This is a genomic window from Streptomyces monticola, from assembly GCF_042665355.1.
Taxonomy (GTDB): Bacteria; Actinomycetota; Actinomycetes; order Streptomycetales; family Streptomycetaceae; genus Streptomyces; species Streptomyces monticola.
The window spans coordinates 114547-229889 of sequence record NZ_JBHTCF010000001.1; the positions used below are offsets into that span (position 1 = coordinate 114547).

Sequence of the window (115343 nt, forward strand, 5' to 3'; positions counted from 1 at the left end):
TGTGTGCGCTGGCGGTTCGGCGTGGTGAGCCACCGTTCCAGGGGCGTTGGGCGCTCCCCGGCGGCTTTGTGCGGGAGGACGAGGATCTGGCGGCGGCAGCAGCGCGTGAACTGCTCGAGGAGACCGGGCTGTGTGTGCACGATCCGGCCGCCGCGGCGTTCGCTTCGGAGAACGGCGCACATATCGAGCAGCTCGCGAGTTATGGCGACCCCAAGCGTGATCCCCGGATGAGGGTGGTCAGCGTCGCCCATCTCGCGCTGGCACCCGATCTGCCCGCGCCGCGAGCGGGCGGGGACGCGAACAGCGCGCGGTGGGCGCCGGTCGAGACCTTCCTCGAGCAGGGCGCCGAGCAGACGGGCCCGCTCGCCTTCGATCACGCGCAGATCCTCGCGGACGGTGTGGAGCGGGCCCGGTCGAAGATCGAGTACTCCTCCCTGGCCACGGCGTTCTGTCCGCCGGAATTCACGGTGGGGGAGCTTCGCCGGGTGTACGAGGCCGTGTGGGGCGTCGCCCTCGACCCGCGCAACTTCCACCGCAAGGTGACCGGTACGCCGGGCTTCCTCGTGCCCACCGGTGGGACCACCACCCGGCAGGGTGGGCGCCCCGCACAACTGTTCCGGGCCGGTGGGGCGACGCTGCTCAACCCGCCGATGCTGCGCCCGGAAGTCTGACCCGGCGCTCCAAGCGGACCACACACGGGCGCCGAGGTGGGGGTGGCGGCCACACCCGAGCCCTGCATCATGCCCGAAAAGCCGGAAATAGCGCGTTATCTTGCTGCAGTACCCACGGGGTCCGTCCGTCCCCGACCCGGCGGACTGCCCCCGGCCGCCGAGCGGTCGCCACTTTCCGCGAGAGAAGCGATGATCCAGGCAACCGGACTGACCAGCAACGCCCGCAAGGACCAGCCGCCCGCCGTCGATGACGTGTCCTTCGAGGCGCGGGCCGGCCGCGTCACGACGCTGCTCGGAGCCGCCGATTCCGGTACCTCCGTAGTGCTGAGACTGATGTTGGAGCTGCAACCAGGCCGTGGCATCACGTACTTCAGGGGCCGCCCGCTGCGCCGTATCGCGCACCCGTCCCGTGAGGTCGGGGTGCTCCTGGGGGAGGTGCCGGGGCACCCGGCGCGCACCGTGCGGGGCCAGCTGCGCATGCTGTGCGCGGCCACCGCCGTGCCTGTCTCGAGGGCCGATGAAGTACTGGAGGTCGTCGGCCTCGTCAGCCTTCGCGATCAGCGCCTCGGCACCCTGTCGCGGGGCATGGACCGCCGCCTGGGGCTCGCCTGCGCTCTGCTCGCCGACCCGCACACCCTCGTCCTCGACTCGCCCGCCGACGGACTCTCCACCCGCGAGAGCGCCTGGCTGCACGGCATGCTGCGCGCCCACGCCGACCAGGGCGGCACCGTCCTGTTCACCACGGGCGACCCCAAGGAGGCGGCGCGCGCCGCCGATCGTGTCATCACCATCGAGCAGGGCAGAGTCGTCGCCGATCAGGACGCCGAGGTCTTTGCCCGCACCCGGCTCCGCCCCCGGGTGGCCGTCCGGTCCCCGCACGCGGCTCGTCTGGGAGCGCTGCTCACCAAGGAGGCGCGGGCCAGCAGGCGTTCGCTGGAGGTCGTACGCGAGGACGGCAACAGACTGTCGGTGTACGGCGGCAACTGTGCCGACGTAGGAGAGACGGCGTTCAAGCACGGTGTCCTGATCCATCAACTCGCCGATGAAGTCGGTGATTCGGGCCCTCCTGCGGCTCCCGAGCAGGGTGGCTCCCACTCGGAGGTCGAAGCCCGGTCCGACCGCGCAGCCCCCGACGACACCGTCAGCGCCACAAGAGTCACAAGCGCCATGAGCACCACGAGAACCACAAGCAATGCAGGCAACACCAGTAACGCCAGCACCGCCGCTCCCGCCGCCGACGGCCCCAGGGCCGGCGCCGGCGCCGGTACCAACACCAGCACCAGCACCGGCACCGGCGTCCAACTCCCCCCGCTCCCGCCCCCGATCACCGTTCGTCCCGCGCGAAGCCCGCTGCGGCCTCTGCGGTACGAAGTGCGGCGGGCGACCGGTATCGCCACCGGCTATCTCACGGCTCTGTTCGTCCTTGCCGTGTCCGTCGTCATCGCCGTGCTCGTCGCGAGGACCGGGCACACCCCGCTGCCGCGGCTGCTCGCCGCATGGCCGTACGAACTCCCGCTGGCCCCGGCCGCCATGGGTGCGGGGCTGCTCGGCGCTCTCTCTTTCGGCGATGAGTTCCGGCACCCGGCGCTGGCCGCCGACCGCGGCACCGTGCCTCGCAGGCTGGGCCTGCTCGGGGCGAAGCTCGTCGTCTGCGCCGTCACGGCGCTGCTGCTCGCCCTCGCCACCGTGTTCTGCGACGGCGCCGTTCTGCATGTCGTGTACGGGGAGGAAGTGACACGGCTTCCGTCCGACTGGCTTGGTCTGCTGGCCGGTTGGCTCGCGCTCGTCGTCGGCTGCTCCTGGGCCGGGCTGCTGGCCGCCGGCGTCTTCCGTTCCACCACAGCAGGGTTGGCCGCGCTGGTCGCCGTGCCGGTCGTCGTCGTACCCGTCGTGCAGAAGCTGCTTGAAGGGCCTTCGGTGCGGTCCGCGGCCGGTCTGCCCGGACGGTTGCGGGATCTCGCGCTCGTGCAGTGGCCCATCGGCGGCGACCGTTACATCGCCGGCGCCGTCCGCATGATCGCCCAACCCGTCGGCAGCGCCCTGCTGTTGAGCCTGGCTGCGCTGCTCTGCGCCTACCTGCTCACATCACTGCGTGGCAGGGCGCGATAGTGCCGCATGCGGGGGCCCTGCACATCGCACTGTGCACAACTGCCCGAGGGCTTCTGGGAGAACGCCCGTTTCTGTCGGATAAGGCGTCAATTGCGGCGGGGTGAGCGATCACCCTTTCGTGTGCTTTTCACCAAAGACCTCAAGGGGCTTGAGCGCTGAGCCGACAAAGGATCCGTGAGTACCCTTGCGCACACCATGATGACCACCGCCCGCTCCGCCGACTCCGGCCTCGCAGGACCGGGCGAACTCGACCGCTATTCCTACGCAGAGACCCCGCCCGCGGGCCGCGTCGGCGCACCCGCCTGGGAAGGATCGGAGCACGATCTGGGCCGCGCGCCGCGGCGGGCGGCCGGCAGCCGCGGCCGTGGGCTGCACGGCCAACTCGTCCAGCAGCTCGGCCAGATGATTGTCTCCGGCGACCTGGGCGCCGACCGTCCGCTGGTCCCCGAGGAGATCGGCCAGCGATTCGAGGTCTCCCGCACCGTCGTCCGCGAGTCGCTGCGCGTCCTCGAGGCGAAGGGCCTGGTCAGCGCCCGCCCCAATGTCGGTACGCGGGTACGTCCGGTCAGCGACTGGAATCTGCTCGACCCGGACATCATCGAGTGGCGGGCGTTCGGGCCGCAGCGAGATGACCAGCGCCGTGAACTGAGCGAACTGCGCTGGACGATCGAGCCGCTCGCGGCCCGCCTCGCCGCCGGACACGGCCGCGAGGACGTGCAACAGCGTCTTGCCGACATGGTCGAGATCATGGGCCACGCCCTCAATCAGGGCGACTCGATCACCTTCTCGCGGGCGGACGCGGAGTTCCACTCGCTGCTCATCCAGGTCGCGGGCAACCGCATGCTCGAGCATCTCTCCGGCATCGTCTCGGCCGCCCTCCAGGTCTCCGGCGGCCCGGTCACCGGCTGCGACCGCCCCAACGAGTCGTCGCTCGCCCATCACTCGCGCATCGTCGACGCCCTCGCCGCGGCCGACGGCGCCGGTGCGGAGGCGGCCATGCGTCAACTGCTCACCGTCCACCCGGACGTGGAGCGCGTGGTTCCGGCACCGCGCGAGCACTGAAGGACCGCAGAGAAGCCGCCAGGCCGCCAGACCGAGAGGTACGCAGAGCGGTCCGTACGCCCTCTGCGTACCGACGTATCGAAGACGTACCGACGTATCGAATCGTCGGTTCGGGGCGCAATGGAGTCGCCGGGACCCGCGCCGGGCCCGGCGACTCGCGTTTTGGGGCGTGCCGTGCCTCGCATTGGGCACACGTATCTGAGGGCCTATGTCCCTTAGAAGCTGTTATCGATGGTTACGGGGTGTGACTCGGGCCACGCAGATTGGGCGTAACGCTCGTCGGGGCAGCGCGATGACCTAAGAGGTGACAGCCGAAGAGGGAATACAGCCGCCGTTCGCGGCGCTGTGTCAGCTCCGACGCACCGCCCGTGCCGTCGGCCAAATCCCCAGCCGTCGGTAGTCGGCTCCGGTTCCACAGTGGACGGGGCCGGAAGCCGTTTCCATCGTTCCGAGAGGTTGTTCGTGTCGGCCAGCACATCCCGTACGCTCCCGCCGGAGATCGCCGAGTCCGAGTCTGTGATGGCGCTCATCGAGCGGGGAAAGGCTGAGGGGCAGATCGCCGGCGATGACGTGCGTCGGGCCTTCGAAGCTGACCAGATTCCGGCCACTCAGTGGAAGAACGTTCTGCGCAGCCTCAACCAGATCCTCGAGGAAGAGGGTGTGACGCTGATGGTCAGTGCCGCGGAGTCGCCGAAGCGCCCCCGCAAGAGCGTCGCAGCGAAGAGTCCGGCCAAGCGCACCGCTACCAAGACCGTGGCGGCCAAGACCGCGACGGCGAAGAAGGCCACGGCCACCGCCGCCCCTGAGTCGGTCACCGCCGAGGCTCCCGCCGAGGACGCCATGGCCGCCCCCGCGAAGAAGGCCGCCGCCAAGAAGACGGTGGCGAAGAAGGCTGCCGCCAAGAAGACGGTGGCGAAGAAGACCGCGGCCAAGAAGACCGCGGCCAAGAAGGACGAGGAGCTGCTCGACGGCGACGAGCCGATCGAGGAGACCCCCGCCGCCGCCAAGCCCGGCGAGGAGGAGGAAGAGACCGGAGGCGAGGCCAAGGGCTTCGTCCTGTCCGACGATGACGAGGACGACGCACCTGCCCAGCAGGTCGCCGTCGCCGGCGCCACCGCCGACCCGGTCAAGGACTACCTCAAGCAGATCGGCAAGGTCCCGCTGCTCAACGCCGAGCAGGAGGTCGAGCTCGCCAAGCGCATCGAGGCCGGTCTGTTCGCCGAGGACAAGCTGGCCAACGCCGACAAGCTCGCTCCCAAGCTCAAGCGCGAGCTGGAGATCATCGCCGAGGACGGCCGCCGCGCCAAGAACCACCTCCTGGAGGCCAACCTCCGTCTGGTGGTCTCCCTGGCCAAGCGTTACACCGGCCGCGGCATGCTCTTCCTGGACCTGATCCAGGAGGGCAACCTCGGTCTGATCCGCGCGGTCGAGAAGTTCGACTACACCAAGGGCTACAAGTTCTCGACGTATGCCACCTGGTGGATCCGTCAGGCGATCACCCGCGCCATGGCCGACCAGGCCCGCACCATCCGTATCCCGGTGCACATGGTCGAGGTCATCAACAAGCTCGCGCGCGTGCAGCGCCAGATGCTCCAGGACCTGGGCCGCGAGCCCACCCCGGAGGAGCTGGCCAAGGAACTCGACATGACCCCCGAGAAGGTCATCGAGGTCCAGAAGTACGGCCGCGAGCCCATCTCGCTGCACACCCCGCTCGGCGAGGACGGCGACAGCGAGTTCGGTGACCTCATCGAGGACTCCGAGGCGGTCGTCCCGGCCGACGCGGTCTCCTTCACGCTCCTCCAGGAGCAGCTGCACTCGGTCCTGGACACGCTCTCCGAGCGTGAGGCGGGCGTCGTCTCCATGCGGTTCGGTCTCACCGACGGTCAGCCGAAGACCCTCGACGAGATCGGCAAGGTCTACGGCGTGACGCGTGAGCGCATCCGCCAGATCGAGTCCAAGACCATGTCGAAGCTGCGCCACCCGTCGCGTTCGCAGGTGCTGCGCGACTACCTCGACTAGGTCGTACCAGCAGTCGTACGCGGCAAGGGCCCGGGTCTCCGAGAGGAGGAGCCCGGGTCCTTCTGCGTGCGGGTGAGGGGCTCCGTACGCGCGGGTGCGGGGCACGCGCGCGTGGCTGACGCTGAGTGTGTCATTGCAACTCAGCGTGAGGAGAGCGCATGCGTCGTCGTCCCTTCGCCAGAACACTGTCGGCAGCGCTCGCCCTACTGGCGGCCGGGGTGGTGGCGCCTCTGGCCGCACCCGTGCCCGCGGCCGCGGACGGTGTGGTCATCGGCGGCCGGCCCGTGCAGGCCTCCGAGCACCCCTGGGTGGTGGCGCTCGCGAGCCGTGACCGGTTCGGAGGTACGCGGGCGGGACAGTTCTGCGGCGGGGCCGTGGTCGGGACGCGGACGGTGCTCACGGCGGCCCACTGCCTGAGCAGAGAAGTGCTCGGGGTTCCCCTGAACGAGGTGAGCGATCTGCGGATCATCGCGGGGCGCGGTGATCTGCGGGCGGCGGGAGGGCGTGAGGTGGCCGTCCAGGGGGTGTGGACCAACGCGGAGTACGACAGCTTCACCAACGCCGGTGACGTGGCCGTCCTGACCCTGGCGAGGCCGCTGCCCGCCTCAGCGGTGATCCCCATGGCGGGGCCCGACGACGCCGCGTACGAGCCCGGGATGACGGCTTCCGTCTTCGGCTGGGGCGACACCACGGGCGCCGGGAACTATGCGCGCACACTGCGGGCGGCCCGGGTGAAGGTGCTGCCCGACGGGATCTGCGAGGAGGCCTATCCGGGCAGCGCGGACGGGACGTACCTGGCGGGGCCCATGCTGTGCGCGGGCGAGCTGAGCGGCGGCCGGGACGCCTGCCAGGGCGACAGCGGCGGGCCGCTGGTCGCACGCGGGCGGCTGATCGGGCTCGTGTCGTGGGGGAGCGGCTGCGGCGAGGCAGGCAGCCCGGGGGTCTACACGCGGATCTCGGACGTCGTGCCGAGGGTCGCGGACCTCATGCGCGTTGCAGGCGCGACCGCGCGGGAGTGACCGGGGAGAGGGGTTTTCGCGTACGAGACGGGCGGCCGTCCCTGTGGTGCAGGGGCGGCCGCCCGGATGACCGGCCCTAGGCCGGCGCTGGCTCGTCGGATGCGAAGTGTCAGCGTTCCTCGTCGTTTGCCGGGACGGCGGTCAGCCGCTCCGTCTCGTCCTGTATTTCAGCGGCGATCTTCTTGAGTTCCGGCTCGAACTTGCGGCCGTGGTGGGCGCAGAAGAGCAGTTCACCGCCGCTCATCAGGACGACGCGCAGGTATGCCTGGGCGCCGCAGCGGTCGCAGCGATCAGCGGCCGTCAGGGGGCTCGCGGGGGTCAGAACAGTAGTCACGTCGCCTCTTCTCTAGCTCGACGAGCTGTCGTACCAGGGTCAACATCCAACCAGGCCGAAAACGTTCCCGCTCGTGGCTTCTCCTCGAAATTTTCTTTCGAGGCGGCTGTCTGCTGCCGGTTGGCGGCGAATGTGCCGTATACGTCTTCTACGGTTTTCGCGTGGTTTGCAGCGTTGCTTGGTTTGCTTGCCGTATCCAGTTGTCGGTCATGCTTGGCCCTCGCCAGCCTGGCGGCTGGTTGTTCATGAGGACGTGCCCGGAGCCTAAATGGTTCATGCCTGGTTGGGAACGTGATATGCGCATCACCCCATCGAGGGATCGAACACCCATGCGACTCTGCACTACTCTGAAGCCAGACGAGGGTGGCGTTACATCGGCTCTACCAGGCCTCGGTACCCTCTGACCGGCGACCGATGCCGACTACCTCTCCATGGGGTCTCAATTGAAATTCAGCGAGGAGCGAAACGCGTGACCGCCGAGACGTCCGTGTCGTCCACAGAGCTGCTTTCCGGGGCAGATCGGGACGGTTCCAACTACACCGCGCGGCACCTGCTCGTCCTCGAGGGGCTCGAAGCGGTCCGCAAGCGCCCGGGCATGTACATCGGCTCGACCGACAGCCGCGGCCTGCTGCACTGCCTCTGGGAGATCATCGACAACTCCGTCGACGAGGCCCTCGGCGGGTACTGCGACCACATCGATGTGATCCTCCACGAGGACGGCTCAGTAGAGGTGCGGGACAACGGCCGCGGCATCCCCGTGGACGTGGAGCCCAAGACCGGCCTGTCCGGTGTCGAGGTCGTCATGACCAAGCTGCACGCGGGCGGCAAGTTCGGCGGCGGCTCGTACGCCGCCTCCGGCGGTCTGCACGGCGTGGGCGCCTCGGTGGTGAACGCGCTCTCGGCCCGCCTTGATGTCGAGGTCGACCGCAACAGCAAGACCCACTCCATCAGCTTCCGCCGCGGCGTCCCCGGCATCTTCACCGAGGACGGCCCGGACTCCCCCTTCGACCCGGGCAACGGCCTGGTGAAGGGCAAGCGGATCCCCAAGACCCGCACCGGCACGCGCGTGCGCTACTGGGCGGACCGGCAGATCTTCCTCAAGGACGCCAAGCTCTCCCTGGACACGCTGCACCAGCGCGCGCGCCAGACGGCCTTCCTGGTGCCGGGCCTGACCATCGTCGTCCGGGACGAGCGGGACCTCGACGGGGTCGGCAAGAGCGAGGAGACCTTCCGCTTCGACGGCGGCATCAGCGAGTTCTGCGAGTTCCTCGCCCAGGACAAGCCGATCTGCGACGTGGTCCGGCTGACCGGCCAGGGCTCCTTCAAGGAGACCGTCCCCGTCCTCGACGACCGGGGGCACATGACGCCCACCGAGGTCACGCGCGAGCTCGGCGTCGACATCGCCCTGCGCTGGGGCACCGGGTACGACACCACGCTCAAGTCCTTCGTGAACATCATCGCCACCCCCAAGGGCGGCACCCACGTCACCGGCTTCGAGCGCTCGGTGACCAAGACGGTCAACGAAGTCCTTCGCACCCAGAAGCTGCTGCGCGTCGCCGAGGACGACATCGTCAAGGACGACGCCCTGGAGGGCCTCACCGCGGTCGTCACCGTGCGCCTGGCCGAGCCGCAGTTCGAAGGCCAGACCAAGGAGGTGCTCGGCACCTCGGCGGCCAACCGGATCGTGGCCAATGTGGTCGCCAAGGAGCTCAAGACCTTCCTGACCTCCACCAAGCGGGACGCCAAGGCGCAGGCCCGCGCGGTGCTCGAGAAGACGGTCGCCGCGGCCCGCACCCGGATCGCGGCCCGTCAGCACAAGGAGGCGCAGCGCCGGAAGACGGCGCTCGAGTCCTCCTCGCTGCCCGCGAAGCTGGCCGACTGCCGCAGTGACGACGTGGACCGCAGCGAGCTGTTCATCGTCGAGGGAGACTCCGCCCTCGGTACGGCCAAGCTCGCGCGGAACTCCGAGTTCCAGGCGCTCCTGCCGATCCGCGGCAAGATTCTCAACGTTCAGAAGGCGTCCGTCTCGGACATGCTGAAGAACGTCGAGTGCGGCGCCATCATCCAGGTCATAGGAGCCGGGTCCGGACGGACCTTCGACATCGACACCGCGCGCTACGGCAAGATCATTCTTCTGGTCGACGCCGATGTGGACGGCGCGCACATCCGCATCCTGCTGCTGACGCTGTTCCAGCGCTATATGCGGCCCATGGTGGAAGCGGGACGCGTCTTCGCGGCCGTGCCGCCGCTGCACCGGATCGAGCTCGTCCAGCCCAAGAAGGGCCAGGACAAGTACATCTACACGTACTCGGACAACGAACTGCGCAGCACGCTCCTGGAGCTCCAGCGCAAGGGCGTCCGCTACAAGGACTCGATCCAGCGCTACAAGGGCCTCGGTGAGATGGACGCCGACCAGCTCGCGGAGACCACGATGGACCCGCGGCACCGGACGCTGCGGCGGATCAACATCAGCGACCTGGAGGCCTCGGAGCGGATCTTCGACCTCCTGATGGGCAATGAGGTCGCGCCCCGTAAGGAGTTCATCACGAGCTCGGCGGCGACCCTTGACCGGTCGCGGATCGACGCTTGATGCCTGGCCGGTCGCGGACCGACATCTGAGCCTGCGCCGGCTGCGGATCGGTTCGTGAGGCCTGGCCCGGTCGTGGGGCGACGCCTGATGCCTGGCCCGGTCGTGGGCCGGCGCATGAGGGGTGTGTATCGGCGCCTGAGGCGGGGGTGGGGGGACCGTCGCGCCTGACCGGCCGCATCGACGGGTGACCGAGGGCAGCCGCTGCCCCGGGCCGAGAGCCGGAGCGCAGGCCGGTGCTCCACTCGTGGGTGGAGCGGTGGCTCCACCCACGGCCCACCCCGGCTCCGATCCGCGGGGCGCGGTGTCTCCGTAGCGTCGAAGAAGTTGCCCTTTCCGCTTCCGGAGGTGTCCGATGCAGGAATTCCTGATCCTCGCCGCGGTGCTGGCCGTCGTGCTGGTGCAGCAGTTCAGGCCGCAGAAGGTGGCCACGGACCGCAGGCACGGCTGGCTGCTGCCCGCCGCCCTTGTGCTCGTCTCGCTGCGTGGTCCGGGTCTTGTCGACGGCGAGCAGGCGGCGCTGTCCGCGGTGCTTCTGGCGGCGGTGCTGGCGGCCGGAATCGGCACGGGAGTGCTGTGGGCGTGGACCAGCCGCACATGGACCGATTCCGAGGGCGTCATACGAGTCCAGGGCGGCGTACGGTCGGCGGTGGTCTGGGCCGGGGGCCTGGCGGCCCAGCTCGCGCTGTACGGCGTGGCCTTGCCGACGGGTGTGCAGCAGAGCGGCGCGGCGGCCGTACCGGCGCTCGCGGCGGTACTCCTCGCGCGCACCGCCGTACTCACGTGGCGCACTCAGGGCACGGTCAGCGTGAAAGGCGCAGTGGGCGAACTCCTCAAGGCCCACGGCGTCCGGCACGGCGTGTCCGCGAAGTGACGGGCGCCGGGGAGGCGGAGGGAGCACCGGTGGCCATCGGCAGGTGGGGGGAGTGGCCCTCCAAAGAGGCGCTCTCGCGGGTCGGGGTGCCCAGGGGCCGCATCGTCATGGACCTGGTTCTGCTCGCCGTCCTGGCTAGCTGGGTGACCTGGAGCGCGTACGACGCCGGGGTCTTCCGGGGTGCGGCGCTCGCCGTGCCGGTCCTCGGCCTCGCCTGCTGTGTGTGGGCCCTCGTGGCCTTCCACCGGGTGACGCTGCAGCACCGGCTGCTGCCCGCCCTCCTGCTGCTCGCCGCGACCGCCGCGGTCGGAGTGGTCCCCTACGCGATGGGTGTCCAGGAACCGGCGTACGTACTGGGCATCATCTGCGCCCTGCGGGGGATGGAGCGGTTGCCGCTCATCGTCGCGGTGCCGCTCGCCGTAGCCATGATCGGCTGGTTCCGGTACCTGGACGAGACCGTGCTCGGGGCGCTGGGCAGCGCGCTCGCCGTACTGCTCGGCGGCTATGCGCTGCGGCTCGACGCCCACGCGCGCGGCACCGGGTTCCGGCTGCTCGCCCAGGAGCGGGCGGCGCGCGCCGCCGAGGCGGAATCCGCCGCCCTGACCGAACGGGCCCGGATCGCGCGGGAGATCCATGACGTCCTGGCGCACAGCCTCTCCGCGCAGCTCGTGCACCTGGAGGCGGCCCGGTTGCTCATCGAACGGGACGGGGAGCGCGGGCAGGTGCTCGAACGGGTCGTCGCCGCCCGTTCCATGGCCCGTGAGGGGCTGGCCGAGACCCGGCAGGCGCTGTCCGCCCTGCGCGGCGAGATGGTGCCCGTGGAGGACTTCCTGCGGGAGCTCACCGGCACCCACGAAGGGGCCGCGCTTGAGGTCGTGGGGGAGCGGCGCGCCCTGTCCGCCGACGCTTCGCAGACGGTGCGCCGGGTCGCGCAGGAGGCCCTCACCAACGTACGAAAACACGCACCAGGAGCGCGGGTTCGGCTACGACTCAAGTATGAGCAAGGCGAAGTCGCCCTCGAAGTGCGGGACTTCGGCGGGAAGCCGGGCGGCGTATCCGACGTCGTCTCCGGCCTCGCGGGGTCCGGGTCCGGTTACGGTCTGCTCGGGATGCGCGAGCGGGCCGAACTGCTCGGCGGCGCCCTGGAAGCGGGACCGGACGAGGAGGGCTTCGTGGTGCGGTTGCGGGTGCCGGCATGAGCGAGGAGAGGGGCGCGGCGCGGGTGGTGGTCGCCGACGACCAGACCGTGGTGCGCGAGGGCATCGTCATGCTGCTCGGGCTGCTGCCCGGCATCGAGGTCGTCGGATCCGCGGGCGACGGCGAGCAGGCGGTGCGCCTCGTCGCCGAACTCGCCCCCGATGTCGTCCTGATGGACCTCCGGATGCCCCGCTGCGACGGCGTCGAGGCCACCCGCAGGATCCGCGCCGCGCACCCCGGCACACAGGTCGTGGTCCTCACCACGTACGCGGACGACGACTCGCTCTTCCCGGCGCTGCAGGCCGGGGCCAGGGGCTATCTCACCAAGGACGCCGGCGGTGAGGAGATCCTGCGCGCCGTCGAGGCGGTCATGACCGGGGACGCCGGGCTCGCCCCGCAGGTCCAGCGGCGGCTCCTGGACCGGCTCGCGCAGCCCGTGCGGGCGCCCTCGTACCCGGACCCGCGGGCCGAGCCGCCGGACGGGCTCACCGCGCGCGAGGCGGAGGTTCTCACGCATATCGCGGACGGCCTGACCAACACCGAGATCGCCCGTGCCCTGCATGTCTCCACCGCCACCGTGAAGACCCACATCAACAACCTCTTCGCGAAGGCGGGCCTGCGGGACCGCGCCCAGGCGGTGCGGTACGCCTACCGGCACGGTCTGGGACGGCCGCCGGGGGAGTGAGCCGGGGCGGGCTCGGAGGGGAGTGGGCCCGGTGGAGTCGAGCCGGGGCGGGCGTGTGGGAGCGAGCCGGGGCGGGCGCGCGGGAGTTGAGCCGGGACGGGCCCGGAGGGAGTGGCCTGTGGCGTCTCGCGAGGCTGTTCTCGCGCTACGTCACCTGATGGGGTGAAGCGAATGGATTGAAGAGTCCGGGATCTTCCCGTTCTGCCCATCCTTGGGCACGCGGCTGAACCAGGCCGCGGACGAGGAGAGTTCGGTGGGTTCGGTGGAGAAGCACGAAGATCGCGACGTCGGGGCGGCCGGGCCCGGCGATCCCGGTGAGCTGTGCGACCCCTGGTACGACGCCCTGGCCTCGGGCTGGGGCGAGCTGGACGGCACCGGCGCACCCGCGCCCGTCGTGCCGCACGCACGCGTGGCGGCGCAGAAGCCCGCACCCAGCACGGCCGACGTCTACCTGGAGGTGCAGAGCAGCGCGGCCTTCCAGGAGGTGCGCAGCCGCTACCGCCGGTTCGTCGTGCCCGCGTGCGTGGTCTTCTTCACCTGGTACGTCGCCTACGTCGTGGCCGCGACCACCGCCCCCGGACTGATGGCACGGCCGGTCGCCGGTGCGGTGAACGTCGCGATGCTCGCGGGCCTCGGCCAGTTCCTCACGACCTTCATGCTGACCTGGGCGTACGCCCGGCACGCGCGTCTGCGCCGGGACCGTGCCGCGCTCGAACTGCGCTGGGACACACAGGAGCTGACCCGGGGGATCGAGCGTTGACCGGCGACCACCAGACCCTGGCCCTCGTCCTGTTCAGCGTGTTCGTCGCCGTCACGCTGGTGATCACCACATGGGCCGGCCGCAACCGGCACGGCTCCGCCGAGGAGTTCTACGCGGGCGGACGCCTCTTCTCGCCCATGGAGAACGGTTTCGCCATCGCGGGTGACTACATGTCCGCGGCCTCCTTCCTCGGCATCGCGGGCCTCATCGCGCTCTACGGCTACGACGGCCTGCTCTACTCCGTGGGGTTCCTGGTCGCCTGGCTCGTGGTGCTGTTCCTCGTGGCCGAACTCGTGCGCAACTGCGGCCGGTTCACCCTCGCCGACGTCGTCGCGGCCCGGATGAGGGAGCGGCCGGTCCGGATCGCGGCGGGAACTTCCTCGGTGACCGTGTCCGTTCTGTATCTGGTGGCGCAGATGGTGGGGGCGGGCAGCCTGGTCGCGCTGCTGCTCGGCGGGACGAGCGGGGCGGCGCAGTCCTGGACGGTCGTCGGCGTCGGCGCGCTCATGGTCATCTATGTGTCGTTGGGAGGGATGCGGGCCACCACGTGGATCCAGATCGTCAAGGCAGTGCTGCTGATGGGCGGCGCGATCACCCTGACCGTGCTCGTCCTGGTGCGCTTCCACGGCGACTTCAACCAGCTGCTCAGTACCGCGGCCGACCGCAGCGGCCACGGCGACAAGTTCCTCGCCCCGGGCCTGAAGTACGGCGGGAGCTGGACGGCGCGCCTCGACTTCATCAGCCTCGGCCTTGCCCTGGTGCTCGGCACGGCAGGGCTGCCGCACATCCTGTCGCGCTTCTACACCGTGCCCACGGCCCGCGCCGCGCGGCGCTCGGTGGTGTGGTCGATCGGGCTCATCGGCAGCTTCTATCTGATGACCATCGTGCTCGGCTTCGGGGCCGCCGCGATCGTCGGCTCGGCCGAGGTGCGCACCTCCAACCCGGCCGGGAACACCGCGATTTCACTGCTCTCGCTCAATCTGGGCGGCGGTCAGGATTCCACCGGCGGAACGGTTCTCTTCGCCATCGTCGCCGCCATCGCCTTCGCCACGATCCTGGCCGTGGTCGCCGGTATCACGCTCGCTTCGTCGGCGTCCGTCGCACACGATCTGTACGCTTCCCTGCGCCGCCGCAAGAAGGCCGACGCTGGCGCCGCACCGCGCAGCGAGGTCGCCGTCGCCCGGATCGCCGCCGTCGGCATCGGCATCGCCGCCATCGCGCTCGGGCTGCTCGCCCGTGACCTGAACGTGGCGTTCCTGGTGGGTCTCGCCTTCGCCGTCGCCGCATCGGCCAATCTGCCGGTCCTGCTCTACTCGCTGTTCTGGCGCGGCTTCACCACCAGAGGAGCGGTCTGGTCGGTGTACGGCGGCCTGGTGCCCGCGCTCGTCCTCGTCCTGCTCTCGCCCGTGGTCTCCGGCAGCCCGGAATCGATCTTCCCGGGTGTGGACTTCCAGTACTTCCCGCTGCAGAACCCCGGCCTTGTGTCCATCCCGCTCGGCTTCGTGGCGGGCTGGCTCGGCACGGTGACCTCGACGGAGCCGCCGGACGCCGCGAAGCACGCGGAGACCGAGGTGCGGGCTCTGACGGGGGCGGGGGCGGTGTAGGGAGCCGTCGCTGGTGACACCGCACCGGAGCCGTCACCGGTGACCGCACCGAAGCCGTCACCGGTGACCGGCACCGTCGACTCGGCCGCCGTCACATCGCCCTGCGGGCTCGTCCTCAATCTCTCCCAGCTACCGCTGGGAGGTGCCCCCAGACAGGCTCAATCGCCGGACAGGCTCGATCGCGCCCACTCGTATCGATGCTCAGGGCGGCCCGTGTCCCCGTACTTCAAGGTGAGCCGCACCCGGCCCGCGCGTTCCAGGAGCTTGAGATAGCGCTGGGCGGTCTGGCGGCTGAGCCCCGTACGGTCGGCGAGTTCCTGTGCGGACAGCGGCCCGTCGGCGGTCATCATGGCGCGGCGCACCAGATCGGCGGTGCCGGCGGAGTGGCCCTTGGGCAGCTCGGGTTCCGGTGTCGCCGAGAGGGCGCCGAAGATCCGGTCCACCTCCGCCTGTTCGGCCTCACCGCCGCCGTCCAGCGTGCGGCGGAGCCCCGCGTACGCCTCCAGCTTGGCGCGCAGGCCTGTGAAGGTGAACGGCTTGACCAGGTACTGGAGCGCGCCGTGCCGCATGGCCGCCTGCACGGTGGCGACATCACGCGCCGCCGTCACCATGATCACGTCGGTCTGGTGGCCGCCCTCGCGCAAGGCGCGGACGACATCGAGGCCCGTGTGGTCCGGCAGATAGTGGTCGAGCAGCACCAGGTCGACCGCCAACTCCTCGGCCATGCGCAGTGCTTCGGCGCCGCTGTGGGCCTGTCCCGCGACGCGGAAGCCCGCGACCTTGGCGACATAGGCGGCGTTCACCCCGGCGACGCGTACGTCGTCGTCCACGACCAGGACATCGATCATCGGGGTTCCTCCACGTCGACGAGCTGGGGTTCGGTCAGGGCCTCGGGCAGGACGACGGTGAACTCGGCTCCGCCGCCCGGCGCCCCGGAGGCCAGGGCGCTGCCGCCCTGCCGTTCGGCGAGGCGGCGCACGAGGGCGAGTCCGAGGCCGCGCTTGCCGTGGGCCGGCGGCTCCTTGGTCGACCAGCCCTCGGTGAAGATCAACTCCCGCTGCTCCGGGGCGATTCCGGAGCCCGAGTCCCGTACGCGCAAGGTGACGCCGCGCCCTTCCGCGCGCAAAGCCACCTCTACGCGCGCGTGGCTGCTGCCCACGGCGGCGTCCAGGGCGTTGTCCACGAGGTTGCCGACGATCGTCACCAGGCCCTGCGGGTCGATCAGACGGTCGGGCAGCAGGGTGTCGTCGGAGACGCGCAGCGAGACTCCGCGCTCCGCCGCGACCGCGACCTTGCCGACCAGGAGCGCCGCGAGCAGCGGATCGTGGAGCTTCTCGGTGAGCTGTTCGGCGGTGGCCCGGTGGGCGCCCACGGTCTCACCGACGAAGTCCACGGCGTCGTCGTACATCTCCAGTTCGAGCAGGCCGAGCAGGGTGTGCAGATGGTTGGCGTGCTCGTGGTCCTTGGCGCGCAGCGCGTCGATCAGGCCCCGGGTGGAGTCGAGTTCACGGCCCAGGCGCTCCAGCTCGGTGCGGTCGCGCAGGGTGGCGACGGCGCCGCCGTCGTCGGTGGGCATACGGTTGGCGACCAGGACGCGCTGGCCGCGCACCGTCAGCAGATCGGTGCCGGTGACCCGGCCGGCCAGGACATCGGTGGTGCGGCCCGCGCCGAGCGCCTCGTCGAGCGGCTTTCCGATGACCTCGGGGCCGAGGGTGAGCAGACGTTGCGCCTCGTCGTTGAGTAGCCGGATCCGGCCACCGCGGTCCAGGGCGACGACGCCCTCACGGATACCGTGCAGCATCGCCTCACGCTCCGCGAGCAGCGCGGAGATATCGGAGAAGGCCAGATCACGGGTCTGCCGCTGCACCCTGCGGGAGATCAGATAGGCGGCGAGCGCTCCGACGGCCAGCGCTCCGCCCGCGTACGCGAACAGGCCGGGGATGGCGTGGATCAGCCGGTCGCGGACGCTGTCGTACTCGATGCCGACCGATACGGCGCCGACGATCTCGCCGTCCGCGCCGCGCAGCGGGACCTTGCCGCGGGCCGAGCGGCCGAGGGTGCCGTTGTCGATCTCCATGACGTCCTGTCCGGCCAGGGCGTCGCTGGGGTCGGTGGAGACGACCTGGCCGATCTCGGCCGGGTTGGTGTGCGACCAGCGCACCCCGCGCTTGTCCATGATCACGACATATTCGGCGCCGGTGGCCCGCTTGATCTTCTCGGCCTCGGTCTGGACGGGCCCGTCCGCCGCCGGCCGGGTGCTGCGCAGATCCTCGGCGACCTGCGGCTGCGCCGCCGTGGTCTGCGCGATGGCCAGGGCGCGGCGCATCGCCTGGTCGTCGAGCTGGTCGCTGAGCGGGGCGAGGAAGAGACCGGTGGCGAGCACGGCGACACCGGCGGCGATCGCCAGCTGCATCAGCAGGACCTGCGAGAACACCCGCCGGGGCAGCCCTATCCGCACCCTGCGCCCGGGGCTCATGGCGACGGCGCCTTACGACCTGCGCACAGACCTGCGTACATGAAAAGGAACGGTACGGCGCCGCGCCGCTCAGCCGTTAATAACGTTGTCGACGTCACGCAGCCCGGGTGCCTCGGCCCGCACGGCCACCACATCCATGCGCGCCGGGGTGCCGAGCGCGGCCCCACAGCTCTCCGGGCGCGGCGGCTGCGCGGCGCCCCGAGCGACGGTGACCCGCCAATGGCGCCCGTCGGTGTGCGCGACGGTGACCTCCCAGCCGTCGGGGTCCGCGCCGGATCCGGTCTGTCCGCGAGGTTCGGCGCGTGCGGGGGGTTCAGTGCGTACGCGGGGTTCGGCGTCTACGCGGGGTTCGGCGTCTACGCGGGGTTCGATGCGTACGACCGAGAGGGCGCCCGCCCGGTCCTCGCCCGCCGCCGCGCGCACCGCGAGCTCCGCCGCCTGGCCGGGGCGCTCCCAGGCCGAACCGCCCCGGCAGCCCTCGGTGACGATCCGTCCCGCGCTCGCCGCGGCCAGGACCCCGCGGACCTCTTCGGCGCCGATGCGGCCGTACGCGTATCCGTACGGCAGCACGAGCAGCGTGGGCGAGAAGCGGTGGCCGCCGAGGTGGGTGATCTCCCAGGTGCCCGCCTTGCCAGCCTCGCTCGCCTCGGCCAGTTCCGCGGCGAGCGGGCGGCCGAGCAGGGCGCAGCAGCGGTCGCGTTTGCCGTTGGTGCAGACGAGAGCGAGGGGGCCGCCCTCGTGCGGCACCGCCCCGAGTGCGGTGTCGAAGCTGTGCGGGTCACCCTTGCCGAGCGCCGCGAAGTCCAGGCGAAGGAGCCGGGCGGGGTCGTCGGTGACGGCGCTGTGCAGCCACAGGTCGCGCGAGCGCGGGTCGACGTGCGCGGCGAAGACGCGGCGCCGCGCGGCGGCGTGGCAGTCGGCGTGCCGGCCGGGGCGGCGGATCAGGGCGACGCGGACGCCGGTGCCGTCGGCCGCGGATTCCAGGGCACGGCCGAGCTCCGGGTCGAGATGACTGGAGGTGAGGGCCTTGGCGCCCCAGGGGCCCGACTGCTCCACCAGCAGCCAGGTCCTCGCTGTGGCGGCGGTGCCCGCGAGCGGCTCGTCGAGGTCCCGCGAAGCGGTGGCACACGTACTCACATAGGTGAGCCTAGCCTGAACGGGGTTGGGCGGTGCGGTGGTTGTTCCCGGGCACCGGCCCGTACGCTTCCCGGACACCGGCCCGCACCCTTCGTGGGCACCGGCACCCCGGCACCCCGGCACCCGGCACCCCGGCACCGGCGCCCCGTGTCTCAGGGCCCCAGCCTCCCGCCCGCCGATTTCGCAGACCCCGCAAAAGCAGTGCAACGCTTGCACTAATCTTGCGGACATGACGCGACGACTTGCTCAAGTGGCCAAGAAGGTCGGGGTCAGCGAGGCCACGGTCAGCCGGGTGCTCAACAACAAGCCCGGGGTCTCCGAGGCCACCCGGCAGTCCGTGCTCTCGGCGCTCGACGTGCTCGGCTACGAGCGCCCGACCCAACTGCGCGGCGAGCGGGCCCGGCTCGTCGGCCTGGTCCTGCCGGAGCTGCAGAACCCGATCTTCCCCGCCTTCGCCGAGGTGATCGGCGGGGCGCTCGCCCAGCAGGGCCTGACCCCGGTCCTGTGCACCCAGACCAAGGGCGGTGTGTCCGAGGCGGATTACGTGGAACTGCTGCTCCAGCAGCAGGTCTCCGGGGTGGTGTTCGCGGGCGGCCTGTACGCGCAGGCGGACGCCCCGCACGATCACTACCGGCAGCTGGCCGACCGCAAGATCCCGGTGGTTCTGGTGAACGCGGCCATCGAGCACCTCGGTTTCCCCGCCGTCTCCTGTGACGACTCGGTCGCCGTGGAGCAGGCCTGGCGCCATCTCGCCTCGCTCGGCCACGAGCGCATCGGTGTCGTCCTCGGCCCCGCCGACCACCAGCCGTCCCTGCGCAAGCTCACCGCCGCGCGGGCCGCGGCGAAGGCGGGTGGCGGTGAACTGCCGGACGAGCACGTGGCGCGCGCGATGTTCTCCCTGGAGGGCGGGCAGGCGGCCGCCACCCGGCTCCTGGAGCGCGGGGTCACCGGGATCATCTGTGCCAGCGACCCGATCGCGCTCGGCGCGGTGCGGGCCGCCCGCCGCCGTGGTCTCGAGGTGCCGGGCGAGGTGTCGGTGGTCGGCTTCGACGACTCGGCGTTCATGAACTGCACCGAGCCGCCGCTGACCACGGTGCGCCAGCCCATCGAGGCCATGGGCCGGGCGGCCGTCGAGCTGCTCGCCCTGCAGATCGGCGGCAGCTCGGCGCCGACCGAGGAGCTGCTTTTCGAGCCGGAGCTGGTGGTGCGAGGCTCCACGGGGCAGGCGCCGCGGGCTTAGCGGTACGACGGCACTGGGCGCGTGCGCGGGTTTAGCGGTACGACGGCACCGGGTGCGGCCGCGGGCGCGAGGCGGCCGGTGGAGTCGGCGGCTCGTCGGCCCTGAATGGCCCACTGTCAATTAATTGCGGGATTCACGCGACATATTGGACTCCGGCGCCCTTCACGGAACCGGCCTCGGCGGACGGGGCCCCGTATAGCGCCCGCTCGGCCGCATCCGCAGCGGCCGTTCCTCGTACTCCTCGATGGCGTGCGCGATCCAGCCCGCCGTACGCGCCACCGCGAAGATCGTCTCGCCGGCCTCCGCGGGCATCCGCGCCGCCACCGACAGCGCGGCGAGCGCGAGGTCGACATTGGCGTGCAGGTCCGCGTGGCGGGCGGTGGTGGCCGCCACCTCGCGGGCCGCGTTCACCGCGTCGTGCGCGGCCGGCAGCTCCTCCAGGACCTCGAACAGAGCCTCCGCGCGCGGGTCCTGACCGGGGTACAAGCGGTGGCCGAGGCCCGGGATCCGGCGTCCGGCGCGCAGATGGTCGGCGACCACCGGGGCCGCGCTGCCGCGCTCCATGACCTCCGTCAGCATCCGGTGCGCCAGGCCGCTGGCCGCCCCGTGCAGCGGTCCCTCCAGGGCGCCGAGCCCGGCCGAGACCACGGCGTACGGGTGGGAGTGCGCGGACGCCGCGACCCGCACGGCGAGCGTGGACGCCGCCAGATCGTGGTCGATGAGCAGCGCAAGTGCCGTGTCCAGAGCGCGGATCGAGGTCGCGTCGGCACGCCGTTCGGTGAGCCGTGACCACAGGCGCGGCGCGAGCCTGCGCTCATCCGCGCGGCAGCGGCCCACCGTGGGCAGGGCGTCGACCAGGGTCGGGATCAGACCACGCGCCGTGCCGAGCACGGTGTCGGGGGACAGGTCGAAGCGCAGCGGATCGCAGGTGGCGGCGGCGACGGCGGCGACCCGAAGGCGGTCGGTCGGGCCCGCGGTCCCGGGCAGGGACGCCACCGCGCGGCGGGCGACGGCGAGGGTCTCCTCGGGGGCGGTGAACCGGATGCCGGGCTGCAGGACGCCGGTCCAGAGCCAGTCGGCGATCTCCTCATAGCCGTGCCGGCGGGCGAGTTGGACCGCGTCGACGCCGCGGAAGTAGTAGCGGTCCTTCTCGATCAGGGTGATGCCGGTGTCGATCTGCTGGGTCACGTCGCCGCCGCGGGCGGGCTCGCGGCGGCCCTTGCGTACGAGTGCGTCGACCTCTTCGGGGTCGAAGGTGCTGCCCTTGGAGCCGGCCCCGCGCCGGCTGGAGAGCTGGCCCCGGCTGACGTACGCGTAGACCGTCTCCGGCTTCACACCCAGGCGCTCGGCCACTTCTCTGGTCGTGAGCCGGCGGCCTTCCGCCCGCTGATCGTTCATGGGCCTCACCGTATCCGTCCGGATGCAGGGGACTTGGCCGTAGGGGACGGCTCGGGTTCTCCGTATGGCTCGTAGGCACGGGTATGTATCGGCATATTGATTCAATCAATATTGACACTGATTGAGTCAATCATAGACATTCAAATCAACCTCAGGGAGGACCATCATGTCGATGAACGGGACCACCGCTCCTGTCGCCCCCGTGCCGCGCGGTCTCGCCGGCGTAGTCGTCACCGACACCGCGCTCGGTGACGTACGAGGGCGCGAAGGCTTCTACCACTACCGCCAGTACTCGGCCGTCGAGCTCGCGCAGACCCGCAGCTTCGAGGACGTCTGGCATCTGCTCGTCCACGGCGAACTGCCCACCGCGGAACAGGCGCGGGAGTTCACCGCCCGCACCGCCGCCCTGCGCTCACTGCCCGACGAGGTCCGCGACGCACTGCCGGTCATCGCCCGCGCCTCCGTGCTCTCCGGCCCGCTCGCGGCCCTGCGCAGCGCCCTGTCCCTGTTCGGTGCCGCGAAGGACTTCCGTCCGGTGTACGACATCGACGCCGGCCGGCGCCGCGAGGACGCCCTGGCGGCGAGCGCCGTCGTGCCGACGCTGCTGACCGCGCTGTACCGCCTGGGCCAGGGCCTCGACCCGGTCGAGCCCCGCGCGGACCTGCCGTACGCCGCCAACTACCTCTACATGCTCACCGGTTCGGAACCGGACGACGCCCGCGCGCGGGCGGTCGAGCAGTATCTGATCTCGACCATCGACCACGGCTTCAACGCGTCCACCTTCACCGCCCGGGTCATCACCTCCACCGGCGCGGACGTGGCGGCCTGCCTGACCGGCGCTGTCGGCGCGCTGTCCGGACCGCTGCACGGCGGCGCCCCGAGCCGCGCCCTGGACACCCTCGACGCGATCGGCACTCCGGAGCACATCGACTCCTGGATCCGCCGGCGCGTACTGGCCGGTGAACGGATCATGGGTTTCGGGCACCCCGTCTACCGCACCGAGGACCCCCGCTCCCGCATGCTGCGGGGCATCGCCGAGCAATTCGGCGGCCCGCTCGTCGAGTTCGCGGTGGAGGTCGAGCGGCAGGTGGAGGCGATACTCGCCGAACTGAAGCCGGGCCGCGAACTCCACACCAACGTCGAGTTCTACGCCGGTGTGGTGATGGAACTCTGCGGTCTGCCCCGCGAGATGTTCACTCCGACCTTCGCCTCGGCGCGTGTCGTCGGCTGGAGCGCCAACATCCTGGAGCAGGCCCAGGACCCCAAAATCATCCGCCCCGCGGCCCATTACGCGGGCCCGCCCGCACCGCAGCCGGTGCCGCTGCCGTAGCGGAAACGGTCAGGGGGGCGGGGGCTCTCGTGCCGGTCCCGGTCAACTGGACGGCCCCGCGCGGTGGCGCTCCGCCGTATCCCTTCCGGTGACGGCGAAGCGCGCGTCGCGCAGACGGCCGGGTGGGGCTGCCCGGGGCAGCCGACCGGGCGGGACTGCCTGGGCGGAGACCGGGCGGGGCCGCATCGGCGGACGGCGGGGTGGGGCCGCCCGCCTAGGCCTCCGGGATGTCCGCCCTGGCCCGCAGCAGGGTCTCCCTGCTGATCACCACGATGCGCTCGTGGTCGGCGCGGCCGGCGTCGGCCGGTAGTTCGCTGTCGAGCGTCGCAGTGGCCTCCGTGCCGATGACGGCGAAATTGCCGTCGCTCAGCTCGAAGATGTCCGGACATGTCTCGCCGGAGAGGCTGCCGCGTTCACGAGGGGACGCACCAATGCGACGCACGATCTTCAAGGGGATCCCGGTCCTTGGAACAGTTGAGGGTAAGGGCGGGGAAAGATTAGCCCCTCGGAAGTTCCCGGTGCTCTCGGGAGTAGCCCAAGTGGGTTTCAAGTCGCCCTGTCCGGCGGGGGGTTCACGGAACACTCGGCGGCGCGCGCCGGGGCGCCCGCACTTTTGTGCCGGTCCGTCACCTGTCCAGGTACGCACCCCGGGTGCCCCCGGGTGCCCCTCGGTGGCGCCGGGTGCTCCCCCCGGTACGCCCTCGCGGCGCGTGCCGGTGAGGCCGATTCGGGTCCCTGGAGCGTCTCTCGGCGGGCCCGCCACCGGAACCGGCGGGCGGCCCGTCACCGGACCCGCCACCGAAACGGCCGGCCGGCCTCTCACCGGGCCCATCACCGGACCCGTCGCCGGAGCCGCCGGCCGGCCTCTCACCGGGCCCATCACCGCGCCCGCCGCCGGGCCCATCACCGCGCCCGTCACCGGACCCGTCACGGGCCCGGTGCCTGGAGGCCCAACTGGCCCTACTCGGCCGGTGGTTCCCCCACCACCCACCACTCGTCGCCGTCCGACTCGTCCAGGTCGCGGATGAGGCCGTCCACCATTCGGCCGACCTTCGCCTCGTCCGACGCCTCTTTGAGGCTCGCCCGTTGATGGCGGGTGGCCTCCCAGTACTCGCGGAAGACCGGGTTCTGGCAGATCACCCGAAGGTGTCCGTAGAGCTCTTCCAGGCTGACGATGCCGATGCGGAAGGCGTGCAGGGCGTTCGTATAGAGCGCGTTGGCGAACAAGTACTGGCGCCGGGTGGTCGGCTCGGCCTCGACGGTGCTGATGACGGCCGCCAGATCCGGGTCGTTCATGGCGGTGGTGAGCAGGTCGAACTGCAATCGGTGCTGGTTGGTGAGGTCGGCGTGCCGGTGGCAGTGATCGGTGTGCTCGAGCTGTTCGACCCGTAGACGCAGTTCTGTGTACCTCCGCTCCCTCGCGGCCAGCAACGCCAGTGCACCCGTCGCGCAGGCGAAGGCGGCAGAGCCGAGGCGTCGCGTTCCGTATTTCTGTGTGGCCATGTCAACCCCCGAGTCAGGCGACCGTCCGCCGGCCGTCGGGTGCGGGGCGACAGGGGAGCGGGACCGGCGAGCGGTGGGCGGCGCGCTTGCCGCCTCCCAGGGTGCCGAGCGGCTCTGATCGGCAGGAGGCGGAGAGGAGGCGCACGGAGGTATGCGAATGTCTTAACAACCGGCGCCGTGCCCAATGTGTGCCCCGCACGCGCCGCTAACAATCGTTCACTTCGCGCCCCTGCGGGGCCCTGTCGTGGCTCCGGCGCCACTCGGGAGCGCACAAAAGGGCGCACTTATCCTGGGCCGGAAGCAGGCGGTGTCGTACGAAAGGTCCAGTGTGAGCAAGCGGCAGATCCCCGTCGTCGTCCTCGCGGGGTTTCTGGGGTCGGGCAAGACCACCCTCCTCAACCGGCTTCTGCGGTACAGCGGGGGCAACCGGATCGGCGTCATCGTCAATGACTTCGGTGCCATCGAGATCGACGCCATGTCCGTGGCGGGGCAGGTGGGTTCGACGGTCTCGCTCGGCAACGGCTGTCTGTGCTGCGCCGTCGACGGCAGCGAACTCGACACCTATCTGGAGAAGCTCACCCGGCCCTCCGTGGGCCTCGATGTGATCGTGATCGAGGCGAGCGGTCTAGCCGAGCCCCAGGAACTGGTCCGGATGCTGCTCGCCAGCGAGAACCCGTACATCGTGTACGGCGGGCTCGTCGAGGTCGTCGACGCCGCGGAGTTCGACGCCACGAGGGAGCGGCATCCCGAGATCGAGCGCCATCTCGCCCTCGCCGACCTGGTGCTGCTCAACAAGACCGACCGGGTGGACGAGGCCGGTCTTGAGCGGCTGCGTACCGCCGTGGGCGGGCTCGCCGACGGAGCGGCCGTGGTCGAGTCGACGTATGGACGTATCGACCCGGAGCTTCTCTTCGACGGCAAGCCGAAGGGGGAGCGGTTCGGGCAGCTGTCCTTCGACGATCTCCGGGACGGCGACGGTCCGTGTGACGGCTACGGTCCGTGCGAGGGCGAGCATCTGCACGACGGCGAGCATCTGCACGAGGGCGGCGTGGAAGGGCACGCGCGCCACGCGCATCTGCATGCCGCGTACGAGAGTCTCTCCTTCACCTCGGACACCGCCCTGCACCCGCGCCGGCTGCTCGACTTCCTCGACGCGCGGCCCGAAGGGCTCTACCGCATCAAGGGGTTCGTCGACTTCGGCGCGCACGACCCGGGCAACCGGTACGTCCTGCACGCCGTGGGCCGCTTCCTGCGCTTCTACCCGGAGCCGTGGCCCAGGGATGCCGAGCGGGTCACGCAGCTCGTGCTCATCGGCTCGGGCGTCGAGGGCGGCAGGCTGCGCGCGGACCTGGAGGGATGCCGGGACACGGAACCGCAGGACGCCCGGGCCGAAGCCATGTGGGGCGTCCTGCGGTACGTGGACGAGCGTGAGCCGGAGTCGGAGCCAGGGCCCGGAACCGGGGCCGAAACCGGGGCCGAAACCGGAGCCGAAGCCGAAGCCGAAACCGGGGCCGAAGCCGAAACCGGAGCTGGGCCCGAGCCCGCGCTCGAGCCCGGACTCGGGTAGCCGCTGCACTGAGGCCGGGGCCGGGGCCGGGGCCGTTACACAGGCCCCGCGACGAACGCCACCGGCTTCGACAGCGAGACGCCCGAGCCGTCACGGCGCGGGTCGACCTCCGGCAGCTCGGCCGGTGTGCCGTTCCGCTGTGCGGCCCGCGCGGGCACCGCGCCCGCCCAGGCCAGGGACAGGCAGTCCTCGCCCTTCAGGAACCGCTGGCAGCGCACACCGCCGGTGGCGCGGCCCTTGCGCGGGTACTGGTCGAACGGGGTGATCTTGGCCGTGGTCTGCACCGAGTCGTCGAGCGTGCCGCGCGAGCCCGCCACCGTGAACACCATGGCGTCGACCGCCGGGTCCACCGCCGTGAACGAGATCACCTTGGCGCCCTCGGTGAGCTTGATGCCTGCCATGCCGCCCGCGGGACGGCCCTGCGGCCGCACCTGGGACGCCTGGAAGCGCAGGAGCTGGGCGTCGTCCGCGATGAAGACCAGATCCTCCTCGCCGGTGCGCAGTTCGGCGGCGCCGACGATGCGGTCACCGTCCTTGAGGGTGATGACCTCCAACTCGTCCTTGTTCGACGGATAGTCGGGGACCACGCGCTTGACGACGCCCTGCTCGGTGCCGAGCGCGAGGCCCGGCGACGACTCGTCGAGCGTCATCAGACAGACCAGCGTCTCGTCGCCCTCCAGGCTCAGGAACTCCGAAACCGGCGCCCCGCCCGAGAGGTTGGGCGCGGACGCGGTGTCCGGGAGCTGGGGCAGATCGATGACATTGAGCCGCAGGAGGCGGCCCGAGGAGAGCACCGCGCCGACCTCGCCGCGCTGGGTCGCGGGCACCGCGGAGATGATCACGTCGTGCTTGACGCGCTTGGCCTCGGCGTCGAAGGAGACCTCGCCATTGGCCGTGCGCGCGAGCAGGCCCGTCGAGGACAGGAGCACCCGGCACGGGTCGTCGGCGACCTCGAGGGACACGGCCTGCGCGGGCGTGCCCGCGGATTCGAGCAGGACCGTGCGCCGGTCGGTGCCGAACTTCTTCGCCACGGCGGCCAGTTCGGAGGAGACCAGCTTGCGCAGCTCCTGGTCGGAGTCGAGGATCCGGGTGAGCTCCTCGATCTCCGCGTTGAGCTTGTCGCGCTCCGACTCCAGCTCGATGCGGTCGTACTTGGTGAGGCGGCGCAGCGGGGTGTCCAGGATGTACTGCGTCTGTGTCTCGCTCAGGGAGAAGCGCTCCATCAGGCGCTCCTTGGCCTGCGCGGAGTTCTCGCTGGAGCGGATGAGGCGGATCACCTCGTCGATGTCGAGCAGCGCGACGAGCAGGCCCTCCACCAGGTGGAGACGGGCGCGCTTCTTGCCGCGGCGGAACTCGCTGCGGCGGCGTACGACATCGAAGCGGTGGTCCAGATAGACCTCGAGGAGTTCCTTGAGGCCCAGGGTGAGGGGCTGGCCGTCCACCAGAGCGACGTTGTTGATGCCGAAGGACTCCTCCATCGGCGTCAGTTTGTAGAGCTGCTCCAGGACGGCCTCGGGGATGAAGCCGTTCTTGATCTCGATGACCAGGCGCAGCCCGTGGTTGCGGTCGGTGAGGTCCTTGACGTCGGCGATGCCCTGGAGCTTCTTCGCGCCGACCAGGTCCTTGATCTTGGAGATGACCTTCTCGGGGCCGACGGTGAAGGGCAGTTCGGTGACGACCAGGCCCTTGCGGCGCGCCGTCACGTTCTCCACGGCCACCGTCGCGCGGATCTTGAAGCTGCCGCGGCCCGTCTCGTACGCGTCCTTGACGCCGGAGAGTCCGACGATGCGGCCGCCGGTGGGCAGGTCCGGGCCCGGGATGAACCGCATCAGGGTCTCGAGGTCGGCGCCCGGGTGCTTGATGAGGTGGCGGGCGGCGGCGATGACCTCGCCGAGGTTGTGCGGCGCCATATTGGTCGCCATGCCGACGGCGATGCCCGACGAGCCGTTCACCAGGAGGTTGGGGTACGCCGCGGGGAGGGCGACCGGCTCCTGCTCCTGACCGTCGTAGTTCGGGGCGAAGTCGACCGTGTCCTCTTCGATCGACTCCGTCATCAGCGAGGTGGCGTCGGCCATCCGCGCCTCGGTGTACCGCATCGCGGCGGGCGGGTCGTCGTTGCCGAGGGAGCCGAAGTTGCCGTGGCCGTCGACCAGCGGCACGCGCATGGAGAACGGCTGGGCCATGCGCACCATGGCGTCGTAGATCGAGGCGTCGCCGTGGGGGTGCAACTTACCCATGACCTCGCCGACGACGCGGGCGCACTTCACATAGCCGCGGTCGGGGCGCAGGCCCATCTCGTTCATTTGGTAGACGATGCGGCGCTGCACCGGCTTCATTCCGTCGCGCGCGTCGGGCAGGGCGCGGGAGTAGATGACCGAGTATGCGTACTCGAGGAAGGAGCCCTGCATCTCGTCGACGACGTCGATGTCGAGGATCCTCTCCTCGAAGTCGTCCGGCGGCGGGGTCTTCGTGCTGCGGCGGGCCATCGCTGCTGCGGCTCCTTCACGTTCCTGTGCGGGGCAATCTCCAGTTCTGACGCGGACCATTGTGGACCGAGCCACTGACAACGCGGACCGCGACCCGTCCAATCCGCCCTCGCGAGGGCCTCAGAGCATCGCTTACGGCGTACCCGGAGGATCGCTCACGGCGTACCGGCACCGGGAACTTCGCCAGATGTCCGCGCGCTTGCATACAGTGACAGGACTGCCTTGACGTCTGCCATGACGACCGTCATCCGGGCACGTCACCGGCGCGCCATCCCCGTACGTCATCTCGCGATCGAAGGGACTTACATGCCCATGGGTCATACGGCCACGGCCGAGGCCGGCTCCGGCGGCCTGACAGCGACCGAGCACCGCCTCGCCAACGGCCTGCGCGTGGTGCTCTCCGAGGATCACCTGACCCCGGTCGCCGCGGTCTGCCTGTGGTACGACGTCGGCTCCCGCCACGAGGTCAAGGGCCGTACCGGCCTGGCCCATCTCTTCGAGCACCTGATGTTCCAGGGCTCCGGCCAGGTGAAGGGCAACGGCCACTTCGAGCTGGTGCAGGGCGCCGGGGGCTCCCTCAACGGCACCACGAGCTTCGAGCGCACCAACTACTTCGAGACGATGCCCGCCCACCAGCTGGAGCTGGCCCTGTGGCTCGAGGCCGACCGGATGGGCTCGCTGCTCACCGCGCTCGACGACGAGTCGATGGAGAACCAGCGCGACGTCGTCAAGAACGAGCGCCGCCAGCGCTACGACAACGTCCCTTATGGCACGGCGTTCGAAAAGCTCACCGCGCTCTCCTACCCGGAGGGCCACCCCTACCACCACACCCCGATCGGCTCGATGGCCGACCTGGACGCGGCCACGCTCGAAGACGCCCGGAACTTCTTCCGCACGTACTACGCGCCCAACAACGCGGTCCTGTCGGTCGTCGGCGACATCGACCCCGAGCAGACCCTCGCTTGGATCGAGAAGTACTTCGGCTCCATCCCGGGCCACGACGGCAAGCAGCCCCCGCGCGACGGCTCCCTGCCCGAGCGCATCGGCGAGGAGCTGCGCGAGGTCGTCGAGGAGGAGGTGCCGGCCCGCGCCCTGATGGCCGCCTACCGCCTCCCGGAGGACGGCACGCGCGCGTGCGACGCCGCCGACCTGGCCCTGACCGTCCTCGGCGGCGGTGAGTCCTCGCGGCTCTACAACCGCCTGGTGCGCCGCGACCGCAGTGCCGTCGCCGCCGGCTTCGGCCTGCTCCGCCTCGCGGGCGCCCCGTCGCTCGGCTGGCTGGACGTCAAGACCTCGCACGACGTCGAGGTGCCCGTGATCGAGGCCGCCGTCGACGAGGAGCTCGCCCGGTTCGCCGACGAGGGCCCCACGCCCGAGGAAATGGAGCGCGCCCAGGCCCAGTTGGAGCGGGAGTGGCTCGACCGTCTCGGCACGGTCGCGGGCCGCGCCGACGAACTGTGCCGGTACGCCGTCCTGTTCGGTGACCCGCAGCTCGCCCTGACCGCCGTCGGCCGGGTCCTCGACGTCACCGCCGACGAGGTGCGGGAGGTCGCCAAGGCCCGCCTGCGCCCCGACAACCGCGCGGTGCTCGTGTACGAGCCCGTGACCCCCGAAGACGGCGCAGAAGCCGACGGGACCGCCGAGCAAGCCGCACAGGAAGAGGAGGCGGCGAAGTGACCGAGCAGCTCGCCACCATGGAGTTCCACCCGCAGCCCCAGGCGGGCGCGGCCAGGCCCTGGGCGTTCCCGGCCCCCGAGCGCGGCGCGCTGCCCAACGGCCTCACGGTCCTGCGCTGCCACCGCCCCGGCCAGCAGGTCGTCGCCGTCGAGATCAGCCTGGACGCGCCGCTCGAAGCCGAGCCCAAGGGACTTGACGGCCTTGCCACCATCATGGCGCGCGCCTTCTCCGAGGGCACCGACAAGCACTCCGCCGAGGAGTTCGCCGCCGAGCTGGAGCGCTGCGGCGCCACGCTCGACGCGCACGCCGACCACCCCGGTGTCCGGGTCTCCCTCGAAGTCCCGGTCTCCCGGCTCTCGAAGGCGCTCGGCCTGCTCGCCGACGCCCTGCGCGCCCCGGCGTTCGAGGACAGCGAGATCAAGCGCCTCGTGCGCAACCGGCTCGACGAGATCCCGCACGAGATGGCCAACCCGTCGCGCCGCGCGGCCAAGGAGCTCTCCAAGGAGCTGTTCCCGGCCACCTCGCGCATGTCGCGGCCGCGCCAGGGCACCGAGGAGACCGTCGAGGCCATCGACGCCACCGCGGTGCGGGCCTTCTACGACGCGCATGTGCGGCCCGCCACCGCGACCGCCGTCGTGGTCGGCGACCTGGAGGGCACCGACCTCGACGCGATGCTCGCCGAGACCCTGGGGGAGTGGACGGGCAACACGGCACAGTCGCGCCCCGTCCCGCCCGTCGTCGCCGACGACACCGGCCGTGTCGTCATCGTCGACCGTCCCGGCGCCGTCCAGACGCAGCTGCTCATCGGCCGCGTGGGACCCGACCGGCACGACAGCGTCTGGCCCGCCCAAGTCCTCGGTACCTACTGCCTGGGCGGCACCCTGACGTCCCGACTGGACCGCGTCCTGCGCGAGGAGAAGGGCTACACCTACGGTGTGCGGTCCTTCGCCCAGGTGCTGCGTTCGGGCCCGGACGGCAGCGGCGCCTCCATGCTCGCCATCAGCGGCTCGGTGGACACACCCAACACCGGCCCGGCTCTGGACGACCTGTGGAAGGTGCTGCGTACGCTCGCGGCCGAGGGCCTCACGGACGCCGAGCGCGATGTCGCCGTACAGAACCTCGTCGGCGTGGCCCCGCTGCGCTACGAGACGGCGGCGGCCGTCGCGGGCACCCTCGCCGACCAGGTCGAGCAGCATCTGCCCGACGACTTCCAGGCGCAGCTGTACCGGCGTCTGGCGGAGACCGGCACCGTGGAGGCCACCGCGGCCGCCGTGAGCGCCTTCCCGGTGAACCGTCTGGTGACGGTCCTCGTGGGCGATGCCGCGCAGATCGCCGAGCCCGTGAAGGCGCTCGGTATCGGTGAAGTGACGGTTGTCACGGGCTAGTAGAAGCGGGCGACGGACCTCGGACCCCGGTGGTGTATGTGCCACCGGGGTCCCGTTATGTCCGAAATTTCAGGGTGGTTGAGGGTCTGCCCTGTGGCGTGCACTACAAAAGGCCCGTTGTGTTTGTGGTTTGAAAGATGTCCCGTTTAGCGTCGGTCCGGCTGTTCGTCAGCAATGCGCCGCACCCGCGGCACCGAACAGTCATCGCCGAGTCCCCGCATGGCGCGAGCCAGGGGAGCCGGGGACCCACTCAGTCCCTGGGGTGAATCGGAGGCCCTCCTGACCGGGGGCGTCCGTAGGAGACCTTCCTGCTCCGAACCCGTCAGCTAACCCGGTAGGCGAGAGGGAAGGAAAGGACACAGCCACTTCATGGCCTTCGCCCGTGCCACCGGGAAGCACCGCCGTCCGAACCGTCTGACGCGCAAGAGCGCCAACATCGCGGGCGTAGCCGCCCTCACCACGACCGGCGTCATCGGCACCCTTGCCTCCCCGGCACTCGCCGCGGACACCGCCGCCGCCGAAGACACCGGCATCAACCAGGCCGTCTCCGTGGGCGGTTCGCTCGCCGACCACATCGACGCCCAGGCCGTCGCCCAGCAGGAGGCCGCCGAGCAGGCCGCCGCGCAGAAGAAGGCCGAGGAGAAGGCCGAGGCCGAGGCCAAGCGCAAGGCCGAGGCGAAGGCGAAGAAGGAGCGCGAGGAGAAGGAGCGCAAGGAGCGCGCTGCCCGCGAGGCCGAGCGCAAGCGCCTCAACAGCTTCACCTCGCCGATCCCCGGCTCCTACGTCTCCACCGGCTACAAGACCGGCGGCGCCGTCTGGTCCTCCGGCAGCCACACCGGCATCGACTTCCACGCCGCGTCCGGCACCGCCGTGCACGCGGTCGGCTCGGGCACCGTCGTCGAGGCGGGCTGGGGCGGCTCGTACGGCAACAACGTGGTGATCAAGATGAACGACGGTACGTACACGCAGTACGGCCACCTCTCGTCCATCGGCGTCTCGGTCGGCCAGTCCGTCACCCCGGGCTCCCAGATAGGCCTCTCGGGCGCCACCGGCAACGTGACAGGCCCGCACCTGCACTTCGAGGCCCGTACGTCCCCCGACTACGGCTCGGACATCGACCCGATCGCGTACCTGCGCTCGCACGGCGTGAGCGTCTGACACGACGCCGCGTCAAGGAAGGCCCCTGGCACTCGCCGGGGGCCTTCCTTGTGTGTGGGGCCCCGGGGCGTGTTCTGGCCAAAAGATATCCATGGATTCCCGCCGCCCATCGGAAATTCAAGTGTGCTGCAATAGAGTCACTTCTCGGCGTCGCTGAACGAGCGTCAATCGACCGCGTTTCACGGGGATGCGGCGCGTATTTCAAGAGTCGGAGGTCCGGTCATGCGCATTCCCGCGCACTCGGTATGCACGGCCATCCGGGACGACATCGTCGCCGGTGTCTTCGAGCGTGGCAGCCGGCTCACCGAGGAAGTGCTCGCCCGCCGCTACGGCGTCTCCCGGGTCCCGGTCCGCGAGGCCCTGCGCACGCTGGAGGCCGAGGGCTTCGTCAGCACCCGCAGACACGCGGGCGCCTGCGTCGCGGAGCCAAGCGCGCAGGAGGCGGCCGACCTCCTGGAAGTCCGGCTGCTGCTCGAACCGCTGGGCGCGGCCCGGGCCGCGCAGCGCCGCACCGAGGCACATCTCAAGGTCCTGCGCGGCCTGGTGCGGCTCGGTCAGGAGCGGGCCCGCAGAGGTCACAGCGAGGATCTGCGCTCCCTGGGCGGCTGGTTCCACGAGACGCTCGCCCAGGCCTCCGGAAGCGCCGGCCTCACCGCCCTGCTGACGCAGATGCGCCACAAGATCGCCTGGATGTACACCGTCGAGCCGCAGGGCAGGGCGGTGGAGGACTGGGCCGAGCACGGCGCGATCGTCGACGCGGTGGCCCGCGGCGACGCGGAGCGCGCGAGGGCGCTGACCGCTCAGCACGCCGAGCGCTCGACGGCCGGGCACCGGCTGCGGTTTCCGGGTGACGGGGGCCGGGTGGGGCGGGTGATCGCGGTGAGGGGTTCGCAACATTCCGTAAACATGGCGAGCGGTCGAAATTAACAGGCGCCGTATACAAAGGGGGATATTCGGCGGGGGTATTTTTTGCTGCCCATTTCCTGTCGACGTCGGCGTGAATTTTGGTTGCGGATTCTTTTACCCCCTCCCCGCCCCTTCCCGAAAGTCCTCAGCGGACAGCTGCCCTCAATCGCCGGACGGGCTGATATATCAGCCCGTCCGGCGATCGCGGTGCGGGATGGCGGGAGGGGGAACAACGACAGGTGCCCCGCAGACCCGGGGGTCTGCGGGGCACCCGCTGAAGCGATTCGCCTGTTCAGGTCAGGCGGAGCCGTGGGCTCAGACGGTCTCGGGGAGCTCCTCGAGACCCTCCGCGACCAGCTTCGCCAGACGGTCGAGCGCGGCGTCCGCGCCATCGGCGTCGGAGGCCAGCACGATCTCCTCGCCACCCTGCGCGCCCAGGCCGAGCACCGCGAGCATGGACGCGGCGTTGACCGGGTTGCCGTCGGCCTTGGCGATCGTCACGGGGACACCCGCGGCGGTGGCCGCACGGACGAAGATGGAGGCGGGACGGGCGTGGAGGCCCTCGGCCCAGCCGACGTTGACGCGGCGCTCAGCCATGTGATGCTGCCCTTCAGGTTTCACTCAAGCCTTGTCTAGACCACTGTCTCATATCTCGACGGGTGCTCCGGCAAGTCTTTCGTCCGTACTCCCGCCGCCCTTCGGCCCTCCTACCTTGCATCGAGCCCGGCAGGCCCGCGACCCGTACCGGACCCTGCCGCGCACGGTCACCGTACCGGCCTCGCGCATGGTCACCCGTACCGCCCACACGCGCCGGCCCGGACCGCCCGCGCCCCGGATCGGCGGCGTCCGCACCCCCTACCAAGAGCGCCCGCCCGCCGTACCCTGGGCCGCATGCAGACCCCGCCAGAGCACGCCGGGTACCCCGCCCACTGGGAGGCCGACGTGGTGCTGCGCGACGGCGGCACCGCGCGGATCAGGCCCATCACCACCGAGGACGCGGACCGGCTTGTCAGCTTCTACGAGCAGGTCTCCGACGAGTCCAAGTACTACCGCTTCTTCGCCCCGTACCCCCGTCTGTCCGACAAGGACGTGCACCGCTTCACGCACCACGACTACGTCGACCGGGTCGGCCTCGCGGTCACCGTCGGCGGCGAGTTCATCGCGACGGTCCGCTACGACCGCATCGACGCCACCGGACGCCCCGCCGCCGCGCCCGCCGACGAGGCCGAGGTCGCCTTCCTCGTGCAGGACGCCCACCAGGGCCGCGGTGTCGCCTCCGCGCTGCTCGAACACATCGCGGCGGTCGCGCGGGAGCGCGGCATCCGCAGGTTCGCGGCCGAGGTGCTGCCCGCCAACAACAAGATGATCAAGGTCTTCCGCGACGCCGGCTACGAGCAGAAGCGCAGCTTCGAGGACGGTGTCGTACGCCTGGAGTTTGACCTGGAGCCGACGGAAGCCTCCCTCGCCGTGCAGCGCGCCCGTGAACAGCGCGCCGAGGCCCGCTCCGTGCAGCGCCTGCTCACCCCCGGCTCCGTTGCCGTCATCGGCGCCGGGCGCCGTCCCGGCGGCATCGGCCGCACCGTTCTGCAGAGCCTGGTCCACTCCGGGTACAGCGGCCGCGCGTACGCGGTGAACAGCGCCTTCGACGCCGGGCAGAGCGAGCTGGACGGCGTCCCCGCGCACCGCTCGGTGACCGGGATCGACGAACCCGTCGACCTCGCGGTGGTCGCCGTACCCGCCGACCGCGTCCCGGCCGTCGTCGCCGAATGCGGCGAGCGCGGCGTCCAGGGCCTGGTCGTCCTCTCCGCCGGATACGCCGAGTCGGGGCCCGAAGGGCTGGCCCGGCAGCGGGAGTTGGTGCGCCAGGCGCGCTCGTACGGCATGCGCCTCATCGGCCCCAACGCCTTCGGCGTCATCAATACGTCGCCTCAGGTGCGCCTCAACGCCTCGCTCGCGCCCGCCATGCCGACGGCCGGGCGGATCGGCCTGTTCACCCAGTCCGGCGCCATCGGCATCGCCCTCCTGGCCGGTCTGCACCGGCGCGGCGCGGGCCTGTCGACCTTCGTCAGCGCGGGCAACCGGGCCGATGTGTCGGGCAACGACGTGCTGCAGTACTGGTACGACGAGCCGGACACGGACGTCGCGCTCATGTACCTCGAATCCATCGGCAATCCAAGGAAGTTCAGCCGCCTCGCCCGCCGCACGGCAGCCGTCAAACCGGTCGTCGTGGTCAAGGGCGCCCGGCACTCGGGCGCACCGACCGGCCATGCCGTACCCGCGACACGCATCCCGCACGAGACTGTCTCCGCGCTCCTGCGCCAGGCCGGTGTCATCCGCGTCGACACCGTCACCGAGCTGGTGGACGTGGGCCTGCTGCTCGCCGGGCAGCCGCTGCCCGCCGGGCCGCGGGTGGCGATCCTCGGCAACTCGGAGTCCCTCGGCGTGCTCACCTACGACGCGTGCCTGGCGCAGGGGCTGCGGCCGCTGCGCCCCCTGGACCTGACCACGGGTGCCACGCCGGACGACTTCCGGTCCGCGCTGTCCGCCGCGCTCGCGGACGCCGACTGCGACGCGGTGGTGGTGACGGCCATCCCGTGGGTCGGCGGCGAGGGGGCCGCGCAGTCCCCGCAGGCCCTGGCCGCGGCCCTGCGCGAGGCCGCCGCCGAGGGCCCGGCGAAGCCGGTCGCCGTGGTGGAGGTCGAGCTCGGCCATCTCGCGGAGGCGCTGTCGGCGGCCTCCCGTACGGCCCCCGGTGCACGGGCCCCGGGCGCACCCGCCCCGGAAGCGCCCGCCCCCGCACAGGCACGCGCGGCAGAGGCGGAAGCCCCTCGCGACACCCCGGCCGCCCCGGGCACCCCGGCCGAGGCCCCGGGCACCCCCGGCGCCTCGGCCGCCCCAGCCACCCCCGGCGCCCCAGCCGCCCCCACCCCCCAACTCCCCCCACCCGTCCCGCGCTCCACCGGCATCCCCTCCTACCCCGCCGCCGAACGCGCCGCCCGCGCCCTCGGTGAAGCCGTGAAGTACGCCCAGTGGCGCCGCGACCACGCCGAAAGCCCCGGCCGCGTGCCCGAGTACGACGACGTCGACGAGCGCGGCGCCGCCGAGCGCATCGACGCCCTCCTCGCCGCCCGCGACGGCGACCGCGGCTTCGACCTCGCCCCGGACGACGCCCACGACCTGCTGCGGCGGTACGGCATCCACGTACACCCGGCCAAGGCGGCACCCGAACCGGACGCTGCCGTGCTGGCCGCGGCGGAACTCGGCTATCCGGTCGCCCTGAAGACCACGGCGCCGCATCTGCGGCACCGCGCCGACCTCGGCGGCGTCCGCCTCGACCTGGCCAACGAGGCACAACTGCGCCGCGCGTACGCCGAGTTGACCGACACCTTCGGCAAGCCCGCGGAGCTGCGCCCGGTCGTGCAGGCCATGGTGCCGCGCGGGGTCGACACCGTCGTACGCGCCGCCATCGACCCGGCCGTCGGCGCGGTGCTGTCCTTCGGGCTCGCCGGGGCGCCGTCCGAGCTGCTCGGCGACACCGGGCACCGCCTGGTGCCGGTCACCGACCGGGACGCCGCGGGACTCATCAGATCGATCAGGACCGCCCCGCTCCTGTTCGGCTGGCGCGGCTCCGCGCCCGTCGACACCGCGGCACTCGAAGAGCTGCTGCTCCGGGTGTCACGCCTGGTCGACGACCATCCCGAGGTCGTCTCGGTCGGCCTCGAACCGGTGATCGTCGGACAGCGGGGCGTCTCCGCGCTCGGCGCCACCGTGCGGCTCGCCCCGCCCCCGGCCCGCACCGACCTCGGCCCGCGCACCCTGCCCGCCTACTGACGCCCGATACCGGCCCGAGCGCGGGCCGAGCACTGAGTGCCACGACGCTCCCCGGGCCCCCGTAGGATGGTGCGCATGGCGAAGACCGGTACGACGACCCAGGGGCTGCGAGCGGCGATCGAGCGCAGCGGCTATTACCCGGCCCTCGTGGCCGAGGCGGTGGAAGCCGCCGTCGGCGGGGAGCCGATCGCTTCGTACCTGGTGCACCAGGAGACCACCTTCGACGCCAACGAAGTGCGCCGCCATGTCACCGTGCTCGTCCTGACCGGCACCCGCTTCATCGTCAGTCACACCGACGAGCAGGCTGCCGACTCCACTTCTCCCACGCCGTACGCCACCACGTCCACGGAGTCCGTGAAGCTCGGCCGGATCTCTTCGGTCGTGGTCAGCCGTGTCGTCGCCAACCCGGAGAAGTACAAGCCCGGCAGCCTGCCCCGCGAAGTGCTGCTCACCATCGGCTGGGGCGCCGTCGCCCGGATCGACCTGGAGCCCGCGGCCTGCGGCGACCCCAACTGCGAGGCGGACCACGGCTATACGGGCAATTCGACCGCCGACGACCTGAGCCTGCGCGTCAGCGAGGCGGGTGACGGCCCCGACACCGTGCGCCAGACCCTGGAGTTCGCCCAGGCGCTCTCCGAAGCCACGGCCGCGACCGCGGCCCCCGGCCACTGATGGCCGAGCCCACCGCGCTCTGGCCGGACGACCCGGAGATCCTCACCGTCGACTCCGCCCCCGTGCCCGCCTACGGCACCGGTTCGCTCGCCGATCTGCTGCCCACGCTCGTGGCAGGAATGGGCGTCCAGGTCCCCGGCTCCGAGGCCGTCATCCCGGAACTCCTGCCGGCCGACCGGAACTGCGTCTTCCTGATCGACGGCCTCGGCTGGGAGCAGCTGCTCGCGCACCCCGACGAGGCGCCGTTTCTGACCTCCTTGATCAGCAGCTCGCGCGGCGGCACCGGGCGGCCCCTCACGGTCGGCTTCCCCGCCACCACCGCGACCTCCCTCGCCTCGGTCGGCACCGGCCTGCCGCCCGCCGCGCACGGACTGCCCGGCTACACCGTGCGGAACCCGGAGACCGGCGCGCTGATGAACCAGCTGCGCTGGAACCCATGGACCCCGCCGCACAGCTGGCAGCCCTACCCCACGGTCTTCCAGATCGCCGCCGAGGCCGGTGTGCACACCGCACAGGTCTCCTCCCCGGCCTTCGCGACCACCCCGCTCACCCAGGTCGCCCTCAGCGGCGGCACCTTCCACGGCCGCCTCTCCGGCGAGGAGCGCATGGACCTCGCGGCCGAGCAACTGGCCGCCGGTGAGCGGTCGTTGGTCTATACGTACTACTCCGAAGTGGACGGCAAGGGCCATCGTTTCGGTGTCGACTCCGACCCCTGGCGTGGCCAGCTGATGTATGTCGACCGCCTGGTGCAGCGCCTCGCGGAGCAGCTGCCGCCGCGTACCGCCCTGTATGTCACCGCCGACCACGGCATGATCGACATCCCCTTCGACGAGCAGCACCGGATCGACTTCGACGAGGACTGGGAGCTGCGCGCCGGCGTCGCCCTGCTCGGCGGCGAGGGCCGCGCCCGTCATGTCTACGCCGTCCCCGGCGCCGAGCACGACGTCCTCACCTGCTGGCGCGAGGTGCTCGGCGAGCAGTTCTGGGTGGCGAGCCGCGAAGAGGCCCTGGCAGCGGGCTGGTTCGGAAAGCCTGGCGCGTGCGACGAGCGGGTATACGGCCGCTTGGGAGATGTCATCGCCGCCGCCCGCGACGACGTCCTGATCATCGCCTCCGAGCGGGAGCCCAAGGAGTCGGCGATGGTCGGCAACCACGGTTCCATGACGGCGGTCGAGCAGCTTGTCCCGCTCCTCGAAGTCCGCACCTGAGCGCTGAGCGCCCGCACCTTCTTCCGTACGCCCCGAAAGGCCTCAACTCCCCATGCCCGAGCTGGTGTTCTTCTCCGGAACGATGGACTGCGGAAAGAGCACCCTCGCTCTGCAGATCGAGCACAACCGCTCGGCCCGCGGGCTGCAGGGCATGATCTTCACGCGTGACGACCGGGCGGGCGAGGGCAAGCTGTCCTCACGGCTCGGCCTGGTCGTGGATGCCATCGAGGCCGCGGAGGGCTTCGACTTCTACGCGTATCTCGTCGACCACCTCTCACAGGGCGGCCGCGTGGACTACGTCATCGCGGACGAGGCGCAGTTCCTGGCGCCGGACCAGATCGATCAACTGGCGCGCGTCGTCGACGACCTGGAACTCGATGTCTTCGCCTTCGGCATCACCACCGACTTCCGCTCCAAGCTCTTCCCCGGCTCCCAGCGCCTGGTCGAACTGGCCGACCGGATGGAGCGCCTCCAGGTCGAGGCCCTGTGCTGGTGCGGTGCCCGCGCCACGCACAACGCCCGCACCGTGGGCGGCCGGATGGTGATCGAGGGCGCGCAGGTCGTGGTGGGTGATGTGGACGCGGTGAACGACATCGGCTACGAAGTGCTGTGCCGGCGCCACCACAGCCGTCGTACGACGGCCGCGGGGGCCCACGCGGCGGCGCTCTCGCCGGATGTGCTGCCGGTCGACGAGTCGGTGCGCCGCCGCTGAGCCGAGGGCGTCGGACATCGCCCGGACTGCCCGGCGGTGTCAGGCGGGGGAGTGGACGACGGTGAAGACGGCACCCTCCGGGTCCGCGACGGTCGCCATCCTTCCATGGCCGCCCTCCGTGGGCTGGCGCAGCACATGCCCGCCGAGCTCCACGATCCGCGCGGCCGTTTCGTCGACGTCCTCGACCTCGAAGTACGTCATCCAGTGGGCGCCACGGTCGCGCGGCAGCGACTGCCCCACCCCGTGGATACCCGCCACCGGACGGCCGTCCAGATGCAGGGTCAGATAGTCGAAATCGGCGGATACCACGGCCTCTTCGGCGTAGTGGAAGACGGACTCGTAGAACTTGCCGACCGACGCCGTGTCCCGGGTCACCAGCTCGTTCCACACCGGGGTGCCGGGGAGGCCCTTGCCGGAGATGCCCAGGTGTTCCGTGGCCTGCCAGACGCCGAAGACGGCGCCCGCCGGGTCGGAGGCGATGGCCATCCGCCCCGCTTCGGCGGCATCGAGCGGGCCGACGGCCACGGTGCCGCCACAGCAGCGGATCGTGTCCACCGTGGCGTCGGCGTCATCGGTGGCCAGATAGGGCGTCCACGCGTTCGGCAGATGCCGATCGGGCGGAAGTTGGCCGATTCCGGCCACCTCTTGGCCGTCGAGCAGCGCACGTACGTAGGGGCCCAGCTGTTGTGGGCCGGGACGGAACTCCCAGCCGAACAGCGCGCCGTAGAAATCCTGGGTCGCGGCCATGCCATGCACCATCAGACTCACCCAGCAGGGCGTGCCAGGTGTGTGCCGAGCTGCGGACTCGGTCATCGTCTCTCTCTCCTCGGACCTTCATGGTGATCCACTGGGGTGCCGGACCAGATGCTTGCACCACCCGTCGCACCCTGCGCTCCGGCCGCGCCGCGCTCTGCGGGATCTTGGGAGAGGATGCCCGGATTGCGGCTGCTCACCCTGGTTTCCCCACCGGTGCCGGTTGATGTCGATCAACGGAACACCCGGCGGAGCAGGGTAACCGCCCCTGGACGGGGCGGCCAGACCTTGCGCAAGGATGTGCCCTATGAAAGCCATCATCTCTGGACCCGAACTTGCGAGCGACTTGAAGGGCGAGTACCCGCCAGTACTTTTGGATGTCCGTTGGCAGCTGAGCGCGGCGAAGGCGTCGGGTGAGCCGCCCTTCGACGGTCACAACGCGTATCTGACCGGACACATTCCCGGTGCCGTCTTCGTCGACCTGGACACCGCGCTTGCCGGTCCGCCCGGCGCCGGCGGCCGCCATCCGCTGCCGGACCCGGAGGTCTTCGGCGCCGCGATGCGCGCGGCCGGCGTCTCGGCCGACCGTGACGTGGTCGTGTACGACGGCGGCCAGGGCTGGGCCGCGGCGCGCGCCTGGTGGCTGCTGCGCTGGGCGGGGCATCCGTCCGTACGTGTCCTCGACGGCGGCCTGGCGGTCTGGGGCGACGAACTGACCACCGAGGTGCCGGTGCCCGCGCCGGGGGACTTCGTGCCCGCACCGGGGGCCGTCCCGGCCGTGGACGCCGACGGAGCGGCCTCCCTGGCCCGCAGCGGCCTCCTCCTCGACGCCCGCGCCGCGGAGCGCTACCGCGGCGACGTGGAGCCCATCGACCGGGTCGGCGGCCATATCCCCGGCGCGGTCTCGGCGCCCACCACGGAGAACGTCGGCCCCGACGGCCGCTTCCTGCCGCGCGCCGAACTGGCCGACCGCTTCAGGTCACTTGGCGCCACCGAGGACACGCAGGTCGGTGTCTACTGCGGCTCGGGTGTCTCCGGCGCCCACGAGATCCTCGCCCTTGCGGTGGCGGGCATCCCGGCGGCCCTGTACCCGGGCTCGTGGTCACAGTGGTCCGCGGACGAGTCACGGCCGGTGGCGACGGGGCCGGATCCGCAGTAGCGCGATCGATGGGGCACGGCGTAGGGGCCCGGGCCATGAGATGGCCCGGGCCCCTACGCCGTACGCGTGCTTACGTATTCACGTATTCACGCGCTCACGCGCTCACGCGCTCACGTACGGCTGATGTCGCTTCGTTTCTGCTTCATTCCTGCTTCTTGCGCCGTGTGCCGAACACGATCTCGTCCCAACTCGGCACCGCGGCCCGCCTGCCGGGGCGCACACCGTCGGCCTCCGCCTGCCGGTCCGTGGTGCCCACGAGCCGGTCGCGGTGTCCGGCGACCGAGCGCGGCATCAGCACATCCGCGTACGCGGAACCTGCGGACGCGGCCGGGGCCGGGGGCTCCTCGGCCTCCGGTTCCTGCTCGGGCTCCTCGGCGGTCGGCCGCTCCGTGGTGGTCGACGTGGTCGAAGCGGTCGTGGCCGAGGCCGCCGACGCGGTGGAAGCCGCCGGTCCCGGGGCGGGACGCTCGGGCACCACCATGTCGCCACGGAAGCTCGGCACCGCCTCCAGGAGGCTGGTCAGTGAGTCCCGCTCACGCTCCTGCTCCTCACCGCTCTCCGCCTCCATGGGCTCGGGCGCGGACGGCGAGGGCACGCTCGGGCGGTCCAACTGCCGGTCGAGGGCGCGGTCGAGCGGCCGGTCCCTGGGCAGCCGTGCGATCCGCGGCACGAACGGGAAGCTCGGCTCGGGTGGCGCGATGTCGTCGGACTCACCGATCAGTGAGCGCGCCTCGTCGTCCACGGCCTGCACGAGCCGCCGCGGCGGGTCGTAGGTCCAGCTCGCGGCGTGCGGTTCGGTCGCGACGCGGTAGACGAGCAGGACTTCCCAGGTGCCGTCGTCACGGCGCCATGAGTCCCACTGGACGGACTCCTTGTCGGCGCCGCGCAGGAGCAGCCGCTCCTGGACGGCCTCGCCGAGCTGGGGGCCGGTGTTCTCGCCGGGGCGGCGGACCGGGGTCTTGCGGGCCCGCTCCGCCATGAACGCGCGCTCGGCAAGGACGGGGCCCTCGAAGCGGCGCACCCGGTCGACGGGGATGCCGGCGAACTGGGCGACCTCTTCGGCGGATGCGCCGGCCCGTATCCGGGCCTGGATGTCGCGGGGGCGGAGGTGGCTCTCCACCTCGATCTCGATCTGGCCGAGGCGTGGGCGATCGCCGCGCACTGCCGCGCGCAGCCGTTCGTCGATCGGAAGCGTGTACTCCGTCGAGTCCGCAGCCTTCAACACCAGCCGTGTGCCGTCGTTGCTGACGGCCACGACACGCAGTTCGGGCATGGGGACCTCCCGGGTGGTGCCTGCCGACGTCACGTGCGTCGCTGCTTCCGCTAGTCGAGTGTGGCCTGCCCGGGTGCAGCCTGCCACAACCTTGCCGAGTTGCCCGGCGTGTCGGGCATGGGCCCTGGAGCGCCGTTATGGCACGGTTACCTATTCGCAACGCTAAGTGACCAAGTTGGTCACCCTGTGCAGCGAGCCCCCTCCCGGAGATGCTGAATCGCTCCCGGGCACCCAGGTTGGAGACCGGACCCAGGGCTGGCAACAGTACTCCATTCGGGCCACTCGGGTGGACCGCCGCGCCGCCGAAGTTCTCATGGGGCAAGGGAGTTGGCGGCCCTAGATCACAAACCCGCTGCTTACGAGGGTGTGCTGCTTCACAGAATCCCCCGAAACGGAACTATCCGCTTCGCCCAATTGTCACTTCTTAGTGCAGTCAGGAGCGAACGGCAATCAAGGGACGGGGATGGCAGACAAGGCAGATACCGGGCAAACCGGTAAGAAGCCGAAGGAAAAGAAGATCGACCTGAATGTGCCGCAGGTCGCGGGCGGTGCTGTCGCGGCGGTCGTCGCGGCCAAGCTGGCGTCGAGCTTCGGTGTCTACGGCACGATCCTCGGTGCCGGTCTGGTCAGTGTCATCGCGACCTGTGGTGGCACGGTCTTCCAGCACTTCTTCTCGCGCACCGGTGAGCAGGTGCGCGAGGTCGCCGTGAAGGCCAAGCCCAGAGGCCGCCAGGTGCCGATGACTTCGGACGGCCGTCCGGTGCCGTCCACGTTCCGCCCGGAGGCCACGGCCACCGGGCCCGTGAACCGTGCGGCCGCCGCCGGGGCCACGAGCGGTCCGGTGACGACCACGTGGCGGCCGGGGGCGGTCGGCGTGGACGCGGACAGGACCACGGCGCTGCCCACCGTGGCGGGGGCCGCCGCCGACGCGGACAGGACCACGGTGCTGCCCACCGTGGCCGGGGGGACGGCGGCCGAGGGGGCGCCCGGGGCGGAGAAGACCCAGCTGCTGTCCTCCGTCACCGTGCCCGCTGCCACCGGTGACGCCACGCAGATGCTGCCGCGGGCCGACGAGACGATGCTCCTGCGCAAGCCCGACGCCGCCGGAACGGGGGAGCCGGGCACCGACGAGGAGACCCGGCTGCTCGGCGCCGCGCTGCCGCTCGACGGAGTCTCCGGCCCGGATCAGGACGGGGCCACCGACGAGTACGGCGAGTCCACCGTGCACGGCAAGCGGATCAAGAGCTGGAAGCGGCCGCTCCTCGGGGCGGCGCTGGTCTTCGGTGTGACGATGGCGGGGATCACGGCGTACGAAATGGTCTCCGGCGACAGCTTCAGTGGCGGTCCCGGCACCACCGTCGGCAACGCGTGGCGGCCGGACTCCGCGAACTCCGGCAGCCGGCACGACGACACCCCGAAGGGCACGCCCTCGACCCCGTCGACCGACGGTCACTCCACCCCCGGCACCGGTCAGCAGTCCCCGGGCACCAACGACCCGACCGGCTCCCCGGACGACGGCCGCACCCACCCCACGCCGACCCCGAGCCCCTCGCACTCCGACAAGCCGACGCCCACGCCGACCCCGACGCCGCCCACCCCGACGCCCACGCCGCCGACCCCGGACCCGTCCGGTGACACCGGGGGAGCCGACGGGGGCCAGGGGCAGAGCCAGGGCGGCACGCCCGAGTAGCCCCGCGCGCCCGGACCGGGCAGCCCTATGCGCCCAGGACCCGGCGCAGGTAGTCGTTCCCGAACTGCCTGCCCGGGTCCAGGCGTTCGCGCAGGGCGGTGAACTCGCCGAAGCGCGGATAGACCGAGGACAGATACTCCGCGTCGCGGGTGTGGATCTTGCCCCAGTGCGGCCGCCCCGCGTGCTCCGTGAAGATCTTCTCGGCGGCGGTGAAGTACGACCGGTACGGCGTGCCCTTGTACATGTGCACGGCGATGTACGCGGTGTCGCGGCCGGACGCCGTGGACAGGGCGATGTCGTCGGCGGGCGCCGTACGCACCTCGACGGGGAAGCTGATGCGCAGGCCCGAGCGGTCCACCATCGACTTCAGCTCGCGCAGTGCGGGCACCAGCGCCTCGCGCGGCACGGCGTACTCCATCTCCACGAAGCGCACCCGGCGCGGAGATGTGAAGACCTTGTAGGGGATGTCCGTATAACTGCGGGCGGACAGTGCCTTGCTGGAGATCTTCGCGATCGAGGGGATGGTGGCGGGAAAGGCGCGGCCCAGTGAATTGACCGCCTGGAAGAGGCCGTTGGAGAGGAACTCGTCCTCGAACCAGCCGCTGACGGTGCCCACCGGGGCCTCGGGGCCCGCACTGCGGTTGTTGCGCTTGGTGTTGCAGTTGCCGGTGTGCGGGAACCAGTAGAACTCGAAGTGCTCGTTCTCCGTGACGAGTTGATCGAACTCGGCGGTCACCTTGTCGAACGGCATGGGCTCTTCGCGGGCGGTGAGCAGGAAGACCGGCTCCACGGCGAAGGTGATCGCGGTGATGACGCCGAGCGCGCCGATGCCGATCCTGGCCGCCGCGAAGACCTCCGGGTTCTCCTGCGCCGAGCAGGTCAGGACGGTGCCGTCGGCCGTGACCAGCTCAAGACCGCGGATCTGGGCGGATATCGAGGCCGAGTCACGCCCCGTGCCGTGGGTGCCGGTGCTGGTGGCGCCCGCGACGGTCTGCTCCATGATGTCGCCCATGTTCGTGAGCGAGAGGCCCTCGCGGGCCAGCGCGAGGTTCAGGCGCTTGAGCGGAGTTCCCGCCTCCACCGTGACCGTGCCGGCCTCCCGGTCGATCTCACGGATACCGGTGAGAAGGTCCGGGCGGATCAGGACGCCGTCCGTGGCGGCCGCCGCGGTGAAGGAGTGGCCGGTGCCGATCGCCTTCACCCGCTGACCGTCCTCGGCCGCCGTGCGCAGGGCGGCCGCCAGCTCGTCCACCGAAGCGGGAGTCACCTCCCGTGCCGGACGCGAAGTGACGTTCCCCGCCCAGTTACGCCACGGGGCCTGTCGCCGCGGACCGCCCCTGCCGTTCGCCGTGCCCGTCGTCTGCGCTGTGTTCATCGGCCCCTCCCCGCTGCGGCACCGGCCTGTTCAGCCGGCGATACCCCAGGAACGCGACCGCGACCGCGACGGCCCCGGCCACCGCCGGCACCGCGTACCCCGCGTCCGCCCCGGCCGAGTCGATCACCCAGCCGGACGCCGACGAGCCGAGCGCGATCCCGACCGCGAGCCCGGTCGACGTCCAGGTCATGCCCTCGGTCAGTTTCGCGCGTGGTACGTGCTGTTCGACGAGGGCCATGGTGGTCACCATCGTCGGCGCGATGGAGAGGCCCGCGACAAACAGCGCCACGGCCAGAAACGGAAGGTTCCCGACCAGTTGAAGCGGGATCATACTCACGGCCATCGCACAGACACCCAGCAGCCACCGGCGGGCGGCACCGCCCTTGAGGTGGAGCAGCCCGAAGACCACGCCGGCCAGGCAGGAGCCCAGGGCGTAGACCGCGAGCACCAGGCTGGCGGCCGCCTTGTGGCCCTCCTCCTCGGCGAAGGCCACGGTCACGACGTCGATCGCCCCGAAGATCGCTCCGGTGGCGACAAAGGTCGCCACCAGCACCTGCAGTCCGGGCGACTTGAGCGCCGAGCCGCGCGTGTGGTGCTCACGCGGGTGCGGCACGGGTTCGGTGCGGTGCTGCGCGGTGAGCCAGAAGACGCCGATGGCGAGGAAGAGCGCGGCGAGCAGCGGCCCCGCCTCCGGGAACCAGACGGTGGACAGACCGATCGAGACGATGGGTCCGAAGATGAAGCAGATCTCGTCGACCACGGACTCGAAGGAGTACGCGGTGTGCAGCTTGCGCGGATCGGTCTGGTAGACCCACACCCAGCGCGCCCTGACCATGGAGCCGACGCTCGGAACGCAGCCGGCGCAGGCCGAGAAGAGGAACAACGTCCAGTCGGGCAGCCCCAGTTGGGCCGAGACGAGCAGTCCGGTCACGGCCGTGAGCGTGACGAGCGTCGCCGGCCTGAGCACCTTGCGCTGCCCGTGCCGGTCGACGAGCCGGGAGATCTGCGGGCCGATCACCGCGGCCGAAAGGGCGACGGTCGCAGACAGCGCGCCCGCCAGGCCGTACCGCCCCGTGAGCTGCGAAATCATCGTCACGATGCCGATGCCCATCATCGCCAGCGGCAGTCGCCCGAAGAATCCGGCGGTGGAGAAGGCGCGGGTGCCGGGGGCGTCGAAGATCGCGCGGTAGGGGCTGGGCAAGGGGTGCTCCGGTAAGGCCTGCAGACGGGTCTTACAGCTTACGTCCGGGAAGGGGGCGGCCGCACCGTGATTTCGGCGCGGGCGGGTTTCCGGTGTGCTCGGACCGGGTGGCAGGATCGAACCATGTCAGAAGCGCCCCGCCCCGATGCCGGCCCTCTCGATCCCGGCCCTTACGACGCCCTCCTGCTGCTCTCCTTCGGCGGCCCCGAGGGTCCGGACGATGTCGTCCCGTTCCTGGAGAACGTGACCAAGGGCCGCGGCATCCCCAAGGAGCGGCTCAAGGAGGTCGGGCAGCACTACTTCCTGTTCGGCGGCGTGAGCCCGATCAACGACCAGAACCGGGCGCTGCTCGACGCGCTGCGCAAGGACTTCGCCGGGCACGGCCTCGACCTGCCGGTCTACTGGGGCAACCGCAACTGGGCGCCGTATCTGACCGACACCCTGCGCGAGATGGTGACCGACGGCCACCGCCGCATCCTGGTCCTGGCGACCAGTGCGTACGCCTCGTACTCGGGCTGCCGCCAGTACCGCGAGAACCTCGCCGACGCCCTCGCGGCCCTGGCGGCGGAGGGCCTCGAGCCGCCGCGGATCGACAAGCTCCGGCACTACTTCAACCACCCCGGCTTCGTCGGCCCCATGATCGACGGCGTTGTGAAGTCCCTGGCCGAGCTGCCCGACGACGTCCGCGCCGGTGCCCACCTGGCGTTCACCACGCACTCCATCCCCGACGCCGCCGCCGACACCTCGGGGACCGTCGAGGAGCACGGTGAGGGCGGCGCGTACGTCAAGCAGCACCTGGACGTGGCGCGGCTGATCGCGGACGCGGTGGCCGAGCGGACCGGTGTGGCGGACCGGCCCTGGCAGCTCGTCTACCAGTCGCGTTCCGGCGCCCCGCACATCCCGTGGCTGGAGCCCGACATCTGTGATCACCTGGAAGAGCGGCACGCGGCCGGTGCGCCCGCCGTGGTGATGGTGCCGATCGGCTTCGTCTCGGACCACATGGAGGTGCTGTACGACCTCGACACCGAGGCCACCGCCAAGGCCGCCGAGCTCGGCCTGCCGGTGGCGCGCTCGGCGACGGTCGGCGCGGACCCGCAGTTCGCGGCGGCGGTCAGGGAACTCGTCCTCGAACGGGCCGGTACGGAGCGCGGCGAGGACGTCCGCCCTTGCGCCATCGGGTCGCTCGGCGCGAGCCACGACCTGTGCCCGGTGGGCTGCTGCCCGGCCCGAGCGCCCCGCCCCGCCGCCGCGGGCGCCGACAGCCCCTACGCGTAAGGAACCCCCGTGACAGCCCCTGTGACCGACCAGCTGAAGGCCGAACTCCTCGAGCTCGCCCTCGAGGCCGCCGACCGCGCGGGCGCCTTCCTGCGCGACGGCCGCCCCGAGGACCTCGGCGTGGCCGCGACCAAGACCAGCGCCGTCGATGTCGTCACCGAGATGGACATCGCCTCCGAGAAACTGATCACCGGCTTCCTCGCCGACCGGCGGCCCGATGACGGCTTCCTCGGCGAAGAGGGTGCGAGCGTCGAGGGCAGCAGCGGCGTCGAGTGGGTCATCGACCCCATCGACGGCACCGTCAACTACCTGTACGGGCGCCCCGCCTGGGCCGTCTCCATCGCCGCGCGCAAGGACGGCGAGACGGTCGTCGGCGTGGTGCAGGTGCCGATGCAGGGCGAGACCTTCCGCGCGGTCCTCGGCGAGGGCGCGTTCGTCGACGAGCAGCGCCTCAAGGTGGGCGCGGCCCCCGCCTTCGGCCAGGCCCTGCTCGGCACCGGCTTCGGTTACCTGGAGGAGCGCCGGGTGCGGCAGGCCGATGTGGTCCGGCAGCTGATCCCGCAGGTGCGGGACATCCGCCGCGGCGGCTCTGCGGCGATCGACCTGTGCGATGTCGCCATGGGCCGCCTGGACGCGTACTACGAGCGCGGACTGAACCCCTGGGACTTCGCCGCGGGCGATCTCATCGCGCGCGAGGCGGGTGCCCTGGTGGGCGGCCGCCCCGGCGACGGGCCCTCCGGGGAGCTGACCGTGGCGGCGCCGCCCGGCCTCTTCGAGACCCTGCAGGGAAAGCTGGAGGACCTGGGCGCCTGGCACGACTGACCGGCCCCCGAGCACGGCGAAGGGCCCCGGCACCTGGGCGGTGCCGGGGCCCTTACGCATGCGTACGCGCTGCTCGGGCGGTCGGGTGGACGGGCTGGTCGGATGGGCCGGCCAGCCGTTCCTGTCAGACGTGCTGGGCGACCTGCACGCCATGCTCGGCGGCGAGGCGGTGCAGATCGTCGAGCTCGGACTGCTCGACTTCCACGAGGAAGTCGTCGCCGTCCTCCTGGGCCCGCGTGAGGTCGGACTCGGTGGCCCTTATGCGTTGCAGGAGCCCTGCGGTGAATGCGTCCATGGTTGCGCCCCCTCGTCGTGGGTCGTGGTCGGTGGCACGGGGGTGTGCCCTCGGAAGGGGCGATCACGTCTCGTGCCGCTACGCAACGGAAGCGGTTCGTGGCGTGCCACATGCACAGAGTGATCGCGGGTGTGCAGTCGTCCTCCCCCGGGTGCCCGGGACGGAAACCTCAACTCCCCGTCGAATCCCGGAATTCCGCGCTCCCCGGGCCGTCTTACAGCCGGTTTATGGCCGAAAGAGGCAGGATGGAGGCACTCACCACTCGTGACCAGGCCTGCCCGGCATAGGGCCAAGCGGAAGGACAGGGACGTGCGCGTACTCGTCGTCGAGGACGAGCAGCTGCTCGCCGATGCGGTGGCCACCGGACTGCGCCGGGAGGCCATGGCCGTCGACGTCGTGTACGACGGCTCGGCCGCTCTCGAACGCATCGGCGTCAATGACTACGACGTCGTCGTACTCGACCGTGACCTCCCGGTCGTACACGGCGACGACGTCTGCCGGAAGATCGTCGAAATGGGCATGCCCACCCGCGTCCTGATGCTCACCGCCTCCGGTGACGTCAGCGACCGCGTGGAGGGCCTCGAGCTGGGCGCCGACGACTATCTGCCCAAGCCCTTCGCCTTCACCGAGCTCACGGCCCGTGTGCGCGCCCTGGGACGGCGTACGACGGTGGCGCTGCCGCCGGTCCTGGAGCGCTCCGGCATCAAGCTCGACCCCAACCGCCGCGAGGTCTTCCGCGACGGCAAGGAGATCCAGCTCGCCCCCAAGGAGTTCGCGGTCCTCGAAGTGCTGATGCGCAGCGAGGGCGCGGTCGTCTCGGCCGAGCAGCTCCTGGAGAAGGCCTGGGACGAGAACACCGACCCCTTCACGAATGTGGTGCGGGTCACCGTCATGACCCTGCGCCGCAAACTCGGCGAGCCCGCCGTCATCGTGACGGTGCCCGGCTCCGGTTACCGGATCTGATCCCTCCATGGCCTCGACTCCGGCGCCACCGACGGCGCCTCCCAAGCCGACGTATGCCCCGGCGCGCCCGGAGCCGCCGTTCCCGTGGCTGCGCCCGACCATCCGGATACGGCTCACGCTGCTGTACGGCGGCATGTTCCTGATCGCCGGCATCCTGCTGCTCTCGATCATCTATCTGCTGGCGGCGCAGGCCGTGCACGTCGGCAACGAGGTGCCGTTCCGGATCGTCGAGGGCAAGTTCACGATCCAGAGCAGCGCCTGTCCGGCGCTGTCGGGACGTGAGTTCCAGAGCGAGAGCGAGTTCAACGCGGCGATGAACTCGTGTATCAACCACCAGCGCCAGCAGGCGCTCGACGACCTCCTCAGCCGCTCCCTGCTGGCCCTCCTGGGGCTCAGCGTGATCGCGTTCGCCTTCGGGTACGCGATGGCGGGCCGGGTGCTCTCGCCGCTCGGCCGCATCACCCGTACCGCCCGTCAGGTGGCCGGCTCGGACCTGACCCGGCGGATCGAACTCGACGGGCCCGACGACGAGTTGAAGGAGCTCTCGGACACCTTCGACGAGATGCTGGACCGCCTGGAGCGCGCCTTCACCGCCCAGCAGCGCTTTGTGGCGAATGCCTCGCACGAGCTGCGTACGCCCCTCGCGATCAACCGCACGCTCCTCGAAGTGCATCTGTCCGACCCCGGTGCGCCGCCCGAACTCCAGCAGCTGGGCAAGACACTGCTCTCCACCAACGAGCGCAGCGAGCAGCTGGTCGAGGGACTGCTGCTCCTCGCGCGCAGCGACAACCAGATCGTGGAGCGCAAGCCCGTCGACCTCGCCGAGGTCGCCTCCCGCGCCCTCGACCAGGTGCGTCCCGAGGCAGAGGAGAAGGGCGTGGAGATCCGTGGGGAGCGCGGCCTCGCCGTGGTCCAGGGCAATGGCGTCCTGCTCGAGCGGATCGCCCTGAACCTGGTGCAGAACGCCGTCAGGTACAACGTCGACGAGGCGGGCTGGGTCGAGGTCAGGACCGAGGCCAAGGACGGCCAGGCGGAGCTCGTGGTCACGAACACCGGCCCGGTGGTCCCGGCGTACGAGATCGACAACCTCTTCGAGCCCTTCCGGCGCCTGCGGACCGAGCGCACCGGCAGCGACAAGGGCGTCGGCCTCGGCCTGTCCATCGCCCGGTCGGTGGCGCGGGCACACGGGGGCCGTATCATCGCGGAGCCGCGCGAGGGGGGTGGTCTCGTGATGCGAGTCACCCTGCCTCTCTGAGATGCTGCTGCGGATTCGTCGACGTTCGCTTTGAGCGGAATTTTCGGGACCTGATCCCGGGAGAGCCGTGTGGAATCGATCACAGACGCGAATTTCCAGCCATCTACTCTCCGTGATCGCGAAGGTCGTCGGAAAGCCGGGAAAATCCGGGTTTTCGGGGGTCTTGATCACGGGAAGTACACGGGGTGGCGCCCGTGAAGTGCGACAAACGGACCGTGTACGGTCCCGATCGCCATCCAAGCCGATCACCTCTTCAGGGGTGCGGTTGGGTGTCGATTGAGTAACAGACCTTGATGTGAGGCAAAATCTCCGCCTCGGGTCGGGCACAAGTCCGGCCTCTCACGCGTTACGTGCGCTGGAGACACCGCAGACACCCAGAGGGGGAGAGCGACATGGCAACGGATTACGACACTCCACGCAAGACCGACGACGACGTCGACTCGGACAGCCTTGAAGAGCTCAAGGCCCGTCGGAACGACAAGTCGGCCTCGACCGTCGACGTCGACGAGTTCGAGGCGGCAGAGGGGATGGAACTGCCCGGCGCGGACCTCTCGAACGAAGAGCTGGCCGTCCGGGTTCTGCCCAAGCAGCAGGACGAGTTCACCTGCATGAGCTGCTTCCTGGTGCACCACCGCAGCCAGCTGGCCCGCGAGAAGAACGGCCAGCCGATCTGCCGCGACTGCGACTGAGGCGGGGGTCGGCCGTGACAGGCTCGACCCCGCCCCGGAAGCGGCTCTTCCGGAAGCGGTACGCGGACGGTGGCCCGGCCACCGCCCCCGGACCGTCCGACGGCGCACGTGACGACGAGCGGGGCCCCCAGGCCTCGCTCGAAGCGGCGGACGCCCAGGGCGCGCCCGAGGCGCGTGCCGGACGCATGGCCGCCGTCAAGGACGGCGTACGCAAGGGCGGTCGCGGCGCGAAGGCCGGAGTCGGCTACCTCGCCGACCGCATCATCGAGAACGCACCGCGCATCCCGGTGCGGGATCTGGCCGCCCTGCAGAAACAGTTCCCGGGCCTCGGGCCCGAGCAGATCGCCGACAAGCTGGTGGCCGGGGCGCGTAACGCCACCTCCACCGTCGGTGCGGGTGTGGGCGCGGCCGCGATGCTGCCCGTGCCGCCCGCGATGCCCGCCGAGCTGGCGGCCGAGATCACCGGCGTGGCCGCGATCGAGCTGAAGCTGATCGCCGAGCTGCACGAGGTCTATGGCTTGCGGCCGCCGGGCAAGCTCAAGCAGCGCACCACCGCGTATCTGACCTCCTGGACGGAGGAGCGCGGGATCGACGTGTCCAAGCCGTTGACGATAAATGCCGCGCTCGGCGGACAGATGAAGCGCGAGCTACGGCAGCAGATCATGAAGCGCATGGTCAGAAATCTGCCGAACCTGATGCCGTTCATGGTCGGAGCCGCGGTCGGGGCGTTCATGAACCGCCGCGACACGGGGAAGCTGGCCGCCAAGGTCCGCAAGGACCTGCGGGCCCACCAGGTGCCCTGGGACGCGCTGCAGGCTCTGCCGCCCCTCGACTCCTCCCCGGAGTCGCCCAAGGAGCTGGGGCACTAAGCGCCCCGCAGGAAGCCCGGTGCAGTCCCGTATGGCCCTGTGGGTGCGTCGTGGCTGGTCGCGCAGTTCCCCGCGCCCCTTCGGGGACGCAACGAACGCCCTACTTGCTCAGCTCCGCCACCAGCGCCTCGGGGTTGCGCGTGGAGAGGTACAGATACGGCGTCGGGTCCTGTGGGTCCGTGACCGGGATGCGTACCGCCGTCGGCACGTAGCTGCGCAGCAGCATGAAGGCGCGGGGGTCGGCCTTGTGCGTACGCCAGGCACGCGCCTCGTCGGCGTCCAGGGGCTCCGCCGGGCCCAGGGCGGACAGGGGGAGCCGGGCGTCTCCGGCGATCAGCGAGCCGGCCACCACGCGGATCCGCGCCGAGCCGTAGGAGCTGACCGCGACCGCCGCGAGCGCGGCCGCGCCGATCAGTCCGCCGAGCATCGGGAGTGCGCCCAGGGGCAGCAGGATCAGGCCGCCGGAGATACCGATGAGACCCGTGATGACCCACCAGGAACGGGGCGCGGTGAGGCGTTCGTCGTAGTTTTCGGCGGAGAGCTGCATGCGGCCAAGCTTGGCATGGTGCTCTCGCGAGGAGGCCGCGCGGGTAAGGTCTGCGCCTGTGAGTGGACGAACACCTTCGTTGACGCCCCCGGACGACGCCGTGGCGCCGGTGCGGCACCCCGATGCCCCGGCCCCCGGCGAGCTGCTCGGCGCGCACTACGAGTACTGCTTCGGCTGCGGGCACGGCCAGCCGCACGGACTGCACCTGGAGGCGCGGGCCGGTGAAGGCGTCGCGATCAGTGCCGAGTTCACGGTCAAGCCCGAGCACCAGGGTGCGCCCGGGCTCGCGCACGGCGGCGTGCTCGCCAGCGCGCTCGACGAGACGCTCGGCTCTCTGAACTGGCTGCTCCGGGTGATCGCCGTGACCGGGCGGCTCGAGACCGACTTCGTGCGGCCCGTGCCCGTGGACACCGTGCTGCACCTCGACGCGGAGGTCACCGCGGTTGCCGGGCGCAAGATCTTCTCGACGGCCACCGGGCGGATCGGCGGCCCGGACGGGCCGGTCGCGGTCCGTGCCGATGCGCTGTTCATCGAGGTGAAGGTCGACCACTTCATCGACAACGGCCGTCCCGAAGAGATCAAGGCCGCCATGGACGACCCGGACCAGGTCCGGCGTGCGCGTGCCTTCGAGGTGAACCCGTGAGCCAGGAAACCCTGCCGACCCGCGCCCCCGTCGACGTACTGCTGCGGCGTCTGGACCCGGACGTGCCGGTTCCCGGTTATGCCAAGCCCGGGGACGCCGGGGCCGATCTCTGCACTACGCAGGCGGCCGAACTCGCCCCGGGGGAGCGGGCGGTTCTGCCCACCGGGGTGTCTATCGCGCTGCCCGAGGGGTACGCGGCCTTCGTGCACCCGCGATCCGGGCTCGCCGCCCGCTGCGGTGTCGCCCTCGTGAATGCCCCGGGGACGGTGGATGCCGGGTACCGTGGGGAGATCAAGGTGATCGTGGTGAATCTCGATCCGCGCGAGCCCGTGCGGTTCGAGCGCTTCGACCGGATCGCCCAACTGGTCGTCCAGCAGGTCGAGAAGGTGCGCTTCCACGAGGTCGCGGAGCTTCCCGCATCGGCACGGGCCGAGGGGGGCTTCGGGTCCAGTGGCGGGCATGCCGCCGTGGACGGCTCTACGGGTGGGAATCGATACGCTTCGGTCGTATCCGACCGGGAAGGACAGTGACGTGTTCGGACGTCGCAAGAAGAGTGATGCCGCCGAGGGCGCGGCCGGCGAGGCCGAGCAGGTCGACGAGGGTGTGACCCCCGCTGACGATGCAGCCGCGGCGGACGACGCGGGCGAGCCGCGGCGGATGAACCTCCCGCCGGCGCCCCGTCCCGACGGACCCTGGGACGCCGCCGAGGTCCGTGAGCCGGGCGAGGGCCGTGTCGACCTGGGCGGCATCTTCGTGCCCGGAGTCGAGGGCATGGAGCTGCGTGTCGAGGTCGCGGGGGACGCGATCGTCGCGGCGACCGTGGTGCTGCGCGAGAGCGCCATCCAGCTGCAGGCCTTCGCCGCCCCCAAGAAGGAGGGCATCTGGGGTGAGGTCCGCGAGGAGATCGCCTCGGGCATCACCCAGCAGGGCGGTGTGATCGACGAGATCGAGGGTCCGCTCGGCTGGGAGCTGCGGGCCCAGGTGCCGGTGCAGCTGCCGGACGGCACGGGCGGTGTGCAGATGGTGCGCTTCGTCGGCGTCGACGGTCCGCGCTGGTTCCTGCGGGGTGTCATCTCCGGCCAGGGTGCGGTGCAGCCCGAGGCGGCCGGTCTGCTCGAGCAGATCTTCCGGGACACGGTGGTCGTCCGTGGTGACGGTCCGATGGCGCCGCGCGACCCGATCGTCCTGAAGCTGCCGGACGACGCCCAGATGGTGGCCGAGGGCGGCGTGAAGGAGGAGAACCAGGAGGAGTCCCGGTTCTCCGGCGGGATGGGGCAGCTCGCCCGCGGTCCCGAGATCACCGAGGTTCGATAGCCGTAGCGGCTGCTGTGCCGCGGCTGCTGCTACGGCTGCAGCAGCCGCTGTCGCCGCAGCCCGGCCGCAGGGCCGTGTCCCCGAGGGGATGCGGCCCTGTGTGCGTTTCGGGGCGTTCAACTGCCGCTGCCCGTACGGAAGTCGGTCCCGCGCCCGGGGCCGCCGCCCTCGGGCGCCGCGCTTCTCCCGGCCGGGGGAGCATCAGAATCGCGTCAAATGAGCGGGCTCCGGCCACCCCGAGTCCGAAATGCCGGAAATCCGCGCCGTAAGGTCTACGCAGCGTACGCAGCTGTTTTCGGAAGACAATGGGGCCATGGGACGCGGCAAGCTTCGGATATACCTCGGTGCGGCACCGGGCGTGGGCAAGACCTACGCCATGCTGTCCGAGGCGCACCGTCGCGTGGAGCGGGGCACGGACTGTGTGGTGGCCTTCGTGGAGCACCACGGGCGGCCGCGCACCGAGGTCATGCTGCACGGCCTGGAGCAGGTGCCGCGCCGCGACCTCGAGCACCGGGGCAGCGCCTTCACCGAGATGGACGTGGACGCCGTCCTGGAGCGCCGCCCGGCCGTCGCCCTCGTCGACGAGCTGGCCCACACCAACGTCCCCGGCTCCCGCAACGCCAAGCGCTGGCAGGACGTCGAGGAGCTCCTCGCCGCCGGCATCGACGTCGTGTCGACCGTCAACATCCAGCACCTGGAGTCCCTCGGCGATGTCGTCGAGTCCATAACCGGCGTACGCCAGCGCGAGACGGTCCCGGACGAGGTGGTGCGCCGGGCCGACCAGATCGAGCTCGTCGACATGTCGCCGCAGGCCCTGCGGCGCCGGATGGCGCACGGCAACATCTACAAGCACGACCGCATCGACGCCTCCCTGTCCAACTACTTCCGGCCCGGGAACCTCACCGCGCTACGGGAGCTGGCGCTCCTGTGGACCGCCGACCGCGTCGACGAATATCTGCAGGAGTACCGGGGCGAGCACAACATCCGCTCCACCTGGCAGGCCCGCGAGCGGATCGTGGTGGGGCTGACCGGCGGGCCCGAGGGGCGCACCCTGATCCGTCGTGCGGCGCGCCTGGCCGAAAAGGGCGCGGGGGGCGAGGTGCTCGCCGTCTACATCGCCCGCAGTGACGGTCTGACCGCGGCCTCACCGAAGGAGCTCGCCGTCCAGCGCACCCTCGTGGAGGATCTGGGCGGCACCTTCCACCACGTCATCGGCGACGACGTACCGACCGCCCTCCTGGAGTTCGCGCGTGGCGTCAACGCCACCCAGATCGTGCTCGGCTCCAGCCGCCGCAAGGCCTGGCAGTACGTCTTCGGGCCCGGAGTCGGGGCGACCGTGGCCCGCGAGTCTGGCCCCGACCTGGACGTCCACATCGTCACGCACGACGAGGTCGCCAAGGGCCGCGGACTGCCCGTGCCCAGAGGCGCCCGGCTCGGCACATCGCGGCTGATCTGGGGCTGGCTGGTCGGTGTGGCAGGGCCGGCGCTGCTCGCGCTGGTGCTCACACAGATCGATATGCACCTCGGCCTCGCCAACGACATGCTGCTGTTCCTGGCGCTGACCGTGGCGTCGGCGCTGCTCGGCGGGCTGCTGCCGGCGCTGGCCTCGGCGGCGCTCGGCTCGCTGCTCCTGAACTACTTCTTCACCATGCCCACCCACCGGTTCACGATCGCCGACCCCCGCAACATCGTGGCCATCGTGGTGTTCGTGGGCGTCGCGGTGTCGGTGGCCTCGGTGGTGGACCTCGCCGCCCGCCGCACGCACCAGGCGGCCCGGCTGCGCGCCGAGTCGGAGATCCTGTCGTTCCTCGCGGGCAGTGTGCTGCGTGGTGAGACGACTCTCGACGCGCTGCTGGAGCGGGTCAGGGAGACCTTCAACATGGAGTCGGTGGCGCTCCTGGAGCGGGCCAGTGACCGGGACCCGTGGACGTGCGCGGGCAACGTCGGGCCCACGCCGCTCGGACGCCCCGAGGACGCCGATGTCGACATGCCGGTGGGCGACCACATGGCGCTGGCGCTGTCGGGGCGTGTCCTGCCGGCCGAGGACCGGCGCGTATTGGCGGCTTTCGCCGCGCAGGCCGCGGTGGTCCTTGACCGGCAGCGGCTGCAGAGCGAGGCCGATCAGGCACGGGCGCTGGCGGAGGGCAATCGGATCCGGACCGCGCTGCTCGCCGCCGTGAGTCACGATCTGCGTACGCCGCTCGCCAGTATCAAGGCCTCGGTGTCCTCGCTGCGTTCGGACGATGTGGAGTGGTCGGAGGCGGATCAGGCGGAGCTGCTCGAAGGGATCGAGGACGGTGCGGACCGGCTCGACCACCTGGTGGGCAATCTCCTCGACATGTCGCGGTTGCAGACCGGCACCGTCATGCCGCTGATCCGCGAGATCGATCTCGACGAGGTCGTGCCGATGGCGCTCGGCGGTGTGACCGAGGGCAGTGTCGACCTGGACATTCCCGAGACGCTGCCCATGGTCGAGGTCGACAAGGGGCTCCTGGAGCGGGCGGTCGCCAACATCGTGGAGAACGCCGTCAAGTACAGCCCCGACCAGGAGCCCGTCACGGTCGCCGCCAGTGCCCTCGGCCGGCGCGTGGAGGTCCGTGTCGTGGACCGCGGCCCCGGCGTCCCCGACGAGGCCAAGGACCGGATCTTCGAGCCGTTCCAGCGTTATGGTGACGCCCCGCGCGGCGCCGGAGTGGGCCTCGGGCTCGCCGTGGCGCGCGGCTTCGTCGAGGCGATGGGCGGCACCCTGAACGCGGAGGACACCCCGGGCGGCGGTCTCACCATGGTGCTCACCCTGAAGGCCGTCCCGCTCCGGCAGGCGCCCGCACCGCCCGATGTCTCCGCGCAGGTCGGCTCATGACCGCAGCGGACCTGACCCGGGCGGCCCCCGCCGCCCGCACAGCCCTCCCCGCCCCCACACCCTCTCCCGCCCCCACAGCCCTCCCCGCTCGTACCGCAGAAAGGCAGGACCGGATGACCCGGGTGCTCGTGGTCGACGACGAGCCGCAGATCGTGCGCGCCCTCGTGATCAACCTGAAGGCGCGCAAGTACGAGGTGGACGCGGCCGCCGACGGCGCCTCCGCCCTCCAGCTCGCCGCCGCCCGTCACCCCGACGTGATCGTCCTGGACCTCGGCCTGCCGGACCTGGACGGCGTCGAGGTGATCAAGGGCCTGCGGGGCTGGACCAGGGTGCCGATCCTGGTGCTCTCCGCCCGGCACAGCTCCGACGAGAAGGTCGAGGCCCTGGACGCGGGCGCCGACGACTACGTCACCAAGCCCTTCGGCATGGACGAGCTGCTCGCCCGCCTGCGCGCCGCCGTCCGCAGGGCCGAGCCCACCGGGGCGGGCGACGACGAGGTCCTGGTGGACGCCGGGGACTTCACCGTCGACCTGGCGGCGAAGAAGGTGAACCGCGGCGGACGCGACGTACGCCTGACCCCCACGGAGTGGCACCTCCTGGAAGTCCTCGTACGCAACACGGGGCGTCTCGTCAGCCAGAAGCAGCTGCTCCAGGAGGTGTGGGGGCCCTCCTACGGCACCGAGACCAACTACCTGCGGGTCTACATGGCCCAGCTGCGCCGCAAGCTGGAGACCGACCCCTCGCACCCCGAGCACTTCATCACCGAGCCGGGGATGGGGTACCGGTTCGAACGCGGACGGGAACGGTGACGTGCGGTGACGGTGAATCGTCGCCACCGGCCTTGATCCGGTGTCGGTGGGCCCCGGTACGCTTCCTGTATGAGTGCTGTTCCTCGTTCAGAAAAGCCGGCAGGCCGGTTCCGCCGGATGCTTGACCGGCTGTCCTCGTCGCAGGAGGAGCTGGATTCGGAGGAGCTCCGTGAGGACGCCGAGACGGCAGGCTGCATTCGCATCGGCGACTGCCACGACCGCCAGGTAGTCACCGTTACTGGTACCTTGCGCACGGTCACGCTGCGCCCACGCGCAGGCGTCCCCGCCCTGGAGGCCGAGCTGTTCGACGGCTCCGCCGCCCTGGACGTGGTGTGGCTCGGCAGACGCTCCATAGTGGGTATAGAACCGGGGCGCAGGCTGATTGCATCGGGCCGGATCTCGATGAGCCGGGGCCGCCGGGTGCTCTTCAACCCGAAGTACGAACTCAGACCGCTTGGACGGGAGTAGCCGGTGACGTCTGTCGACAAGCCGACCGACCACACCACCCCGGGACAGGCCGGCGGGCCTGACGGTCAGGCCGGAGCGCCCGGTGGCGACGCGAAGTCCGCCGACGGCGGTTCGAAGGCCGTGACCGAGGCCGCGCTCTTCGAGGCGTTCGGCGGCCTGCGGGGAATGGTGGAGACGGTCCTTCCCGGACTGCTCTTCGTCACGATCTACACGATCAACAAAGACCTGCATCTCTCGGCGATCGCGGCCCTGGGTGTGTCCCTGCTGCTCGTCGTGGTGCGCCTGGTCATGAGGGACACCGTCAAGCACGCCTTCAGCGGTGTCTTCGGTGTCGCCTTCGGTGTGGTCTTCGCGATGATGACCGGGAACGCCAAGGACTTCTATCTGCCCGGCATGCTCTACACCCTCGGCCTGGGCATCGCCTACATCGTGACGACCCTCGCCGGCGCCCCGCTGATCGGCCTGATCCTGGGCCCGGTCTTCAAGGAGAACCTCTCCTGGCGCACCCGCAACCCGGGCCGCAAGAAGGCCTACGCGAAGGCCAGTTACGCCTGGGGCGCGATCCTGCTCGCCAAGTGCGCGATCCTCTTCCCGCTGTACTGGTGGGCGGACACCGAGCAGCTCGGCTGGGTCCTGGTCGCGCTCAAGATCCCGCCGTTCCTGCTGGCCGTCTGGCTGACCTGGGTCTTCCTCGCCAAGGCGCCGGCGCCGATCGATGTCTTCGCCGAGATGGAGGCGGCCGAGGCCGCCGAGAAGGCGGAGAAGGAGCGCAAGAAGACCGAGGCGGCGTTCGGCGAGCAGATGGCGCCTGTGGTGGACGAGACGCTGCAGCGGCTGGTCGAGGACCAGCCGAAGCACCGTAAGTCATAGCTCTTACGGCCCTTACGGCCCTTACGGCCCTTACGAGGGTGCTGACGCGCCCCGCGCCGCAGGGCCGCAGCAAACGGAAAAACGGAGAAGGGGCCCGGAACCAACAGGTTCCGGGCCCCTTTCGCGTATCGCTCGCTACGACGCCCGTCAGGGCGCCCGCTACGACTCCTTGCGTACCGAAAGGAGGTCTTCCAGCTGCTCCTCGCGGGCCTGCGCGGCCACGAACAAGAGCTCGTCGCCCGCCTCCAGGGAGTCCTCGACCGTGGGGGCGAGTACCCGCGTGCCACGGATGATCGTCACCAGCGAGGTGTCCTCGGGCCACTGGATGTCGCCGATCGTCGTGCCCGCGAGGGCCGACTCCGGCGGCAGGGTCAGCTCGACCAGGTTGGCGTCGCCGTGGCTGAAGCGCAGCAGCCGCACCAGGTCACCGACGCTGACGGCCTCCTCGACCAGGGCCGACATCAGACGCGGCGTGGAGACCGCGACGTCGACGCCCCAGGACTCGTTGAACAGCCATTCGTTCTTGGGGTTGTTGACCCGGGCGACGACGCGCGGAACGCCGTACTCGGTCTTCGCGAGCAGCGAGACGACCAGGTTGACCTTGTCGTCGCCGGTCGCGGCGATCACGACGTTGCAGCGCTGCAGCGCCGCCTCGTCCAGGGACGTGATCTCGCAGGCGTCGGCAAGGAGCCACTCGGCCTGCGGCACCCGCTCCACCGAGATGGCGGTCGGGGCCTTGTCGACGAGGAGCACCTCGTGCCCGTTCTCCAGGAGCTCACCCGCGATGGAGCGGCCGACGGCGCCTGCTCCGGCAATGGCGACGCGCATCAGTGACCGCCCTCCTCAGGGCCCTCGGCGAACGCCGCTTCGACCTTCTCGACCTCGTCGGTGCGCATCATCACGTGCACCAGGTCGCCTTCCTGCAGCACCGTCTGGGACGTCGGCAGGATCGCCTCGCCCAGGCGGGTGACGAAGGCGACGCGGACGCCGGTCTCCTCCTGCAGCTTGCTGATCTTGTGCCCGACCCAGGAGCTCGAGGCATGCACCTCGGCGAGCTGGACCCCGCCGGTGGGGTCGCGCCACAGCGGCTCGGCTCCGGAGGGCAGCAGCCTGCGCAGCATCTGGTCGGCGGTCCAGCGGACCGTCGCGACGGTCGGGATGCCGAGGCGCTGGTAGACCTCGGCGCGGCGCGGGTCGTAGATACGGGCCGCGACGTTCTCGATGCCGAACATCTCGCGGGCCACCCGGGCGGCGATGATGTTCGAGTTGTCGCCGCTGCTGACGGCGGCGAAGGCGCCGGCTTCTTCGATGCCCGCTTCGCGCAGGGTGTCCTGGTCGAAGCCGACGCCGGTCACGCGGCGCCCGCCGAAGCCGGAGCCCAGTCGGCGGAAGGCCGTGGGGTCCTGGTCGACCACCGCGACCGTATGCCCCTGCTGCTCCAGGGTCTGCGCGAGTGCTGCTCCCACTCGACCGCAGCCCATGATGACGATGTGCACGACCGTCCTTCCGGCTGGCGTAAGTCAAATACTGCTGATGTGACCTTGATGGGCCTTTGTCTCAGGCTTAACAGGGTCTCAGACAGAGGCACAAGCTACACAGTCGCGGGAGGCGGGTGGGCGGGCCCCCTCATGACCGCTTACGATCCTCTGCGTGTCCAAACTGACCGACGTGCCCAAACGCATCCTCATCGGGCGCGCACTGCGCAGCGACCGGCTGGGAGAAACGCTCCTTCCGAAGCGCATCGCGCTTCCTGTGTTCGCGTCCGACCCGCTCTCCTCGGTGGCGTACGCGCCGGGAGAAGTGCTCCTCGTGCTCTCGATCGCGGGTGTGTCGGCCTATCACTTCAGCCCGTGGATCGCGGTCGCGGTCGTCGTGCTCATGTTCACGGTGGTGGCGTCCTACCGCCAGAACGTGCACGCCTACCCGAGCGGTGGCGGTGACTACGAGGTCGCGAACACCAACCTCGGCCCCAAGGCGGGACTGACCGTCGCGAGCGCCCTGCTCGTCGACTATGTCCTCACCGTCGCCGTGTCGATCTCCTCGGGCATCGAGAACCTGGGCTCCGCGGTCCCGTTCGTCGTAGAGAACAAGGTGCTCTGCGCCGTAGCCGTCATCGTGCTTCTGACGCTGATGAACCTGCGCGGCGTGAAGGAGTCCGGGAAGCTCTTCGCGATTCCGACGTACGTCTTCGTGACCGGCGTCTTCCTGCTGATCGCCTGGGGCGCCTTCCGCGGCCTGGTCCTCGGCGACACCATGCACGCCCCCACCTCCGACCTGGAGATCAAGCCCGAGCACCAGGGCCTCGCGGGCTTCGCGCTCGTGTTCCTGCTCCTGCGCGCCTTCTCCTCCGGCTGTGCGGCGCTCACCGGTGTCGAGGCGATCAGCAACGGCGTCCCCGCGTTCCGCAAGCCCAAGTCGAAGAACGCGGCGACCACGCTCGCCCTCATGGGCGGCCTGGCCGTGACCATGTTCTGCGGCATCATCGCGCTCGCGCTCGCGACGAATGTACGGATGGCCGAGCAGCCCGCGCACGATCTGCTGCGCGACGGGCAGCCCGTCGGCTCCGGCTATGTCCAGGACCCGGTGATCTCACAGGTCGCGGCGGCCGTCTTCGGGCAGGGCACGTTCTTCTTCATCCTGCTCGCCACGGCCACGGCGCTCGTTCTCTTCCTGGCCGCGAACACCGCGTACAACGGCTTCCCGCTGCTCGGCTCGATCCTCGCGCAGGACCGCTATCTGCCGCGCCAGCTGCACACCCGCGGCGACCGCCTGGCGTTCTCCAACGGCATCGTGCTGCTCGCGGGCGCCGCGGGACTGCTCGTCTGGATCTACGGTGCGGACTCCACCAAGCTGATCCAGCTCTACATCGTCGGCGTCTTCGTCTCCTTCACGCTCAGCCAGACCGGCATGGTGCGGCACTGGAACCGCCATCTGCGCGCCGAGAAGGACCCCGCCAAGCGCCGCCACATGATCCGCTCGCGTGCGATCAACGCGTTCGGCGCCTTCTTCACCGGGCTCGTCCTGGTCGTCGTCCTGATCACCAAGTTCACGCACGGCGCCTGGGTCGCGCTGCTCGGCATGGTGATCTTCTACGCGACGATGAGCGCGATCCGCCGCCACTACGACCGTGTGGCCGAGGAGATCGCCGCCCCCGAGGGCCCCTCCGACGACAGCGTCCGTCCGTCGCGGGTGCACTCCATCGTCCTGGTCTCCAAGCTCCACCGGCCGACGCTGCGCGCCATCGCGTACGCCAAGCTGATGCGCAGCGACACCCTGGAGGCGCTCAGCATCAATGTGGACTCGGCGGAGACCAAGGCCCTCAAGGAGGAGTGGGAGCAGCGCGGTATCTCCGTCCCGCTGAAGATCCTCGACTCCCCGTACCGCGAGATCACCCGCCCGATCATCGACTACGTCAAGGGCCTGCGCCGTGAGTCGCCGCGGGACGCGGTCAGCGTGATCATTCCCGAGTACGTGGTGGGCCACTGGTACGAGCATCTGCTGCACAACCAGAGCGCGCTCAGGCTCAAGGGCCGGCTGCTCTTCACGCCGGGCGTCATGGTGACCTCCGTGCCCTACCAGCTGGACTCCGCCGAGGCCGCGAAGAAGCGCGCCCGCAGGCGGCAGGACTGGAACGCGCCCGGCGCGGTACGCCGTGGCCCGGTCGAGGGCGGCGGCAAGGCGAAGGCGCCGGGCGGCAACAAGCAGTCGTCGTAGCGGTCGGCGCCGCCGGGTCGTAGCCGGTTCGCAGTCGGTTCGCGGCCGTTGGTCGCAGCCGGTGTCGTAGTCAGGGGCCTTTGGTCGCGGTGAGCGGCCGGGCGACAGCCACGTAGACTGGTGGGCTGTTGTCCGGCCGCTTTCCCCTTACGTACTGGAGCCCTCCCGCCATGCAGGCAGAACCGAAGAAATCGCTGGTGGGGGAGGAGTACGAGGTCGAGGTCGGCCCCGTCGCCCACGGCGGCCACTGCATCGCCCGTACGTCAGAGGGCCGCGTGCTCTTCGTACGTCACACGCTGCCCGGCGAGAAGGTCGTGGCGCGGGTGACCGAGGGCGAGGAGGACTCCCGCTATCTGCGTGCCGACGCGGTCGAGATCCTCGACCCCGCCAAGGACCGCATCGTGGCCCCCTGCCCCTACGCCGGTCCCGGGCGCTGCGGCGGCTGCGACTGGCAGCACGCCAAGCCCGGCGCCCAGCGCCGCCTCAAGGGCGAGGTACTCACCGAGCAGCTGCAGCGTCTCGCCGGGCTCACCCCCGAGGAGGCGGGCTGGGACGGCACGGTCATGCCCGCCGACGGTGACAAGCTGCCCGCCGGCGAGGTCCCGGCCTGGCGCACGCGCGTGCAGTTCGCGGTCGACGACGAGGGGCGCGCGGGTCTGCGACGGCACCGTTCGCACGAGGTCGAGCCCATCGACCACTGCATGATCGCCGCCGAGGGAGTCTCCGAACTCGGCATCCAGGAGCGCGACTGGTCCGGCATGGCGTCGGTCGACGCGATCGCGGCGACCGGTTCCCAGGACCGCCAGGTGATCCTCACCCCGCGCCCCGGCGCCCGCCTCCCCATCGTCGAACTCGACCGTCCCGTCTCGGTGATGAGGGTCGGCGAGAAGGACGGCGGCGTGCACCGTGTCCACGGCCGTCCCTTCGTGCGTGAGCGCGCCGACGGCCGCACCTACCGCGTCGGCAGCGGCGGCTTCTGGCAGGTGCACCCGAAGGCGGCCGACACCCTGGTCCTCGCCGTGATGCAGGGCCTGCTGCCCCGCAAGGGCGAGACGGCCCTCGACCTGTACTGCGGCGTCGGCCTGTTCGCCGGAGCGATCGCCGACCGCGTCGGCGAGACCGGCGCGGTCCTCGGCATCGAGTCGGGCAAGCGCGCGGTGGAGGACGCGGAGTGGAATCTGCGCGACTTCGACCGCGTCCGCATCGAGCAGGGCAAGGTCGAGTCGGTCCTGCCGCGCACCGGCATCACCGATGTCGACCTGATCGTCCTCGACCCGCCGCGTGCGGGCGCGGGCAAGGCCACGGTGCGCCACCTGTCGGGCCTCGGCGCCCGGCGTATCGCCTACGTGGCCTGCGACCCGGCGGCGCTGGCACGGGACTTGGCGTACTTCCAGGAGGGCGGATACCGGGTGCGGACGCTGCGGGCGTTCGATCTGTTTCCGATGACGCATCATCTGGAGTGCGTGGCGATTCTGGAGCCTGCTGGTAAGGGCGCCTGAACTGGGGTTTGCTCGTGCGCGTCATGGGTGACTCCAGGTCTGGGCGCGGAAGAAGGCCGTGGACGTCATAGCCAGAGGGGAGTGCGCCGGTGGCCAGGAGCAGTGCGCCGTCGCGTGAGCGGATCGTGGCCGGTGCCGCCGACATGATCAGCCGCCGCGGTCTGAGCGCGACGAGCATCCGGGAGATGGCCAAGCACGCCAAGGCGCCGCTCGGTTCGACGTATCACTACTTCCCCGAGGGCAAGCAGCAGCTGGCGACGGAGGCCGTCCGTTTTACGGGCGAGTGGGTCGCGCAGAGCTTGCGCAAGGAGCTGGAGGCGGGCCCGGCGGCCGGACTGAGTGCCTTCCTGGCGTTGTGGCGGAAGATCGTCGTCGAGAGCGACTTCCATGCGGGCTGCCCCGTGCTGGCCGTGGCCATCGAGGAGCCGCCCGCTGATGACGTTCCGCCCGCCCTGGCCGCCGCGGCTGAGGTCTTCGAGCAGTGGGAGGGCCTGCTCGCCGATTCACTGCGGGAGCACGGCGCCGAGCGGGGGCAGGCCGCGCAGCTCGCGACGCTCATCGTCGCCGCGGTCGAGGGGACGGTGGCCATGTGCCGCGCCAAGCGCAGTACGCGGCCGCTCGATCAGGTCGCCGAGCAGTTGCAGGCCCTCATCGCCGCCGCGACCGGAAGCTGACCCTGCCCTGCGCTCACGCCCCGAGTGCGGTGCGGACCGCCTTGGCCTTCTCCTCCGTGAACACGCCGCTCTCCAGGAGCGAGAGCACGGACAGCACACCGCCGCTGGAGCCCCAGCTGCCCTCGTCGATCACGCGGAAGTTGACCCACCAGGCGCGCGACGGCTTCGCCAGGCCGCAGGCGTCGGCCAGGGCGGCAAGGAGGCGCTCGATGACCGCCGTCCGCACCTCCTGACGCCAGTCGCCGTCCATCACCGCCACGTCGATCACCATGACGTCGAGGCCCGGGCCGGTGTCCGCGAGGAGCCGTCCGCCGATGGCCGTCATGTCCGCCTCCTCGAGTGCCTGGGGCGGGACCGCCGCGCCGAACATCCGCACGGCCAGGCCGCGCCCGGCCAGTACGGCGGTGAGGGCCTCCAGGGCGAGGGTGTGTTCCTCGCCCGGTACGCAGGCCAGCAGGGCGATGTCCGTGGCCGGCCGACGGACGGGTGCGTCGAGCACCGCGCGGCGCAGGGAGCTCGACACGTGCCAGGACAGCAGGTGCTCCACTTCGACGTAGGGCTCTCCCTCCGTCTCCCGCTTGCGGCCCACCGCGTGCAGCGTCGGCATCAGTACGTCGTTCCAGGCGCCGGCCAGGCCGTAGTCGTCGATCGCCGCCGTCACCAGGTCCTGGACCGCCGGTGCGTCGAGTCTTGTGGCGGCGCGGGACAGGCCACGGCGCCGGTGCAGTGCGTCCGCCGGGTCCGCGAAGGGCGGGGGAGCGGCGGTCCGGACCGCCGGTTGTGCGGCGGGAGCCGGGGACTTGCGGGCCGTGGTCAGGGCTGAGCGGGCCGCTTCCGCCGGGGGTACCCCGGAGTTCGTCAGGCGCTGCATGTGCTCCAGTACGGCGAGGTCGGCGGCGGTCCAGCGCCGGTGCCGGCCGCTGTCGCGGGTCGCGGGGCCGATGCCGTAGCGGCTCTCCCAGGAGCGCAGTGTCGTCGGGGCCACGCCGAAGCGCCGTGCCACGGCGCCGGTGGTGAAGGCCGATCCGGCCTCAAGAGGGTCGGCGGATGCGTCCATGCCGCACAGAATATGACGCATCAACGACGCACGTTGCCAAGCGAGTTGAGGTCGAGAATGCTCTGCCCGGGCGCAAGAAGTGCTGGTGCGCCCGGAGCAGTGAAGTCCCCCGAGGCCGCGGAACCCCCGAGCCGCGGCCTCGGGGACGACCTCTGCGGGAGATGGTGGTCGCGGGGTGCGAACGCGCTGTCGGTGGCGCGTTGGCGCTCCGCGCCCGCCGCGCGGATCCTGCTCGTCACGGCCGGTCCTGGCTCCCTACCTGGATCCTGCTCGTCACGGCCGGTCCTGGCTCCCTACCTGGATCCTGCTCGTCACGGCCGGTCCTGGCTCCCCGCCGCTTCGCGTTCCACCCGCTCGAACTCAGCGCCCATCGCCGCCGCCAGCGCCTGAGCCGCGCTCAACGGGCGGACCATGACCGTGAGTTCGGTGATACGGCCGGTGTCGTCCGTGCGGAGGAAGTCGCAGCCCTCTATCTGCTTGTCGCCGACCCGCGCGGTGAAGACCAGGGCGCTGTCATAGCCGTTCGCGTCATTGATCTCGCGTACGTAGCGGAAGTCCTCGAAGACGTGGGAGGCGCCGCGCAGGATCGCGGCGGTGATGGCCTTGCCCGGGTAGGGGCGGAAGACGACCGGGCTGGTGAAGACCACGTCGTCGGCCAGGAGTGCCTCGACGGCGGTGTGGTCGCCTGCTTCTACTGCTTTGCGGAAAGCGTGCATGGTTCTGCCCCTGCCCTCGGCTGTATAGTCAATTTGTTGTGTAGGTGCGGATGACAGTAATCGTGGCGTGACGAGGTGTCCAGGTGTCGCTCAAGTACGCAGTTCTCGCAGCCCTGTTGGACGGAGAGGCCTCGGGGTACGACCTGGCGAAGATCTTCGATGTGTCGGTGGCCAACTTCTGGGCGGCCACTCCGCAGCAGCTCTATCGCGAGCTCGACCGTCTCGCCGGGGACGGGCTGATCCACGCGCGCGTGGTGACGCAGGAACGCCGGCCCAACAAGCGGATGTTCACGCTCACCGACGCCGGACGCCGTGACCTCGCCGATTTCACCGCCGAGGCGCCGCGACCCACCGCCGTACGGGATGAGCTGATGGTCAAGGTCCTTGCCGTGGACGACGGTGATGTCGCCGAGGTGCGCGGGTGGATCGCGGAGCGGATGGAGTGGGCGCGGGGGAAGCTCGCGCGGTACGAGCGGGTGCGGGAGTGGCTGCTCGACGGGCGCAGCGAGGCGGAGCATCTGCGGGATGCCGCGCGGGTGGGGCCGTATCTGTCACTGATGCGCGGGCGGGCCTTCGAGGAGGAGACGGTGCGGTGGGGGGAGTGGGCGCTCGGCGTTCTCGAGGCGCGCGCCGATGCGACTGAAGCCCGTGGCGCCGAGGTCCGTGGCGCCGAGGCTCGTGGCGCCGAGGTCCGTGGCGCCGAGGTCCGTGGCGCCGAGGTCCGTGGCGTCGAAGCTCGTGTGACGGAAGAAGGGGGACGGTGATGGGCGGGCCGTATCTGCGCTATGTGGCTCTGGGGGACAGTCAGACCGAGGGCGTGGGGGACGGGGATGATCTGACGGGCCTGCGGGGGTGGGCGGACCGTCTCGCCGAGCGGCTCGGCGGCCTCGATTCCGGGGTGCTGTACGCCAACCTGGCCGTGCGCGGGCGGCTCGCCGGGCAGGTGCGGGCGGAGCAGGTGGCGCCCGCGCTCGCCCTGCGGCCCGATCTCGTGACCGTCGTCGCGGGGGTCAACGATGTGCTGCGGCCGCGGTTCGACGCCGATGAGGTGGGCGCGGAACTGGAGGCGATGTTCGCGGCGTTCACCGGGGCGGGGGCGTGCGTGGCGACCGTGACGCTGCCCGACATGGGGCGGCTCGTGCCGCTCGCGCGGCCGCTCGCGGGCCGTGTGCTCGCCCTCAACAGCCGGGTGCGGGAGGCCGCTTCGCGGCACGGGGTCGTGGTCACCGAGGCCGAGGCGTACGCGGAGGCGCTCACCGACCCCCGGTTGTGGAGCCCCGACCGGCTGCAACGGATCGCCGCCGCCTTCGCCCACGCCCTCGGCCTGCCCGGCAGCGACGACTCCTGGACCCGGCCGCTGCCGCCACCCGCGGTACCCGTGCCGGCCGGCCGGCGCGCGGCGGCGGCCGAGGCGCGGTGGGCGGCCGCGTTCCTCGGGCCGTGGCTCGGCAGACGCCTGAAGGGGCGCTCGTCGGGGGAGGGGCGGGTCGCGAAGCGGCCTCAGTTCGCGCCGGCCGCGGCTCGTCCGTGAGGGGGTTGTGGGGCGGCCTGTGCACCCCCGCCCGCAGGCGGCGCGGCGATCCGGCCGACCCACCACCCACCCCACTGCCCGCCTCGCCCATAAGCGGTGCTTTCGGGATCACATAGGGGCAGTTTCGGGCTGATTCCGGTCGTTCGGCGGGAGTTTGAGAGGGGCTCAGATCGGTGGAGCCCAGTACTGGCGGGCGCAGGGCGTTCAATTCCGGCCCGTTCCGATCTCGTACGGACAAATCGCATCTTGTGGACGTCGTGCCGCGAGCCGAGGATCAGGGCTCGTTCACGGCGTGACGGAGCGTCCCCGCACGGCCTCGTCGCGTCTCGCGCCCTTCGTCGAGGAGGCTCCAGTGACCGACCGACTCTCCCTCAGCCCCGATGCCGCACGGCAGTTGGCGACGACCACCAAGACCGTCCCGCAGATGCGCGGCATCACCCCGCGTTATCTGCTGCGCGCCCTGCCCTGGGTGGACGTCGAGTCCGGCGTGTACCGCGTCAACCGGCGCCGTACCTACGTCCTGGGCGACGACCGCATCAGCACGCACACCGACAGCGGCTCGGCCCGTGTCGTACCCGGCGACTTACGCGAGATCCCGTATCTGCGCGAGGCCGACGACGCCCTGCTGGGCGAGCTCGCCGACGCCTTCACCGAAGTGACCTTCGAGGCCGGCCAGGTCCTCGCCCAGGAGGGCGACCCCGCCGACCGGCTCTGGGTCCTCGTCCAGGGCCGCGCCGAGAAGCGTGTCACCGGGCGGTACGGCGACGAAGCGCTGCTCGAAGTCATCGGCGACGGCCAGTACTTCGACCTCGAGGCCTGGACCCGCTCCGAGCCCATGCCGTACCGCGTCCAGGCCCTCACGCCCGGCACCGCCCTGTGCGCCGAACGCAGTGCGCTCGCCCGCCTGGTCGACCGCGACGAAGGGCTGCGGGACGCGGTCGAGGCGTACAGCACCGGTGACGGTGTCGTGCCCGGCTCCGAGGTGCCCGTGGACCTCACCTCCGGGCACATCGGCGAGCCCGATCTGCCGGGAACGTACGTCGACTACGAGGACACACCGCGCGAGTACCACATGACGCTCGCCCAGACCGTGTTGCGCGTCCACACCCGAGTCGCCGACCTCTACAACGGGCCCATCGACCAGACCCGCGCCCAGTCCAACCTCACCATCGCCGCGCTGCGCGAGCGCCAGGAGGCGGCGCTCCTCAACCACCCCTCGTTCGGCCTGTTCAACAACGTCGGCCCGGGGCAGCGCGTACAGACCCGCACCGGTGCGCCCACCCCCGACGACCTCGACGAACTCCTCGCCAAGGTGTGGAAGCAGCCCGGCTACTTCCTCGCCCACCCGCGCGCCATCGCCGCGTTCGGCCGCGAATGCACCCGCCGTGGCGTGCCCCCGGTCACCGACTCCCGCTTCGGCAGCCCGCTGCTGACCTGGCGCGGTGTGCCGCTCCTGCCCTCCGACAAGGTGCGCTTCAGCGGCGGCCCCGGTGTCGGCACGACGGAGATCCTGCTGATGCGGATGGGCGAGGCGGAACAGGGCGTGGTGGGTCTGCGGCCCTCGTCCGTGCCCGACGAGGCCGAACCGGGCCTGTCCATGCGGAACATGGGCGTCGACAACAAGGGCATCACCTCGTACCTGATGACGGCGTACTTCAACACCGCGGTGCTGGTCGAGGACGCCATCGCCGTACTCCAGAACGTCGAGGTGTCCAAGTACCATGACTACTCCTGACGTTCAGAACGGCCTCAGCGCCCTCAGTGGCCTTGGTGGCCACAGCGGTCTCAGCGGTCTCAGCGCTCCGGGGCAGGGGGTGCCGGGCGTGCCCGGGGTCCACGCCGGGACGCCGACGGCCGCCGTCCCCGCCGAGACGGAGGCGCCGAGCGTCACCGCCCCCGCCACTGCCGCCCCCACCACGGTCCCCGCCCGCCAACCCGGCGGCTTCTCGCCCGAGATGGCCCGTCAGGACATTCCCATCCTGCATCGCACCGTCAACGGCCACCCCTTGGTCTGGCTGGACAACGCCGCCACCACCCAGAAGCCCCGGCAGGTCATCGAGGCGCTCGGCGCGTTCTACGGCGCCGCCAACTCCAACATCCACCGCGGCGCGCACACCATGGCGCGCGAGGCCACCGAGATGTACGAGGCCGGGCGCGCCGCCGTCGCCGGCTTCCTGGGCGCGGAGTCACCGCAGAGCATCGTGTTCGTACGCGGCACCACCGAGGCGGTCAATCTCGTCGCCCAGAGCTGGGGCCGGGCCAATCTCGGACCCGGCGACGACATCCTCGTGCCGGTGCTCGAGCACCACTCGGACATCGTGCCGTGGCAGATGGTGGCCAAGGAGACCCGGGCCAGGATCGTGCCCGTACCGCTCACCGCGGACGGCGAGATCGACCAGGACGCCTACGCCGACCTGCTCTCGTACCGTACGCAGCTGGTCGTCATCAGCCACGCATCGAACGTCCTCGGCACCGTGCCGCCGGTCCGTGAGATGACCGCGCTCGCGCACCGCTACGGCGCCAGGGTCCTGGTCGACGGCGCCCAGGCGGTGGCCCATTTCCCCGTCGACGTACAGGAGTTGGGCGCGGACTTCTACGCCTTCTCCGGGCACAAGCTGTTCGCCCCGACCGGCATCGGCGCGCTCTACGCCAAGCCGGAGCTGCTGGCCACCATGAGCCCCTGGCAGGGCGGCGGCAACATGATCGAGTCGGTGGAGTTCGCCCGGACGACCTTCGCGCCCGCGCCCCATCTGATGGAGGCGGGCACGGGGCACATCTCCGGTGTGGTCGGGCTGCTCGCCGCCCTGAACTGGCTGACGTCCTTCGACCGGGCGGCGGTCTCGGCGTACGAGGAGAGTCTGCTGCGCTACGCCGAGAGCGCACTGTCCGCGGTGCCGGGCCTTGAGATCATCGGCGCGGCCCCGGAACGGATCGCCGTGCTCACCTTCACCCTCGCGGGCCAGGACCCGGGCACGGTCGCCGCCTGGCTCGACCGCGACGGCATCGCGATCCGTGCCGGACATCACTGCGCGCAGCCGGCGCTCGCCCATTACGGCCTGGAGGAGGCGGCCCGCGCCTCGTTCGCGCTCTACAACACCTCCGAGGAAGTGGACCAGTTGGCGGCTTCGCTGCGACGGCTGCAGGGCGGCGGCCGGAGCGGGCCGGGAAGTGGTCCCGGCGGCGGCCCCGGCGGTGATCCGGTCGGAGGGCCGGGAGGTCTGGGCGGTCCGGGCGCCGTCTGAAGGCTCCGCGGCCGGGTATCGCGTGGCGGCGCGGTGCCCGGCCGCCGTGTGTCGCATTGGGCCGATCGGGTGAGAAGGCGTAAGAATTGCCCGGTGCAGACAACCAGTGTGAGCCAGGGGTGGGGGCTTTGAACAGCCACGACGTCACCGATGAACAGTGGGAAGGGCTCGCCCAGGTCGTACCGCTGCGCAGCCGCAACGAATGGCCGTCCTGGCCGGGCCACCGAGGGCTGCCCGACGCCGAGACCGAGACCCGGCTCCGCTTCGTCGTGCTCCGGGTGAATGTGTTCGCCGACGCCCGCGAGGTCGCCGAGAACGTGATGGCGGAGACCCCGGTGCTGCTCGACCTGACCGGGGCGGAGCCCGAAGTCGCCAAGCGGGTCCTCGACTTCAGCAGCGGCGTCGTCCTCGGACTCGGCTGCGGCATGCACCGGGTCGACAAGAACGTCTTCCTGCTCGCCCCGCGCGGCATGGAAGTGCAGGACTTCGTCGGGGGCGCCGCCGTCCCCCGATCGTAGGAAGGCCGGGCGGGCGGAACGGTTCGCCGGGCGCCGCCCTGCATAGCGTCGAGGCATGACTGTGCTGAGCGAGCGGGGGCCCGCCGCGGACGATCCGAACGACTCGGCCGAATCGGCTGACTCGGCCGATTCGGCTGAACCGGCTGAACCGGCTGAACCGGCTGAATCAGCCGACTCGGCTGAACCGGGCGGGAGGGACGGCCGCTCCGGGCCCGTGCTCACCGGCCTTCGCCTCTCCGCCTTCAAGGCGCACCGGGGCGCGTTCCTTCCCCTCGGCCCCGTCACGCTCGTCGTGGGCCCGAGCGGCAGCGGCAAGACCAGTGCCTTCCAGGCGTACGAGGCGCTCGCGCGGCTCAGTTCCGGCGGCACGGCCGGCGAGGCCTTCCCCGACCCGGTGGCCTGTGTGCCGGAATGGGCCAGGCCCGACCGTCAGCGGCGGCGCGGATTCCGTATCGGCTGCACGGTCGACGGGCCCGCGGGACCCGTCGCCCTCGACCTCGCCGTGCAGGCCGAGCCCGAACTGCGCATCGTGGGCGAGCGGCTGACGGCCGGCGGGGTGGTGCTGCTCGAGTCGGCGCTGCGCGACCCCGCCCGGCGCACCGTCGAAGCGGCCTGGCACACCGCGGGCTCCACCCGGGTCACCAAGGCGCCGCTGCCGGACGACCGGCTCGGCACCGCGCTGCTCCCGCTGCGGGTCGCCGGTAAGACCGACGGCCAGCGGCGGGTGCTCGCCGCCGCTGAACAGGTCGTGGTGGCGTTGCGCTCGGTCTTCGGCTGCGATCCGCGGCCCGAGCGGATGCGGGCACCGGCACGGATCGGCGACGGACTGCTGCGCGGCGGCTGCGACAACCTCGCCGAGGTGCTGCGCCGCACCCGCGCGGAGTGCGGTTCGCGGCACGCGGCCCTGGTGTCGGAGGTACGCGCGGGCTGTGCGGGCCGCCTCGACGACGTACTGCCCGATGTGCTGGACGACGGCATGGTGCGCGCCGTCCTCGACCGCGGCTCCGGTCTCTTCCGTACGCCGGTGGAGCGGCTCGGTGACGGCGAGCTGAGGTTTCTGGCCCTGGCCCTCGTGCTGCTCACCGGGCCAGGGGTGCTCGCGGTCGACCCGGTCGCCGAGGTGCCGTCGGCCCTGCGGGCCCTGACGGTCCTCGCCGACGGGTTCGACCGCTGCCTCGACCGGGACCAGGCGCGGCGGCTGGTGGCGCTCGCGGCCGGGGTCGCGCGCGACCGCGGCCATGTCCGTCTGGTCGCGGCGGTGAGCGACGCGTCCTGGGCGCGGCGGCTCGACGGGGTGACGGTGGTAGACCTGGGACCGTGACGGAACGAGATGTGAGAGCACTGCAGCAGAGACTGGCCGACTTCGCCGAGGCGCGTGACTGGCAGCCCTACCACACCCCGAAGAACCTGGCGTCGGCACTGAGCGTGGAGGCGGCCGAACTGGTCGAGATCTTCCAGTGGTTGACGCCCGAGCAGTCGGCCAAGGTGATGGACGACCCCAAGTTCGCGCACCGCGTCACCGACGAAGTCGCAGATGTCCTCGCCTATTTGCTGCAGTTGTGTGAGGTGCTCGGCATCGACGCGCTGGAGGCGCTTGCAGCCAAGATCGACCGCAACGAGCAGCGCTTTCCGGTGGGTTCGGCCGAGCCGAAGATCCCTCGTCGTCACTCTGCGGAGTGATGGATATATCCACAGTCGAGTTTCTGTCCACAGATTTCCCAATTCCCCTGGCCTTTGAGCCTGAGAGCCCTCACTCTGGGTAGTGGACTCGACAGAGTTCGACTATGGCTTGACCACGACGGACCGGACGGCTGCGGCCACGACGGGCCACCACCGAGTGATCAAGTCGCCCGATCGATCCCGAGCGATCGGGCCGGACGACGGCGGACGGGGGAGGCGCATGGACGCGGTGCGGCTCATCAGGGAGAGCAGAGGCGCCTTGGCGCGCGGCCACCACGCGGTGGACATCATGAAGGAGGCCTGGCACGCCCAGGCGCTCGCGCAGGCCATAGGGAGCCATCTCGCGGTGAGCGGACCGCCGGAACTGCGGGGCGAGGCACTCGTCCTCAGCGAAGTGAGCGGCCGGGGCTGCGGCGCGCTAGCCGCCGCGGACCCCGGCCCCGAGGGGATACGCGCGGCGCAGCTGACCGAAATAAGCGACGCGAGGGCCGCGTTGGTGGGCCTGGGCGGGCTGCTCGGAGAGGTCGGCATCGCCCTCGTCGGCGTCGCGAGCTCGGCGGGCGCGGAGGCGTGCTACTGGAGCTGTGTGGAGGCCATCGACACCGCGGACGAGTCCCGCGACCGGGTCCTGGAGATGCTGCGCAGGCTCTCCGCGCGGGAAGAGGGAATCTCGGCATCGGATCCGACGGCCGGCCCGTCGTAGGGCGTCATAGGCGTCATAGGCGTCATGGGCGTCACGGGACCGCCTGAAGGGGCGGCGCCCCACAGCCTGGCTGCGGGGGAGGCGCCGCGATGTCGGGCCAGGGATGGGGCCGGCCCGGAAGCGGGGCCCGCACAGCGGCGGGGCCCGCTCGGAGGGCCCGCTCAGGAGGGGCGTTCGTCCTCGCCCACGGGGGGCCGGGTGCCGGTCTGGAGATCGGCGTCGAGCTGGGACAGATCCGCGTTCAGCGCCGCCATCAACTCCTCCATCTGCTGCAGCAGCCCCTTGGGGCGTCCGCCCTGATCGGGTACGGACGGCGCTGCCTGGTCCGGCGCGGCTTCCTGGGACATGAGGCCTCCTCGGCCCGGGCCCTCCCGGTCGGGGGAGGGCGGTGGTGCAAGCGACGCGTCGGCAGCGGCCGCCGGCGCGGGGTGCCGGGCGGTCCGGCTCCGCCCCGGCCAACGATCACCGCGGGGGGCCGGTCACTGGCCGGGGACGGGACGGCCTGCCGCGTTGACGGAATTTCACCCGACCGAGACGGCGGGGTACGGGCAGAGCCGACACGGTTGACGCGCGTTCGAGCGTGCAGGATGGAGCCATGGATCTTCGCATCTTCACGGAGCCCCAACAGGGCGCCACTTACGACACCTTGCTGACCGTCGCCAAGGCCACCGAAGACCTCGGCTTCGACGCCTTCTTCCGTTCCGACCACTATCTGCGCATGGGGTCGAGCGATGGCCTTCCCGGACCCACCGACGCCTGGATCACCCTCGCCGGACTCGCCCGCGAGACCCGGCGGATCCGCCTCGGCACCCTGATGACCGCCGGCACGTTCCGGCTGCCCGGGGTGCTCGCCATCCAGGTGGCGCAGGTCGACCAGATGTCGGGCGGCCGGGTCGAACTCGGCCTGGGCGCGGGCTGGTTCGAGGAGGAGCACAAGGCGTACGGCATCCCCTTCCCCAAGGAGAAGTTCGCCCGGCTCGAGGAGCAGCTCGCGATCGTCACGGGCCTGTGGGGCACGGAGGTGGGCAAGACCTTCAGCCACCAGGGCACGCATTACCAGCTGACGGACTCGCCCGCGCTGCCCAAGCCGGCGCAGGCCAAGGTGCCGGTGCTGATCGGCGGTCACGGGGCGACGCGCACCCCCCGGCTCGCCGCGCGGTACGCCGACGAGTTCAATATCCCCTTCGCCTCGGTCGAGGACAGCGAGCGGCAGTTCGGCCGGGTCCGCGCGGCAGCCGAGAAGGCCGGGCGCAAGGGCGACGACCTGGTGTACTCCAACGCCCTGGTCGCCTGCGTGGGCAAGGACGACGCGGATGTGGCGCGGCGCGCGGCCGTCATCGGGCGCGAGGTGGACGAGCTGAAGGCGAACGGCCTCGCGGGCTCACCGGCCGAGGTCGTCGACAAGATCGGGCGGTACGCGGAGATCGGCTCGCGGCGGGTCTATCTGCAGATCCTCGATCTGGACGACCTGGACCACCTGGAGTTGATCTCCTCGCAGGTGCAGTCGCAGCTGTCCTGAGGGCGGGGGCCGGTCACCGGGACCCGGGCGGCCGCTTCTCTCGGCCCTTCGCTAGGGTGGCGCGCCGAGCGAACGGGCCGAGGGGGCCGCAGGGTCCGAAGGGGTGGAGGGGGACCGGTGACACAGGTGCGAAGCGGGGGTGCCGCTCCGTGGGTCCATGCCGTACTCAGCCTGGTCGGGGGCGCGATGGCGCTCCTGATCCTGGGCGTGAACTGGTTCGACGCGACGACGGCCGGCGCCGTCGCGGGGGCGGTGGCCCTGGTCGGCCTGGTCCGTGAGGCCCAGTACGGCGACGAGTCGAGCCGCCGCACCCTGCACCTCATCGGCCTGATCATGGGGATCGGCGCGGCGTGCGTGGCGCAGATGCTGCCGGGGCTGCTGGGGTTCCTGCTGCTGTAGGACCTGGACCGGAACAGGTCGGCGGTCGGGCGTCGTTCGGTCACGCCGCCGGGCCGGGACCGGTTCAGGCGAGGCCCGGGATCGTCGAGATCAGCAGGTCGATGAGCTTGATGCCGAGGAACGGCAGGACCAGGCCGCCGAGGCCGTAGAGGAGCAGGTTGCGGCGGAGCAGGTCGTGCGCGGACGCCGGGGTGTAGCGCACGCCGCGCAGGGCCAGCGGGATCAGGGCGACGATGATCAGCGCGTTGAAGATGATCGCCGCGGTGATCGCGGAGGTCGGGCTGTGCAGGCCCATGATGTTGAGCGCCTCCAGGCCGGGATAGGCGGAGGTGAACATCGCCGGGATGATCGCGAAGTACTTCGCCACGTCATTGGTGATCGAGAACGTCGTCAACGCGCCCCGGGTGATGAGGAGTTGCTTTCCGATCTCGACGATCTCGATCAGCTTGGTGGGGTTGGAGTCCAGGTCCACCATGTTCCCGGCCTCCTTGGCGGCCGAGGTGCCGGTGTTCATGGCCACGCCGACATCCGCCTGCGCGAGCGCCGGGGCGTCATTGGTGCCGTCACCCGTCATGGCGACCAGCTTGCCTGCTTCCTGTTCGCGTTTGATGAGGGCGAGTTTGTCCTCGGGCGTGGCCTCGGCGAGGTAGTCGTCGACGCCTGCCTCGTCCGCGATGGCCTTGGCGGTCAGCGGGTTGTCACCCGTGATCATGACCGTCTTGATGCCCATGCGGCGCAGCTCGGTGAAGCGTTCCCTGATGCCTTCCTTGACGATGTCCTTGAGGTGGATGATGCCGAGCACGCGCGGCCCGTCCCAGTCGTAGACCGCGACGAGCAACGGCGTACCCCCGGACGCGGCGATGGAGTCGCTGAACATGCCCGCCTCGGCGGGTACTTGGCCGCCGCAGGTGCGCACCCAGTCGATCACCTGGGCGGCGGCGCCCTTGCGGATATGGCAGTAGGCGCCGTTGTCCCAGCGCAGGTCGATGCCGGACATCCGGGTCCTGGCGCTGAACGTCACGAACCGCGCATGCGCCAACTCGCCCTCCGCGGGCGCCCGCAGACCGTACTCCCGTTTCGCCAGGACGACGACGGAGCGGCCTTCCGGAGTCTCGTCGGCCAGGGACGACAGCTGGGCGGCGTCGGCGAGCTGGATCTCCGGGACGCCGGGCAGCGGTACGAACGCGGTGGCTTCGCGGTTGCCGAGGGTGATCGTGCCGGTCTTGTCCAGGAGCAGGGTGTTCACATCGCCGGCGGCCTCGACGGCCCGGCCCGACATGGCGAGGACGTTGCGCTGCACCAGGCGGTCCATGCCCGCGATACCGATCGCGGAGAGCAGCGCGCCGATGGTGGTGGGGATGAGCGTGACGAGCAGGGCGACCAGGACGGTCGTGGACTGGGCGGCGTCGGCGTAGGCGGCCAGGGGCTGCACGCCGACCACCACCAGGATGAACACGATGGTGAGCGCGGCGAGCAGGATGTTCAGGGCGATCTCGTTGGGCGTCTTCTGCCGGGACGCGCCCTCGACCAGCGCGATCATACGGTCCAGGAAGGACTGGCCCGGACGTGCGGTGACGCGGACGACCACACGGTCGGAGAGGACCGTCGTACCGCCGGTGACACCGGACCGGTCGCCGCCCGACTCGCGGATCACCGGGGCCGATTCGCCGGTCACCGCGGATTCGTCGACGGCCGCCACCCCTTCGACCACGTCGCCGTCGGCCGGTATCGGCTCACCGGCCCCGACCAGGACGAAGTCGAAGGGCTGCAGATCGGTGGCGGCCACGGCCTCCGTCTCGGCCTTGGCGAGATTCGTGCCCACACGCCAGTTGTCGCGCAGACGGAGGGCCACCGTGCCGGTGCGGGCCCGGCGCAACGACTCCGCCTGCGCCTTGCCGCGGCCCTCCGCGACCGCCTCCGCGAGGTTGGCGAACAGCACCGTCAGCCATAGCCAGGCACTGATCACCCAGGTGAAGACGGCCGGGTGCAGCAGGGCGGACAGGGTGGTCAGGACGGCGCCCACGGACACCACGAACAGCACCGGATTGCGGAGCAGCGCCCGGGGATGCGTCTTGCGCAGGGCCTCCGGGAACGCCTGCGGCAGCTGCTTCGGCTCGAAGAGCCCGCCGCGGGCCCGTCGGCGGGTGCCGTTGCCCGGGCGCAGCGGCGGCAGCCGCGGGGGCGCCGGCTGGCTCGACGGGTCCGGCTGACTCGGCGGGCTCGGCGGGCTCGACGGGCTCGACGGGCTCGACGGTACGGAGCCGGGTGCCTGCTGGTCGGCGGCGGGAGGCACGGGAGACATGGGGGACCTTCTGAGGGGGGAGGGGAGGCGGGGCAGCCAGGGGGGGGAGGTCGGGGCGAAGAGGAATCTAGGCCTCGACGGACCGCCGTATGCCCGGTGCAGTGCCGAATTTGCACCCTTCTGATGGCTTCCTGACGGCCCATGCCGCCCCGGCGTCAAACCCGCGTCAAGGACGGCCAGTGGCCGTCAGGGCGGCATCAAGAGCTGCGTCAAGGTGCGCTCCCGGACCGCCGCGGAGGCGGTTTTCGCAGGTCACGGGGCAAATCGCGGGGTGCGGATCGGGCGGGCGTTAGGGAGCCGTCAAAGGCGGGCCCCGGGCCGTATGGGGGGTGTCAACGGCGGCCGGTTCCGGCAGAAACGGAGGTTTCCTCGAATCGTCCGTTCATTCCCGAACCTTTTCAGGAGCTTGCGATGGCCGACGTGGCCTTCGTCGTCACCACAGTCGCGATCTTCGCGCTGGTGGCTCTCATCGCCAAGGGGGTGGCAAAGCTGTGACTGCCGAGAACATCGTCGGCCTGATCGTCGCCGTCGCCCTCCTTGGATACCTCGTCCTCGCCCTCGTCAAGCCGGAGAGGTTCTGAAGTCGGATATGAGTCCCGAACTTGCGGGCGTGCTCCAGCTGCTCGCCCTGGTGGCGGCCCTGGCGCTCGCGTACCGCCCCCTTGGCGACTACATGGCCCGCGTCTACTCCTCGGACAAGCATCTGCGCGGCGAGAAGTGGATCTACAAGGTCATCGGCGCCAACCCCGACACGGAGATGCGCTGGCCCGCCTATCTGCGCGGCGTCCTCGCCTTCTCCGCCGTCAGTGTGCTCTTCCTGTATCTGCTGCAGCGGCTGCAGGGCTCGCTGCCCGGCTCGCTCGGCTTCGTGTCGATCGACCCGGACCAGGCGTTCAACACGGCCGCGTCCTTCGTCGCCAACACCAACTGGCAGTCGTACTCCGGCGAGCAGGCCATGGGGCACGTCGTGCAGACTGGTGGCCTGGCGGTGCAGAACTTCGTCTCGGCGGCGGTGGGGATCGCCGTGGCGGTGGCGCTCGTCCGCGGCTTCGCCCGCTCCCGTACCGGTGAACTGGGCAACTTCTGGGCCGACTTGGTGCGTGGCGTCGTACGCATCCTGCTGCCCATCGCCGTGGTCGGCGCGCTGGTGCTCGTCGCGTGCGGCGCGATCCAGAACTTCGCCGGGATCCACGAGGTCGGCCAGTTCATGGGCGGCTCGCAGCAGTGGCAGGGCGGCGCCTACGCCTCGCAGGAGGTCATCAAGGAGCTGGGCACCAACGGCGGCGGCCTCGCCAACGCCAACTCCGCCCATCCCTTCGAGAACCCCAACGCGTTCTCGAACCTCTTCGAGATCTTCCTGATCCTGGTCATCCCGTTCGCGCTGACCCGGACCTTCGGCCGGATGGTCGGCTCGATCAAGCAGGGCTACGCGATCCTCGGCACGATGGCCGTCATCTGGATCGGTTTCACCGCCCTGATGATGTGGACCGAATTCGCGGGCAGGGGACCGGCGTTCGAGCTCGCTGGCGGCGCCATGGAGGGCAAGGAGACGCGCTTCGGTATCGGCGCCTCCGCGATCTTCTCCGTCGCCACCACGCTCACCTCGACCGGAGCGGTCAACTCCTTCCACTCCTCCAACACCGGCTTCGGCGGCGGTCTGAACCTCCTCGGCATGCAGCTCGGCGAGATCGCACCCGGCGGTGTCGGCTCCGGCCTCTACGGCATGCTGATCATGGCGATCATCGCGGTGTTCATCGCCGGCCTGATGGTGGGACGTACGCCCGAGTACCTCGGCAAGAAGATCGGCACCCGCGAGATCAAGCTGGCCGCCTGCTACATCCTGGTCACCCCCGCCCTCGTGCTCGGCTTCACCGCCGTGGCGATGGCCCTCGACACCCCGGCCAACTCGATGACCAACTCGGGCGCGCACGGCTTCTCCGAGATCCTGTACGCCTACACATCGGGCGCCAACAACAACGGCTCGGCCTTCGCGGGACTGAACGCCGACACGCAGTGGTTCAACAGCACCATCGGTATCGCGATGCTGCTCGGCCGCTTCCTGCCGATGGTCTTCGTCCTCGCGCTCGCCGGTTCGCTGGCCGAGCAGAAGCCGATCCCGGCGACCGCGGGCACCCTGCGTACCGAAAAGCCGCTGTTCACCGGCCTGTTGGTGGGCACGATCCTGATCATCACCGGTCTGACGTACTTCCCGGCCCTGGCCCTTGGCCCGCTCGCGGAAGGACTGGCGGCATGACCACCCACACCCAAAAGCACGACGTACACCCAGAGAAGCAGGACGCCATGTCCACAGCGACTCCGACCCGGGCGCCCCACCAGGACGTACCGACCGGACACAAGCCCGACGACGGACGTGTCGGGGCGGGGCTCTTCGACCCCAAGCAGCTCCTGAAGTCCGTGCCGGACGCGCTCCGCAAGCTGCACCCGAAGATCATGATCAAGTCTCCGGTGATGTTCGTGGTGCTCGTCGGCTCGGTGGTCACCACCGCCCTGGCCGTCAAGAACCCCGGCGACTGGTTCGGCTGGGTCATCACGGTCTGGCTGTGGCTCACCGTGATCTTCGCCAACCTCGCCGAGGCCGTGGCCGAGGGCCGCGGCAAGGCGCAGGCCGACACCCTGCGCAAGGCCAAGACCGACACCGTGGCGCGCCGTCTGACCGGTGAGCGCGAAGAGCAGGTGCCCGGCACCGAGTTGAGGATCGGTGACCTCGTGGTCTGCGAGGCGGGCGACATCATCCCCGGCGACGGCGATGTCGTGGAGGGTGTGGCCTCGGTCGACGAATCGGCCATCACCGGTGAGTCGGCCCCGGTCATCCGCGAGTCCGGCGGCGACCGCTCGGCCGTCACCGGCGGTACGAAGGTGCTCTCCGACCGCATCGTCATCAAGATCACGACGAAGCCGGGCGAGACCTTCATCGACCGCATGATCAACCTGGTGGAGGGCGCCGCACGGCAGAAGACGCCCAACGAGATCGCCCTCAACATCCTTCTGGCGTCCCTCACCATCGTCTTCCTGCTCGCCGTGGTCACCCTGAAGCCGTTCGCGATCTACGCGGGCGCCGACAAGCAGACCTCGCTGATTGTGCTCACCGCGCTCCTGGTCTGTCTGATCCCGACCACCATCGGCGCGCTGCTCTCCGCGATCGGTATCGCGGGCATGGACCGCCTGGTGCAGCGCAACGTCCTCGCCATGTCGGGCCGGGCCGTCGAGGCCGCCGGCGATGTGTCGACGCTGCTGCTCGACAAGACCGGCACCATCACCCTCGGCAACCGCCAGGCCGCCGAGTTCGTGCCGGTGCGCGGGACGACGGCCGCCGAACTGGCCGACGCCGCGCAGCTCTCCTCGCTCGCCGACGAGACGCCCGAGGGCCGCTCCGTCGTCGTACTCGCGAAGGAGAAGTACGGTCTGCGCGAACGCCACCAGGGCGAGCTGGAGAACGCCGAGTGGATCGTCTTCACCGCGCAGACCCGGATGTCCGGCGTCAACCTCACGGAGGACGGCGCGTCCCGCAAGGTCCGCAAGGGCGCGACCGGTTCGGTCGTCGCCTGGGTGCGGGAGCAGGGCGGCACCGTCACCGACGAGGCCGACACCATCTCCAACTCCATCTCGGAGGCCGGCGGTACGCCGCTGCTCGTGGCCGTCGAGGACGACAAGGGCGCCCGCGTCCTCGGTGTCATCCACCTCAAGGACGTCGTCAAGGACGGGATGCGGGAGCGGTTCACCGAGCTGCGCCGTATGGGCATCAAGACGGTCATGATCACGGGTGACAACCCGCTGACCGCCAAGGCCATCGCGGACGAGGCAGGCGTGGACGACTTCCTCGCCGAGGCCACGCCCGAGGACAAGATGGCGCTGATCAAGCGCGAGCAGGCCGGCGGCAAGCTGGTCGCGATGACGGGTGACGGCACCAATGACGCCCCGGCGCTCGCGCAGGCGGATGTCGGCGTGGCCATGAACACCGGCACCTCGGCCGCCAAGGAGGCCGGGAACATGGTGGACCTGGACTCCAACCCGACGAAGCTGATCGAGATCGTCGAGATCGGAAAGCAACTCCTCATCACCCGGGGCGCGTTGACGACGTTCTCGATCGCCAATGACGTGGCGAAGTACTTCGCGATCATCCCGGCGATGTTCGCGGTGGCGTACCCGTCCCTGGACAAGCTCAACATCATGGGCCTGACCTCGCCGGAGTCCGCGATCCTGTCGGCCGTCATCTTCAACGCGCTGATCATCGTCGCCCTGGTGCCGCTCGCCCTGAAGGGCGTGCAGTACCGGCCGATGAGCGCCGACAGGATGCTGCGGCGCAACCTCGGGATCTACGGCCTCGGCGGTCTGATCGCGCCCTTCATCGGCATCAAGCTCATCGACATGCTCCTCTCCCTCTTCCCCGGAATCGGCTGACGACTGCCATGAACAACTCCGTAGGAAACACAGCGCGGTTGATCGGGGCGGGCCTGCGCGCCCTGCTCGTCCTCACCCTGGTGACCGGTGTCCTCTACCCGCTCCTTGTGACCGGTGTCGCGCAGGGCCTGTTCCACGACAAGGCGAACGGCTCCGAGATCAAGGACTCCACGGGCCGGGTCGTCGGCTCCGAGCTGATCGGCCAGAAGTACGAACTGCCCCTGAAGAAGGGCCAGGAGACCCCGGCTCCCGACCTGAAGTGGTTCCAGCCGCGGCCCTCCAACGGCCTGGGCGAGAACACGGTGAACACCCGGTACAAGCTCCTGCTGTCCGGCGCCACCAACCGCTCGGGCGACAACGAAGAGCTGATCCAGTGGGTCAAGGACGCCAAGGCCGCCGTGGTCAAGGACAACTCCACGGCCGGCTACAAGGTCAGCCCGGCGGATGTGCCCGCCGAAGCGGTGACGTCCTCAGCCTCGGGCCTCGACCCGCATATCTCCCCGGAGTACGCGAAGCTCCAGGCCCATCGGGTCGCCGAGAAGAACCACCTCGACGTCACCGCCGTGGAGAAGCTGGTCAACGCCCACACCGACGACCGCGTGCTCGGCTTCATGGGGGAGCCGCGCGTGAACGTCCTCAAGCTCAATATCGCGCTCAAGGAAATGGTCGCGAAGCACTGATGGGCTTAATCCCCGTACGGAACGACGGCAGGAAGGCCGCACACCGATGACTCGGGTGCTGGTGGTGGAGGACGAGCCGCAGCTCGTCCGGGCGCTGGTGATCAATATGCAGGCACGGAAGTACGGGGTGGACGCGGCGCCCGACGGCGCCACCGCGCTCCGGCTCGCCGCCGCCCGCCAGCCGGATGTCATCGTGCTCGACCTGGGCCTTCCCGATATGGACGGTGTCGATGTGATCAAGGGCCTGCGCGCCTGGACCCGGGTACCGATCCTGGTGCTCTCGGCGCGCAGGGCCTCTGAGGAGAAGGTCGAGGCCCTCGACGCGGGGGCCGACGACTACATGACCAAGCCGTTCAGCATGGACGAACTCCTCGCCCGGCTGCGGGCGGCGGAGCGGCGTGCGCAGGGGGCGCCGCCGATGAGCGCCCCGACGGTCGTCACCACGGAGGCGTTCACCGTCGACCTGGTGGCCAAGAAGGTCAGACGGGACGGCCGTGACGTACGTCTGACACCGACCGAATGGCATCTCCTGGAGATCCTGATCTGCAGCCCCGGCCATCTGGTCACCCAGAAGCGCCTGCTGCAGGAGGTCTGGGGCGCCACCTACAGCAAGAAGACCAACTATCTACGGGTCTACATGGCCCAGTTGCGGCGCAAGCTCGAAGCGGACCCGTCCCATCCGCGGTATCTGATCACGGAACCGGGGATGGGCTACCGCTTCGAGAGCTGAGGAACGGGCGTGAGCCGAGGACCGGACGAAAGCTGAGGAACGGGCGTGAGCCGAGGACCGGACGAAAGCTGAGGAACGGGCGTGAGCCGAGGACCGGGCGAAAGCTGAGGAACAGGCGTGAGCCGAGGACCGGACGAGAGCTGAGGAACAGGCGTGAGCCGAGGACCGGACGAGAGCTGAGGAACAGGCGTGAGCCGAGGACCGGACGAGAGCTGAGGAACAGGCGGGACATGGCACGCGGAAAGCTCCGGATATACCTCGGTGCGGCACCCGGCGTCGGCAAGACCTACGCCATGCTCGGCGAGGCCCACCGCCGCGTCGAGCGCGGCACGGACTGTGTGGTCGCCTTCCTGGAACACCACGGGCGCCCGCGCACCGAGGTCATGCTGCACGGCCTGGAGCAGGTGCCGCGCAAGGAGATCGCGTACCGCGGGGCGCTCTTCACGGAGATGGACGTGGACGCCGTCCTGGAGCGCCGCCCGGCCGTCGCCCTCGTCGACGAGCTGGCCCACACCAACATCCCCGGCTCCCGCAACCCCAAGCGTTGGCAGGACATCGAGGAACTCCTCGCCGCCGGCATCGACGTCATATCGAACGTCAACATCCAGCACCTGGAGTCCCTCGGCGATGTCGTCGAGTCGATCACGGGCGTACGGCAGCGCGAGACCGTCCCCGACGAGGTGGTGCGCCGGGCCGACCAGATCGAGTTGATCGACATGTCGCCGCAGGCCCTGCGGCGGCGGATGGCGCACGGCAACATCTACCGGCCGGAGAAGATCGACGCCGCCCTCTCGAACTACTTCCGGCCCGGGAACCTCACCGCGCTACGGGAGTTGGCGCTGCTGTGGACCGCCGACCGCGTCGACGAGTATCTGCAGGAGTACCGCTCCGAGCACCGTGTCTCCAAGATCTGGGGCTCGCGCGAGCGGATCGTGGTGGGGCTGACCGGCGGGCCCGAGGGCCGCACTCTGATCCGTCGTGCGGCGCGCCTGGCCGAAAAGGGCGCGGGCGGCGAGGTGCTGGCGATCTACATCGCCCGCAGTGACGGTCTGACCGCGGCCTCACCGAAGGAGCTCGCCGTCCAGCGCACCCTCGTGGAGGATCTGGGCGGCACCTTCCACCACGTCATCGGCGACGACGTACCGACCGCACTCCTGGAATTCGCGCGCGGCGCCAACGCCACCCAGATCGTCCTCGGTGTCTCCCGCCGCAAGACCTGGCAGTACGTCTTCGGACCGGGAGTCAGCGCGACCGTGGCCCGTGACTCCGGGCCCGACCTCGACGTCCATCTCGTCACCCACGACGAGATGGGCAAGGGCCGCGGCCTTCCCGTCACCCGGGGAGCGCGGCTCGGCCGCTCCCGCAGCATCTGGGGCTGGCTGACCGGCGTCGCGGGCCCGGTGCTGCTCACGCTGCTGCTCAGCACGGTCGTCCCCGACATGGGCCTGGCCAACGACATGCTCCTGTATCTGAGCCTCACCGTCGGTGCGGCGCTGCTCGGCGGACTGCGCCCGGCCCTCACCTCGGCGGCCGTGGGCTCGCTCCTCCTCAACTGGTACTTCACCTCGCCCGTCCACACCCTGACCATCAGCGACCCGAAGAACATCGTCGCCATCACGGTCTTCTTCGCGGTGGCGGCCTCTGTGGCGTCCGTGGTGGACCTGGCGGCGCGGCGCACCCAGCAGGCGGCCCGGCTGCGTGCCGAGTCGGAGATCCTGTCGTTCCTCGCGGGCAGTGTGCTGCGCGGGGAGACGACTCTCGACGCGCTGCTGGAGCGGGTCAGGGAGACCTTCAACATGGAGTCGGTGGCGCTCCTGGAGCGGGCCAGTGACCGGGATCCCTGGACGTCCGCGGGCAACGCGGGCACCGGCGGCCATCCGGACCGTCCCGAGGCGGCGGATGTGGATGTGCCGGTGGGCGACCACATGGCGCTGGCGCTGTCGGGGCGTGTCCTGCCGGCCGAGGACCGGCGCGTATTGGCGGCTTTCGCCGCGCAGGCCGCGGTGGTCCTTGACCGGCAGCGGCTGCAGAGCGAGGCCGATCAGGCACGGGCGCTGGCGGAGGGCAATCGGATCCGGACCGCGCTGCTCGCCGCCGTGAGTCACGATCTGCGTACGCCGCTCGCCAGCATCAAGGCCTCGGTTTCTTCGCTGCGTTCGGACGATGTGGAGTGGTCGGAGGCGGATCAGGCGGAGCTGCTCGAAGGGATCGAGGGCGGTGCGGACCGGCTCGACCACCTGGTGGGCAATCTCCTCGACATGTCGCGGTTGCAGACCGGCACCGTCGCCCCGCTGATCCGCGAGATCGATCTCGACGAAGTGGTCCCGATGGCGCTCGGCGGTGTGACCGAGGGCAGCGTCGACCTGGACATCCCGGAGAACCTGCCCATGGTCACGGTGGACAAGGGGCTCCTGGAGCGGGCGGTGGCCAACATCGTGGAGAACGCGGTCAAGTACAGCCCCGACGGCGAGCCGGTCCTGGTGGCGGCCAGCGCCCTCGCCGACCGCGTGGAAGTACGGATCGTGGACCGCGGCCCCGGCGTCCCCGACGAGGCCAAGGACCGGATCTTCGCCCCGTTCCAGCGCTACGGCGACGCCCCGCGCGGCGCCGGGGTGGGCCTCGGCCTGGCCGTCGCCCGCGGTTTCACCGAGGCGATGGGCGGCACCCTCAACGCCGAGGACACCCCGGGCGGCGGCCTCACCATGGTCCTGACGCTGCGCGCCGCGGCGAACCGGCCGCCGTCCCGGCCCGACCTTCCGGCGACGGCAACGTCGTGAGTCACGCGCTGTCGGTGACGGTCACGTCGTGAGTCACGCGCTGTCGGTGACGGCCATGTCGTGAGTCACGTGCTGTCGGTGACGGCCATGTCGTGAGTCACGTGCTGTCGGTGACGGCCATGTCGTGAGTCACGCGCTGTCGGTGACGGTCACGTCGTGAGTCACGCGCTGTCGGTGACGGTCACGTCGTGAGTCACGTGCTGTCGGTGACGGCCATGTCGTGAGTCACGTGCTGTCGGTGACGGCCATGTCGTGAGTCACGCGCTGTCGGTGACGGTCACGTCGTGAGTCACGTGCTGTCGGTGACGGCCATGTCGTGAGTCACGTGCTGTCGGTGACGGCCATGTCGTGAGTCACGTGCTGTCGGTGACGGCCATGTCGTGAGTCACGCGGCGAGGCGCGCCGTCAGTGTCCTCGCGTGGGACTCGGCGGCCGCGAGCGACTCGGTGCGGGAACTCTCGGAGAGCGGGATCAGCTCGGCCATGGCAGGGACGGACGGAGCCATGGTCAACTCGGGGACGATGAAGGAGACATCCAGGCCGAGGCCGTCGCCGAGGGCCAGCTGCAGATAGTTCTGCACGTAGTCGTTGCCGTACTGCGGGGTGCCCTCCTTGTACGAACCGCCGCGGCTGGTCACGACGACGGCGGGCTTGCCCGCGAGCGAGGGGCTCTCGGTCATCGCGGTGCGGCCCACGGCGAAGACATGGTCGATCCAGGCTTTCAGGGCCGAGGGGATCGAGTAGTTGTACATCGGGGCGCCGAGCAGAATCACATCCGCCGCCTCGGCCTCTTCGATCAACCGCGCACGCAGGGCGAAGGCGGCCCGCTCCTCGGGGGACCGGTCGGCGGGGGCGGTGAAGCCCGCGTAGTAGGCGGCGGCCCGGAGATGGGGGACCGGATCGGCGTCGAGATCACGGTGGATCACCGTGCCCTCCGGGTGCTCGTGCTCCCAAGTCCGGCGGAAGGCGGCGGTCACGGCGCGGGAGTGGGACTGCTCGCCGTTGAGGGAGGTGTCGATGTGCAGCAGCGTGGCCATGGGGTGCTCCTGAGCTGAGTGAGTTGAGCGTCATGAGTCGTCCGAGCGGTCCGAGCGGTCCGAGCGGTCCGAGCGGTCCGAGCGGTCCGAGCGGTCCGAGCGGTCCGAGCGGTCCGAGCGGGGCCGAGCGGGGCCGAGTGAGACGAGTGGGCCGAGTGGCTTGGTCGGCCCGGCTGGAAGTCTGCTTCCTCAACCGGACTTGAGGTCCAGCGTGTGTGATCCACGCCACGAGTACCGATGGGCCGGCGCCTGCGCCACCGCCACTTGTCGTGGCCGCAGATGGCAGCCGTGCGCGCTGGGATGACAGCCGTGCACACTGGGAGCATGAGCGTGCATATCGACGTCGGCGGGCTGAGCCCGGAGAACGTCTCGGTGACGCTCTCCCCGCTGGCCGAGCTGGGCATGGCCCTGCACGCGCTGGCCGAGCCGGACCACCACCCGGGCCTGCAGAGCTGGGCGCGCACGATCTCGGCGGGACTCGACGCGGACCTCGCGGACCGGCTGTGCGAGGCCGACTTCCTGTGGCGTACGACGTACTCGGACGTGTTCTTCCCGTTCGCCGGGCTGCCGGGAGGGCGAGCGGCCCCCGCAGGCACTCTCGTAGGCGAACTGGACCAGCTCGATGAGCTCACCGACCGGCAATTCGTCGACGCGGCCCTGGAGTTCACCCAGGAGCCGTCCTACGGAGGGCCGGTGCCGGATCCGCTCGGCTGTGCCGTGGACCGCCGGCGGGCCCTCGAACTGGCCATGGCCCGGGGCCCCGAGCAGTACCGCTTCACCCGGCGTCTGCTCCACGACCCGTCCGTGATCCGCGCCTGGCTCCGCACCCTGCTCCAGGACTGCGAGGACGCCTTCTTCGGTGACGTCTGGGCGCGGGTACGCGGGCAGCTCACGGCTGACGCCCGGCACAAGAAGGAACTGCTGAGGCGGAAAGGGCTCGCCGAGACGCTGACGACCGTCAAGGCGGTGTCGCTGGACGAGAAGAGCGCGGAGATCACGGTCGACAAGCTGGCGGTGGGCAGGACCCGCACCGGCGGCGGAGGGCTCGCCCTCGTGCCCACGAGCCTGGGGTGGCCGCATCACATGGTGCTGCACCGACTGGACTGGCAGCCGGTCATCCACTACCCGGTGGCGTCCCCCGCCCTGTCCACCGGGACCGCTGCCGCGCCCTCGGTCGAGGAACTGGTGCTGCGGATGGAGGCCCTGGCCCACCCCGTGCGGATCCGGCTGTGCCGCCACCTCGCCCGCGGGGTGTACACCACCAGTGAACTGGCCGACGCGCACGCCATGACCGCACCGGAGATCTCCCGGCACCTCACGGTCCTGAAGAAGGCCGGCCTCGTCACCACGAAGAGGCGGGGCCGTTACGTTCAGCACCATCTCGACCTGCCCGTCGTCGCCCGGCTCAGCAGTGACTTCATCGAGGGGCTGCTGCGGTAGGCGCGGGGCGGGAGGCGACGCGGGCGCAGAGGCGTGGGCGTGGCCGGGGGCAGGTGCGGTGGCGGGGAGAAAATTCCTGACTCCGGACCCGATGCTCCAGGTACGTTGAGTGGCGTGTTCCTGACGTACTGCTCAGCTGGGTCAATCTGACGGTTCTGACCTGCTCGAATGCCTTGATCGCGGATTCGCGCGCCAAGTGGAACTACCCCTCTCCACCTGGGAGTTCCCGGAACATCCCGCGCGACTGTGCACTGGATGTGCGCTGTTCCGGTCCTCGGCTCCTCCGACTTCTCGACGCCCCGTCGCCTGCGACGGGGCGTTATCGCATGCCCGAAAGAATCCATCCGCGAGGAAGGTGAGTACGTTGCATGGGCTCGCTTCCAGCACACGCCGACAGCTGTCCTTTGAGCGGCAAGCCACCTTGCGTGCGGTGACCGCGATTGCGGCCATGGTCGTGGGCCTGACGTTCCTGTTCGGCTTTGGCAACGTGTGGACCTTGGCCTTGGCCTTGGGCGTGCCGCCGTGGGTGGCTCCGCTCGTGGCCCCGGCGGTGGATCTATCGGTGATCGGCCTGCTCCTTGCCATCCGGTATTTGGCGCTGCACGGCGCGGGCCGTGATCAGATACGGCCCGCCCGCTGTTTGCTGATCTTCGCGAGCACGATGACCTTGGCCTTGAACGTGACGGCTCCGCTCATCGAAGGACAGGTGGGCAAGGCTGCCTTTGATGCCGTCGGGCCGTTGCTGCTCATCGGTTGGGCTGAGGTGGGCCCCGGTCTGTTGCAGGCGATCGCCGGTGTCCAGATCGCCGGTCCCCAGGACGAGTCCGGGCCGCAGTTGATTCTCGCAACCGGCAATGACGAGGGTAAAATTGGCGAGGATGGGCAGACCGCTGGCCTGGCGCTCAAGGAGCCACAAGGCGTCAAACTCTCCCTCGTCGGCGCCGACCTCTTGAAGCGAGCCCGTCAGGAGGACGCGCGCCATCGCGAGCTGCATCAGCGACCGATCTCGGCGGAGACCTTGCGCCGGAGGCTGCACGTGGGTGCCGCTAGGGCTCGGATGCTGGTGGGCGTGGTGAGGTCCGATGCCGCCGGGCGATCTCAGCATCACCAGCTTCCCGTGGCCGATTCTCGATGAGGCTCCGTACGCCCTCCGAAGTCCGTACGCGGCTGCGTCTTGCGCTGCGGGCGCGAATTGGCCGTAGTGGTGAGTGTGCTCCCGTAGGCATGAGATGGGCCGACTCGCATCTTTGAGGTGAGGTGGCAGTGGTGCTCGGATCGGATCACGTGGTGGCCGGCGTGAGCCAGAGTGACGTGGAGGCCAGCCCGCACGAGGTGGCCGGGCGCGGCACCGGGGCCCGCGGCCTGCTGGCGGGTGCGTCCCTCGCGGTGCTGCTCGTCGGACTGCCTTGGGCTCTATGGCACTTCGTCGGCTGGCCGTTGCCGGATCACGAACCCACGAGCGCGGAAATCGAGACAGTTCTGAACTCGCCACCCGCTGCGTCTCTGCTGCTCAAGATCCTTGCCTTTGTGCTGTGGCTGGTGTGGACGGGGTTCCTGATCGACTTCTTGTGGACGGCTGGTGAGGCACTACGTGGTGGCGCCTGGTCGCTTCCGCGCGTGGCTGTCGGACCGTTGCACACCCCCACGGCGGCATTGGTGGGAGCCGTCCTCCTGGCCCTCGCCGCGGGCCGCGAAGCTCACGCGTCACTGGGCCACTCTCAACGGCCGGCAGTTGTCGCGGAGTTGACCGAGGCTGCTGATCCTTTGACGGCGTCGGCGGATGTCGAGCTTCGGATTGCTGCAGATTTGGGATTGGTGGCAGGGGAGCGGGGCGGGTCGACGGTCGTCGTACGCTCACCCCGTGAGGGTGGCCATGACACTCTCTGGGACATCGCGGAGCGCCACCTTGGGGATGGCCGCCGATGGCCGGAGCTGTACGCCCTGAACCGCAACCGCACTCAGGCGGACGGACACCGGCTGAGAGACCCTGATGAGATACGGCCGGGATGGGGCATTCGCCTTCCAGCCGAGCAGGGGCCTCGAGGCGGTCGCGCTGACCCAGATCCTTCGAACTTGCCGAATCCGCCCTCGGGTTCAAGCGTCCCTGCTCCCGAGTCACCGTCTTCTCCCTCGCCTTCCGGGCAGGAGTGTGAGTGCAGGGATGACGGAGGATCCGCCCTCCCTGGCGGTCTGCTCATGGGGGTCGGTTTGGCGGTGGTAGCCGCAATGATGACCGCCTTTCGTGTCGTAACCGGCCATGGAAGGGGTCGGCATAGGGCGTCGGCTCGTCCTCGCAATGCGAGCGCGCCGCACGGCCCGGAGCCGACGCGGCCTGCGCCGTCGACTGAGCCCAAGGGGGCCACCGGCGCGGAATGGGGCCTGATCTCTCTACGTAACTGGGATTTCAGCCGTGGACTGGGGCTGGTGGGCCCGGGCGCGACGGATGTCGCGCGAACTCTGATCCAGGAGTGGCTTCAGCCACCGGGCCAGAATCCTGCCGTCGAACTGATCATGCCTTCAGTCGAGGCTGAGCAGCTCTTCGGCGCCGGCGCATGTGAGACGACGCGATCCTCTCGGCTCCATGTAACCCCCGATCTGTCCGCGGCACTTGAGAGGCTGGAGATCGAGCTCATCACCCGCACCCGGACAAGCATGGACGCAACGGGGTCCGGCGCGGGAATACTCGTTCGGCTAGTGCTCGTGGCCAAGCCGACCCTGGAAGAGCAGCAACGGCTGCAAGCAGTCCTCGACAACGGGGCGGCACTTGGCCTCTCGGGACTGCTGCTTGGTCCGTGGGACTTCGGAGGCACCCTTCATGCGGGTCAGGACGGGAGCGTGCAGTATGCGAGCCCACGGCGGGCAGACGCGTTCGCTGGCACTGGACTGTTCACCCTGCCCGCCGACGGAGGGAGCGCGCCGCAGGATTTGCCCGTAGAGCCCGAAGTACCGGTTCGTCGGACAGAGTCTGGGGGACATGTAGAGGCGCCGCCGGTGTGGGTCGCCGTAGCTGGTGCGGCGGCGGAGGCGACACCTTCGGCATCGCCTGGGGAGTCAGCAACGGAAGGTCCTAGCGACCGGGCCGACGGCGGCGCGGAACCCGTGCTCTGGCTCTACGCGCTCGGGCAGCTCCGGCTCACCTTCCAAACACCCGAAGCCTCCCAATCCAAGGAAATCGGCCACCTTTTGACGCTGCGCCAGCGCGAGCTACTGGCCCTCATGGCCCTGCACCACCGTGGTGTATCGCGCGACGAGCTCACCACCACGATCTGGCCCGACGCATCTCCCAGGCGCCCGCACAACGCCTTCCACGCAGTGTTGAGTCAACTACGCCGGCGGCTGCTCGCCGCCACCGACGAATCGGTCACCGACCTCACACGCCGCACTGGCGCGCAATACAGGATCGACAGCGAGCTCGTTCGGGTCGACCTGTGGGAATTCCAAGCAGCCGTGGAGGCCGCCCGTCGACAACCGACCGGCAAAGCGAACCGCTCCGCAGCCCTGGAGCGCGTCGTCGCCCTCTACACCGGCGATTTCGCCGAAGACGTCGACGCCGCGTGGGCCGTGGCGCCCCGAGAGGCATTGCGCCGCGAATACCTGGATGCGCTCAGCACGCTGGTCCACATGTCAAGCGGCGCCGACCCCCGCCACACACTCGACCTGCTGGAACGCGCCCGCGAGTTGGACCGCTACAACGAGGCGATCTACCGGGATATCGCCTGCATCCAAGCCAAGTTGGGGCAGCACGATGCCGTGGCGCGCACCTTCCAACTCCTGGAGCGGGCCCTAGCGGAATTGGGTGCTAAACCCCACCGTGAAACGGTGGCCCTGTTCACGGCACTGCGAAGCCCGTCGGCTGGCGACCATGCACCAGAGAGGCCCCGCTGATCCCGTATCCGGTTCATAGCTCAGGCTCCTGGGCCCATCGTCAGTGCGACTTGGCGCGGATCTGGCACGGCACAAGTCCCGCTACGAGAGGGCGAATCGGGGCATGACCGGGTGCGGGTGCGCGAGGCTCTCAGGTGTTGTTGCTCCTGGCCCTTTACCTCTCCAAGGGCCGGCTCGCTGCAGCGGCTCGAGGCCGAAGGTCCAGGTCGATGCCAAGCGAGGTGGTCGCTTCGCGTGCCGCACGGTCGAAGCGGCGGATCTCCGTCACCTGGCCGCCCCAGGGTACCGGAGCGGTTCACAGGTCCAGTTCGAGGAGCTAGTCAGACCGACAGCCCACGGATTCCACGACCAATCAAATCGACCTACTTTGCCAGGGGTTCTGATGTCTACGATCCAGGTCAATACGGCTTGCTCGCCAGTCAACTTCGCGAACAACAGGGCAGCAGGGGCCAACCCGGCAAGGGCAGGACACAGTCTTTAGGGGGCCGCCGTGCCGCAACGACGGCCCCTCTATGTCGAGCGTGAGCTGCGCCGATGGTGACAGGCCGATGGAAAAAGACTGCAGACGCGGGCTCCACCCCGCACCGCGATTCGACCGTCAGGCCGAACTTTGCAAAGTTCAGCGTGAAAGCCGGATCAATCGTAGTACCCAGGCTCCGCTACCAGCGCCGACTCGAAGTAGTAGCCGTCGCGGTCCTGGGGCGAATCGGCTACATACGGCCGCCATAGCGACAGGAGCAAATCGGGAGCGATGAGTGTGCACCCGCGTTCCTCGATTTCAACCTCAGTGAACGCTCGCAGACCATTCTCTACTTCATGGGCAGGCGTAGCGAAGAGGTCAATGTCGCGGAAACTTACGGTGTCCGGTTGGATGGGTCGGAATGCCTCTACCGCGTTGACCACACCTCCGGTACCCGTGTGGACGTGGACACTCAGACCGCTGGGGTAGTAGGCGACCCCTGGGCGCTGCCCATCCCGTTCGCCGACACTTACGGCTCCATGTGCGCGCAGCGCCGCTTCGGCGTCATCCACGCTCATCCCGATGGCGACGGGTCCCAGACGGTCCGGGGGTACGACCTCGATCACTGCTACTCCTCATGTTTCTTCTGCGTGCGCACTCTAGAGTCTCGAGTTCGGGATCTCAGGTCGGCCGTAGGGTGCGGGAGCATGAAGGCTGTTCAGGAGTACTACGCGCGGTCCGCGGAGCTCTTGGCCGAGCGGTACGAGGCTCTGCGCTTCGAGGACGTGCACGACGAGGTCCTGCCGTTCCTGCCGACCCCGCCGGCCGGTGTGGCCGACGTCGGGGCGGGCACCGGCCGGGATGCTGCCGCCCTCGCCTCGCGCGGCTTCACCGTCACGGCAGTCGAGCCGGTGCCCGAACTACGGGCAGTGGCCCAGCGGTTGCACGCCGATGCGGCGGTGACCTGGCTGGACGACGCCCTGCCCGCGCTGTCCCGCCTCACCGGCCCCTTCGACCTGATCCTGCTGTCCGCCGTGTGGATGCACCTGGACGAGGACGAGCGCGAGCCGTCCATGCGACGCCTGTACGACCTCACTGCCCTTGGCGGCTACGTCGCGCTCTCGCTGCGGCACGGTCCGCCGCCCACCGACCGGCGGATGTACGACATCCCGGCGGACGAGACGATCGCCCTCGCCGAGCGCTGTGGCTTCACCGCGCTGGGCACAGGCGGCGGCGCGGACCACCTCGGTCGCGCCGAAGTGCACTGGAGCCAGCTGATCCTGCAGAAGCGGAAGGTTCACGCAGCGTGAGACACGAGAACTTCTTCGCCACCGATCCCTGTCCCCGCGCCTCCTGGCGCCTGGCCGTCTTGATGGGCGAGAACACCCGGACGTACAAGTTCGCCCTCGGCCAGGCGCTGCTGGAGCACGCAATGCGCGGCGACAGCGAGGTCGCACTGCCCGACTTGGCCGCCACCTATGCGCGGGGGGTTGTCGCGCACGCCGCACACGCTCCGCAAGCATCCGAGAAGTCCACGGGCGGCGAGCGTGACTTCCTGACGATCGCGGCGCGTGAGGCCGAGGAGTCCGCGCGCCTGGGGCACCCCACCGATCTCCTTGTGGACGCCGCCGTGCGCTCCATGCCGCAGATGGTGATGCAGAAGTTCCACAATCTGCGCGGCGCAGCCGTGCCGCACCGCTTCTACGAACTGACGGGCAGCCGACGCGAGCGCGTCGTCCAGCTCACCCCTCATCTCCTCGACGTCGCCGCCTCCGAACAGGCCGCAGGGCTACGCCTTGAGCTCGAGGCACGCTGGAACATCGTGGAGAACTCGTTCGCCACAGGCATCGGACGCTCCCTGGTCCACGACGGCGTCACCGTGGACTGGCAGAGCCACCAGCTCACCGACAAGCTCCGCCGCAAGCCGGTCACCGGTGTCCGCGAGGCCCTCGTGCCCTTCCAGCACGGCCGGTGCCTCATCTGCTGGCATGTCATCGGTGTCGACGACGCCGTGGCCATCGACCACGTCTTCCCGCTCGCCTTCATGAAGCGCTACGGCAGCGTCTTGGGCTGGCGCGGCCCGGACCTCGACTCGGTATGGAACCTCGCCCCGGCCCATGCGGCATGCAACTTGAGCAAGAGCGCCAAGGTTCCGTGCGACGAGTTGTTGGGGCGCCTGGCTCTTCGCAATGAAGCCATCATGGGCTCGCCCCACCCCCTGCGCACCACGCTCCACGGCACCCTCACAGCAGCCGGACTGCAACCTTCCTCAGACTGGTGGGAGTTCATCCGCGAAGTGAAGAAGGCCTGCGCCTGAAGACCTCACACAGCACGCGGCCCGCCGTGGCGTGCAGTCCCTTTCCATTCCGTGTAGCTAGGCTTCGCGCCGGTTTGGGGAGGATTCGCTGGTGAGGTAGCGGGATCGGTGGGGACCGGTCAGCTTGCGCCGTCACCAAGCGCCGCCCGAAGCCAGTCCAGGGATCCCATGCCCAGCAACTCGTCGGCGATCGCGTTAGCGGTCTCGGTGGTCAGGCGGCCGCGGCTGTTGTCGATCCAGCGTTGCGCGTTTTCGTAGCCCTGGGCTTTGTACTCGATGCCCTGAAGCATGCATTCGAGCTTGTCGGCATCCCGGGCGCAGATCGCCTCGGCTGATTCCTTGGCCTCGTACTCCGCCACCAGGTCCCGCACCGTCGCGGCGAGGATCTCCGGCATGCCCGCTGTTTGGTCGGCGGTGACAGCCTGAGGGTCCGCGCTGGGCGCATACTTCTTGCCGAGGTGGTTCACGTCCCCGGTGCGGGTCTCCTGCGAGTCGTGCCACACCGCCAGGAACGCTGCTTGCGCAGGGTCCGCTCCTTCGAGCTTCGCGATGATTGAGGCGATCAGTGCGGTGCGCCACGAGTGCTCGGCCACACTCTCCGGGTCGCGTACGCCGGCCATCCACCAACCGGTGCGGCGGGCCTGCTTGAGCGTTCCCGCTTCGTAGAGAAAGTGCGCCACTGCGGACAGGTCGTCTGCCACCGTCCGTCTCCTCTCACGCCTCGGCGAGGCGGATCGCGTACCGGATGCTCTCAAGCTCGCGGCGTCCGCGCACTGAGAGCTCCCGGCTATCCAACATCACGGGGAGCCGCTCGCGTAGAGCGCGGGCTGCGGTGCCCGAATGCAGGAGGTTCGGTCGGATGCTGAGTAGAGTCCAGACGCTGTGAATATTGAGGTCGACGTACCCGTGCTGGGGCGAGATTCCCTGCACGAGATGGGCCAGCAGCTTGTCGCCCGGCCACGGACCGGGAGTAGGCGCGGCGATGAAGTCGTCGGACAGCTCCAGATGCGGGGCCTCGCCGATCCAGTAGGCCCAGTAGTTCAGGTTGGCGGCCTCTCCCGCATCGTCGTCCACCAGAGCCGATTCGATGAAGTGTCCCATCCGGTCCCGATCTCCTTGGCGGGCGGCCACGGCGGCGATCGAGCGGGCGTTGAGCCAGCCGGAGAGCCAATCGCCGGGCCGCTCCGCCGCCTGCTGGTGGGCGAGCCAGTCTGAGGTGTCGGCCCGCTTGTCGTACCCGGACAGATACAGGGCCTGTCGGCGGAGCAGGAACTCCCGTTCGCCACGGGCCTGTTCAACGGTGCGCCGCATCTGGGAGAAGAACCGTCGTCGGTCCTCGCTGGAGAGCTCCGGGGATGCGGGCACCGGACCTCGCCGGGGCCGGGGTGGCGGGGGCAGGCCGCGGACGGGGGTCGGCGCGACGCCGTTCAGCGGCCACGCGAGGACCTCGCCGAGGTCGCGCTGCATGACCCATGCGCCCAGAGGGTTCTCCTTCACCGGGGCCTCCTCGTCCAGTGCACTGGACAGGAGCACGTCCGCCTCCATGGCCCTATCCAGGGCTTGGAGCAGGGTGGTTGCCGTGCCGAGCTGCATGAGCCGATGCCGGTGCATCAGCATCTGTCCCACTGGAGCGGCGGTAAACGGCCGACGCCCGGACTCCCAGCCCGCGATCGTGTCGACCGATACCTTCAACCGCTCCGCCGTGGCCTCCTGCGTACGACCGAGCTGCTCGCGGATGACCCGGAACACGTACCCGGAAACGACCCCTGCGCGGGGTCTCGTGGTGGTTCCCTGACTGGCGGTCAGGGTTCTCCGGGAACTCGCCTTCATGGCGTCCCCATTCCCCGCTGTTGATGGCAATTCACCTGTACTCAGGGTCAGTTCAGGTGGCGGTCTCTGCTCTCTACAGTCGTAGCTGTCGGTAATCGAGCCTAGTAGGAGAACGCCGTCATGGACGTCGATATGGGTGCACCGCAGAGGCGCCTTCACAGACCGGCGGAGACGACCATGCAGTACTGGTCCGCCTGGTTCGGGTCTGTTTCGGGGGCACTTCGATGAGTGAACGGCAGCGGGTGGACGTGGCGGTCACCGAGTGGCTTGCGCGCGCCGCGCTGCATCGGAGAGAGGCTGTTGATGCCATGCGTGGGGGCGATGTGGCCCTCATCAAGCTGGGGATGTCCTTCTCCGCAGTCCGCATCCCCGATCGGATCGTGTACACGGCCGTGCAGAGTCGGGATCTGCTTACGGTCGCTGCCGAGCTCGACGCCCTCCTCGAAGGTGCTGGGGTCATCCACGATCCACGGAACCGACGGTTCTACGTCCTGGTGCCGGCGCAGTCCGAAAGTCTCGGGGCGTTGCCGGAGGTGGACTACCTCGGGTGTGGCTCCTACCTCGGTGTGCCCGCCCCTCAACGTCGAGGAGTCACTCCTCACACTGGCGCGTCCTACTGGATCGTGCCCGTGTCCTCGCCTGGGGAGCTTTGTGCACCCGTCCGAGTTGCCGAATTGGTCGGCCTCGGCCGCCGGTCCTCTGCGGACGGTTCTGCTCCTCGTCCTTCCTGAAGAACGTCGACCTTGCTAGGGGCTCTGGTCTGAGCACCCCATAGCAAGCCGCTGACCGCCGTCCCGGGTCTGAGTCGGCAGGCTCCCCCAGGCCTGGGACGGTGCACCATCACACGGCTCGAAAGACGAATGCGAGCGAGATCCGCCAAGGAGGTGGGCGACCGTGAGCACGTCCCTGATTCAGGAAGTGGAGTCCGCGCTGTACCTCGCCCGGTACGAGCCCACTGGAGAGAGGGCCGATCAGCTCCGTGCCCGCCTCCGCGAGCGCATCGAGGAGTTCATCGAGCCGGCAAGCCGATACGTGGACGCCCTCCCGGATAACCGTGCTCGGGACGTCGCGACGAGCACGGTGACGTACGCAGGCCGCCTCGTCACCATGGCCGGCCCTTTCGACCCGGTTGCTGAACTCCGTCTGCTCGCGGGATCGGCCGAGGCCGTGTCCGTGTACGCGGCCCCGCGGGATCGCACGCCCCGTATGAGGGAGTGACGTCACGCAGCAGCGACTAACCGTCGCGCCGTCCGTCCAGTAGTGCGCCGTGGTCCTCGCCCCCGTGCACTCAACCAAGCACCCCCACCGCCCGTAACAATGAATGGAGTCGCAGATGTCCCCTGCCCTGCCCGAATTCGAGTCTGTTCGTGTCGGCGGGGAGTGTCTTGTTCTTGGAAGAGCCTTCTTTCTGACAGTCCCGTCGATGGAGGCCGTTGGTGTGCGACGCGAGGACATGGAGGCCGCTCCAGGGTGGCAGACGGTCGAGGAGCAGAGACAGCGGGGCAAGGCAGTGCCGTTGAAGACGGATGCCAGTAACGCCTCGCTCGCTGTCGGCTCCTTCCTGTTCCACAAGTACCGGGAGCACATGGCGCGCCGGCGTGCTCCGCTGTCGGCTGCTGTGCTTCGGAAGCGAGAGCGGCGCGGTCTGCCGCCTCTCAGCCGCGAGTACGACCATCTCGTGACCGTGACCAAGTACCGGACGCCGGTGCGTCAGAACGCTCTGGGCCATGCCTTCGATGTGGCGAAAGACAGAGCCCGAGCGAGGGGCATCGACGTTCCCGAGGAGGCCACGTTCCGGTCCTTGCGGCACTTCGCGGACGCGGTCCTCATCGCCTCCGGACTCGAGCCGCGCAAGGTCCAGGCGCGGATGCGGCATGCGCATCTGACCCAGACGCTGGACACCTACGGCTATCTGATGTGGGAGGTGGACTGGCAGAATGCCCCGGCCTCCTTCGAGGAGCTGTACGGCATCCCGGCGCCACCGGGGTTACCGGAGGCTGCCCTACTGCCCATGGCGCAGCGGGTGCGGCAGTGAGGCCGGCGAAAATGCCCGGGTCCGGTACGGATCTTCCAGGTACCTTGAAGGACGCGTGCCGCGGGGGAGCACCATCGGCTCCGCCGGGCCATGTGCACTGGTTGTGCACTGAGATGGAAAGCGCGGAAGGTATCCGCAGCTCAGAACGCGTTTTAAGGCGTACCCACTGTGTTCCTGACGATCAGCACCACCGGCACCCCGGACCGCCCCGCGACCGACCTCGGGTTTCTGCTGCACAAGCATCCCGACAAGGCGCAGGCGTTCTCCACCTCGCACGGCACCGCGCATGTCCTCTACCCCGAGGCGAGCGCGGAGCGCTGCACCGCCGCGCTGCTCCTGGAGGTGGATCCGGTGGCGCTGGTGCGGCGGGGCAAGGGCAAGGGGCGTGGCGGGGCGCCCGACGCGGCGCTCGCGCAGTATGTGAACGACCGTCCGTACGCGGCCTCTTCGCTGCTCGCCGTCGCTCTGAGCGCGGTGTTCAAGAGTGCCCTGCGCGGTGTGTGCGCGGCCAGGCCCGAGCTCGTGGGGCAGGCGCTGCCGCTGCGGATCGAGGTGCCGGCGCTGCCCGCGCGCGGTGGTGCGGCGCTGGTCACCCAGCTCTTCGCGCCCCTGGGGTGGGAAGTGGACGCCGAGCCGGTCCCGCTCGACCCGCGGTTTCCGGAGTGGGGCGACAGCCGGTACGTACGCCTCGTACTGGAAGGGGAGTTGACACTCGCCGACGCGCTGCGGCATCTGTATGTGCTGCTGCCCGTGCTCGACGACGCCAAGCACTACTGGGTCGCGCCCGACGAGGTCGACAAGCTGCTCAGGGCCGGTGAGGGCTGGCTCGCGGAGCATCCCGAGCAGAAGCTGATCACCAGCCGGTATCTGTCCCGGCGCTGGTCGCTGACGAGGGAGGCGAACGAACGCCTCGAACTGGTGCGGCTCGCCGACGCCGACGACATCGAAGTCGAGGAGATCGACAACGCCGTCGACGAGGACACGGACACCGAGGAGAAGCCCGTTCCGCTCGCGGTGCAGCGGCGGGAGGCGATCGTCGAGGCGCTGCGCGCCGCCGGTGCCGGGCGCGTGCTCGATCTCGGGTGCGGGCAGGGGCAGTTGGTGCAGGCGCTGCTCAAGGACATGCGGTTCACCGAGGTCGTGGGCGTCGATGTGTCCATGCGCGCCCTGACCATCGCCTCGCGGCGGCTCAAGGTGGAGCGCATGGGCGAGCGCCAGGCGGAGCGCGTCAAGCTCTTCCAGGGCTCCCTCGCCTACACCGACAAGCGGCTCAAGGGGTACGACGCGGCCGTCCTGAGCGAGGTCATCGAGCATCTCGACCTGCCGCGGCTGCCCGCGCTCGAATACGCCGTATTCGGCTCGGCTCGGCCCGTGACCGTGCTCGTGACGACGCCGAACGTCGAGTACAACGTGCGCTGGGAGACGCTGCCCGCCGGGCATGTCCGGCACGGCGACCACCGGTTCGAGTGGACCCGCGAGGAGTTCCGCGCCTGGGCGCACGCCGTGGCCGAACGGCACGGCTACGGCGTGGAGTTCACGCCCGTCGGGCCCGATGACCCCGAGGTGGGGCCGCCCACACAGATGGCCGTGTTCACCCTCCGTGCCGGCAAGGGAGCCGAGGCAGCATGACGACCACCACCACCGCCGGTACCGCCGCGGGGCGGACCCTGCCCGTCACCGACCTGTCCCTCGTGGTCCTCGTCGGCGCCACCGGCTCCGGCAAGTCCTCCTTCGCGCGCAAGCACTTCAAGCCGACCGAGGTGATCTCCAGCGACTTCTGCCGCGGCCTGGTCGCCGACGACGAGAACGACCAGAGCGCCAGCCGTGACGCCTTCGACGTGCTGCACTACATCGCGGGCAAACGGCTCGCGGCCGGCCGCCGTACGGTCGTCGACGCCACCAACGTGCAGCAGGAGAGCCGCAAGCAGCTGATCGAGCTCGCCCGGCAGTACGACGTGCTGCCGATCGCCATCGTGCTCGACGTGCCCGAGGAGGTGTGCGCCGCGCGCAACGCCGAGCGCGCCGACCGGGCCGGAATGCCGCGCCGGGTCATCCAGCGCCACCAGCGCGAACTGCGCCGCTCCCTGCGCCACTTGGAGCGCGAGGGCTTCCGCAAGGTGCACATCCTGCGCGGTGTCGAGGAGATCGACGGCGCGCAGATCAGCACCGAGAAGCGGTACAACGACCTCAGCCACCTCACCGGTCCCTTCGACATCATCGGTGACATCCACGGCTGCCGTTCCGAACTCGACACGCTGCTCGGCAAGCTGGGGTACGTCGACGGCGTGCACCCCGAGGGGCGCACCGCGGTCTTCGTCGGCGACCTCGTCGACCGCGGGCCCGACAGCCCGGGTGTGCTGCGCCGGGTGATGTCGATGGTGAAGTCCGGCAGTGCGCTGTGCGTGCCCGGGAACCACGAGAACAAGTTCGCCCGTTATCTGAAGGGCAGGAAGGTCCAGCACACGCATGGTCTGGCCGAGACCATCGCGCAGATGGAGGGGGAGAGCGAGGAGTTCCGCACCGAGGTGCGGGAGTTCATCGACGGACTCGTCAGCCACTATGTCCTCGACGGCGGCGGACTCGTCGTCTGTCACGCCGGGCTGCCCGAGAAGTACCACGGGCGTACGTCGGGCCGGGTGCGCAGCCACGCGCTGTACGGCGACACGACCGGTGAGACCGATGAGTTCGGGCTGCCCGTGCGCTACCCGTGGGCCGAGGAGTACCGCGGCCGCGCGGCGGTGGTGTACGGCCACACCCCCGTGCCCAACGCGACCTGGCTGAACAACACCATCTGCCTGGACACCGGTGTCGTCTTCGGCGGCAAGATGACGGCGCTGCGCTGGCCCGAGCGCGAACTCGTGGACGTACCGGCCGAGAAGGTCTGGTACGAACCGGCCAAGCCGCTCGCCTCCGAGGCGCCCGGCGGGCACGAGGGCCGGCCGCTCGACCTCGCCGATGTCCACGGCCGCCGGATCGTCGAGACCAAGCACGCGGGCCGGGTCTCGGTGCGCGAGGAGAACGCCGCGGCGGCCCTGGAAGTGATGAGCCGCTTCGCGGTCGACCCGCGACTGATGCCGTATCTGCCGCCGACCATGGCCCCGACCGCGACCTCGCAGATCGAGGGCTATCTGGAGCACCCGGCGGAGGCCTTCGCGCAGTACGCCTCCGACGGCGTCGCGCGCGTGGTGTGCGAGGAGAAGCACATGGGCTCGCGCGCGGTGGCACTGGTGTGCCGGGACGCGCGGACCGCGAAGGAGCGCTTCGGGCTCGACGGCGCCCACGGCGGTGACGGCGCCGACGGGCCGACGGGATCGCTGTACACCCGCACAGGCCGGCCCTTCTTCGACGACCGTGAGGTCACCGAGGAGATCCTCGGCCGGGTCCGCGCCGCCGTCACCGACGCCGGGCTCTGGGACGAGCTCGAGACCGACTGGCTGCTGCTCGACGCCGAGCTGCTGCCCTGGTCGCTCAAGGCCTCCGGCCTGCTGCGCACGCAGTACGCGGCGGTGGGTGCCGCATCGGCCGCGGTGTTCCCCGGTGCGCTCGGCGCGCTCGAAGCGGCCTCCGCGCGCGGGGTGGAAGCGGCCGGCGACCTCCTTGCGCGCCAGCGCGAACGGGCCGCGGACGCCGCCGCGTTCACGGACGCGTACCGCCGCTACTGCTGGAGCACCGACGGCCTGGACGGAGTGCGGCTCGCCCCGTTCCAGATCCTCGCCGTGCAGGGCCGCAGCCTCACGGGCCACGGCCATGACGCCCAACTGGCGCTCCTCGACCGGATGGTGGAGCACGACGGCTCGGGTCTGCTGCAGACCACACGACGGCTCTACGTCGACACCGGCGACCCCGCGTCCGTGCAGGCGGGCGTCGACTGGTGGCTGGAGATGACCGGGCGCGGCGGCGAGGGCATGGTCGTCAAGCCCGTGCGGGCCGTGGCGCACGACGGCAAGGGCCGCCTGGTGCAGCCCGGCATCAAGTGCCGCGGCCGCGAGTACCTGCGGATCATCTACGGTCCCGAGTACACCAGGCCCGACAACCTGCAGCGGCTGCGCGGCCGTTTCCTCGGCCACAAGCGGTCCCTCGCGATCCGTGAGTACGCCCTCGGCCTCGAGGCCCTCGACCGGCTCGCGGCGGGCGAGCCGCTGTGGCGGGTGCACGAGGCGGTGTTCGCGGTGCTCGCGCTGGAGTCGGAGCCGGTGGATCCGCGGTTGTAGGGGGTGTAGCGGGCGTACCGGTGTGGGGCGAGGCCACGGTGACGTACCGCTGCCGGGTGCGGCCGTGACGTACCGCAGCGGCGCACCGGCGCCGCGACATTGCGCCGCGTCCGGAAGCGGTGGGAACCACTCCGGGCGCGGCGGCGTTTCTCAGGGGAGGACACCACTGGATCGGGGGAGAGTGGCGTGACGGACCACCGCGCGCGGGCTGTGCGTCGCCCGGCCGCCTTCGCGCTCTCCGCGGTCCTCGCCGTCCTCGCCTTCCTCGTGCCGTCGTCATCGGCGCTCGGGGCCCGCATCGTGGCCGCGGCGGGCGCCGCCACCACGCACGCGGGGGCAACCGCCGGCACCCGCCCGACACCGGACGCGCGCCGCACGGTCTTCTCGCCGGACGCGCGCCGCACGACCGCCTCGACGGACGCGCGCCGCACCGTCTCTGCGCCGGACGTGCGCCGCACGGTCTTCTCGCCGGACGCGCGCCGCACGACCGCCTCGGCGGACGCGCGCCGCACCGTCTCTGCGCAGGACGCGCGCCGTACGGTCTTCTCGCCGGACGCGCGCCGCACCGGCGCCCCTGCCGAGGTCCAGCGCGTGGGCGCCCCGGCCCCCTTCTCGTACGGAGCGACCGGACCCGGCAGCGGGGAGCCCCAGTCCGCCCCGCCGCCCCCGTCGCCGCCGCCCGGCCCGGAGATACCGCCACACCGCGCCACGGCCGGCCCGGCCGTTCCGGCCGGCACGGCGGGCCATGCGACGGACGCGGACGTCGCTGTGCCGCAGCCGCGCGGCCCGCCGGGCCCTCGATGGAGCACTCAAGTCCTGGTCGACGCCTGAGCGTTCACGCCTGAGAGCAGTGCGCGTGCGGCAGGCGTCGATCCCGTCTGCCTGCCCCTCGGGGAAACCATGTCCGGGAGAACCATGTCTCGCGCGCCCATGTGGCGGGCGATCGTCGCCCTAGCCGTGATCGCCGCCTCACTCTTCTTCGCCCTCACCCAGTCCGCCCGCCTCGGCCTCGACCTGCGCGGCGGCACCCAGATCGTCCTGGAGACCAAAGACGCACAGAACGCGACCGGTTCGGGAAGAACCATCAAGGCCGACTCCGAGTCGACGCAGCGCGCCCTCGAGGTGCTGCGCCAGCGCGTCGACGCCCTCGGCGTGGCCGAGCCCAGCCTGACCCGCTCCGGCGAGAACCGCATCATCGTCGAGCTGCCCGGCGTACAGGACCCGCGCGAGGCCGCGGAAGTCATCGGCCGCACCGCGCAGTTGACGGTGCACCCGGTCCGCGCATCCGTGGCCGAGCCGGGCGACAAGGCCGGTGGCACATCCGGCACCGCGCCCGACGACAAGGGCGAGCGCACCCTGCCCGACCCCGACCAGAAGGGCGCCTACCTGCGGCTCGGACCGCCGGCGCTGACCGGTGACGGCGTGAGCGACGCCGAGGCCGTGCTCGACCCGCAGAACCTGGCGGGCTGGGTGGTCAATCTCGACTTCCGCGACCAGGCGGGCAAGGACTGGGCGCGGGTCACCGGCGAGGCGGCCTGTGCCGCACCGAACGCCCCGGAGCGGCGCGTCGCCATCGTCCTCGACGGCCGCGTGATCTCGTCGCCGGGCGTCAACCCCGATGTGCGCTGCGGCACCGGCATCACCGGCGGCACCACACAGATCACCGGCGGGTTCGACCAGCAGGAGGCCCGCGATCTGGCCGCCCTGGTGAAGGGCGGCGCACTTCCGGTGCCCGTCGAGGTCGTGGAGCAGCGGACCGTCGGCCCCACCCTCGGCGCCGACGCCATCCAGGCCAGCGCGCAGGCCGCCGTCATCGGGCTCGCCCTGACCGCGCTTTTCATCATCGTCGTCTACCGGCTGCTCGGCGCCCTGGCCACGATCGCCCTGGCGCTGTACGGACTGATCTCCTACGCCACCCTCGTCGCCCTCGGCGCCACGCTCACCCTGCCCGGGCTCGCCGGATTCGTCCTGGCCATCGGTATGGCGGTGGATGCCAACGTGCTGGTCTTCGAGCGGGCCAGGGAGGAGTATCTGGGAGCCCGCACCAAGCGCCTGGACAAGCCGGTGCGCACCGGCTTCGCCAAGGCCTGGAGCGCGGTCGTCGACTCGAACGTGACGACGCTCCTTGCCGCGGGACTGCTGTTCTTCTTCGCCGTGGGCCCGGTCAAGGGCTTCGGCGTCACCCTGTCCATCGGTGTGCTCGCCTCGATGGTCTCGGCCCTGGTCGTCACCCGCGTCCTCGCCGACTTCGCGGTCAAGCGGCGCTTCGTGCGCAATCACCCCGCCCTGACCGGCATCACCACCACCGGCCGGGTGCGGGCCTGGCTCGCCCGGCGCAACCCGCGCCTGGTGCAGCACCGGCGCCGATGGATGGGGGCGAGCGCCCTGCTCATCGTGGTGGCGGTGGCCGGTATCGGGCTGCGCGGCCTGGACTTCGGGGTGGAGTTCACCGGCGGACGCCTGGTCGAGTACAGCACCAGCAGGCCCGTGCAGGTGGACACCGCGCGGGAGGCCGTGGCGGACGCCGGGTTCCCGCGTGCGGTGGTCCAGGAGTCGGGTGACGGGGACATCTCCGTACGCACGGAGAAACTCACCAACGACCAACAGCACACGATCAAGGAGGCATTGGGGCAGCACGGCGGCGAAGTCACCGTGGAGCGCGATGAGCTGATCGGGCCGAGCCTCGGGGACGAACTGCGGCAGAAGGCGCTGATCGCGCTCGGGATCGCCGTGGCCGCGCAGCTGCTCTATCTGACCGTGCGGTTCCGCTGGACCTTCGCGGCCGCGGCCGTGACGGCGATGGTGCATGACGTGCTGCTGGTGGTGGGCCTGTTCGCCTGGATCGGCAAGCCCGTCGACAGCGTCTTCCTGGCCGCGCTCCTGACCGTGATCGGCTATTCGGTCAACGACACCGTCGTGGTCTTCGACCGGGTACGCGAAGCGCGCCGCCGCGATCCGCGCACGGCCCTGGAGACGACCGCGAACAAGGCCGTCGTCCAGACACTGCCGCGCACCGTCAACACCGGTATGGGCGCCCTGTTCATCCTGGCCGCCCTCGCCGTGCTCGGCGGCGACTCGCTCGCGGACTTCTCCGTCGCCCTGATCGCGGGCGTCCTGGTCGGCATGGCGTCGACGGTGAGCCTGGCGGTGCCGCTCGCCGTGAGCCTGGAGTCCCGCTGGCCGGCACCGCCGCCGCGGCAGCGGACGCGCACGGACCGGCCGAAGGGGGCGGGACCCCTGGAGGCCCGCAGAAGCGAGCGCGACACGGGCGCGGTCGTCTGAGCCGCACCTTGCGCAAGGCCGGCACCGCCCCGCCGCCTCGGCGCCCCGCCGCCCCGCCGTCTCAGGACTGTGCGGCGGCGGGGTGGCCGGCCTGCAGGGCGCCGAGGCGGCGTACGACGAGGAAGGTGAGGGCGCAGGCGACGACGAGCGGCACATCGGCGAGGAGCAGGGTGTCGAGGCCCTGCCGCACCTCCCACGTGGCGTCGGTGCCCCCGAGCTCCTTGAGCCCCTGGGACAGTTGGAGGACGGCGGCGACGACGGCCAGCCACCACACGGTCAGCAGGCCGTTGCCGCGCCGCTGGTCGGGCCGCGGGGTGGAGGCGGCCCAGATGTCGTTGACGATCATCTTCGGTACGAAGAGCAGTCCGATGGCACAGAGGAAGCTGAGCAGCAGCCATCCCGCGCCGTGCCGCTGCTGCCAGGCGGGGTCCAGCAGGCGGGCGTTGGCGCGCATGCGGGCGAACCACACGGCGAGCAGGACCACGGTGACGCCGAGACAGATTTTCAGGGCGCCGAGGAGATTGCCGAGCCACATGTCGGCGCGTATGTAGCCGTCGGCGGTGCGGACCGAGGCGTTGTCGTGCAGGGGCCCGATCACGGAGTCCATATGCCACTGCGCGACGGCGGCAGCGACGGTGGCGACGGCGGTCACGGCAAGCGCCCCGCTCGCGAGGTGCCCGAGGGTGTGCGGCAGACGGATTCCCGGCCGCGGCGACCCCTCGCCCTGGGGCTCGGCGGCGGGGGAGGGGGTACTCATGCGGGGATCCGATCTGTTGAGCAGGTGGCAGGCAGCGGGTGGCGGGTGGCAGACAGCGGGTGGCGGGTGGCGGGTACATGTAGTCATATCAAGCCCGGATACGGCCGGGACGACCGCTGCCCCCGCGGGCCTGCCCGCCGTCCCGGCTGCAGGGGAGGACGGCGCCGCGAACCGCGCCCCTCGCGGGGGGTATCCGCCAATTCAAGCCATGTATGGCCCCGGCGGCCGACAGCCTCCAAGGTCATATTGACGGGCCCTCGGCCGCCCCTTACTTTTTCACTCCCCTAGTGAGTGACACAGCATCAATATCTTTGCTGTGAACGCGACTTGGGCTGTGCGTCCGGATACCAGCGAATGGCCGTGGTCCCCCGATGGGCCAGACGATCCATGGCGGGGGCGAGCAATGAGTCTGTTCGGGCAGGGCCGTTCGTTCATGGAGGCGCTCACGCCCCAGGACCGTGCCACCCTGCTCGCACTCGGCATGCCGCGCACCTACGGCTCCGGCGAGATCATGCTGCGGGAACGGGACACCACCACCTTCGTGCTGCTGCTCCGCTCGGGCTGGTCCGTGGTGTCCGTGGACACCGAGCGAGGCACCCGGCTCATCCTCGCCCTCCGCGGTGCCGGTGAGGTCGTCGGCGACCTCGCGGCCTTCGACCAGGGGCCGCGCAGTGCGACAGTGACCGCCCTTGGTCAGGTCGAGGCGGTGCTGGTGTCCGGAGGGCGCTTCCGCGGCTTCCTGGCCGCCCACCCGCACGCCACTGCCCTGATCATGCGTCAGCTCAGCGCCCGGCTGCGCAGCGCCGACGTGGAACGCCGCTCACTGGCCTCCGAGTCGGTGCTGCGGCGCCTGGCCGCGCGCATCGTGGAGCTGGTCGAGCGGACCGGCCGCAAGAGCGGTGAGGGTGACGCCATGGTGATCGAACTCCCGCTGCCCCAGCACGACTTGGCAGCGGCCATCGGTGCGACCCGTGAGGCAGTGGCCAAGGCGCTGCGCTTTCTCCGGGACCAGGGCGTGGTGCGCACCGCCCAACGGCGCCTGACCGTCACGGACATGGAGGTGCTCACCCTGCTCGCCGAGGGACGGGAGAGACCGCCGCGCGCAGGACCGCCGGAGAAGTTCCCTCCGGGTGTGTAAACGGCTACATCGCCGGCCGCTCCGGGCGGCCACGCTGGTCCAGTCAGCACAGCGTCAGGGGGTACGGGTGAGCAGTGCGGGAGCGGTCCACAGGCTGGTGGTCTTCGGTGACGCCTGCGGCTCGGGGAAACTGGGAATGGCGGCCAAGGAGCGGATGCGCGCCGGGATGTACGGCATCTTCGGCGAGGCCTTCGCGGCCATCGGCGAGACTCGCCGCCACCAAGAGGACAGGGGCGACGGCATTCTGGTCGCCCTGGACCCTGCGGTGCCGCCGGTCCTGATGGTCGGGCGGTGGATCGACACCGTGCACCAGGCCCTGCGCGAACTGAACTCCGGCAGTGCCGAGCGACTGCGGCTGCGCATCGGCATGAACGCCGGGCTCGTGCTCGACGACGGCAAGGGTCTGGTGGGCCGCGCGGTGGACCTCGCCTGCCGGTTGTGCGACAGCCCTACGGCCAAGCAGATCATGGCGGCGGCCGGCACGTCGGACGTACTGCTCGTGGTGTCGGACGCGCTCTACACCGGTGTCGTCGCGGAAGGCGGCCGGTACGTCGAGCCCGACTGCTATCGCAGCGCGCGGGTCGAGAACAAGGAGACCGACGAGCGCGCCTGGTTCTACGTGCCGCGCTTACCGGAACCGCCCATGGGGGGTGCACGCGGGGCGGGCGGCGGATCCGGGACCGGCGGGGGGCTGGAGCCCGGTGCCGGATCCGCGCCCCGCGAGTGCGGTCCTGGGAGCGGCGGGGCAGCGCCCGCCGAGGGGGAGGGCAGGCCTACCGAGGGGGAGGGCGGGCCCACCGAGGGGGAGGGCGGGCCCACCGAGGGGGAGGGCGGGCCCGCCGCCGCTCCCAGGACGGTGGTCAATGTCCGCGGCGACGGATTCCAGGTGAGCGACAGCGTCATCCACGGCGGCATCACCGGCTTCCACAAGGACCGTGGTCACCCGCCGGCAGGCGGGACCGAGCCCGTCGGCGAACAGGATCGCCGGCCCTCCGGGCAGGGAGGCGAGGCATGAGCGACGAGCCCGAGGCCCCGGCAGCGGAAGCGCCGCCGGAGGACGGCCCGAAGGCGGGGGCCGACCCCGAGGAGCAGCCGCAGGAGGGCGCGGAGGCGGAGCCGGAGCCCAACCCCTTCGACCAGGCGGGCCGCAACCCGCTCAGCGGCTCCGGCGGCACCGGTGGCTCCGCCACCGCCACCGCGGCGCGGCGCACCTTCGCCGCGCGCGGCAGTGAGCGGACCGTCGAGATCGGCGGGGACGGGGCGTACTTCGAAGGCAACTACTTCGTCAGCCAGTTCGGTGTCGGTGCGGGCCCGCGCCTCGTGGCGGGCGATGTTCCCACCGAGGAACTGCTCCGGCTCGACGGCGTCTACTGCGAAGCGCGGGGCTATGGGCGGATGAAGGAGCGGCTGCGTGCCTGCGGGCTCCTGGTGCTGTGCGGCGAGCGCGGCAGCGGGCGATCGGCGACCGCGCTGGCGCTGCTCGCCGAGCTGACCGGCCACCGGGTGACCCGGCTCGACTCCAGCCACACCGTGCACGAGCTCACCAAGGAAAACCTCGTGGGAGGCCGAGGTCACCTCCTCGAACTGCCCTCGGCCGACGCCCTGCGCGAGCCGGAGCCGGCCGCGGGACAGACCCGTGGACCCGGCCGTCTCTCCGAGTTGCACCTCGATCAGTTCAGCAGCCTGCTCCAGGCCGAGAAGGCCTTCGGCGTGGTCCTGGTGGAGAGCGGGGACCTGGCCGACCGGCTGCTGCGCGGACGCTACGGGATGAACTGCGCACCGCCGCCCTCGCAGGATGTGCTCGACCGCCATCTGCGGGTGCTGCTCAAGGACGCTCCCGACGGCGCTCTCGAAGAGGCCCTCGCACTCGCCGCCCGCAGCGACGTCCAAGAGGCGCTCGGCCTGGACGCGCTGCGGCCCCGGGAAGCGGCCCGCCTCGCTCAACTGCTCGCCCGCCGCCAGCGCGAGGAACTCGGCGACGAGGAACTCCTCGACGAATGCGCCGCGTTCGTACGGGCCCAGGCGCGGGCCTGGTTCGCGGGTGCGGACCGCCCCGGTACGGTGCCCGAGGCGCTGCCCGCGCTGGGTGCCGCCGCCTTCCGCACGGCCGTCGCGGTGTTCAACGGCTCCGCCTACAGCCTGACCGCCGAGGCCGGGGAACGGCTTGCCTGGGAGATGGCGGTCACGCTCGACCCCGGCGAGCCCGTCGGCCGGCGCCTGTTCGGCACCCGTGCCGACGCCCGCCCGGCGCTGGCCCGCGCGGTGGTCGAGCAGGGTGAACTCGACCTGGGCGACGCCAAGGTGCCGGTCGACGCCATCCGCTTCCAGGGCGCCGGACTCGCCACCGCCGTGCTGCGCGAGATCTGGCACGGCTACCACAATATGCGCGGCCCGCTCGCGCGCTGGCTGCGTGACCTGTGCGACGACCCGCGCCCACAGCTGTGGGTGCGGGCCTCCATCGCGGCCGGCGTGCTCTGCTCCTGGGACTGGGCGCACGGCTCCGGCGAACTGGTGCACCCGATGGCCACATCCGACAGTCCCGTCCTGCAGATGGCGGCGGCCACCGCGCTGTCCGAGGCCTCCCGGGAGCCGGCCGTGCAGCCCGCCGTCGCCGCGCTGGTGAAGGAGTGGGCGCAGAGCGGCGGCACGGCGGTGACCACCACCGCCGTGCTCACCCACGGCTACGGCATGGCCGCGGGTTCGGTGGCAGCTTCCCTCGACGCGCTGGCGAAGCTGGTGCGCACGGGCGAGCCGGACACTCTCGGGCATGCCTCCTTCAGCGTCATCCGGCTCCTTGCCGGGGCCGAGCCGGAGACGGTTCTGGGCCGGCTCGACGACTGGCTGCGCGATGGACGGCGGGAAGCGGCCGACCTTGTGCTGCTCGCCGTGATCGGTGCGCTCAAGACCCGCACCACCTATCTGTGGGGTCTGCAGGAGGTGCCGGCACTGGAACCGTACGGCGCCCGGCCGCTCCTGGCAGCTCTGCTCGCCGTCCGTCCCGGGCTCGCCGACCCCCTCGCCGGGCTCGTCCGGCACAGCCTCGCCACGGCGCGATCGGGCGCGGCGACGCTCGACGCCCTCAGCGTCCTGGTACGGCAGTCGGCCGACGACGCGGAGCAGGTGGATCTCTTGTGTGCCTTCCTGCCGCGGCTCTCCGTCGAGCGCCGTGAGCGGGACAGGCTGCGCCACCTCCTTGCCCGTCTGGTCAAGGACCCGGACGAACTGTTCGACAGGACCACCGCGCGACGGATGTGGAACGCGGTGCAGGAAGGAGCTGAGCGATGATCGGGCCACCCGCAGACGGGCCCCGCGCGGAGCAGCATCACGACGGGCGCCCGGCGGGCCCGCTCCTGGGGGAGCGGGCCGGGCCCTACCGGCGCCGGAGCGGACAGGTCGCGGCGGTGTTGCTGTACGGCAACGGCGGCCACAGCGTGATCTGGCCCGACCGCGCCGAACACCACAACAAGCCCTGGATCGGCTCGGCGTACACGGCCTTCGAAGTCCTCCTCGGGCGGTACGTCACCGACTTCGAGCTGGCGCTGCCCGCGGCCGGAGACGACCAGTCCTTCGCGGCCAGGGTGCGCCTCGAGTGGGAGGTCGAGGACCCCTACGCCGTCGTGACCAAGAGCGTCAGAGATATCCGGCTGCTCCTGGAAGGCGAGCTCCTCGACGCCCTGCGGCCGATCTCGCGCCGTTTTCGCCCCACCGACGCCCAGCGAGTCGACGAGTCCGTACAGGACGAACGGCGTGCCGGCCGCCTGGACTTGGGCCGCGACCTGGGGCTCCGGACCACGATCAGGGTGTTCATCGACCTGAGCGAGGAGGTCGGCAGCGAGGTCGGCGCCTTCAAGAGCATCGGCAAGGAGGCGGCCAAGAAGAAGCAGGAGCTGCACAAGCAGCACGAGATCGAAGCCGAGGAGCAGCGGCTGTTCGAGGCGAGGGCGCGCGACATCGAGCAGGTCCTGCGCGGTGGCCGGGAGGCGGAGATCGTCTATCTGATGTCCCGCAACCCGGAGAAGGAGTGGGACATCCTCGAGGCCGTACGGCGGGAGAAG

The 115343-nt window shown here is 70.6% G+C and carries 97 protein-coding genes, 1 pseudogene and 1 riboswitch (2 of these 99 only partly in view); of the genes and pseudogenes, 71 read left to right on the forward strand and 27 right to left on the reverse strand.

The features are described 5' to 3' along the window. The 5 genes from ACFQVC_RS00460 to ACFQVC_RS00480 form a co-directional block, all read left to right on the forward strand. On the forward strand, positions 1 to 671 hold the 3' portion of the coding sequence (locus tag ACFQVC_RS00460) for an NUDIX hydrolase (protein ID WP_381825153.1). 82 nt of this gene lie to the left of the window's left edge; the window shows 671 of its 753 coding nt (coding positions 83-753); its start codon lies off the left edge, out of view; the stop codon is at positions 669 to 671. 189 nt (positions 672 to 860) lie between these two features. Next, complete coding sequence (locus ACFQVC_RS00465) at positions 861 to 2780, forward strand: ATP-binding cassette domain-containing protein (RefSeq protein WP_381825155.1); 1920 nt, start codon at positions 861 to 863, stop codon at positions 2778 to 2780. Positions 2781 to 2954: 174 nt separating this feature from the next. Beyond that, positions 2955 to 3842, forward strand: a complete 888-nt coding sequence (locus ACFQVC_RS00470) for a FadR/GntR family transcriptional regulator (protein ID WP_381825157.1) — start codon at positions 2955 to 2957, stop codon at positions 3840 to 3842. Positions 3843 to 4304: 462 nt separating this feature from the next. Then, entirely contained in the window at positions 4305 to 5861 is a 1557-nt protein-coding gene (locus tag ACFQVC_RS00475; protein WP_381825159.1) for an RNA polymerase sigma factor, read from the forward strand. A 158-nt stretch (positions 5862 to 6019) separates the two neighbouring features. Further along, positions 6020 to 6880: a S1 family peptidase gene (locus ACFQVC_RS00480; RefSeq protein WP_381825161.1), complete on the forward strand. Its 861-nt coding sequence runs from the start codon at positions 6020 to 6022 to the stop codon at positions 6878 to 6880. 109 nt (positions 6881 to 6989) lie between these two features. Here the strand turns inward: ACFQVC_RS00480 and ACFQVC_RS00485 are convergent, their stop codons facing one another. Beyond that, complete coding sequence (locus tag ACFQVC_RS00485) at positions 6990 to 7214, reverse strand: DUF7455 domain-containing protein (protein ID WP_381825163.1); 225 nt, start codon at positions 7212 to 7214, stop codon at positions 6990 to 6992. 469 nt (positions 7215 to 7683) lie between these two features. Between ACFQVC_RS00485 and ACFQVC_RS00490 the strand changes: the two genes are divergently transcribed. From ACFQVC_RS00490 to ACFQVC_RS00515, 6 genes are all read left to right on the forward strand, one after another. Then, a complete protein-coding gene (locus ACFQVC_RS00490; protein WP_381825165.1) occupies positions 7684 to 9804 on the forward strand; it encodes a DNA gyrase/topoisomerase IV subunit B in 2121 nt (706 codons plus the stop codon). A 352-nt stretch (positions 9805 to 10156) separates the two neighbouring features. Beyond that, positions 10157 to 10675, forward strand: a complete 519-nt coding sequence (locus ACFQVC_RS00495) for a DUF1453 domain-containing protein (RefSeq protein WP_381825167.1) — start codon at positions 10157 to 10159, stop codon at positions 10673 to 10675. A gap of 29 nt (positions 10676 to 10704) precedes the next feature. Further along, a complete protein-coding gene (locus tag ACFQVC_RS00500; protein WP_381825169.1) occupies positions 10705 to 11874 on the forward strand; it encodes a sensor histidine kinase in 1170 nt (389 codons plus the stop codon). Further along, positions 11871 to 12557, forward strand: a complete 687-nt coding sequence (locus ACFQVC_RS00505) for a response regulator (protein WP_381825171.1) — start codon at positions 11871 to 11873, stop codon at positions 12555 to 12557. Before ACFQVC_RS00500 ends, ACFQVC_RS00505 begins: the two co-directional genes overlap by 4 nt. Positions 12558 to 12876: 319 nt before the next feature. Further along, the gene (locus tag ACFQVC_RS00510; protein WP_381827014.1) at positions 12877 to 13317 is read left to right on the forward strand and encodes a DUF485 domain-containing protein; all 441 of its coding nucleotides are present in this window, start codon (positions 12877 to 12879) and stop codon (positions 13315 to 13317) included. Then, the gene (locus ACFQVC_RS00515) at positions 13314 to 14921 is read left to right on the forward strand and encodes a solute symporter family protein (RefSeq protein WP_381825173.1); all 1608 of its coding nucleotides are present in this window, start codon (positions 13314 to 13316) and stop codon (positions 14919 to 14921) included. Before ACFQVC_RS00510 ends, ACFQVC_RS00515 begins: the two co-directional genes overlap by 4 nt. A gap of 158 nt (positions 14922 to 15079) precedes the next feature. Here the strand turns inward: ACFQVC_RS00515 and ACFQVC_RS00520 are convergent, their stop codons facing one another. The 3 genes from ACFQVC_RS00520 to ACFQVC_RS00530 all read right to left on the reverse strand — a co-directional run bounded on the left by ACFQVC_RS00520 (position 15080) and on the right by ACFQVC_RS00530 (position 18534). Then, positions 15080 to 15769: a response regulator gene (locus ACFQVC_RS00520; RefSeq protein ID WP_381825174.1), complete on the reverse strand. Its 690-nt coding sequence runs from the start codon at positions 15767 to 15769 to the stop codon at positions 15080 to 15082. Beyond that, entirely contained in the window at positions 15766 to 17397 is a 1632-nt protein-coding gene (locus ACFQVC_RS00525) for an ATP-binding protein (RefSeq protein WP_381825176.1), read from the reverse strand. The genes ACFQVC_RS00520 and ACFQVC_RS00525 overlap by 4 nt, the downstream gene beginning before the upstream one ends. Before the next feature lie 69 nt (positions 17398 to 17466). Further along, positions 17467 to 18534: a sucrase ferredoxin gene (locus tag ACFQVC_RS00530; RefSeq protein ID WP_381825178.1), complete on the reverse strand. Its 1068-nt coding sequence runs from the start codon at positions 18532 to 18534 to the stop codon at positions 17467 to 17469. A 229-nt stretch (positions 18535 to 18763) separates the two neighbouring features. Here ACFQVC_RS00530 and ACFQVC_RS00535 point away from each other — a divergent pair, with 229 nt between their 5' ends. Next, positions 18764 to 19774 carry a LacI family DNA-binding transcriptional regulator gene (locus ACFQVC_RS00535; RefSeq protein ID WP_381825180.1) on the forward strand — a complete coding sequence of 337 codons (1011 nt, stop codon included), beginning with the start codon at positions 18764 to 18766 and terminating at the stop codon, positions 19772 to 19774. Positions 19775 to 19936: 162 nt separating this feature from the next. Here ACFQVC_RS00535 and ACFQVC_RS00540 read toward each other — a convergent pair whose 3' ends face one another. Then, entirely contained in the window at positions 19937 to 21172 is a 1236-nt protein-coding gene (locus ACFQVC_RS00540; protein WP_381825182.1) for a citrate synthase, read from the reverse strand. Positions 21173 to 21338: 166 nt separating this feature from the next. Here ACFQVC_RS00540 and ACFQVC_RS00545 point away from each other — a divergent pair, with 166 nt between their 5' ends. Then, positions 21339 to 22502 carry a citrate synthase gene (locus ACFQVC_RS00545; protein ID WP_381825184.1) on the forward strand — a complete coding sequence of 388 codons (1164 nt, stop codon included), beginning with the start codon at positions 21339 to 21341 and terminating at the stop codon, positions 22500 to 22502. 214 nt (positions 22503 to 22716) lie between these two features. Here ACFQVC_RS00545 and ACFQVC_RS00550 read toward each other — a convergent pair whose 3' ends face one another. Then, positions 22717 to 22953, reverse strand: a complete 237-nt coding sequence (locus ACFQVC_RS00550) for a hypothetical protein (RefSeq protein WP_381825186.1) — start codon at positions 22951 to 22953, stop codon at positions 22717 to 22719. A 509-nt stretch (positions 22954 to 23462) separates the two neighbouring features. Beyond that, on the reverse strand, positions 23463 to 24005 hold the full coding sequence (locus tag ACFQVC_RS00555) for a DUF6082 family protein (RefSeq protein ID WP_381825188.1): 543 nt from the start codon (positions 24003 to 24005) through the stop codon (positions 23463 to 23465). 328 nt (positions 24006 to 24333) lie between these two features. Here ACFQVC_RS00555 and ACFQVC_RS00560 point away from each other — a divergent pair, with 328 nt between their 5' ends. After that, entirely contained in the window at positions 24334 to 25572 is a 1239-nt protein-coding gene (locus tag ACFQVC_RS00560) for a CobW family GTP-binding protein (RefSeq protein WP_381825190.1), read from the forward strand. A 35-nt stretch (positions 25573 to 25607) separates the two neighbouring features. Here the strand turns inward: ACFQVC_RS00560 and ACFQVC_RS00565 are convergent, their stop codons facing one another. Continuing rightward, complete coding sequence (locus ACFQVC_RS00565) at positions 25608 to 28058, reverse strand: DNA gyrase/topoisomerase IV subunit A (RefSeq protein WP_381825192.1); 2451 nt, start codon at positions 28056 to 28058, stop codon at positions 25608 to 25610. Between the two features lie 306 nt (positions 28059 to 28364). Here ACFQVC_RS00565 and ACFQVC_RS00570 point away from each other — a divergent pair, with 306 nt between their 5' ends. From ACFQVC_RS00570 to ACFQVC_RS00585, 4 genes are all read left to right on the forward strand, one after another. Next, entirely contained in the window at positions 28365 to 29735 is a 1371-nt protein-coding gene (locus tag ACFQVC_RS00570) for a M16 family metallopeptidase (protein ID WP_381827016.1), read from the forward strand. A gap of 17 nt (positions 29736 to 29752) precedes the next feature. Continuing rightward, entirely contained in the window at positions 29753 to 31120 is a 1368-nt protein-coding gene (locus ACFQVC_RS00575) for a M16 family metallopeptidase (RefSeq protein WP_381827018.1), read from the forward strand. 195 nt (positions 31121 to 31315) lie between these two features. Next, a riboswitch (cyclic di-AMP (ydaO/yuaA leader) is annotated at positions 31316 to 31476 on the forward strand. Positions 31477 to 31489: 13 nt separating this feature from the next. Further along, positions 31490 to 32278: a M23 family metallopeptidase gene (locus ACFQVC_RS00580; protein WP_381825194.1), complete on the forward strand. Its 789-nt coding sequence runs from the start codon at positions 31490 to 31492 to the stop codon at positions 32276 to 32278. 222 nt (positions 32279 to 32500) lie between these two features. Continuing rightward, positions 32501 to 33205, forward strand: a complete 705-nt coding sequence (locus tag ACFQVC_RS00585) for a GntR family transcriptional regulator (RefSeq protein ID WP_381825196.1) — start codon at positions 32501 to 32503, stop codon at positions 33203 to 33205. A 294-nt stretch (positions 33206 to 33499) separates the two neighbouring features. On the opposite strand, the gene ACFQVC_RS00590 is transcribed toward ACFQVC_RS00585, so the two are convergent. Beyond that, positions 33500 to 33781: an HPr family phosphocarrier protein gene (locus ACFQVC_RS00590; RefSeq protein WP_076095604.1), complete on the reverse strand. Its 282-nt coding sequence runs from the start codon at positions 33779 to 33781 to the stop codon at positions 33500 to 33502. Positions 33782 to 34075: 294 nt separating this feature from the next. On the opposite strand from ACFQVC_RS00590, the gene ACFQVC_RS00595 reads away from it, so the two are divergent. The 4 genes from ACFQVC_RS00595 to ACFQVC_RS00610 all read left to right on the forward strand — a co-directional run bounded on the left by ACFQVC_RS00595 (position 34076) and on the right by ACFQVC_RS00610 (position 39607). Beyond that, positions 34076 to 37015, forward strand: a complete 2940-nt coding sequence (locus ACFQVC_RS00595; RefSeq protein WP_381825198.1) for a bifunctional acetate--CoA ligase family protein/GNAT family N-acetyltransferase — start codon at positions 34076 to 34078, stop codon at positions 37013 to 37015. 75 nt (positions 37016 to 37090) lie between these two features. Beyond that, a complete protein-coding gene (locus tag ACFQVC_RS00600) occupies positions 37091 to 37687 on the forward strand; it encodes a DUF5998 family protein (protein ID WP_381825200.1) in 597 nt (198 codons plus the stop codon). Next, positions 37687 to 38895: an alkaline phosphatase family protein gene (locus tag ACFQVC_RS00605; RefSeq protein ID WP_381825202.1), complete on the forward strand. Its 1209-nt coding sequence runs from the start codon at positions 37687 to 37689 to the stop codon at positions 38893 to 38895. Before ACFQVC_RS00600 ends, ACFQVC_RS00605 begins: the two co-directional genes overlap by 1 nt. A gap of 52 nt (positions 38896 to 38947) precedes the next feature. Beyond that, positions 38948 to 39607 (forward strand): thymidine kinase, encoded by a 660-nt coding sequence (locus tag ACFQVC_RS00610; RefSeq protein WP_381825204.1) that lies wholly within the window; start codon positions 38948 to 38950, stop codon positions 39605 to 39607. A gap of 39 nt (positions 39608 to 39646) precedes the next feature. Here the strand turns inward: ACFQVC_RS00610 and ACFQVC_RS00615 are convergent, their stop codons facing one another. After that, on the reverse strand, positions 39647 to 40420 hold the full coding sequence (locus tag ACFQVC_RS00615) for a VOC family protein (RefSeq protein ID WP_381825206.1): 774 nt from the start codon (positions 40418 to 40420) through the stop codon (positions 39647 to 39649). Between the two features lie 247 nt (positions 40421 to 40667). Between ACFQVC_RS00615 and ACFQVC_RS00620 the strand changes: the two genes are divergently transcribed. Continuing rightward, positions 40668 to 41519 carry a sulfurtransferase gene (locus tag ACFQVC_RS00620; protein WP_381825208.1) on the forward strand — a complete coding sequence of 284 codons (852 nt, stop codon included), beginning with the start codon at positions 40668 to 40670 and terminating at the stop codon, positions 41517 to 41519. Positions 41520 to 41661: 142 nt separating this feature from the next. Here ACFQVC_RS00620 and sepH read toward each other — a convergent pair whose 3' ends face one another. After that, positions 41662 to 42792 carry a septation protein SepH gene (sepH, locus tag ACFQVC_RS00625; protein ID WP_381825210.1) on the reverse strand — a complete coding sequence of 377 codons (1131 nt, stop codon included), beginning with the start codon at positions 42790 to 42792 and terminating at the stop codon, positions 41662 to 41664. 463 nt (positions 42793 to 43255) lie between these two features. Between sepH and ACFQVC_RS00630 the strand changes: the two genes are divergently transcribed. Next, positions 43256 to 44482, forward strand: coding sequence for a hypothetical protein (locus tag ACFQVC_RS00630; protein ID WP_381825212.1), 1227 nt, complete (start codon positions 43256 to 43258; stop codon positions 44480 to 44482). Between the two features lie 25 nt (positions 44483 to 44507). Here the strand turns inward: ACFQVC_RS00630 and ACFQVC_RS00635 are convergent, their stop codons facing one another. After that, the gene (locus tag ACFQVC_RS00635; protein WP_381825214.1) at positions 44508 to 45857 is read right to left on the reverse strand and encodes a D-arabinono-1,4-lactone oxidase; all 1350 of its coding nucleotides are present in this window, start codon (positions 45855 to 45857) and stop codon (positions 44508 to 44510) included. Next, on the reverse strand, positions 45787 to 47058 hold the full coding sequence (locus tag ACFQVC_RS00640) for an MFS transporter (RefSeq protein WP_381825216.1): 1272 nt from the start codon (positions 47056 to 47058) through the stop codon (positions 45787 to 45789). Before ACFQVC_RS00640 ends, ACFQVC_RS00635 begins: the two co-directional genes overlap by 71 nt. A gap of 123 nt (positions 47059 to 47181) precedes the next feature. Here ACFQVC_RS00640 and ACFQVC_RS00645 point away from each other — a divergent pair, with 123 nt between their 5' ends. Both ACFQVC_RS00645 and ACFQVC_RS00650 read left to right on the forward strand, forming a co-directional pair. Beyond that, positions 47182 to 48333, forward strand: a complete 1152-nt coding sequence (locus ACFQVC_RS00645; RefSeq protein ID WP_381825218.1) for a ferrochelatase — start codon at positions 47182 to 47184, stop codon at positions 48331 to 48333. A 21-nt stretch (positions 48334 to 48354) separates the two neighbouring features. Continuing rightward, complete coding sequence (locus ACFQVC_RS00650) at positions 48355 to 49155, forward strand: inositol monophosphatase family protein (RefSeq protein WP_381827020.1); 801 nt, start codon at positions 48355 to 48357, stop codon at positions 49153 to 49155. Positions 49156 to 49279: 124 nt separating this feature from the next. Here the strand turns inward: ACFQVC_RS00650 and ACFQVC_RS00655 are convergent, their stop codons facing one another. Beyond that, entirely contained in the window at positions 49280 to 49450 is a 171-nt protein-coding gene (locus ACFQVC_RS00655; protein ID WP_381825220.1) for a hypothetical protein, read from the reverse strand. Between the two features lie 309 nt (positions 49451 to 49759). Here ACFQVC_RS00655 and ACFQVC_RS00660 point away from each other — a divergent pair, with 309 nt between their 5' ends. The 4 genes from ACFQVC_RS00660 (at position 49760) to ACFQVC_RS00675 (ending at position 53226) form a co-directional block, all read left to right on the forward strand. After that, positions 49760 to 50413, forward strand: a complete 654-nt coding sequence (locus tag ACFQVC_RS00660) for a response regulator transcription factor (protein WP_381825222.1) — start codon at positions 49760 to 49762, stop codon at positions 50411 to 50413. Between the two features lie 7 nt (positions 50414 to 50420). Beyond that, entirely contained in the window at positions 50421 to 51668 is a 1248-nt protein-coding gene (locus ACFQVC_RS00665) for a sensor histidine kinase (RefSeq protein ID WP_381825224.1), read from the forward strand. A 392-nt stretch (positions 51669 to 52060) separates the two neighbouring features. After that, on the forward strand, positions 52061 to 52357 hold the full coding sequence (locus ACFQVC_RS00670) for a DUF4193 domain-containing protein (RefSeq protein ID WP_210920960.1): 297 nt from the start codon (positions 52061 to 52063) through the stop codon (positions 52355 to 52357). A 14-nt stretch (positions 52358 to 52371) separates the two neighbouring features. Beyond that, positions 52372 to 53226, forward strand: a complete 855-nt coding sequence (locus tag ACFQVC_RS00675) for a hypothetical protein (RefSeq protein ID WP_381825226.1) — start codon at positions 52372 to 52374, stop codon at positions 53224 to 53226. A gap of 100 nt (positions 53227 to 53326) precedes the next feature. On the opposite strand, the gene ACFQVC_RS00680 is transcribed toward ACFQVC_RS00675, so the two are convergent. Then, positions 53327 to 53773: a DUF3093 domain-containing protein gene (locus ACFQVC_RS00680; protein ID WP_381825228.1), complete on the reverse strand. Its 447-nt coding sequence runs from the start codon at positions 53771 to 53773 to the stop codon at positions 53327 to 53329. Between the two features lie 58 nt (positions 53774 to 53831). On the opposite strand from ACFQVC_RS00680, the gene ACFQVC_RS00685 reads away from it, so the two are divergent. The 7 genes from ACFQVC_RS00685 (at position 53832) to ACFQVC_RS00715 (ending at position 60737) form a co-directional block, all read left to right on the forward strand. Continuing rightward, positions 53832 to 54416, forward strand: coding sequence for a PaaI family thioesterase (locus ACFQVC_RS00685; protein WP_381825230.1), 585 nt, complete (start codon positions 53832 to 53834; stop codon positions 54414 to 54416). Further along, positions 54413 to 54946: a dUTP diphosphatase gene (gene dut, locus ACFQVC_RS00690; protein WP_381825232.1), complete on the forward strand. Its 534-nt coding sequence runs from the start codon at positions 54413 to 54415 to the stop codon at positions 54944 to 54946. The genes ACFQVC_RS00685 and dut overlap by 4 nt, the downstream gene beginning before the upstream one ends. A gap of 1 nt (position 54947) precedes the next feature. Further along, positions 54948 to 55730, forward strand: a complete 783-nt coding sequence (locus ACFQVC_RS00695) for a DUF3710 domain-containing protein (RefSeq protein ID WP_381825234.1) — start codon at positions 54948 to 54950, stop codon at positions 55728 to 55730. A 313-nt stretch (positions 55731 to 56043) separates the two neighbouring features. Then, the gene (locus ACFQVC_RS00700) at positions 56044 to 58590 is read left to right on the forward strand and encodes a DUF4118 domain-containing protein (protein WP_381825236.1); all 2547 of its coding nucleotides are present in this window, start codon (positions 56044 to 56046) and stop codon (positions 58588 to 58590) included. A gap of 113 nt (positions 58591 to 58703) precedes the next feature. Next, positions 58704 to 59399 carry a response regulator gene (locus ACFQVC_RS00705; RefSeq protein ID WP_381825238.1) on the forward strand — a complete coding sequence of 232 codons (696 nt, stop codon included), beginning with the start codon at positions 58704 to 58706 and terminating at the stop codon, positions 59397 to 59399. Between the two features lie 69 nt (positions 59400 to 59468). Next, the gene (locus ACFQVC_RS00710; RefSeq protein WP_381825240.1) at positions 59469 to 59867 is read left to right on the forward strand and encodes an OB-fold nucleic acid binding domain-containing protein; all 399 of its coding nucleotides are present in this window, start codon (positions 59469 to 59471) and stop codon (positions 59865 to 59867) included. Positions 59868 to 59870: 3 nt separating this feature from the next. Then, positions 59871 to 60737: a DUF3159 domain-containing protein gene (locus tag ACFQVC_RS00715; RefSeq protein WP_381825242.1), complete on the forward strand. Its 867-nt coding sequence runs from the start codon at positions 59871 to 59873 to the stop codon at positions 60735 to 60737. Between the two features lie 159 nt (positions 60738 to 60896). Here the strand turns inward: ACFQVC_RS00715 and ACFQVC_RS00720 are convergent, their stop codons facing one another. Continuing rightward, complete coding sequence (locus tag ACFQVC_RS00720) at positions 60897 to 61565, reverse strand: potassium channel family protein (protein ID WP_381825244.1); 669 nt, start codon at positions 61563 to 61565, stop codon at positions 60897 to 60899. Beyond that, positions 61565 to 62233 (reverse strand): potassium channel family protein, encoded by a 669-nt coding sequence (locus ACFQVC_RS00725; RefSeq protein ID WP_381825246.1) that lies wholly within the window; start codon positions 62231 to 62233, stop codon positions 61565 to 61567. The genes ACFQVC_RS00720 and ACFQVC_RS00725 overlap by 1 nt, the downstream gene beginning before the upstream one ends. A 154-nt stretch (positions 62234 to 62387) precedes the next feature. Between ACFQVC_RS00725 and ACFQVC_RS00730 the strand changes: the two genes are divergently transcribed. The 3 genes from ACFQVC_RS00730 to ACFQVC_RS00740 all read left to right on the forward strand — a co-directional run bounded on the left by ACFQVC_RS00730 (position 62388) and on the right by ACFQVC_RS00740 (position 66624). Beyond that, positions 62388 to 64451 carry an APC family permease gene (locus ACFQVC_RS00730; protein ID WP_381825248.1) on the forward strand — a complete coding sequence of 688 codons (2064 nt, stop codon included), beginning with the start codon at positions 62388 to 62390 and terminating at the stop codon, positions 64449 to 64451. 170 nt (positions 64452 to 64621) lie between these two features. Further along, positions 64622 to 65950: a class I SAM-dependent RNA methyltransferase gene (locus ACFQVC_RS00735; RefSeq protein WP_381825250.1), complete on the forward strand. Its 1329-nt coding sequence runs from the start codon at positions 64622 to 64624 to the stop codon at positions 65948 to 65950. An 89-nt stretch (positions 65951 to 66039) separates the two neighbouring features. Next, positions 66040 to 66624, forward strand: a complete 585-nt coding sequence (locus tag ACFQVC_RS00740) for a TetR/AcrR family transcriptional regulator (RefSeq protein WP_381825252.1) — start codon at positions 66040 to 66042, stop codon at positions 66622 to 66624. 13 nt (positions 66625 to 66637) lie between these two features. On the opposite strand, the gene ACFQVC_RS00745 is transcribed toward ACFQVC_RS00740, so the two are convergent. Continuing rightward, entirely contained in the window at positions 66638 to 67681 is a 1044-nt protein-coding gene (locus ACFQVC_RS00745; protein WP_381825254.1) for a MerR family transcriptional regulator, read from the reverse strand. Between the two features lie 311 nt (positions 67682 to 67992). Beyond that, complete coding sequence (locus ACFQVC_RS00750; protein ID WP_381825256.1) at positions 67993 to 68397, reverse strand: nuclear transport factor 2 family protein; 405 nt, start codon at positions 68395 to 68397, stop codon at positions 67993 to 67995. Between the two features lie 83 nt (positions 68398 to 68480). Here ACFQVC_RS00750 and ACFQVC_RS00755 point away from each other — a divergent pair. The 8 genes and pseudogenes from ACFQVC_RS00755 to ACFQVC_RS00790 all read left to right on the forward strand — a co-directional run. Next, positions 68481 to 69041 (forward strand): annotated as a pseudogene (locus ACFQVC_RS00755) (PadR family transcriptional regulator); the annotation flags it as partial. Positions 69042 to 69160: 119 nt separating this feature from the next. Then, positions 69161 to 69928 (forward strand): SGNH/GDSL hydrolase family protein, encoded by a 768-nt coding sequence (locus ACFQVC_RS00760; RefSeq protein WP_381825258.1) that lies wholly within the window; start codon positions 69161 to 69163, stop codon positions 69926 to 69928. Between the two features lie 352 nt (positions 69929 to 70280). Then, positions 70281 to 71663 carry a family 2B encapsulin nanocompartment shell protein gene (locus ACFQVC_RS00765; protein WP_381825260.1) on the forward strand — a complete coding sequence of 461 codons (1383 nt, stop codon included), beginning with the start codon at positions 70281 to 70283 and terminating at the stop codon, positions 71661 to 71663. A gap of 88 nt (positions 71664 to 71751) precedes the next feature. After that, positions 71752 to 73170, forward strand: coding sequence for a SufS family cysteine desulfurase (locus ACFQVC_RS00770; protein WP_381825262.1), 1419 nt, complete (start codon positions 71752 to 71754; stop codon positions 73168 to 73170). Between the two features lie 128 nt (positions 73171 to 73298). Beyond that, complete coding sequence (locus tag ACFQVC_RS00775) at positions 73299 to 73688, forward strand: cell division protein SepF (RefSeq protein ID WP_381825264.1); 390 nt, start codon at positions 73299 to 73301, stop codon at positions 73686 to 73688. Between the two features lie 55 nt (positions 73689 to 73743). Next, complete coding sequence (locus ACFQVC_RS00780; protein ID WP_381825266.1) at positions 73744 to 75009, forward strand: AAA family ATPase; 1266 nt, start codon at positions 73744 to 73746, stop codon at positions 75007 to 75009. Then, a complete protein-coding gene (locus ACFQVC_RS00785; RefSeq protein WP_381825268.1) occupies positions 75006 to 75368 on the forward strand; it encodes a nucleotide pyrophosphohydrolase in 363 nt (120 codons plus the stop codon). Before ACFQVC_RS00780 ends, ACFQVC_RS00785 begins: the two co-directional genes overlap by 4 nt. Before the next feature lie 220 nt (positions 75369 to 75588). Next, positions 75589 to 76071: a DUF6099 family protein gene (locus ACFQVC_RS00790; RefSeq protein WP_381825270.1), complete on the forward strand. Its 483-nt coding sequence runs from the start codon at positions 75589 to 75591 to the stop codon at positions 76069 to 76071. 161 nt (positions 76072 to 76232) lie between these two features. On the opposite strand, the gene ACFQVC_RS00795 is transcribed toward ACFQVC_RS00790, so the two are convergent. After that, complete coding sequence (locus tag ACFQVC_RS00795) at positions 76233 to 76418, reverse strand: hypothetical protein (RefSeq protein ID WP_381825272.1); 186 nt, start codon at positions 76416 to 76418, stop codon at positions 76233 to 76235. A gap of 248 nt (positions 76419 to 76666) precedes the next feature. Between ACFQVC_RS00795 and ACFQVC_RS00800 the strand changes: the two genes are divergently transcribed. Both ACFQVC_RS00800 and ACFQVC_RS00805 read left to right on the forward strand, forming a co-directional pair. After that, positions 76667 to 77590, forward strand: coding sequence for an LLM class F420-dependent oxidoreductase (locus ACFQVC_RS00800; protein ID WP_381825274.1), 924 nt, complete (start codon positions 76667 to 76669; stop codon positions 77588 to 77590). A 117-nt stretch (positions 77591 to 77707) separates the two neighbouring features. Then, positions 77708 to 77989, forward strand: coding sequence for a hypothetical protein (locus tag ACFQVC_RS00805; RefSeq protein ID WP_381825276.1), 282 nt, complete (start codon positions 77708 to 77710; stop codon positions 77987 to 77989). A gap of 64 nt (positions 77990 to 78053) precedes the next feature. Here ACFQVC_RS00805 and kdpB (ACFQVC_RS00810) read toward each other — a convergent pair whose 3' ends face one another. Further along, entirely contained in the window at positions 78054 to 80291 is a 2238-nt protein-coding gene (kdpB, locus tag ACFQVC_RS00810; RefSeq protein WP_381825278.1) for a potassium-transporting ATPase subunit KdpB, read from the reverse strand. A gap of 491 nt (positions 80292 to 80782) precedes the next feature. Between kdpB (ACFQVC_RS00810) and kdpF the strand changes: the two genes are divergently transcribed. The 6 genes from kdpF to ACFQVC_RS00840 all read left to right on the forward strand — a co-directional run bounded on the left by kdpF (position 80783) and on the right by ACFQVC_RS00840 (position 88897). Next, positions 80783 to 80872, forward strand: a complete 90-nt coding sequence (gene kdpF / locus ACFQVC_RS00815; protein ID WP_242330691.1) for a K(+)-transporting ATPase subunit F — start codon at positions 80783 to 80785, stop codon at positions 80870 to 80872. Positions 80873 to 80880: 8 nt separating this feature from the next. Then, on the forward strand, positions 80881 to 82545 hold the full coding sequence (kdpA, locus tag ACFQVC_RS00820) for a potassium-transporting ATPase subunit KdpA (RefSeq protein ID WP_381825280.1): 1665 nt from the start codon (positions 80881 to 80883) through the stop codon (positions 82543 to 82545). Further along, entirely contained in the window at positions 82542 to 84710 is a 2169-nt protein-coding gene (gene kdpB / locus ACFQVC_RS00825) for a potassium-transporting ATPase subunit KdpB (protein WP_381825282.1), read from the forward strand. Before kdpA ends, kdpB (ACFQVC_RS00825) begins: the two co-directional genes overlap by 4 nt. Before the next feature lie 8 nt (positions 84711 to 84718). Continuing rightward, positions 84719 to 85390 carry a potassium-transporting ATPase subunit C gene (locus ACFQVC_RS00830; protein ID WP_381825284.1) on the forward strand — a complete coding sequence of 224 codons (672 nt, stop codon included), beginning with the start codon at positions 84719 to 84721 and terminating at the stop codon, positions 85388 to 85390. 46 nt (positions 85391 to 85436) lie between these two features. After that, positions 85437 to 86120 carry a response regulator gene (locus tag ACFQVC_RS00835; RefSeq protein ID WP_381825286.1) on the forward strand — a complete coding sequence of 228 codons (684 nt, stop codon included), beginning with the start codon at positions 85437 to 85439 and terminating at the stop codon, positions 86118 to 86120. Positions 86121 to 86350: 230 nt separating this feature from the next. Further along, a complete protein-coding gene (locus ACFQVC_RS00840) occupies positions 86351 to 88897 on the forward strand; it encodes a DUF4118 domain-containing protein (RefSeq protein ID WP_381825288.1) in 2547 nt (848 codons plus the stop codon). Between the two features lie 385 nt (positions 88898 to 89282). On the opposite strand, the gene ACFQVC_RS00845 is transcribed toward ACFQVC_RS00840, so the two are convergent. Beyond that, the gene (locus ACFQVC_RS00845) at positions 89283 to 89933 is read right to left on the reverse strand and encodes an FMN-dependent NADH-azoreductase (RefSeq protein WP_381825290.1); all 651 of its coding nucleotides are present in this window, start codon (positions 89931 to 89933) and stop codon (positions 89283 to 89285) included. A gap of 324 nt (positions 89934 to 90257) precedes the next feature. Here ACFQVC_RS00845 and ACFQVC_RS00850 point away from each other — a divergent pair, with 324 nt between their 5' ends. From ACFQVC_RS00850 to ACFQVC_RS00860, 3 genes are all read left to right on the forward strand, one after another. Beyond that, a complete protein-coding gene (locus ACFQVC_RS00850) occupies positions 90258 to 91373 on the forward strand; it encodes a DUF5937 family protein (protein WP_381825292.1) in 1116 nt (371 codons plus the stop codon). 430 nt (positions 91374 to 91803) lie between these two features. Then, positions 91804 to 92508, forward strand: a complete 705-nt coding sequence (locus tag ACFQVC_RS00855; RefSeq protein WP_381825294.1) for a SpdA protein — start codon at positions 91804 to 91806, stop codon at positions 92506 to 92508. Positions 92509 to 94472: 1964 nt separating this feature from the next. Continuing rightward, entirely contained in the window at positions 94473 to 95258 is a 786-nt protein-coding gene (locus ACFQVC_RS00860) for an AfsR/SARP family transcriptional regulator (RefSeq protein ID WP_381825296.1), read from the forward strand. Between the two features lie 636 nt (positions 95259 to 95894). On the opposite strand, the gene ACFQVC_RS00865 is transcribed toward ACFQVC_RS00860, so the two are convergent. Then, positions 95895 to 96344, reverse strand: a complete 450-nt coding sequence (locus ACFQVC_RS00865) for a hypothetical protein (RefSeq protein WP_381825298.1) — start codon at positions 96342 to 96344, stop codon at positions 95895 to 95897. Positions 96345 to 96425: 81 nt separating this feature from the next. On the opposite strand from ACFQVC_RS00865, the gene ACFQVC_RS00870 reads away from it, so the two are divergent. Together ACFQVC_RS00870 and ACFQVC_RS00875 are read left to right on the forward strand one after the other, a co-directional pair. Beyond that, a complete protein-coding gene (locus ACFQVC_RS00870; RefSeq protein WP_381825300.1) occupies positions 96426 to 97028 on the forward strand; it encodes a class I SAM-dependent methyltransferase in 603 nt (200 codons plus the stop codon). Further along, positions 97025 to 98035, forward strand: a complete 1011-nt coding sequence (locus tag ACFQVC_RS00875) for an HNH endonuclease (protein WP_381825302.1) — start codon at positions 97025 to 97027, stop codon at positions 98033 to 98035. The genes ACFQVC_RS00870 and ACFQVC_RS00875 overlap by 4 nt, the downstream gene beginning before the upstream one ends. Before the next feature lie 119 nt (positions 98036 to 98154). Here ACFQVC_RS00875 and ACFQVC_RS00880 read toward each other — a convergent pair whose 3' ends face one another. The 3 genes from ACFQVC_RS00880 to ACFQVC_RS00890 form a co-directional block, all read right to left on the reverse strand. Further along, positions 98155 to 98736, reverse strand: coding sequence for an HD domain-containing protein (locus ACFQVC_RS00880; RefSeq protein WP_381825304.1), 582 nt, complete (start codon positions 98734 to 98736; stop codon positions 98155 to 98157). 13 nt (positions 98737 to 98749) lie between these two features. Next, positions 98750 to 99865, reverse strand: a complete 1116-nt coding sequence (locus tag ACFQVC_RS00885; RefSeq protein ID WP_381825306.1) for a helix-turn-helix domain-containing protein — start codon at positions 99863 to 99865, stop codon at positions 98750 to 98752. A gap of 155 nt (positions 99866 to 100020) precedes the next feature. Beyond that, positions 100021 to 100329, reverse strand: a complete 309-nt coding sequence (locus tag ACFQVC_RS00890) for a hypothetical protein (RefSeq protein WP_381825308.1) — start codon at positions 100327 to 100329, stop codon at positions 100021 to 100023. A gap of 430 nt (positions 100330 to 100759) precedes the next feature. Between ACFQVC_RS00890 and ACFQVC_RS00895 the strand changes: the two genes are divergently transcribed. The 6 genes from ACFQVC_RS00895 (at position 100760) to secD (ending at position 109393) form a co-directional block, all read left to right on the forward strand. After that, on the forward strand, positions 100760 to 101083 hold the full coding sequence (locus tag ACFQVC_RS00895; RefSeq protein ID WP_381825310.1) for a DUF6415 family natural product biosynthesis protein: 324 nt from the start codon (positions 100760 to 100762) through the stop codon (positions 101081 to 101083). A gap of 115 nt (positions 101084 to 101198) precedes the next feature. Continuing rightward, positions 101199 to 101900: a hypothetical protein gene (locus ACFQVC_RS00900; RefSeq protein WP_381825312.1), complete on the forward strand. Its 702-nt coding sequence runs from the start codon at positions 101199 to 101201 to the stop codon at positions 101898 to 101900. A gap of 168 nt (positions 101901 to 102068) precedes the next feature. Then, positions 102069 to 103529 (forward strand): 3' terminal RNA ribose 2'-O-methyltransferase Hen1, encoded by a 1461-nt coding sequence (locus ACFQVC_RS00905; RefSeq protein ID WP_381825314.1) that lies wholly within the window; start codon positions 102069 to 102071, stop codon positions 103527 to 103529. Further along, a complete protein-coding gene (locus ACFQVC_RS00910; protein ID WP_381825316.1) occupies positions 103526 to 106111 on the forward strand; it encodes a polynucleotide kinase-phosphatase in 2586 nt (861 codons plus the stop codon). The genes ACFQVC_RS00905 and ACFQVC_RS00910 overlap by 4 nt, the downstream gene beginning before the upstream one ends. A gap of 186 nt (positions 106112 to 106297) precedes the next feature. Then, positions 106298 to 106942, forward strand: coding sequence for a hypothetical protein (locus ACFQVC_RS00915; protein WP_381825318.1), 645 nt, complete (start codon positions 106298 to 106300; stop codon positions 106940 to 106942). Positions 106943 to 107026: 84 nt separating this feature from the next. Next, positions 107027 to 109393 (forward strand): protein translocase subunit SecD, encoded by a 2367-nt coding sequence (secD, locus tag ACFQVC_RS00920; protein ID WP_381825320.1) that lies wholly within the window; start codon positions 107027 to 107029, stop codon positions 109391 to 109393. Between the two features lie 61 nt (positions 109394 to 109454). Here secD and ACFQVC_RS00925 read toward each other — a convergent pair whose 3' ends face one another. Continuing rightward, positions 109455 to 110150, reverse strand: coding sequence for a DUF4328 domain-containing protein (locus tag ACFQVC_RS00925; protein WP_381825322.1), 696 nt, complete (start codon positions 110148 to 110150; stop codon positions 109455 to 109457). Between the two features lie 403 nt (positions 110151 to 110553). On the opposite strand from ACFQVC_RS00925, the gene ACFQVC_RS00930 reads away from it, so the two are divergent. From ACFQVC_RS00930 to ACFQVC_RS00945, 4 genes are all read left to right on the forward strand, one after another. Next, positions 110554 to 111288: a Crp/Fnr family transcriptional regulator gene (locus ACFQVC_RS00930; protein ID WP_381825324.1), complete on the forward strand. Its 735-nt coding sequence runs from the start codon at positions 110554 to 110556 to the stop codon at positions 111286 to 111288. Between the two features lie 67 nt (positions 111289 to 111355). After that, positions 111356 to 112303: a nucleotidyl cyclase domain-containing protein gene (locus tag ACFQVC_RS00935; protein WP_381825326.1), complete on the forward strand. Its 948-nt coding sequence runs from the start codon at positions 111356 to 111358 to the stop codon at positions 112301 to 112303. Continuing rightward, entirely contained in the window at positions 112300 to 114573 is a 2274-nt protein-coding gene (locus ACFQVC_RS00940; protein WP_381825328.1) for a hypothetical protein, read from the forward strand. The genes ACFQVC_RS00935 and ACFQVC_RS00940 overlap by 4 nt, the downstream gene beginning before the upstream one ends. Beyond that, positions 114570 to 115343 carry the 5' portion of a hypothetical protein gene (locus ACFQVC_RS00945; RefSeq protein WP_381825330.1) on the forward strand. Its footprint extends 417 nt past the window's final position, so the window shows 774 of its 1191 coding nt (coding positions 1-774); it begins with the start codon at positions 114570 to 114572; its stop codon lies beyond the right edge, outside the window. The genes ACFQVC_RS00940 and ACFQVC_RS00945 overlap by 4 nt, the downstream gene beginning before the upstream one ends.

Coding starts and splice junctions, on each gene's coding strand:
- ACFQVC_RS00465 (WP_381825155.1), top strand. CDS start 861: ATGATCCAGGCAACCGGACTGACCAGCAACGCCCGCAAGGACCAGCCG.
- ACFQVC_RS00480 (WP_381825161.1), top strand. CDS start 6,020: ATGCGTCGTCGTCCCTTCGCCAGAACACTGTCGGCAGCGCTCGCCCTA.
- ACFQVC_RS00495 (WP_381825167.1), top strand. CDS start 10,157: ATGCAGGAATTCCTGATCCTCGCCGCGGTGCTGGCCGTCGTGCTGGTG.
- ACFQVC_RS00505 (WP_381825171.1), top strand. CDS start 11,871: ATGAGCGAGGAGAGGGGCGCGGCGCGGGTGGTGGTCGCCGACGACCAG.
- ACFQVC_RS00520 (WP_381825174.1), bottom strand. CDS start 15,769: ATGATCGATGTCCTGGTCGTGGACGACGACGTACGCGTCGCCGGGGTG.
- ACFQVC_RS00525 (WP_381825176.1), bottom strand. CDS start 17,397: ATGAGCCCCGGGCGCAGGGTGCGGATAGGGCTGCCCCGGCGGGTGTTC.
- ACFQVC_RS00535 (WP_381825180.1), top strand. CDS start 18,764: ATGACGCGACGACTTGCTCAAGTGGCCAAGAAGGTCGGGGTCAGCGAG.
- ACFQVC_RS00540 (WP_381825182.1), bottom strand. CDS start 21,172: ATGAACGATCAGCGGGCGGAAGGCCGCCGGCTCACGACCAGAGAAGTG.
- ACFQVC_RS00545 (WP_381825184.1), top strand. CDS start 21,339: ATGTCGATGAACGGGACCACCGCTCCTGTCGCCCCCGTGCCGCGCGGT.
- ACFQVC_RS00555 (WP_381825188.1), bottom strand. CDS start 24,005: ATGGCCACACAGAAATACGGAACGCGACGCCTCGGCTCTGCCGCCTTC.
- ACFQVC_RS00565 (WP_381825192.1), bottom strand. CDS start 28,058: ATGGCCCGCCGCAGCACGAAGACCCCGCCGCCGGACGACTTCGAGGAG.
- ACFQVC_RS00570 (WP_381827016.1), top strand. CDS start 28,365: ATGCCCATGGGTCATACGGCCACGGCCGAGGCCGGCTCCGGCGGCCTG.
- ACFQVC_RS00575 (WP_381827018.1), top strand. CDS start 29,753: ATGGAGTTCCACCCGCAGCCCCAGGCGGGCGCGGCCAGGCCCTGGGCG.
- ACFQVC_RS00580 (WP_381825194.1), top strand. CDS start 31,490: ATGGCCTTCGCCCGTGCCACCGGGAAGCACCGCCGTCCGAACCGTCTG.
- ACFQVC_RS00585 (WP_381825196.1), top strand. CDS start 32,501: ATGCGCATTCCCGCGCACTCGGTATGCACGGCCATCCGGGACGACATC.
- ACFQVC_RS00590 (WP_076095604.1), bottom strand. CDS start 33,781: ATGGCTGAGCGCCGCGTCAACGTCGGCTGGGCCGAGGGCCTCCACGCC.
- ACFQVC_RS00595 (WP_381825198.1), top strand. CDS start 34,076: ATGCAGACCCCGCCAGAGCACGCCGGGTACCCCGCCCACTGGGAGGCC.
- ACFQVC_RS00600 (WP_381825200.1), top strand. CDS start 37,091: ATGGCGAAGACCGGTACGACGACCCAGGGGCTGCGAGCGGCGATCGAG.
- ACFQVC_RS00605 (WP_381825202.1), top strand. CDS start 37,687: ATGGCCGAGCCCACCGCGCTCTGGCCGGACGACCCGGAGATCCTCACC.
- ACFQVC_RS00610 (WP_381825204.1), top strand. CDS start 38,948: ATGCCCGAGCTGGTGTTCTTCTCCGGAACGATGGACTGCGGAAAGAGC.
- ACFQVC_RS00615 (WP_381825206.1), bottom strand. CDS start 40,420: ATGACCGAGTCCGCAGCTCGGCACACACCTGGCACGCCCTGCTGGGTG.
- ACFQVC_RS00620 (WP_381825208.1), top strand. CDS start 40,668: ATGAAAGCCATCATCTCTGGACCCGAACTTGCGAGCGACTTGAAGGGC.
- sepH (WP_381825210.1), bottom strand. CDS start 42,792: ATGCCCGAACTGCGTGTCGTGGCCGTCAGCAACGACGGCACACGGCTG.
- ACFQVC_RS00630 (WP_381825212.1), top strand. CDS start 43,256: ATGGCAGACAAGGCAGATACCGGGCAAACCGGTAAGAAGCCGAAGGAA.
- ACFQVC_RS00635 (WP_381825214.1), bottom strand. CDS start 45,857: ATGAACACAGCGCAGACGACGGGCACGGCGAACGGCAGGGGCGGTCCG.
- ACFQVC_RS00645 (WP_381825218.1), top strand. CDS start 47,182: ATGTCAGAAGCGCCCCGCCCCGATGCCGGCCCTCTCGATCCCGGCCCT.
- ACFQVC_RS00655 (WP_381825220.1), bottom strand. CDS start 49,450: ATGGACGCATTCACCGCAGGGCTCCTGCAACGCATAAGGGCCACCGAG.
- ACFQVC_RS00665 (WP_381825224.1), top strand. CDS start 50,421: ATGGCCTCGACTCCGGCGCCACCGACGGCGCCTCCCAAGCCGACGTAT.
- ACFQVC_RS00670 (WP_210920960.1), top strand. CDS start 52,061: ATGGCAACGGATTACGACACTCCACGCAAGACCGACGACGACGTCGAC.
- ACFQVC_RS00680 (WP_381825228.1), bottom strand. CDS start 53,773: ATGCAGCTCTCCGCCGAAAACTACGACGAACGCCTCACCGCGCCCCGT.
- ACFQVC_RS00700 (WP_381825236.1), top strand. CDS start 56,044: ATGGGACGCGGCAAGCTTCGGATATACCTCGGTGCGGCACCGGGCGTG.
- ACFQVC_RS00705 (WP_381825238.1), top strand. CDS start 58,704: ATGACCCGGGTGCTCGTGGTCGACGACGAGCCGCAGATCGTGCGCGCC.
- ACFQVC_RS00710 (WP_381825240.1), top strand. CDS start 59,469: ATGAGTGCTGTTCCTCGTTCAGAAAAGCCGGCAGGCCGGTTCCGCCGG.
- ACFQVC_RS00720 (WP_381825244.1), bottom strand. CDS start 61,565: ATGCGCGTCGCCATTGCCGGAGCAGGCGCCGTCGGCCGCTCCATCGCG.
- ACFQVC_RS00735 (WP_381825250.1), top strand. CDS start 64,622: ATGCAGGCAGAACCGAAGAAATCGCTGGTGGGGGAGGAGTACGAGGTC.
- ACFQVC_RS00745 (WP_381825254.1), bottom strand. CDS start 67,681: ATGGACGCATCCGCCGACCCTCTTGAGGCCGGATCGGCCTTCACCACC.
- ACFQVC_RS00750 (WP_381825256.1), bottom strand. CDS start 68,397: ATGCACGCTTTCCGCAAAGCAGTAGAAGCAGGCGACCACACCGCCGTC.
- ACFQVC_RS00760 (WP_381825258.1), top strand. CDS start 69,161: ATGGGCGGGCCGTATCTGCGCTATGTGGCTCTGGGGGACAGTCAGACC.
- ACFQVC_RS00780 (WP_381825266.1), top strand. CDS start 73,744: ATGACTGTGCTGAGCGAGCGGGGGCCCGCCGCGGACGATCCGAACGAC.
- ACFQVC_RS00790 (WP_381825270.1), top strand. CDS start 75,589: ATGGACGCGGTGCGGCTCATCAGGGAGAGCAGAGGCGCCTTGGCGCGC.
- ACFQVC_RS00795 (WP_381825272.1), bottom strand. CDS start 76,418: ATGTCCCAGGAAGCCGCGCCGGACCAGGCAGCGCCGTCCGTACCCGAT.
- ACFQVC_RS00800 (WP_381825274.1), top strand. CDS start 76,667: ATGGATCTTCGCATCTTCACGGAGCCCCAACAGGGCGCCACTTACGAC.
- kdpB (WP_381825278.1), bottom strand. CDS start 80,291: ATGTCTCCCGTGCCTCCCGCCGCCGACCAGCAGGCACCCGGCTCCGTA.
- kdpA (WP_381825280.1), top strand. CDS start 80,881: ATGAGTCCCGAACTTGCGGGCGTGCTCCAGCTGCTCGCCCTGGTGGCG.
- kdpB (WP_381825282.1), top strand. CDS start 82,542: ATGACCACCCACACCCAAAAGCACGACGTACACCCAGAGAAGCAGGAC.
- ACFQVC_RS00830 (WP_381825284.1), top strand. CDS start 84,719: ATGAACAACTCCGTAGGAAACACAGCGCGGTTGATCGGGGCGGGCCTG.
- ACFQVC_RS00835 (WP_381825286.1), top strand. CDS start 85,437: ATGACTCGGGTGCTGGTGGTGGAGGACGAGCCGCAGCTCGTCCGGGCG.
- ACFQVC_RS00840 (WP_381825288.1), top strand. CDS start 86,351: ATGGCACGCGGAAAGCTCCGGATATACCTCGGTGCGGCACCCGGCGTC.
- ACFQVC_RS00845 (WP_381825290.1), bottom strand. CDS start 89,933: ATGGCCACGCTGCTGCACATCGACACCTCCCTCAACGGCGAGCAGTCC.
- ACFQVC_RS00850 (WP_381825292.1), top strand. CDS start 90,258: ATGAGCGTGCATATCGACGTCGGCGGGCTGAGCCCGGAGAACGTCTCG.
- ACFQVC_RS00870 (WP_381825300.1), top strand. CDS start 96,426: ATGAAGGCTGTTCAGGAGTACTACGCGCGGTCCGCGGAGCTCTTGGCC.
- ACFQVC_RS00885 (WP_381825306.1), bottom strand. CDS start 99,865: ATGAAGGCGAGTTCCCGGAGAACCCTGACCGCCAGTCAGGGAACCACC.
- ACFQVC_RS00900 (WP_381825312.1), top strand. CDS start 101,199: ATGTCCCCTGCCCTGCCCGAATTCGAGTCTGTTCGTGTCGGCGGGGAG.
- ACFQVC_RS00910 (WP_381825316.1), top strand. CDS start 103,526: ATGACGACCACCACCACCGCCGGTACCGCCGCGGGGCGGACCCTGCCC.
- secD (WP_381825320.1), top strand. CDS start 107,027: ATGTCTCGCGCGCCCATGTGGCGGGCGATCGTCGCCCTAGCCGTGATC.
- ACFQVC_RS00925 (WP_381825322.1), bottom strand. CDS start 110,150: ATGAGTACCCCCTCCCCCGCCGCCGAGCCCCAGGGCGAGGGGTCGCCG.
- ACFQVC_RS00930 (WP_381825324.1), top strand. CDS start 110,554: ATGAGTCTGTTCGGGCAGGGCCGTTCGTTCATGGAGGCGCTCACGCCC.
- ACFQVC_RS00940 (WP_381825328.1), top strand. CDS start 112,300: ATGAGCGACGAGCCCGAGGCCCCGGCAGCGGAAGCGCCGCCGGAGGAC.